The sequence below is a fragment of the Georhizobium profundi genome, from assembly GCF_003952725.1.
GTDB classification, from domain to species: domain Bacteria; phylum Pseudomonadota; class Alphaproteobacteria; order Rhizobiales; family Rhizobiaceae; genus Georhizobium; species Georhizobium profundi.
Map to the genome: position 1 here is coordinate 1,401,318 of NZ_CP032509.1, position 115,343 is coordinate 1,516,660.

A 115,343-nucleotide genomic window follows, 5' to 3' on the forward strand; every position below is an offset into this window, starting at 1 on the left:
CTGGCAACCTGGGCGGATGTTAAGGCGCAGGCTTTAAACCTGCTCGGCATCCAGCTCTCTGACATGGACGTGTTCGCCGTTCCGCTTCTGCGCACGGACGCCTATGGCGAATTCATCCGCGATGCCAACGGCTTCCCGCAGGTCGTGCTCTCTCTTGGCCCCGACGGCATTCCCAATACCGACGATGACGGCGTCGCCAGCGGAACGCCCTCGAACCCGGTCGTTCTTCACACGCCAGTGGCCGGCGTACCTACGCCCCTCGGCTCGGTTTCGCCCGTTCGAACGGCGAACGCTTTCCTCGACGATATCGCGCACAACGCCGTGCCGAAGCTCCTTGTCGATCACGACCGCAATCCGGCGACGCCGCAGGTCGCCGTCACGCCCGATGAGGACGATATCGCTGGCAACGTGATCGAATCGAACGGGTTCGGCGTCAATCTCACCTATGACGACGAACTGCTCGATCGCCACTTCATCACGGGGGACGGTCGCGGCAACGAAAATATCGGACTTACCGCCGTTCACCACATCTTCCATTCGGAACACAACCGACAGGTCGATGCCCAGAAGCTCACGATCCTGCAAAGCGGCAATCTCGCGTTCATCAATGAATGGCTGACGACGGATCTCCCGCAGGGTACGGTCCTGCCGACCAATCTTGCGGAAGCGCAGGCTTTGGCTGCTCAGCTCAACCTCACTGCGGCATGGGACGGCGAGCGTCTTTTCCAGGCGGGCCGTTTCGCCACGGAAATGCAATATCAGCACCTGGTCTTCGAAGAGTTCGCTCGCAAGATCCAGCCGAACATCGACGTCTTCGTGTTCAACAGCATTCCGGACATCAATCCGTCGATCTTCGCCGAATTCGCCAACGTGGTTTACCGCTTCGGCCATTCGATGCTCACGGAGAACATGCCGCGCATCGATGACAACGGGAACCCGTTCAACGAAGACGTCGATCTCGTCGAGGCGTTCCTGAATCCTGTCCTTTACGACAACGACCACACGATTTCGCATGACGAGGCGGCTGCTGCCATCGTGCGCGGCATGACGATCGAGCGCGGCAACGAGATCGACGAGTTCGTCGTCAATGCGCTGCGCAACAACCTGCTCGGCCTGCCGCTCGACCTTGCCGCCATCAACATCGCTCGCGGTCGCGACACCGGCATGCCATCACTCAACGATGCCCGCGAGCAGCTTTATGCCGCCAGCGGATCGACCTTCCTGACGCCCTACACGAGCTGGGCGGAATTTGCCGCCAATCTGAAGAACCCGATCTCGGTCGTGAACTTCATTGCGGCCTACGGCAAGCATCCGCTGATCGCGGGCACGATGGAAGAAAAGCGCGCCATCGCTCTGGAGCTTGTCCTCGGCGTCGACGCCGACGGGTTCCCGACCGAAATCGCCGACCGCGAGGAATTCCTCAACAGCACAGGGGCTTGGAACGCCGCCAATAGCGGTCTCAACGACATCGATCTTTGGATCGGCGGCCTGGCCGAAAAGAAGATGCCGTTCGGCGGGATGCTCGGTTCCACCTTCAACGCCGTTTTCGAACTGCAGCTGGAAAACCTGCAGGATGGCGACCGGTTCTATTATCTTACCCGCACGCAGGGCCAGAACTTCCTCAACGAGCTGGAGCAGAACTCCTTCTCCAAGATCATCATGGCCAACACGGCCCTTGCCGATCCCGGTCCGGACGGCATTCGCGGGACGTCCGACGACATCGTGCTGCGCCATATCGGCGTCGATTCCTTCGCCCGGTACGACTACGTTCTCGAGGTCAACGAAGCCAATCAGGCGGATCAGAACGGCAACCTGCCGGGCAAGGATCCCGTTGGCCAGGACGCCTATCTCGAAGCCATGGGCCTCGGCAAGGTCGTGCGCAACGATCCTGGTACAGTTGGCCCCGATGCGAACTATCTCCGCTTCTTCGGCGGCGAGCACGTGGTCTTTGGCGGCACCAACGGCAATGACACGATCATCGCCGATTTCGGGGATGACGGCATCTGGGGCGATGCGGGCGATGACCGCATCGAAGCGGGTGCAGGCGTCGACCTCGTCAATGGCGGTGCCGGCAACGACATCATCACCGACTCCGGCGACACGGGCGACTTCCTGAAGGGTGAGGAAGGCGACGACGTCATCGCCAACTCCAACGGCCTCGATATCATCATGGGTGGATCGGGCAAGGACGCGGTCTTCGTTGGTGTGGATGCGACCGAAGTCTTCGGTGGCCAGGGTGACGACTTCATCCTCGGCGGCGACGACATGGACTTCCTCATGGGCAATGAGGGCGACGACTGGATCGAAGCTGGCAACGGCTTCGACACGACGGCCGGGGACAACTCCGAACTCTTCTTCAACTCGGCCATCAAGGGCCACGACGTGATGTTCGCCGGCAATGACGAGCACGATTTCGACGCCGAATCCGGCGACGACATCATGGTCCAGGGCGAAAGCGTCATGCGCAACGAAGGCATGTTCGGCTTCGACTGGGCGATCTTCAAGGGCATGCAGTTCGACGGCTATGCCGACATGCGCATCCCGATCTTCACCACCGAAGCGGAAGACATCCTGCGCAACCGCTTCGACAAGACCGAAGCGCTGTCCGGCTGGAACAATAACGACACGCTGATCGGCGACGACCGCGAGTTCGGCGAAGTCGGCCCTGGCGATACCGTCGCCACCACCGAGAACATCTTCTTCAACGATGGGCTCGACGCCGCAGGTCTTGCACGCATCAACGGCTTGAACAGCATCGTTTCGCTCGGCGCAAACGGTCTCTTCGAAAGCGGCAACGTTCTGCTTGGCGGTGCCGGCAGCGACCGGCTGCAGGGCAATGGCGGCGATGACATCCTCGATGGCGACCGCTGGCTGAACGTGCGGATCGCGATCCATCTGGGCGCTGATGGCTCCGGGCCGGAAGCCGCTTCCGTCGACACGATGAAGCATGTCTTCACCGCAGCCGAGGTCGCTGCCCTGGGGCTTGGACCACAGTGGGCCAACAAGTCGCTGTTCGAACTAATGGTCGCCCGGCAGATCACCCCGGCGCAGATGAAGATCGTGCGTGAAGTGATCGACAGCAACGACTCCACTTCGGTCGACGTCGCCGTCTTCAACGACGTGATCGAAAACTACACGATCACGCACAACGCCAATGGCAGCGTGACGGTAACGCAGAATGTGGTGAGCGCTGTCGTCAATCCGCAGACGGAGCGCAACCTCGTCTCCGACGGGACGGACACCGTCTGGAACATGGAAGAGCTGCACTTTGCGGGCGGCGAGGTCTATTCGGTTGCCCAGGCGGCGCAGGGTGCGCCAGTCCTCAGCAGCGTGACGCCGCGGCAGGGCCAGGTGCTGACGGCTAATCTCGCCGGCATCACCGATCTGAACGGACTTGCGGGCGTGGTTCTGGCAGTGCGCTGGCAGTCTCTGGTCGATGGCGTCTGGGTGGATATTCCGGGTGCCGTGGGCGCAACTTTCACGCCCACCGCTGCGCAACTCGGCCTCTCGCTTCGTGCAGCCGTCAGCTTCACCGACAATGGTGGCTTTGCGGAAGAGCTCTTCTCAGCGCCGAGCGACCTCGTCGGCATTGTCTACAATGGCAATGGCGGGGCCAACACAGTGTCGGGTTCGGATGGCTCTGATCTGATGAACGGTGCCGGCGGCAACGACGTGCTCAGCGGTCTTCGCGGCAACGATACGCTGAATGGTGGTACCGGCAACGACACGCTCAACGGTAACGAGGACACTGACACGCTGAACGGCGACGCGGGCAACGACACGCTGAATGGTGGAACGGGCAACGACACGCTGAACGGTGGTCTCAACAATGACACGCTGAACGGCGGGGCTGACAATGACACACTGAATGGCGATGGCGGCACTGATACGCTGAACGGCGAAGACGGCGATGATACGCTCTTCGGCGGCACTGCCAACGACACCATCAATGGCGGCGCGGGCAATGACACCATTACCTGGAACGTGGGCGACGGCCGCGACATCATCGACGGCGGCGTCGGCGGCACCGATACGGTCATCATCAATGGCGACGCCACTCAGGAGACGTTCCGGGTCTATACGCGCCAGGCGTGGGACGATGTTCCGGGCAACAATATCGCTGCCTTGAATGCCAACACGGAGATCGTGATCACCCGAAACGGGACCAACAACGCCTCGATCATCGCCGAACTCCGCAATATAGAGGAGATCGTGATCAACACCGGCAACGGCGCCGACGCCGTCCTTCCGGTCGGCAACTTCTCGCCGACGACGCTGAGCCAGAACACGATCCGGGTGAATTCCGGCGTGGGCGATAAGACGATCGACATTTCCGGCCTCTTGTCATCGCACCGCCTCCACTTCACCTCGCTCGGCGGCAACGTGACGCTGATCGGGACGCTGCGGCCGCAGGACGTGGTGGTGCTCGCACCCGGCGATGAGATCACGAGCTATGTGCTGACGACCAACCCGAATGGGACCAAGACGTTCGGCAACGGGACGAACTCGATCACCTTCACCGGCGATCTGCCGCCCCAGTTCCAGCAGGCGTCGCCGCCTGAGGACAATGACGACGAAACCGAGAACGAAGACGACGACGACAACGGCGTCGACGTCGGCGACGACGAGCACGAAGAAGGCGAAGACGCGGAAGACGACGACGACTCCGACGAAGATGGAGACGACGAGGAGGCGGATTCCGGCACGGACGATGACGACGATGACTCCGATGATGACGATGACGATGACGATGACTCCGACGATGATGCTGACGGACAGGGAAGCGTCATTATCGGTGGGACCAACCCGGGCGAGATCATCGGTACGGAAGGCGCCGATATCCTGGTCGGACGTCCGCAGGCCGATACGATCATCGCGCTCGGCGGCGACGACACCATCACGGCCGGCGACGGCGAAGACGCGATCTTCGGTGGCGATGGCGACGACATCATCCATGCCCATGGCAACCAGGACGATGTCTTCGGCGGGGCCGGAAACGACCGGATCGATGCGGGCTGGGGCCACGACACGGTCTATGGCGAGGATGGCGACGACGTTCTCATCGGTGCCGAAGGCAGCGACAAGCTCTTCGGCGGCGCGGGCAAGGACCTGTTCGTCGCAACCGTTGGGGATGATGCCGACATCTACTGGGGTGGCGAAGGCATCGACACGATCGACTACGCTGCACTCACCGAGGCCCTGACGATCAATCTCGGCAACGGCCTCAATGAGCGGGGCAGCGTGACGACCGCATCGGGTGTCCGCGACGTGATCTACTCGATCGAAAACGCGATTGGCGGTGGCGGCAACGACACCATCATCGCCAGCGACGCGATCAACGTGCTCGACGGTGGCGAGGGGTCGGACGTCTACCGCTTCCTGTCCACACTCGCAGCGGATGGCGACACGATCATGAATTTCGAGCCGGGCGACCGGATCGACGTTTCGGCGATCGACGCGAATGTGGGGGCCGCTGGAAATCAGCAGTTCCAGCTGATCTCAGGGGGATCGTTCACGTCGGCAGGCCAGATCAGGCAGAGCCATATCACGACGGATGACGGCGAGTTCACCATCCTCTCGGGCAATGTCGACGGCAACACCGACGCGGACTTCGAGATCGCAATCAAGGGCAGGCATCACCTGACCGACACCGACATCCTGAGCTGACAGTGCATGAGAAATGCCGATCCGCCGGTCGAGGAACCGGCGGATCGGACGCAAGAACAGGCAATCGTTCCAATGCAGTTGCCACTCTCCGGGGGTTCATTCGATGAACAAGACCAGCAAGAAGACCAATGCGGCCGCGAGTGCCAAGGTGCCGAACGTTCTCGGCAAGATGCGCTCCATAGGCATCTATCTTTTCGCCTTGTCGGGCATCATCAACATTCTGGCGCTGACCGGCGCCATGTACATGCTTCAGATCTACGATCGGGCCCTGACGTCCGGAAGCATGCCGACGCTGATCGCGCTCTCCGCGCTGGCGATCGGCCTTTATCTGTTCCAGGGCATATTCGACATCCTGCGCTCGCAGATACTGGTGCGCATCGGCGCACGCTACGACGCCGAACTGGCACCGATGGCGCACAGCGTCGTGATCGAGATGCCCCGCTTCGGCTATTCCACGTCCGAGGCGATGGAACGTGGCCGCGACGTCGATACGATTCGTGGCTTTCTTTCCGGACAGGGCCCGGTGGCACTGTTCGACCTGCCCTGGATGCCGGTCTTCCTGATCTTCATCTATGCGCTGCATCCCATGCTCGGGCTCCTGACGCTAGGTGGCGCCATCGTGCTGGCCTGCCTGACGATCGCGACAGAAATGCTGACGCGCCGTTCGAGCCGGGAGATGAACAAGGCGGCGCTGATGCGCAACACGCTTGCCGATGGCCACGCCGCCAATGCGGAAATCCTGAAGGCGATGGGCTTCACGGGCCGCGCGGTCGAGCGGTTCGAAGAAGCCAACAAAGCGCATCTGGCCTTGCAGACGAAGACGAGCGACATCACGGGCACGTTCAGCGGCCTTTCCAAGGTGCTGCGCATGATCCTGCAGTCGGCCGTTCTCGGCATGGGGGCGTTTCTGACAATCCAGGGCGAGCTTTCAGCAGGCGGCATCATCGCCGCGTCGATCGTTTCCGCCCGCGCATTGGCTCCGGTCGATCTGGTCATCGGCCAGTGGAAGGGCATGCAGGCAGCCCGGCGCAGCTTCAAGCGCCTGGGTGAAACGCTCGCGGCAATGGAAGACAAGTCGGCCCTGATCGATCTACCCATGCCGGCCCGCAGTCTGAAGGTTGAGAACGTCACGATCGCCGCCCCGGCATCGGGTGCCGTGCTGCTCGGCGAAGTCAGCTTCGAGCTGAAGAGCGGGCAGGCGCTTGGACTGATCGGGCCGAGCGGTGGCGGCAAGACATCACTGGTTCGTGCGCTGGTCGGCATCTGGCCGCTTCTGCGCGGCGCGATCCGTCTCGATGACGCGGATCTGGAGCAGTATCGCGAGGATGTTCTGTGCAAGGCAATTGGCTATCTTCCACAAGACGTGGCGTTGCTCGACGGCACGATCGCCGAGAACATTTCTCGGTTCGACCGCGATCAAAACGCCCGCAAGATCGTGATTGCTGCAAAGGCGGCGGGTGTGCACGAGCTGATCGTGCGGCTTCGCGAAGGGTACCAGACGCAGCTCGGTTCCAACGGGATGGCGCTTTCGGCCGGTCAGCGCCAGCGCATCGGCCTCGCCCGTGCGCTCTATGACGATCCGTTCCTGGTGGTGCTCGACGAGCCGAACTCGAACCTCGACGGAGAAGGCGAAGCCGCACTGACGGCGGCGATCGCTGGCGTGCGCAACCGTGGCGGCATCGTCGTTGTCGTGGCGCACCGGCCAAGTGCGCTTGCCGCGGTCGACATGGTCGGCATGGTTCAGAATGGCCGGCTGGTCGCATTTGGGCCGAAGGAAGAAATCCTTCAGGAAACGCCGCCGCGCCGCAAGCCCGCCTTGGCGGAGCGTGGGGAACTCGCCCGTCGGCCGCTTGAACGCACCAACGCCTGAGAGACCGAGGAACTGGAACAATGGACGAGCGGCTCTTTCTCAATCGGTGGCAGAACACCAACCCCACCGCAGCCAAAAAGCGCTTCGAGGAGACCGAGGGCGGTGGGCGCATGCAGACGATGGCGATGATGCCTTTCATCGCCGTCGGCCTGTTTACCGCCTTGCGAAAGCTGTTCGGCAACGAGGCTGAGGCCTTCTCGTCCGACAGGCCGCTTCGCGACGTGGCGGAAGCTGTGCCGGAGCCTCAGAGCGACCCGCTGTCGTTCGAAACAGACATTGCTCGGATCGCGCAGATCGCATCGTCGCTCAACCAGCTCTCGGCCGATATCTCAGCCGGGATCGGCGCGCGCATCTCGTTTCTCGGGCAGACAGGCGACGCCGTAGCGTTCGAGGCTGGCCTGCGCGCAGCCGGCGGCGGTTCGCTCCGTCCCCTGAAACCGGGCAAGACCGGACGGGCGAACGACAATCATGTCGAAGGCACGCCATCGCCGCGCAAGGTGAAGCCGGAAGAACGGCCTGCCAAACGGCGCGACGATGACGACGGCAAGGAGAAGACGCCGAACCGTGCGCCCACGCTTGCCGGGCCCGTCAGCCTGAAGGACAGTCTGGTCAACCAAGCGATCGTCATTGCGGCAGCCGACCTGCTCGTCGGTGCGTCGGATGCGGACGGCGACGTCCTGACGATTCAGGACCTGTCGGTGTCCTCCGGTACGATCACGCAGACTGCGCCCGGCAAGTGGCTCTACACGCCTGCATACGACTATGTCGGCGAAGTGATATTCACCTACAAGATCAGCGACGGAAAGACGTCCGTCCAGCAGGTCGCTTATAGCGATCTCGATTACGAAGATCCCGACATCATCGGAACGAACGGCAACGACATCCTGATCGGCACGCCGGATCCGGACCGGATGTTCGGCCTGGATGGCGATGATCTGATCTACGGCCGGGCGCAGAACGACACCCTCTTCGGCGGCAACGGCAACGACCGTCTTTATGGCGAGGATGGCGACGACACGCTCTTCGGCGGCTTCGGTGACGACATGCTGTTCGGTGGCCGCGGCAACGACCGACTGTTCGGTGAAGAGGGCAACGACAAGCTGTTTGGCGGGGAGGGCGATGACCGGCTCTCCGGCGATGCTGGCCATGACCATCTGGACGGCGGCGAAGGCAAGGACCACCTCGACGGGGGGATTGGGGACGACGTTCTCGATGGCGGGACGGAAGACGACATTCTCTTGGGCGGCCTCGGCAACGACCTCGCCCGAGGCGGCGACGGTGCCGACCTGATCCGCGTAGGTGCGGGCGACGACGTCGCTGAAGGCGGTGCCGGCGATGACGTCATCGGGGGCGAGGCTGGGGACGATTATCTCTCGGGCGGCGATGGTGCGGACGAGATTTCCGGTGGAGACGGCGCGGACCAGCTAAGCGGCGATGCGGGTGACGACTTCCTCGCGGGCGACGCCGGTAATGACACGCTCGACGGTGTCGAGGGGCACGACGAATTGACCGGCGGCGCCGGCGATGACGCATTGTCCGGCGGTAATGGCAACGACGATCTCAGCGGTGACGCCGGCGATGACGTTCTCGACGGTGGCGAGGGCCGCGACACGATCGATGGCGGCGAAGGCGTCGATGTGATCCTGGCTGGCGCCGGCGACGATGTTGCCGAAGGCGGTGCGGGTGACGATGTCATCGAAGGGCAGGCCGGGGATGACGAGCTGTCCGGTGGCGATGGTGCAGATGAGATTTCCGGCGGTGACGGCGCAGACCAGCTGAGCGGCGATGCGGGCGACGATGTGTTGTCGGGTGACGCCGGTGACGACGTTATCGATGGGGGCATCGGGAATGACGAGATCGACGGTGGCGAAGGCCATGACACGATCGATGGTGGCGAAGGTGCCGACGTCATCCTGGCTGGCGCTGGCGACGATGTTGCCGAAGGCGGTGCGGGGGATGATGTCATCGAAGGGCAGGCCGGGGACGACGAACTGTCCGGTGGCGATGGTGCAGATGAGATCTCCGGCGGCGACGGCGCGGACCAGCTGAGCGGGGATGCCGGTGACGACGTGTTGTCGGGTGACGCCGGTGACGACGTTATCGATGGAGGCATCGGTAACGACGAGATCGACGGTGGCGAGGGCCATGACACGATCGATGGCGGCGAAGGCGTCGATGTGATCCTGGCTGGCGCCGGCGACGATGTTGCCGAAGGCGGTGCAGGTGATGATGTCATCGAGGGCCAGGCCGGGGATGACGAACTGTCCGGTGGCGATGGTGCGGATGAGATTTACGGCGGTGACGGCGCGGATCAACTGAGCGGGGATGCCGGCGATGACGTGCTTGCGGGTGACGCCGGTGACGACGTTATCGATGGGGGCATCGGTGACGATCAGATCGACGGTGGCGAGGGCCATGACACGATCGATGGCGGTGACGGCGCGGACCAGCTGAGCGGGGACGCTGGCGACGATGTGCTTGCGGGTGACGCTGGTGACGATGTCATCGATGGGGGCACCGGGGATGACACGCTTTCGGGCGGGACCGGTGCGGACGAGTTGATCGGCGGCGAAGGCGATGACAGCCTGGATGGCGGCGAGGGCGCCGATGTCATCCTCGCAGGCTTCGGCGACGACGTCGCAGACGGCGGATCCGGGGACGATGTCATCGAAGGCAACGAGGGAGACGATGTCCTGTCCGGCGGCACCGGCAATGACTGTGTCGATGGCGGGGCAGGCGATGACCTGATCCGTGGCGGCGCGGGCGGAGACCTGCTGTTGGGTGCTGAAGGCGACGATGTCATCGAAGGCGGTGACGGCAACGACACCGTCAATGGTGGCGAAGGCGCCGATACGCTGAGCGGCGATGAAGGCGACGACGTTCTGATCGGCGGCGCCGGTGACGACCTGATGGCGGGCGGTAAAGGTGAAGACGTCCTCCATGCTGGTCTTGGAGACGACGTTCTCGACGGCGGCGAAGGCGGCGATATCCTGCATGGCGACGAAGGCAACGATGTCGTTGACGGCGGAGCCGGCGATGATGTCATCGATGGTGGCGAAGGCGCCGACGTGCTGGTTGGTAGTGCCGGCGACGACATCGTTTCCGGTGGCGAAGGTGGCGATGTCATCACCGGCGGCGATGGCGCCGACATGCTCTATGGAGATGAAGGCGACGATATCTTCATTGCCATCTCTGAAGATGGCGATGATCTCATCATCGGCGGCAGCGGTGTCGACACGTACGATCTCTCGCAGATCGTCGCCGACGTGCTTGTCGATTTGCCGGGGGGCTTCGTGCAGAGCCTTGATACTGGGTATGACGAAGTTTTCGATATCGAGAACGTGCGCGGCGGCCGGGGCAACGACTGGCTGGTCGCAGACGACTCCGTCAACGTCTTCACCGGCGGATACGGCAACGACACGTTCGTCTTCCGCAAGCTGCGCGATCTGACGAACGAGGGCGGTCCTCGCGACGAGATCACCGACTTTACCGTGGGCGATCGGATCGACTTCTCACGATTGTCCGGCCCTGAAGGCCAGCTCTTCGTCGATATCGCCGGCGCCACGTTCACCGAAGCCGGCAGCGTCGGCTTCCGCCATGAGCGATTTGGCGACCGCGACTACACGATCGTCTCGGGGACAACCGACAGCGACCCCGACGCAGAATTCGAACTTGCACTTCTCGGACATCACCAGCTGACGCGCGAAGATTTCATTCTCGCGGCACGCGACATCGACGCACAGGCATGACACGCGGCAGCGAACATGCCGCCTCTTTATTTTGTGGAGCATGAGTATGGGAATGATGATTGGTAAATCGCAGGAAACCCGTGGCGGCGGCTCTTTCGGGATCCGCTCGCGCGTGATCATGTCGGCTTCGTTGGCAGGGCTTTTGATCATTGGTTGCGGCGGCTGGGCCGCGCAAGCAAGTCTCGCCGGCGCCGCAATCGCGCCGGGTCAGATCGCGGTCAAGCGGCAGGTCAAGGAAGTCCAGCATCGTGATGGTGGAATCATCGCCGAGATCCGCGTCTCGAACGGAGACCGCGTGCGGGAAGGCGATGTGCTGGTCAAGCTGGACGAGACAGACACGCGGGTCGAGCTGTCGATCATTCGGTCGCAGCTGACGGAACTGACCGGCGTCTATTCCCGTCTCCAGGCCGAGCGCGATGGCGAGGCCGAGGTCGCGTTTCCAGAAGGCTTCGGGTCCACTGACGGCACATCCGGCGTGATCGCCGGTGAAATGAAACTGTTCCTCGACAATCGCGCGATGCGCGACAGCCAGAAGGAGCAGCTGTCGCTTCAGGCCGAGCAGTTGCGGGACCAGATCAAGGGGATGGAGGCGCAGCTTGCTTCCAACCAGGCCGAGCACACGCTGCTACTCGACGACATCACCCTGATGCGCAAGCTTCTGGAGCGCAAGCTGACCGAAGGTTCGCGCGTGCGGCAGATGGAACGGGAACTGGCCCGCATCGAGGGGCAGAGGGGTGAGATCGAAGCACGGGTGGCGCAGGCGCGCGGGCAGATCAGCGAAACCGAGTTGAAGATCATCGCGATCGACCAGGAACTCAAGGCAACGGCGCAGACGCAGATCCGCGACATCGATGCCCGCATCGCCGAATTGCGTGAGCGCGAAATCGCCGCGGTGGACCGCCTGTCGCGCACCGAGCTCAGGGCTCCTGCGTCCGGTCTCGTGTACGATCTTGCGGTGCATACGGTCGGCGGCGTCATCGGCTCAGGCGAAACGATCCTGTCGCTCGTGCCTGAGGACGAGGAGATGATGGTCGAGGTGCGCGTCTCGCCGACCGATATCGACCAGGTGACGATCGGCCAGCCCGCGCGTCTTCGCCTGACGGCCTTCAACCAGCGCACGACACCGGAATTCGAAGGCCAGGTCACAGCAATGGCCGCGGCTGCAACCCGCGATCCGGCTTCGGGGCGCGACTTCTATCTGGGAACGGTGGAGATCACGTCCGATCTGGCTCCGCTCGGAGACAAGGTCCTGATCCCCGGGATGCCTGTCGACGTGCTTCTGGTGACCGGTGAGCGCTCCGCGCTCTCCTATCTCGTCAAGCCTTTCACGGATCAGATGGCCAAGGCATTCCGCGAGGAATAGGCGTCGCCTGAAGACGCGGACAGTGGCGGGTGGGTACAGCATCCCGTCAAAAAGCCGGCGCCCTCAAAAGGGGCGCCGGCTTTTTTTCTCAAGTTAGCTCGATGATCTCAGTGATGGTGCGGCTTGGCGTCGTGGCCATGCGCGTGGCTATGATCTTCACCGTGACCTTGATCATGCGCCGCATGATCATCGACAGCTGCCACCGGCTGGGCTGCATGGTCGCCATGGTGGTGTGCAGGATCCGCATCATGCGCGATGGCGTCGGCCCGGGCTGTCATGATGTCTTTCGTGCGCGTTTCGAGGTAGCTGATGAGATCGGCCGCGTCGTTTTCTGTGAGCGCAAATGACGGCATGCGAACGCCCGGGAAGCGCGCCACCATGTCAAGCGCGACAGGATCCCCGGCCCGGCGGCTCGTTTCAGGGTCGCGGATGAAGGCCGCAAGCCAATCGCGCTCGCGCCGTTCCGTCACCCCCATCAGGTCGGGTCCGACCATGTCGCCGACGCCGACGGTGTGGCAGGGCGCGCACATCTTCTTGAAAAGCGCCTGGCCAGGCTCCGCGCTGATCTGCAGGCCGGCCAAGTCGGCGGGATCGAGATAGGCCTGATCCGGCATGCGACGTTGTTCGCGCCAGACCGGATCGAGATCGAGAACTGCGCTGGTCAGCGTTTCGATTTCGCCGAAAGGGGTGTTCCTGGACCAGTCGCCGGTCAGCGCATTGCCGAGCACGACCTCATTTCGATGGTTTGCCGGCACTTCTGAATTGTTGCCGAGCTTGGAGCCGATCTGCCGCAAGGTCTGCTCGTCGCCGGTGATGAACGTCCAGCCCGGGCCGTCATAGAATGCGTCGGCGAAGGCTTTCAGGCGTTCCGGCGTATCGTTGAGCGGGTCGACGCTGATCGACACGAAGAAGATATCCTCGCCCATCCGGCCTTCGAGGCGGCGGGCGACTTCCGCCAGCCGCGCCGTGTTGATGGGGCACAGATCGCGGCATGAGGTATAGATGAAGCTGATCACCACCATGCGGTCGCGGATCAGATCATCGAAAAACTTCACATTGATGCCGTCCTGCGTGATGACGGTGCTGTTTGGAAAGTAGTTCTCCCCCAGGGCGAGGCGCCGTTTGCCGCGGTCGCAGCGAGGAGGCTGGCGGCCAGTGCCGCCAGCATGCGTTTCGTCTTGCCCATTTGCCGAGCCCCTTCGGATCGTGGTCAGTTTTTCGGTATGAGATCGGTGACCGAAGCCAGCTGCTGTCGGTTCATGTCGCGCGGTACGCCCTCGGGAATGATTTCCGGCTTGGTGAAGAACACCCCGTCCGGCGTCGGATTCGGTGTCGGCGTGATGGCGCGCTGCGGCGAGCCTGGGACGCCGGTGAGCAGCTGGAATCGCGCAAGCATCGCGAAATCCTCGTGCACCGTGTTGTGGCAGTGGTTCACGTAGGAACCGCCATATTCACCGAACTGCACCTGGAAGGTCACGCTGCCGCCTTCGCCAAGCCGCCAGACATCCTTTCGGGCGCCCTTTTCGAAAGCGGGCATCGACATGCCGCGCCGGCTGATCGTGACGCCTTCCTCGAAATGCAAGTGAATGGGATGATCCCAGCCACCGCCGCCGTTCTCATAGGTCCAGTGCTCGACATCGCCTGCCTGCGGGATCACCATCGAAATGCGGTTGGCGTTGAAAGAATGGTGGTCTTCGCCATTGATGCGGACGGTCCAGGGGAAGGTTGCATGTTCAGGGCAGTCCGGGGTGCACGAACCGTCGGGCCCGCGCGAGTTCCCGCCGGATTTCTTGAACTCCACATGGCGCTTGCGGACCGGCTGCACGATCGGGATCTGCTCGGTCAACTGCATCGGCACCTGGCTGCGATCGAGATCGGTCCGCTTCAGGACAACACCTTCGACATCGACGCTCTGCACCTGGTTGACGATGCGGAACTCCATGATGGACCCCACGACCGGATCGTCCTTGTCACCGCGCATCGACGTCTTGATCGACAGCTGTTCCTTCATCCGCAGGCCATCCACGTGCTTGGCCTGGTTGACGAGATAGAAGCGTTGGCCGAGCGGGAAACCGGTGAAGTCCACGACGATGTCGAAGCGCTCGCCCATGCCCTGCGGCGGGAGCGTCGAAAGCGTGTAGGGCTGCGGCAGAAGATTGCCGTCGGTCGATATCAACTGGAACGGAACGGGGTTGCCGTTCTGGTCGGCGATCGCAAATTTCCAGAAGCGCGAAACGCTGGCGTTAAGTATTCTGAACCGGTACTTGCGCGGCAACACTTCCATGAAGGGGCATAGGTACCGTTGACCAAAGGCATGTCGCCCAAGAAACCGTCGACGTCGAAAATGTCGAAGAAGAGCTGGCCGCTTGCATCGCAGGCACAATCCCAGACCAACAAATTCACGTCGAAATCGGTGTTGCCCCAGTCGAGCAACGATCCGCTCGGCAGGCGCAGGTTGACACCGTCATTCAGCGCTTCGTTGCCCCGGTCGGGGCCGCTATACATGTTAATCGCGCCGAAATTGCCCTTGTAGACATTCTCGGCGGTGAAGAAGAAGCGATGATCATGGGCCCACATGGAGCCCTGGATCTCGCGATAGTCGCCCTTCACATGGACCAGCCCTCCATTGCCATCCGGGCCGGATGCGCGCGGGTCGCTGGCTGTCGTGTTGATGCGGTCGGCGCGCGCGAGCGTCGTGCTCCACCGATAATCGTAGAATGTGCCGGGGAAATGGTGGGTGTTGGCACCGCCATCGCTCTCCGCGCCATTATGGGCGTTGTGAAAGTGCAGTTGCGTTTCGTTGCGCCCGAAGCCGTTGTTCTGTGACCGGTTAACCGGCATGTTGTTGTAGATGCGGGTGAGAACCGGCTCACCATAGCGCATCTTGATCAGGAACGGCGGCATGGAGCCGTAGCTGTTCTTGCCGGATCCATAGCACCAGAAACTGTCGGGCGACTGGGTCGGGAAGTAATCGTGAAGATATGTGTCGCCGGCGCACTGGCCGATCGACATGATATAGCCTGCCTGGGGAAAGTATTCTTCCCAGCGCTGATGGGCGAATATCTCACCGGGCGGACGGCCTTCGATCGGGCCGCGCTGCGTCAGCGGATTGACATAGGCCATATCGGCATAGGGGTTCTTGCTAAATTCGGTGTGGTAGGACAGGCGCCGCGCCGGCGGCTCCTGGAGCTGGGTCGGGAACACGGCGTTGAACTCGTTGCCTTCCTGAAGCGTGTCGCGCTGGCGCTGCAACGGAATGGGCTTTTGCAGCTGTGTCCTGTGGATCGGCTGGGTGAATTTCTTGATGCCGAATAGCGGACTTCTCGGTGCGCCGGTCGGTACGGCTGCGTAGGCGCTGGTTGCGAACGGGCTGAGACCGTTCTTCAATGCCAACGCTCCGGCGGCGGTAAAGATGCCCCAGCGGATGAGATCACGCCGCGATACTTGTTCTTGATTGAGCGCCTGTACGATCTCCGCGCGGTTCGCCCGCGCCCGCTCAGCTTCCAACTTACGGATTCTCGATGCGTTTTCCGCTATATACATTGCCTAGTCCCCGCTCGGAACATGTTGAAAATTGATTTTTTTGTGATTTTATCTTTTCTATATTACGCTTTCGCTTTAGGTATTCAATTATTAGCAAAGTCTATTTTTCTATAGGACCAAGGTCCAAGCCGGTGGAGACCTTTGTCTCTTTATATATTCGACATCGGAGTATTCGCTTTCCTTGCCGATAGCCTTAGTTTGAATGCCTGTTCTCAAGGGGAACGGTGAAGAAAATTAGGGGCTTAGATTTCCTACGGCCCAAGGTCTGATGCAGGGGCACACGCGTCAGCCATAGGGCCGAAAGGAGCTTCCACAGGCGAGCGGGCGCCAGGGAACATGCAGGGATTCCGATTCAAGGCACTGACCCCGGACGGTCAGGTCGTCGAAGGCGTCGAACACGCCGTTTCGCGCACCCAGGCGCTCGTCGCGCTCGAGGCGCGCTCGCTGGTTCCCGTGCTCGTTCAGGATGCCGTTGGGGATATCTCGGCGCCGAAGAACGGCGGGGCGCAGGTTGCCCGGCGCGAGATCACCGATGCCACAGAACAACTGGCTTTGCTGCTGCGCGCCGGGGTTGCGCTCGACCAGGCGCTTGCCCTTGTCGCGCAAGGGGCATCGCGCAGCTTCGCGCGGGTTCTCGATCAGATTGCCCGGTCCGTTTCGTCCGGTGCCGCGTTGTCGGAAGCGCTTGCACCCCATGTGGCACAATTCGGATCGACCTATCTTGGCGTCGTTCGCGCTGCAGAACGGTCCGGCGCGATGGAGGCATCGCTCGAATTGCTCGTCGTCGAAAGGCGGCGGGTCGAGCGCCTGCGCGAGCGGCTGTTTGCATCGCTTGCGTATCCGGCCTTCCTGGCGGTGGCGGCGATCGCCGTGCTTGCCTTCGTGCTTCTCTACGTGATCCCGCAGTTCAAATCCGCGCTGTCGGATCTCGAGATCGCGGCCGGTGGCCAGGCATCGCTGGTCTTTGCGCTGTCGGACTTCGCGATTGATCATCAGACAGCGCTGCTCGTGAGCGCAATCCTTCTGCTGATCGGAGCCTTGGCCGTCATGCGCAGTGCGGCTGCGGCCGACCTGTTCTTCGACGTGGCCGGTGCGCTGCCCGGTACAAAGCGCATCCTCGAATACGAGCGGACTGCGAGCCTGACGGCGATCCTCGGGCTTCTGCTCGCGAGCGGTGCCGACCTGCCGTCTGCGCTTCGCCATGGTGGCGACGTTCTGCGCCAATCGCGCCATCGCCGGGATCTGGCGGAGGTGGTGCGCGCCGTGCGTGGCGGCATGCGGCTCAGTGCTGCGTTTTCGCGCAGTTCGATCATCGCGCCGGCGGCCGCACAGATGGTCAGGGTTGCGGAAGAAAGTGGCGAGCTTGCCGATGCGTGCGCGCGGGTTTCGAGCGTCTATCAAGCGATGCTGGACAAGGCGCTGGATCGGATGACGGCGGTAGCGGCACCGGTGCTGCTCCTGCTCGTCAGCGGGCTCATTGCCTGGATGATCGTCGCCGTCGTCGGCGCGCTCCTCAGCCTCAACGAGATCGTGCTATGAAAAACCGGAAGCACCCCACCGCCAACGATCTTTACCTGGGCGCCCAGCGCCGCAACCGGCGCGGCGAGGAAGGCTTCACGCTCGTTGAACTCCTGGTCGTGCTCGTCATCCTCAGCCTGATCTCTGGCCTCGTTGCGCCAAGGGTGCTGGGCTATCTGACCGATGCGCGCGCGCGCTCGAGTGCGCTTCAAATGACGGCGCTGACCGCAGCGCTCGATCTCTTCTATCTCGACACTGGACGCTACCCGTCGGATGCCGAAGGTCTCGGCGCACTCGTTAATGGCAACGGCATCGCCCGCTGGTCTGGTCCCTACATCCAGCAGGCTGCCATCCCGAGCGATCCCTGGGGCAACGCCTACGCCTACCGGGCAGAACCGGGTGGGCGGTACCGCATCATCTCGTTTGGGCCGGATGGCGTGGAGGGGGGAGGCGACGATGCCGACAGCCAGACGCCCTGATGACGCAACGGCCGGCTACGCTCTTCTCGAAACGATGATCGCCATCGTCATCGTCTCCTTGGCCGCAGCACTCGTGGTACCACCGGCTCAGGCGCTCGTGGCATCGGCGCGTCTCGAACGTACGACTAGCGCCATCGTCTCTTTGCTGCGGGCGGATCGCAATTCCGCCCTGCGCAGCGGCACGCCGGTTGCAACCACCGCAGATACCGACGGGCTACTCATCCGGTCCGATGCAAACGGGATCGTCGTCCCCATACCGTATGGCGTAACCGTCAACATGCAGGCGCGACAGGGCGTCGTCTTCTATCCCGACGGGCGATCGTCCGGCGGAGTGTTTCGCCTGTCCCAAGCGCAGTCGATCAACCTCATCTCGATCGATGCCGCCACCTCCGCCATCAGGCTGACCGCTCCCAATGCCGGGAGCGGCCGATGAAAACTCCAGCACATGACAGCGAGGCCGGTTTCACTCTTATCGACAGCCTCGTCGCCGTCGCCACGCTCTCTGCCATGACTGCGCTTCTTCCGCAGGCGATCGTGACGGCGCGGCAGATGTCGAGCGAGACGGCGAGCCTGGTAAGCGCGCGGCTCGTTGCCGACAGCGTGCTGGCCGATCTGGCGCGAAGCTCGCCCCATGCGGGCCAGCAAACCGGTGCCACCGATGGCCATAGCTGGCGCGTCGAAACGAAAATTCGCGAAGCCGGGCTGACTTCAAGATCGGAGGACGGCTCGTCGCCTGCGCTGTTCACCACGCGCATCAGCATTCAGGTGAGCGGCAACCGAACCCTTGTTGTCGAGCGTCTCTCCTACGGGGCGGTCAAATGAGCGACACCGTTTCCACAAGCAGGGAAGATGGCTTCGCGCTTCTGGAAGCGGTCGTCGTGCTGGCAATTACGGCGATGGTGTTCGTTGCGCTCGCGGTTTCGACCGGTCTCGTGGTGCGTAACGCGAAGGCGATGAGCGAGCGGACCAACCTTGCCGAAATGCTGATGGGTGGCCTGGAAGCCTGGCGGCACGACGTTGCTGCGGCCTTTATCCCGGGCGACGTCAGCAACGGACCGTCGATGACGGGCAGCGCCGATGCGATGACGTTCGTTACAGCACGCTTTGGCATCGACGGCATCCCGGCGCGCGTCACATATCGAGCGCAAAACACGCGGGTCGACCGCACGGTCGCAAACTACACCTCCGTCGCAGCCGATCGAAGCCCAGCCGCAAGCGCCGAAGCGGTGCTTGATGGCCCCTGGCGCTTCCGCTTTGCCTATCGCGCCCGCCACGGCGAAGGTCGCTGGCTCGACAGCTGGACCCGCGCCAATGAATTGCCGGCGTTCGTGCGGCTGAGCGTCCTGGCCGCGCAGGCGCCGGAAACCATCATCGCCGAAGTCGTGGCACCCATTCGCGCCAACCGGACCACTGTGTGCCTCGATGCCTGCGTGGCTGTGCTCGACCGGACGGGTCGGCCATGATGCGCGCGCTGGCCAATCCCGATGCGAGGCGGCACGACGCCGGATATGTGACCATCTCGGTGCTGCTGGTCTGCTCGCTGCTCGCGACGATTGCAGCCGGTCTTCTCACGACACCGCGGCCAACCCTTGGCCGTTCGCTGATTGACTTGCAGATGGTCGAGGTCGAAGCGCTGCTCGACAGCGGGCTCGACCTTGCAGCGTTTCGGCTGTTCGGGGCCGATAGCGGCGACGAGGGCTGGCACTCCGGCGCCGAGACGATCGCGCTCGAAAACGGCCGCGTGGTGGTCGAGGCGGGTGCGGAAACCGGGCGGGTCGATGTCAACTGGGCCGATGCGGAATTTTTGGCCAACCTCTATTCCGAGGTCGGCGCCACTTCCATGCCGGCGGCAGGTTTCGCCGATCGGGTGCTGGCACTTCGTTCCGCCGGCGATCCGCAAACGCAGGTGTCGGGGACGCTGACGACGATCGGTGATCTCGCTGCAATCGATGGGCTGGCGCCAGACGATTTTGCGCGTCTTTCACCCCATCTTACGGTGTTCGGCGGCATGGGGCAGGTTGATCCTTGGAGCGCGGATAGGCTGGTGCTGCGCGCAGTGCCGGAGATATCGCTGCGCGAGGTCGAGCGGATCCTCTCGGCGCGCCAGGCACGAAGCGAGACCGGTGACGAGACGATCCTCGAGATTGCCCGTGACCACGCCGACTATCTGTCCACGCAAAAACCGCAGCGGTTTCGTGTTACCATCGATGCCTGGGCCGAAAACGGGCTGGCGGGACGGGCCGAGGCCGTCATTGAAGACGGGACAGATCAGGACCCGTTCACAGTGCTTGCCTGGGCGCGGCGCCCCATCACCGACGCCGGACGGGGAGAACGCTGATGCGCGCGCTCCTCTCTCCTGTGCACCGCATCTGGGCGCTTCTGGTCGACGAGACCGCTGCATTGATCACACCAATGCACGAGCGTCGCTCGCGAAGCCGTCACGTCCTCACGCAGACGGCCGGTGGTTTCATTCTGCAAAAGCGGCGCGGCAGCAAGCTGGTGACCGTGGCGGAGGGATCTCTGGCGACCATCGGTTCCGCGCTCAAGCGAACCGCCAAACAGCAGCCGATGGATGTCGATGTTCGCCTCGGTGAGCGCATGGTGATGCGACGCGTCGTGCAGTTGCCGCCGACGCCTCCCGAGCACATCCCGGCCGTTGTGGGGCTGCAGATCGAAAAGCTCAGCCCGTGGAACAGCGGCAGCGCGCTCCATGCATTCCGGATAGAGCGGGACGGTGCGCAGGCGCCCGGCGCACTGATGGTGCGGATCGCCATTATGGCGCGGAAGTTCTGGGAGCGGATTGAGAAGGACCTCGCCGCAGCCGGTCTGCGCGCCGCGACACTCGGGCCGATTTCCGAAAGCCTGTCCGAGGGACCGCCGCTCGATCTATTGGCCGATCCGCAGGCGCGCCACGCGAAAGCGCGGCGCAACGCGTCCGCCCTCCTTCTGCTCCTGCTTGCCGGAACGCTCATCGGCAGCACCATCGCATATTTGCAGGTCGCCGCTGCGGAGCGTGATCTTGTGGCTCAAGCGGCGCAGGCGGCCGCGCTTCGCACAGAGCTCGAAACACAAATGGCCGACAATGCGCCCGCTGAGGGTGCACAAAAATTGCTGCAGGCGAAATTGGCTGACGAACCGCTGGTGATGCTGCTCAACGCCTTGAGCGCTGCATTGCCTGATGGGACCTATCTCACGGCATTCGAGGCGTCCGGAGCGGAGATCCGGCTCTCGGGATATTCGGATGACGCGGGTGCGTTGATCCCGCTGCTTGAAAGCGATCCCAATCTCGATCAGGTCCGCTTCGCCTCGTCCGTCTTCGTCGATCGCGAAACGGGGTCGGAACGTTTTGAGGTCGTAGCCGTCCGGGCGGGAGACGCGTCATGAGCCGCGCGCGCGCCGCCACGGTTGCCTGCCTGGCGCTGATGGCGATGGCACCAGTCGCTGCATTTCTCTGGGCCCAGGATCGGCTCAACGATCTGCGGCAAGAGACGGCGATCGTCGAAAATACGATTGCGGAGCTGCAACAGCGGCTGCAATCGAGCGCCGACGGCAGTGACCGCTCGGCCGAGGCGATGCTTGTTGATTTCCACGTGGATGGGGCGACCGAGGCCGTCGCTGCGGCTGGTCTCCAGGCGCAGCTGGCGACGCTTGCGCGTGAGGCGGGGATCGACATCGACGAGTTCGAGGTCATGCGCGCCCTGGACACGGGCACCCAGGCGGAGGCCGAACCGGGCGTCCGGCTTCGGCTGGCATTCAAGGCCGGGAACGATGCCTTTCAGGAAATGCTCTACGCGATCGAACAGCGTCGGCCGGCCATGCGCGTCCAGTCGCTGCGGCTGGCGACGTTCGATGCCGATGAGGCGCCGATCCTCAATGCCGATCTGGTCGTGGAAGCCTATCGGAGACTGGAGCCATGACGCGCCGCATTCTTGGCCCAGTCCTCGCCCTGATTTGCTCTGTCATGGTCTGGACGGCTGCGATGGCCGATGGCGCCGGGGAAAAGGCTGTTGGAGCACCATTCTTTCCGCAGATGTCGCTTGAGGCGATGACGGCCATGCGGGAGCGGCCGCTGTTTGCGCCGTCCCGGCAAACGCCCGCGCCACCAGCACCTGCCATCGTTCAGCCTGTTGCCATTGCCGAACCCATGGCGCCACCGTCTGCGCCGCCATTGCCGGAGCCTGCCGTGCGGCTGGTCGGCGTCACGATCGGGGATGATTCAGGCTTTGCGATCATCGAGCACCAGCCGACGGGCGAGGTGCTACGGATGAAGGATGGCGCCTTACTCGATCGCTGGGTGCTGTCGGTCGTCGATGCGCGCACCATCGCCTTCGAACATGAGGGGAGGCGCGCGGTCTATGCCCTGTTTCAGCGATAGGCGCGACTCATACCGTGCTTCAGATGGTGGCTTTCAGCAGCTCGTCGACGCTCGTCTGGCCGGCACACACTTTGGCATAGCCATCCTGCAGCATGGTGATCATCCCGCTCGACACGGCCGCGGCTTCGATGTCGCCGGCAGAGCTGCCCGCTCGGATCATGCCGCACAGCGTTTCGTCTATGCTGAGCACTTCGAAGATACCGATCCGGCCGCGGTAACCGGTCTGTGCGCACTGGCTGCAGCCTTCGGCGCGGTAGATGATTGCATCGGCCTTCATCGTCAGACGACCGCTGTCGGCAAAGGGCTTGAGGGCTTGCCCGGCATTCTCGTCGACGGTCCGGCAATGTGGGCAAAGCTGCCGCACGAGGCGTTGGCCGACGACGCATCTGAGCGTCGCGTTGATCAGGAACGGCTCGACGCCGAGATCCACCAGTCGCGTCACGGCGTCGGCGGCGCTGTTGGTGTGCAGCGTCGTCAACAGCAGATGGCCGGTCAGTGCGGCCTGGATGCCGACGGCCGCCGTCTCGCCATCGCGCATCTCGCCGACCATCAGAATATCCGGGTCGTGGCGCAGGAAAGCGCGAAGCGCCGTGGCGAAATCCAGCGCGATGCCCGGCCGAACCTGGGTCTGGCTGATGCCGGGGATCTGGTACTCGATCGGATCTTCGACCGTCATGATCTTGCGGTCGGATCGGTTCAGCGCGGCGAGCGCCGCCGTCAGGGTCGTCGTCTTGCCGCTGCCGGTCGGGCCCGTCACCACGATCATGCCGTGCGGTTGCTCGAGATGCGCGCTGAACCTTGCAAGGTCATCGGGCGCCATGCCGAGGCGGGCGAGATCGAGTGCGTGGGCTCCACGCGCCAGAAGTCGCATGACGAGGCTTTCGCCATGAAGGGCAGGGGCCGTGGCCACGCGAATGTCGGTTTCGAGCGTTCCGATGCGCATCCGGGCGCGTCCATCCTGCGGCAGGCGGCGTTCGGCGATGTTGAGGCCCGACAGGATCTTGACCCGCGAGATGATGCCGCGCGCGGTTTCCTCCGAGACACGCTCGTGCAGACGCAATACACCATCCACACGCAAGCGGACGCGTGCGCCGGCCTGCTCCATCTCGACATGGATATCGGTGGCTCCCGCGATCAATGCCGCTTCCACAAGCCCGTCGACGGCGTTGACGATCGGGGCATCGCTCGCAAGGTCGTGCAGACGCTCGATCTCGCTTTCGCCGATGGGCGAAGGACGTTCCACCGCTGCGGCTGTTCCAGCGTGGCGCCGCTCGGACATCGCCTCATCGAAACGGGCAGCGAGCGCATCGAAGGACGCGACAGCCAGCGGCACCTCTTCGCCCATGGCAAGCTGAAGGACGTCGATGTCTACGGTGCGGGTCGGGTCGGCGGTCGCAATGGCGACGGTGCCGTTCAATCGGCAGGGAAAGAGCCAGTTGCCGCGCAGGAAGCGGATCGACAGGCCTTCCAGCAGTTCGGGATCATAGGCGATCGACTGGTCATCCGCGCGCTGCAATCCATGAAAGGCGGCGATGGCATCCGCAAGGCGCGGCGCGGGTATCAAGGCCGCGTCGTGCAGATCGCTGTAAGACGTGCGTCCAGCTTGGCGAAGGTTTCCCAGAATAGGCTCGTTGCCGGACATGTATCCGTTGTTTTGCAGGAACGCGATAAAGGGCACCGGATCCCTGATTTGAGCATCTGTAACGAAAGCATCCATGTGGATTTTCTAGCGCCTTGCCGAGGGAAGCTGCATCGAGCCCATGGCTTATTGCAGGCTTTGACAATACCATTACGGCACTCGCCTTACGAATCAGTTTTCGGAAAAGTCGAGAGCGCGTTTTCTGTTCGGGGACAGCGAACGCTCGGGGTGCTTGCTTCGGCAATACATGCGCGGCGCGGCCGGTGGTGGGCCAGGAGGAACGGCGTTGCCTAACAAGCGTAGTATCGGCGCTGTGGCCGCCTTCCTGCTTATGGTGCCCATCGTTGGCGGCTGCGCCAATTCCGAAGGCGGTGCCAATGTGGAGCGGCCTTCGGTCCTCAGTCAGGTTTTCCGGCCGGACTTTTCGGCACGGTCTCCGCGCAGCGGCGGCGGCAGCAATGTGGCTGGCGGCTCTCAAGGCAACCGGGAGATCGCGGCATCGCGCATTTTCGGCGCAAGCAACCCCGGCATCGATGGCACGGTGACCGGCCAGACGCCGACATCGACGAATGGCGGCGTGCAGCTCAATTTCGAAGATGCCGACCTGCGGGAATTCATCGACACGGTTCTCGGCCAGACCTTGCAAGTAAACTACACGGTCGACCCCAGCGTTTCCGGAACCGTGACCTTGTCGACGGCGCGGCCGATCGGTCGCGACAGCCTGCTTGAGCTGCTGGAAGCCGTGCTGCGCGTCAACGGCGCGGAGCTCACGCGCAGTGGCGAAACATACCAGGTGATCGAGGCGACATCTGCGACGGCTTCGCGGGTCGATTACGCCAGGGCGGGGGCCGGCTATGGCCTCAGCATCATTCCCTTGCAGTTCATCTCACCGCAGACGCTCAGCCAGCTGATCAACGGATTTGGCGCGCGTCCCGGGTCCCTGCGGGTCGAGACCACGCGCAACTTGCTGATCGTGCTCGGCAGCTCCGCCGACCGGCGATCGGCAATCGAAACGGCCACCGCTTTCGACGTCGACTGGATGCAGGACCAGTCCGTCGGCATTCTGACCATGCGTACGGCAAAACCGGAGGCCGTCATTCCCGAGCTTGAGCGCATCTTCGCTGCGCAGGGCGGCGGCAGCGGCTCAAGCGTCATCCAGTTCATGCCAATGCCGCGACTGCAAGCCGTCCTCGCGGTTTCTCAGAACCGGTCGCTGATCGAACGCGCGCAGACCTGGGTCGAGCGGCTCGACCGCGAGAACGCCGATCTGGATGAAAGCGTCCACGTGTATCGGCTGAAGTACCGCGAAGCTTCAGTCGTTGCCGAACTTCTCAATCAGCTTTTCCAGGGTCAAAGCGCGAGCCCCTCGGACTCCTCGCTTGCACCAGCGGAGGATTTGACGCTGGCTGCAAGCGAGCCTCTGACCCAGGGAGAGCAGTTGATCGACGCGGCTTTCGGTGGCGACAATGCCGTATCGGGTGCTTTTACGGTGGCCTCGCAGCCGGTGCAGATTTTCAATGCGCCGACGGCCAGTGGCGGCATCCCGCGCATTCAGCCCGATACGTCCAACAATTCGATCATCATCTACGGCGATCTCGATGCCCGCCAAAGGGCACTCTCGGCGCTTGGGCGCATCGACGTTCCGCAATTGCAGGTGGCGATCAACATCACCATGGCCGAGGTCCGGCTGACGGACGAGCTGCGCTATGGCGTCCAGTATTTCGTCAAGAGCCAGAATGTGGGGCTCGGCAGCGACAACGGATCGATCGGGCTGTTCAACACGCTCGCCGACAACATCGCGCGCGAACTGCCGGGCTTCAATTTCGTGGTCGGCAGCGAGTCCAGTCCGGACATCATCATCAATGCGCTCGATGCGGTAACCGACGTGCAGGTGCTGTCGTCACCGTCACTCGTTGTGATGGAGAATGAGGAAGCGCGCTTCCAGGTGGGTGACCAGATTCCGATCGTCACGCGCACCGTCACGTCGGTCGAAGACGCGAATGCGCCGGTTAGCAACCAGGTCGAGTATCGCGACACGGGCATCATCATGCGCGTCCGGCCCCGCATTTCCGAAGATGGCATCGTGACCATGCGGATCGAACAGGAAATCTCCGCGGTGTCCTCGAATGCGGGAACGCTGACGCCCGTCATCTCGAATCGCTCGATCTCGAGCAATGTTGCGGTGGTGGACGGACAGACCGTGCTCCTTGGTGGTCTGATCCGCGATCAGTCGGAAGCTGGCAAGGACGGGATCCCGGGTCTGCGACGCATGCGCGGCATCGGCAATCTTTTCGGCAGCACCAACCGGTCCAACGAACGCACGGAGCTTCTGATCCTGATCCGCCCGTCGGTCATTCGCGATGGCAAGGATGCGCAGACGGTTGCGGAAGAGCTGCAGTCGCGCATGTGGGAACTGGGGCCGCGTTCCATCAAGCGCTGAACCGATGTCCATGATGTCGAGGGCAGAGCTGATCGGGATTGGTGCCGGTGCAGCAGGGCTAACGGTTGCCATCGCCTTGACGTCACAGGGAGACTTCGACCCGACATGGCCGTTCGCGCTGTGGCTTGGCGCTCTCTGCCTCGCGATTGCTGTCGAGGATGTGCGCCACCTGCGCGTCGCCGATAGCGCCAATGCGCTTCTGTTTGCCGGTGGTTGCACCTGGCAGGTCCTGCAGTCGCAAGGGGAAGTCTTCGAAACGCTCATGCTCGCGCTTCTGGCCTGCGTCATCTGCGGCGGGGCGTTGTTGGCGGTGCGCGCACTGCATGCGCGCATCACCGGACGCATCGGGCTCGGGCTCGGCGATGTCAAATTCTGTAGTGCCGCCGCGGCATGGACGGGCCTATCTGGATTTCCGTTCATGCTCTTGCTGGCAAGTCTCACGGCCTTGATCGTCTTCGGTCTCATAAGCGTGACCCGCTCTGGCTGGGGCAGGCAGCGGCGATTGCCGTTCGCGGCCTTCCTGGCGCCGGCGCTGTTCATGGCCTGGCTGGGGAGCGCCTCTTCCGCCGGTTCTTTTCTGGACGGGGTGTTTCTGAGCCCCTGATTATCGTGGGTTCGGCCCTTGGTCGCTTATCAGGCTGACTTTCGTCCAGTTGTTCAAGGCGCTGCGCAATCGTAGACTTTTTTCAATTTGATCCGCTGCTGGAGTGCATCGACGATGCTTGGCGGGCCCATGGGACGCTTGTCACTTTCGCTTCGTTTTGCTTTGGCCGGTGCGGTCGTTCTGATCTTAGGAACGATGATTATCGGAAGCTGGGTCGTTGCCCGGATTTCCAGTGGCGTGACCGCCAATGTCGCGATTTCAACCGCGCTGGTTGTCGACGGGTTGGTGACGCCCATCGCCCAGGAGCTGAAGGACAAAAACGTTCTCTCTATCGGGCCCGTTCGGGCGCTCGACGAGTTGCAGAAGAGTGCTCCGCTCGTCAATCGCGTCGTTGGCATGCGCATCTGGAAGCCTGATGGACGTGTCGCCTACAGCAACGATTTCGACATGATCGGCATGCACTTCACGCCTTCCGACGAATTGCGGCGGGCGATCGCTGGAGAGGTCGTGGCAAGCCGCGATTCACTTCATGACGACGAAAGTGCCCGCGTCGCCGCGCTCGGTGTGCCGCTCCTCGAAATCTACAGCCCCGTCCGCGACCGCTGGACAGGCGAAGTTCTGGCGGTGGCCGAATTCTACGAGGATGCAACGAAGCTCGAGGCGATGCTGGCGCAGGCGCGCCGGCAATCCTGGCTCGTCGTCATCGCGACGATGAGCGGCATGGGGCTTCTTCTGTTCGGTGTCGTGCATGGCGGCAATCGGCTGATCGAACGGCAGAAGACCGCGCTGCAAGACGAAATCGAGCGCGTTGCCGCGATGTCGCATCAGAACGCCACGCTGAGAGAGCGGATCGAGCGGGCTTACACGCTGTCGACCGAACTCAACGAGCGCTATCTGCGGCGCGTGAGTGCCGATCTGCACGATGGACCGGCGCAACTCGTCGGGCTCGCTTCGCTCAGGATCGGCAGCCTTCGCGACAGTGCCGACGAAATGCGGCGCCGCTCCGAAGCGGGGCTCGTGCAGCAGGTACTGGGTGAAGCGATGAGCGACATCCGCACGATCTGCCATGGATTGTCGCTGCCGCAGATCGAGAACCAGTCTCTGACCGAGCTGCTCTGGGATGCCGTTCGATCACACGAACGTCGAACCGGCACGAAGGTGGAACTCAGCGTCTGCAACGACGATCTCGACCTGCCGGTTCACCTGAAAATCTGTTGCTACCGCTTCGTGCAGGAAGGCCTGAACAATGCTTTCCGACACGCTGGCGGGAACGACCAGTCGGTGCTTTGCCACCTGGAGCACGGCGTGCTGCATCTCAGCGTGACGAACGGGCCCTATCGGCCGGATCACCTCAGGCCTCCCAACGAGCGCAAAAGCTTAGGACTGGAGGGGCTTCAAGGTCGGTTGGAAGCATTGGGCGGCCGGTTCCATTTCGAGACATTTCCCCAGACCGGCAGCCGGCTGGAAATGTCCGTCCAAGTTGAAAGGATTGCGGCATGAACAGTGCCATACGGCTCGTGGTGGTCGACGATCATCCCCTTTATCGCGATGGCGTGGTGCGCACGCTGAAGGAGCATGACGGTCTGGAGGTGGTCGGCCAGGGTGGATCGGCCGACGATGCGGTGCTGCTGTGCATGGCGCACAAGCCGGATGTCGCCTTGCTCGACGTGTCGATGCGCGGTGGCGGCATCGCTGCCGCCGGTCGGGTGATGGACGCCGTGCCCGACACGAAGGTGATGATGCTGACGGTCTCGGAACAGGACACGGACGTTATCAATGCCTTGGAACAGGGCGTCAAAGGCTATGTCCTGAAGGGCGTGGAAGGCAGCGAACTCGTCTCGATCATTCACCGGGTGGCATCCGGCGAATCCTACGTCGCGCCGTCGCTTGCGGCGGGACTGCTGGTTTCGATGAAGCTGACGATGAAGCGCAATGGCGAGGGCACGCGCGCCAGCATGCTGACGGAACGGGAGGAGGGCATTCTCCGGCTCGTCTCGCTCGGATGCTCCAACAAGGAGATCGGGCGCCATCTCGATCTGCAGGAAAAGACGGTCAAGCATTACATGACCGGCATTTTGCAGAAGCTGAATGTGCGCAACCGCGTGGAGGCCGCCGTCGTCGCCCGCGAGCAGCTCGGCATGCGCCCGGGCGACAGCGCGTAAGCGTCCTTCCGATCGCGCTTCCGGTCTGAAAATCTCGAACAAAAGAAAACCGGCAGCGGCCGAAGCCGCTGCCGGATCGCTGAACCCCTTGGGGGCGGGGGCTAGAAGGCGGAGTTCAGCCGATCGATGTCAGACTGTGTCGCCGCTCTCTCGACGACAGTCTGGTTGGTTGGATCCTTCAGTTCATAACGGCCGTTTTCGACTTCTTCTTTCCAGCCGTCGCTGTAGGTTACTTCAAGGGCAGTGCCCTCGCTTTCTGCTTTCGCGACCGAGCCGCGTTCGCGATCCGGCGAGAAGAATTCCGCCAGGTTGGACGGCCTGCTATCGCGGCCGTGTCTTCCGTGGTGATCGTCGTCGTCATCGTCGTGCCGGCCATGTCGCCTGTCGTCGTCGCGATCCCTGTCTCGGCCGCGATCGTCGGCCCGGTCACCACGATCGTGGTCGTCGCCGCCCCGATCATCGCCGCCACGGTCATCGCCGCCTCGGTCACCACCATGGTCATCGCCGCCACGGTCATCGCCTCCACGATCGCCACCGCCATGATCGCCACCGCCATCGCTGTCGCCGCCGCCGCGACCGGAGCTGTCGCCATCCTTTGCAAAGGACTGGCCGAACTTGAGCTCCAAACGCATCCCCCCATCGCTGTCCTTGACTAGGCCGCCGGTCAGCGCCATTCCGGCTGATACGACCGCCATCGCCAACAGTGTTCGATTGAGTTTTGCCAATGTCATCGAATGCTCCTTGGATATCCGCCACGTGTATTCGTAGTTGCTTTCATAATCGCCGAAAATCCGGCCCGGACCGATGCGCGAGGCTGCGGCCCCTGGGTCGGTCGCGGGTTCGGACCATGGGCTGAACTGTTTCAGACCTGCACATCAGGACATGGCGAAGCCGTGATGGGCTCAAACGCGCCCATTTCCGCCAAACTGCCTGTGGATGGGCGGTCTGATGGCCCGGCAAAGGTCGCTTGCGGCCGGGTTTGCTTCTAAAGTCCAGTGTTTCTGCCATTGCGTCGGGTCTGAAACCGTCAGCCCGCTGAGGACATCTTGAGCCGCTTCCGATTCATCCACGCCGCCGATCTGCACCTGGGCAGTCCCTTTGACGGACTGGCGATCAAGGACCGTGTCATCGCAGAGCGCTTTGCAGCGGCGACGCGCGACGCCTTCTCCGAGCTGGTTCGCCGTGCGATCGAGGAGGAGGTGGCGTTCTTCATCGTCGCGGGTGATGTCTATGACGGAGAATGGCGCGACAATTCGATCGGGCTTTTCTTCAACCGCGAAGTGGCGCGGCTCGACCGGGCGGGCATTCCTGTCTTTTTGCTGAAGGGCAATCACGATGCGGATAGTGTCGTGACGAAGAGCATCACGCTGCCCACGGCGGTCAGCCAATTCGACACCCGCAGGCCCTCCAGCTTCTCGTTGGACGGGCTGAAGGTTTCGCTGCACGGGCAGGGATTTGCGGAGCGGGCGGCAAGCGACAATCTCGCGCGGGCCTATCCGGCGCCGGTGCCGGGGCATTTCAATATCGGCGTGCTTCACACATCGCTCACCGGCAGGCCACCTCATGCCAATTATGCCCCGTGCTCCGTCGATGATCTAAGGGCGCGCGGCTATGATTATTGGGCGCTCGGCCACGTCCACCACCACGAAATCGTCGCCAGCGACCCGCCGATCGTCTTTCCAGGCAATTTGCAGGGCCGGAACATCCGCGAGAGCGGGGAGAAGGGCGCGATCCTCATCAGCGTCGAGGACGGCCGCGTTGCGTCGATCGACCGGCTCGTCGTGGATCAGGCCCGCTGGCAGCAGGTGCGTGTCGATATCTCGCAAGCGGAAACCATGCCGGCGCTGCTGCGGCTTGTCGAAGATGCGCTCGCTTCGAGCTGTGGCGACGTCGCCGGGCGACTGACTGCGCTTCGTGTGACGCTCACCGGTGCCAGTGTGCTTCGCCCGCAGGTCCTGATGGGCCGCGCCGAACTGGTCGACGAGATCCAGGCAGCGTGCCATCGCATCGATCCCGACATCTGGCTGGAGAAGCTCGATCTCCGGGTCGGCCCGATCGAACGCCCGGTCGCGGTGGATGAAGGCGATGCGCGCGTCGATCTGCAGCCGCTGCTCGCCGAACTTGTTCACGATCCGGCCCTCGTCGATGCGGCGGAGGCCGCGTTGCGGGACATTCTGGCGAAGCTGCCTGCGGCGTCCGGCTCGGGCGAGGCTCCGCTTGGCGCGACTGTCGACGAGCTCTTGGCCGAAGCGCGCGACGTGCTGCTTGCGCGCAGCGGGAGCGACTGACCGTGCGGCTGTTGCGCCTCCATCTGCTGCGTTACGGGGCCCTGACCGATCGGGTTCTCGAATTTCGGCCCGATGCGCGCCTCCATGTCGTCTATGGGCAGAACGAGGCCGGCAAGAGCTCAGCGCTATCCTCACTTTCGGACCTGTTTTTCGGTTTTCCTCACCATGCTCACTACGCGTTCCTGCACAATGCGCAGACGCTGAGGCTAGCGGCGACGATCAGGGCGCGCTCGGGCGATGAATTGTCCTTCCGGCGCCGCCGCGGGAAAAAGGATACGCTTCTCGCAGACGACGAGGCGGAAACGCCACTCAAGGACGACGCGCTTGCGCCGTTCCTCGGAGGTTTGTCCCGCCCGGTTTTCGAACGGGCCTTCGGGCTTGATTCCGAACGGTTGCGCCTGGGTTCGCGGGCGATGCTCGACGCCGACGGTGAGGCGGGCGACCTGCTCTTTGCAGCGTCCGCCGGAATTCTTGGCCTGCGTCAGGTCAAGACGGCGATGGATGAGGAGGCGAACGCGCTTTTCACGCCAAGGGCTGCCGCCGGGAAGGCCTTCTACCAAGTGCTCGCCCGCCACGAGGAGGCGCGGCGCCTGGAACGCGACCACGAATTGCGTGCCGGCGACTGGAAATCCGTGAATGATGCCATCGACGATTTAACGGAGCGTCACGCGGCCAAGGTGGCCGAGCGGACAGAGCTTCGGCGGCGCGAGCAGGGTTTGGTTCGGCTGAACCAGTTGCGGCCGATCCTCGCCGAGATCGACCGCGAGAGGGAGCAACTGCGCGCTTTTGCGGATCTCGACCATGTCCCGGAAGGGCAGGGATCGGCGATTTCGGCGGCCCTTGCGACGCTGCGCCAAGCGAACGAACGGGTCGCGGCTGCGGAAAAGGCGCGGGAACGGGCGGAGGCCAAGCGTGCGGATATCGCGATCGACGTTGTCTATCTCGACCACGGGGATGCGATTGCCGAGTTGTTGTCGCAGTCGGCATCCCACCTCAAGGATCTCCGGGATCTGCCGCGGGTCACGGGCGAACGCGACGATTTCAGTCGCCTGCTGGAGGATCTTGCCCATCGTCTGGGGCTGGTGCGCAGCGATCTCGACCGACTTCAACCGACCGATATGGCAATCGCTGGCCTTGCCGAACGTGCCGCGGCCGCGCGGCAGGCGGCGGAGCGTGTTGCCCTGCTGGATGAGCGATTGGCGGCGGAAATGGTGCAGGCCAGCACGCTCGAAGCGCAGGCAACTGAGGTTGCCGCTATCGATCCGCGCCCCTGGCTCGACCGGCTGGAGGCTCTGCGCCCCGACATCGAGTTACTAGGCGATGTGGATAGCCGGACGGTCAAGCTCGAGACGGAGCGGCGCCGGATCGCGGAGGCGGTGAGCAGGCTCGTTCCGCCGGTCAAGGATCTCGATGCGCTGGCGAAGACCAGCCTGCCTGAAGAGACGACGCTTGCGGCTCAGCGCGATCGCATGCGCGATCTGCAGCAGGGCGCGCGCGTGTTGCAGGACCGTATCGATCGCGAGCGTGTCGAAATCGACGCGCTCGAAGCCGAGGCACGCGCCGAGGCGCATCGAGGCGTTACGGCAAGCCCGGCTGCGATCCATCAGGCGCGTTCGGATCGCGATGGTCTGTTCAGAGAGATCGCCGCTTCGTTGACGGGCGAGGCACCGCCGATCGAACCAGCCATCGCCGCAGTCTCGATCGGGCGCTATCGTTCTGCCGTAACGGCAGCCGACGCACTTGCCGACGCCGCACTGGAGCAATCGGACCGGCTGGCGGAGGCGGCGGCGAAGTCCCGCCGGCGGGAAGATCTGCTGCGCAGCCACGCGGCCCTTCTGAAGGACCTCGAAACCGATGAGGCCGCGCAGGCGAAGGCGCAGGCCGAGTTCGCTCGTCCCTTCTCTTCACTCGGTCTGGCTGCTGGTTCACCGGATGAGATGATTGTCTGGAGCCGTGCGCTCGCTGCGCTCCTGGCTGCGCGACAGGCTCTTCTCGAAGAAGAAGACCGTTTGGCGAGCCTCAAACAGACCGCGCAGCAACTGCGCGAGCCGCTGGAGCTGATCGGCCGCGGCATTCGGCTTGAGGGAAGCGAGAGCCTCCCTTTGCGTGCACTTGATCGGGGTTTGCGCGAACGGCTGCGGCAACTGGGCGAAGCGTGGGATGCGAGCCGGGATCTGGCAGCGCGCAAACGGGACACGGCGCGCAGGGTTGAGGATCTTCGCGAACGGCGCGCCGCGTCAGATCGGTCAGCGCAGGAGGCGCTTGCCGCGCTCCAGGCAGAAACCGCACGTCTCGGGTTGTTCGAGCCGGGCACGCCGGCCGAAACCGAAGCTGCGCTTGCTCTGTGGAAGAAGGTGCCCGACCTGCGGCGCGAAGAGGACAACCGCGCGCGACGCGTCGCGGGCATCGAACGCGACATTCGCGGATTTCGCCAAAGCGTCGAAGCGCTCGTTTCGAAGCTGGATGCATCCATGTCGGGCTTTCCGCCGGCCGAGGCGATCCGCGTCTTTCACGACCGGGCCCAGGCGGCACGAACGGCCGACACGATGGATCGTCAGGCGCGACAGGATATCTCGGAGGCCGAGGAAGGGCTTTCGGAGGCGAATGCAGCGCGCGTCGATGCCGAGGAGCGTCTCGCTGCCCTGGTTGCCGGGTTTGGCCAAGCGCCGGATGCGGATGCTATTGCCGGCCGGCTCATCGAACGCGATGGCCTCCGGGTCAGCCTTTCGCGGTGCCGTAGCCGGCTCGGCGAAGTGGCTGCGGGAGAAGACGAGGCCTCGATCCGCGCGGCCATTCAGGAAGCAGATCGGGATGCCGCCTTGCCGGACCTTGCGCAGCTTTCGGAGGACATCCATCGGCTCGACGGTGAGGTCGACGAACTCTTCGCCCAGCTTGCCGCCGAAAAGGCGCGGCGCGAAGGAATGATGGGCGCCAAGGGAGCCGAACTCGCAGCCTTCGAGCGGAAGGCCGCCGAAGCCGAGCTCGTTCAAGTCGCGCGCCAATGGGCCGTGCTGAAATTCGGATCGCTGCTTCTCGGTGCGGCGATGGAACGGCAGCGGGCGGCGCAGAGCAACCCGATGCTGCAAAGGGCAGGCGCGTTATTCTCAGCCATCACCGAAGGCCGGTTCGATGGCCTTCGTCAGCAGTTCGACGAGAACGACCGGCCGACGGTCGTTGCTGTGCGGAGCAATGCCGATTTCGTCGGCGCTTCAGGAATGAGCGACGGGACACGCGACCAGCTTTATTTGGCGCTCAGGCTTTCCTATCTAGAGGATTATGCGGAGAGGAACGAACCGGCGCCTTTCATTGCGGACGACATCTTCCAGACCTTCGACGATGAGCGCACGCTTGCTACACTGAAGGTCCTCGGGGAAACTTCCGAACGGATTCAACCAATCGTTTTCACGCATCACGGACACGTCGTGGAACTTGCGAGGGCTGCTCTTGGTTCTGCGCTCGACGTCGTGGAACTTTAATGGCACCCCCCTTAATCTAAGGGGTTCGGCGAAGCGATGCTGGTCCTATGTTAATGTGAGGTGACTATAACCGGTCCAGATGAGGTGATCGCCGAGATCGCGGAAGTAGAAGCAATGCCGCCTGCTGAGCATGCCGTACTGACGGGCGCCCATTGGGGCCTGACCAGTGCAGAATTGATGAATGCCATGCCCGTTGCTGTGTACACCACAGACAGCGCAGGCTTCATCACGTCCTATAATGACGCTGCCGAGAAGCTTTGGGGCCGAGCTCCGACGTTGAACGAGACGCGCTGGTGCGTCTGGGACACCTTCTTCGACGATTTGGGCGTACCCATTCCAACTGAGGAGTGCCCGATCGCCAGGGCGCTGACGGAAAAGCAGGATATGGAGCCTGTGGAGCTTTGGGCGGTGCGTGCCGATGGCAGTCGCGTCGCCTTTCTTGCTCATCCCAAGCTTCTGCGCAGTGTGGACGGGGAAGTCGAGGGCGCCATCAACACGCTTGTCGACATCACGACGCACAAATCGGCTCAAGCTGCGGAATCGCGGCTATCTGCTCTCGTTGCGTCGTCGGCTGATGCGATCGTGAGCAAGGATCTGAACGGTGTCATCACCAGTTGGAACGATGGCGCCATGCAGCTTTTCGGCTACGGGCCGAACGAGGCAGTCGGTCGTTCAATCCGGATGTTGATCCCGCCGGACAGGGCAGGAGAGGAGGACCTGATCCTCGCGCGCATTCGCGCCGGCGAAAAGGTGGAGCACTTCGAGACCCGCCGACGCCACAAGGACGGGCGGCTGATTGCGGTCTCGCTGACGATTTCGCCGATCCGTTCCCGGCATGGCCAGATCATCGGCGTTTCGAAGATCGCGCGCGATATCTCTGTCCAGCTTGAGCGTGAAGGCCGCATTCGCTCGCTGATGGGCGAAGTCAATCACCGCGTGAAGAACCAGTTCGCAGTCATCTTGTCGATGGTCCGGGAGACGCATCGGCGCAGTGGCGATGCCGGAGATTTCGAAAATCAGGTTCAGGATCGGATCCTGGCCTTGTCGCGCTCGCACGATCTTCTGGTGCAGGGCGACTGGCGCGGCACGACGCTGAATGAGCTGGTGCGGGCGCATGTGCTGCCGTTTGGCCTGGAAGAGCGTATCGAGCTGTCAGGGCCGCGCATTCTCTTGCGACCAATGGCCGTCCAGTATCTCGGCATGGCGTTTCACGAGCTTGCCACGAATTCGGCGCGGTACGGTGTCCTCAAGCAGGATACGGGCAAAATCCTGATCAGTTGGTCCATGGCCGAGAGCGAGAACGGACTGCGCTTTCTGCTCGATTGGCAGGAAGAGTTTCAAGGCCGCTCGACCGCGCCAACGGAAAAGCGATCGGGGCTCGGCATGGCCGTTCTCGAACGCATTGCACCGTCGGCCGTGGGCGGGAAGGGCCTCATCGAGATCGATGCCGAGCAGGCTCGATGGTCACTGAATGCCCCGGCCCGCCAAGTCGAGGTCGCAGAAATCGACCTCGACGAGACGAGCCCATGGTCCAATCTCGGGGCTCAGAGACTTTAAGGTATCTGATTTGTCGCGTTTGCAAGTGAACCGCTACCTACTTCACTTGGAAACGCTAGCTGACCGGCGTGCCGCCATTGGGATGCAGCACCTGTCCCGTGATGTAAGAAGCATCTTCGCAGGCAAGGAACAGCAGCGACGGCGCCACTTCGTTTGGCTGTCCTGGGCGTTTCAGCGGCGTGCTCTTGCCGAATTCCTCGACCTTGTCGGCAGGAAATGAAGCCGGGATGAGGGGCGTCCAGATTGGACCCGGCGCAACGCCGTTCACGCGGATGCCTTTTTCCGCGAGATTGGCCGACAGTGCACGGATGAACGCCAGCAGCGCACCTTTCGTGGAGGAGTAATCCAGAAGCACCGGCTGGCCCCGATAGGCGGTGATCGATGTGGTGCAGATGATCGACGAGCCTTCCTTTAAGTAGGGCAGCGCGTGTTTGGTGATGTGGAAGGCGCCGAACACATTGGTGCGGAACGTGCGCTCCATCTGTTCTTCGGAAATGTCGGTCAGTTCTTCCTGATAGTGCTGCTCGGCGGCATTGTTGACGACGATATCGATGCTGCCGAACTCCTCCACCGCTTGGGCAACGAATGCTTCGGCAACGCCGCTTAGCCCGATATCGCCCATCTTAGCGAAGCACTGCGCCCCTTCTTCCCGAACGAGCCGCATCGTCTCCTCGGCATCGGCCGTCTCTTCTTCATCTTTGTACAGAATGGCAACCTTTGCGCCCTCGCGCGCGAAGAGGATTGCCGTGGCGCGGCCGATGCCGGAATCGCCGCCAGTAATGATCGCGGATTTGCCGCTGAGCCGGCCGGAGCCCGGATAGCGTGGCATGAAATCGGGCTCGGGATGCATCGCTGCCTCCGAGCCCGGCTGGTGGTCCTGTTGCTGGCGTTCTGGTGCCTTGGTCATCGTCGAGATCGCTCCTTGGGGTTCATTCACCCAACAGCAGCGAGGCGATGAAGTTCCTATCAGCGCAGGCCGGCTTTGCGCTCAATGGCGGCACCGGTCCTCTTCGCGACCGTTTCGACCTTTTCTGCGACCGTGGGTCCACCTTGTGCGGACGCAGGAGCGAGCCCCTCGTCCTGCATCGACTCGCGGGCCGTCCGTAGCGTGTCCTTGACCGCATCGGCAGCATCATGGCGGGCTTTGCGAGCGCGCTTCTTGACACCCTCAACCGCATCGTCGTGAAGTTCGCCAAGCAACTCGTCCTCGCGCCGTGTCGATGGCAGAGCCGCGCCGATCGCGATGCCGGCAAGGACTGCGCCAAGGCCGATGATCAGCGGGTCATTGTCGAATGTGCGGCCGATGGCGCTGTCGCGCCACGAGGACCGCTTCGATGTGACTGGCAGGTTTCTCGGATTGTTCATGGGTTGAATCCTTTTTGGCCGTGATCGTGATGACGATTCCGCTGGCCCGGCCGACGCTTTGTAGATCAGCCAGCCGATGCCAGCACCAACAGCGGCGAGCGCCAGCGGCTGACGCGAAAGTGTTTCTGGTAGCGTGTCGTCGCCAAGGCCAGTGCGCTTGGCAGCCTCGTCAACGATTTTACGGACGGAAAACTGGTCGCGCAAAGCGTCCAGCCTCAGGCTCAACTCGGTGCGTTTGAGTTCGACTTCCTGCGCGAGCTCGGCCGATGATCGCCGGATATCAGACATGGGTTACCTCAGGCGCGATCGTCGGTGCCGAGCACCGATGTGGAGCGAGCGGCATCCGTTTCGTGCTCGAAACCGCTCATGCCCGTGCCAGCATTGTCTTCGGCATAGAGGTTCTCATCATCGTCGTAAGCCTCAAGCTCATCGTCTTCGTATTCATATTCCTCAGCCCGATCGCTGCTCGCCTTCAAAAAGCGCGCGATGGTCAAACCTGCCAGCAGTCCACCGGCCACAAACAGGAGCGGGTGTCGGCGCCCGATATCGCGCAGATCGTCGGCCGCGTTGACGATCGAGCGTTCCTGGATGGAGCGAGAGAGATTATCGAGCCCATCGGCCGCTTCGCGGGCAAGCTTGCCGGTCAATGCTGCGCCTGCCGTATCCTCGCGCACGGATCCGCGAACGCGGTTGGCAATATCGTGCAGTCCTTCGGCGAGCGCATCCTTGCGCTGGTCCGCCTCGTCGATGGCCTTCAGCCGGACCTTTTCGCTGAAGGACGCCGCCTTCGATCGCGTGCGCGCGCCGGCGTCGGAAAGCTTCTCGCGCGCATCGTGCATCTCGGCGTCGAGCGCTTCACGAATGGGCGTATGCTTCTCCGATGGGTGATGGCTGGTGTCGATGTCGGTTGGGTGGGGATAGGTTGCCATTGGCTGATCCTTTCACGTGCGGTGGGCCGCGCCTTTGGGATCTGAACCGCTCCTGAAGAAAATTGTTCCTCGATTTCGACGCCGGAAAAATTCGGTCGTGGTGGAACTTCGCTCGGTGGCGCCGGTTTCACGTCCAGCGAACCGCGGCTGCGTCAGCCGGACGCGGCGGTATAGGACACAGGCTGGTTTTTCCGGCTTCCCACCTGGCCTTGGGATTGGCACCCATCCTTGTCCCGCCCAGCTGCGGTTCGCTGCTTCCCAGCCGCTAATTCAGAACGAATGAGAAGATCGTCGCATAGGCGACGACGATGGCGACGATGCCAATGGCGAGTGACAGGGCCACAATGGGGCGCATCGCTGTTCTCCCTCAGACCATGTCGAAGATTTCGTTGGTGATCGCGCCGAAGGGTACTCCGAGCTTCAGGAGGTCCTGGCGTGCGGCGTCGGTCAGCGGCGTTGGCCCGCACAACATGTGCGGCCACTCGCGGCTGTCTTGAGGCAGATGGCGCTTCAGAATTTCGGCCGAGAGGCGGCCCGTTTCGCCGTCCCAATCCTCGGGAGGCTCTTCCAGCACGTGCACGACCTTCAAATCGATCCGGCCGGACAACTCAGCGAGTTCATCGCGGAAGGCGGCATCGTCCCAGGTCTTGTTGCAGTAGAACAGGACGGCAGGCCGCTTGTCACGTCTGGAATCCATCGCATGGAGGTTGGAGATCATGGGTGTGATGCCTACGCCGCCCGCGATCATGATAAAGCCGTCAGCGTCCGGGTGGGTGTCGATCGAAAACGTGCCGTAGGGACCGTCGAGATAGGCGACGGCGCCTTTTTCGACTTCCACCGCCTGTTCGGTGAAGTCGCCGAGTGCCTTGATCGACAGCGTCACGTCGGGACCATGCTCGGGCGGGGAGGAGATCGTGAAGGGGTGCTCGCCGAGGCCAAATGGCGACCGCTCGAGCGTCAGCCAAGCGAATTGACCCGGCTTATGGTTGCTCAGCGGCTTGCCCTGCGGCCTCAGCACGAGTTGGTGGACGCCGCCGTGGTGGGCGATGTTGTCGACAACGATCCAGGGATTTCTCTTCTGGTTCCAAGGCTTGCCAATGCGCACCCAGAGCAGCATGGCCAGCCAGCCGATGGTCACGCCCAACCAGAGAAAGCGCGTGCTTGGATCGGCAGTGAAACGCCCGACGCCGAGGACATGGGCGATGGCCGCGCCGAAGCCGACGATGGCGAGCGCCACGTGCAGATAGCGCCACCAGCCATATTCGAGCTTCAGCCATTTGCGCAGTTCGGATGTCACGACAAGCCCGGCGAAGCACAACAGCGCGAGGCGAGCGGCCGTCAATTCCCAGCGTGCATCGAGAGGGTTGAGAACGCCCAGCGCTTCCTCGAACCAGAAGTACAGTATGCCGAAATGCGCGAGCATCAGGCCGAGCGCGCCGATCGCCATGTAGCGGTGGAAGACATAGACGATGTCGACACCGAAGGGGTGCGACAGCCGCCGGAAACGGGCGGTCAAGGCAAATTGCAGCCCGGCCACGGCAAGCGCGCCGAAGCCGAAACCCATCGACAGATCGAACAGGAAGCCATTGCCCTCGACCCGCTCGCCGCGAAGAAGGACGAGAAAAGGCAGCGCCAGCACCGCCGGAATTGCCGCAATCCAGGCAATTTGCCTCACGGTTCGGCTCATGCGCGGCTCCCTTGAGCGGTCAATGGCACGGGCTTAGCGCCACGACCGGGCCGAAGGTGAAGATGATGCAGAAGAGGGCCACGATGTTGAGCCTGTCTGCCGCCACGCCGATCGTATCGCGGCGTTCATGCAGTTCCGATCGACGATAGAGGCGGATCATTCCGATGTTCGCGATACAGGCCAGCAGGGCGAGGGTGACAAGCACGATGCGCTGCAGCGACAGGCCGAACGCATAGTCGGTCATGTGCCAGCGAAAGGCACAGCCGAGCGTCAGCACCATGTAGAGCGTGAGGAAGGTGAGCGACCACAGGCCGAAACCGGCCACCAGCCATAGAATTGGGAAGCGTCTGGCGGTTCCAGTTGCGGGGCCGGTCATTGCTGATCTCCGCTCGGGATGTTGAAGCCGATCAGAAGCGGCAGCAAGAGGACCAGGCCGACACCCGCCAGGACGGACACGGCCGTATAGTCGTGCCACAGCTTGCCGATCCTGAGGTCGAGCGTCCGGCGCGCCGAAACATAGCCTGCGTGCTGACGCCACGCGCCGAAGCCGGCAAAGATCACTCCAAGGCCTGCGTGCAGTGCGCAGTAACCCAGTACGACGAAGCTCGCAGCCAGATAGGCGTGGCTCGTCGGGTCGGGAATGGCGGTTGCCATCAGAAAGACGAGGATCAGGCAGGTTGCAAGCTGAGCCGCCGTTGCCAGCACCTGCGGCACCAGTGCCGAAGCGGACTTTTGGGCCGCGGCAATGCCGCTTCGCGCCAAAAGCGTCGCCGCTGCCGAAAGCAGGACCGCTGCAAGAGGCAGGACAAGGCCAGGCTCTGCAATGGCGGGTGGCGGCCAGCCCGGGGCGACGAGCCAGAGGAACAAAACGCCGAACAGCAGCGAGGTATAGAGCGTCGTGTTACCGACGAGCGCAAAGACCATCGCCCACCAGGAGGGAGGACGGTCCACCTCATAGTGGATCGGGAGGTCCAGCCCGTTGCCGATGGGCAGACGGCCGTGATCTTCGCGGAAGCCGCACGGCACCGTCCAGGCCAGCAGAAGAACGACGACGCCGGCCAGAGGGACGAGCGAAATCCAGTAGAGCTTGAAAAGCAGGCACAGCACGAAGGCGCCGGTGGCGATCGCGGTATAAAGCGGCAGGAAGGTGGAGTTCGGCAAAAGCACGATGTGGTCGGGCTTTCCCGTCGTCATGTCGACGGCGAGAGTCTCCATCCAGCCATTGCGCGTGAAACCGAGATAGCCTTTGCCAGCGGCGAGCTCGGGGCCGATCTTTGCCGGCTCCAGTCCGTCGGCGCGCCGATCGATCTGCGGCAGTGACGCAAAAGCATAGGACGGAGGTGGCGTCGCTGTCGCCCATTCCAGCGTCCCTGCCTTCCAGGGGTCGCGACCATGCGCCTTGCCGAAGCGGACCTGAAGGATGATGTCGACCACGACGAGCGAGAAGCCGATCGTCATGATGAAGCCGCCGACCGATGACAGGAAGTTCAGCCACTCCCAGCCGACCCCGTCCGGATAGGTGTGGACACGTCGCGGCATCCCCCGAAGACCTGTCAGGTGCATCATGAAGAAGGTGATGTGGAAGCCGACAAAGATCAGCCAGAAGGCCGGCACGGACAGATGGTGCACCGGAAATTTGCCGGTGATGTGCGGCAGCCAGTAATAGGCAGCGGCGAGCATTGGGAAGACGAAGCCGCCGACCAGTACGTAGTGAAGGTGTGCCACGACGAAGTGGGTGTCGTGCGCCTGCCAGTCGAAGGGCACCATCGCCAGCATCACGCCGGTCAATCCGCCCATCACGAAGACGACGAAGAAGCCGACCATGTAGAGCATCGGCACATCGAAGCGCGGCCGGCCCTGGGAGAGCGTCGCGAGCCAGGCGAAGATCTGGACGGCGGTGGGAATGGCGACAAGGGCGCTCGCGGCCGAGAAGAAAGCCAGCGCCAGATGGGGGATGCCGACCGTGAACATGTGGTGGACCCACAGGCCGAAGGACAGGAAGCCGACTGCGATCGCAGCAACCACGATCGCGCCATAGCCGACGAGCCGGGTCTGCGCGAACACCGGCAGCATGGTAGAAATGGCGCCGGCGGCGGGAAGGAAGATGATGTAGACCTCCGGATGGCCGAAAAGCCAGAAGAGGTGCTGCCAAAGCAGCGAGTCACCGCCTCGCAGCGGGTCGAAGAAGGGCAGGTCGAAGGCCCGCTCCAGTTCCAGAAGCACCGAGGCGAGGATCATCGGCGGGAAGCCGACCAGCATCATCAGGGCGACGACGAGCAGATACCAGGCAAAGATCGGCATGCGGGTGAGCGACATGCCCGGCGCCCGCAGCTTGAGGATCGAAACGGTGATCTCGACCGCGGCCGACATGGCCGAAATCTCGACGAAGGTGATGCCGAGCAACCAGACGTCGGCATTGATCCCCGGCGTATAGGTCGACGAGGACAGCGGCGTGTACATGAACCAACCGCTGTCGGGCGCCACTCCGAAGAGCAGCGCGACGATCAGGATCGAGCCGCCGAAAATGTAGCAATAGAAGCCGAAGGCGGTGAGCCTTGGGAAGGCGAGGTCGCGTGCGCCGAGAAGCTTCGGCAGCAGGTAGATCGCGAAGCCCTCGAACATCGGAATCGCGAAGAGGAACATCATCACCGTGCCATGCATGGTGAAGACCTGATTGTAGATATCCGGTCCGAGGAAAGCGCTGTCGGCGGTCGCGAGCTGGATGCGGATCAGCATCGAAAGCACGCCGCCGATCGCGAAGAAGGTGAAGGCGGCGATCATGAACCGGCGGCCGAGCACGGTGTGATTGACGGCCGCCAGGCGTCCGAGCCCAGGCTTCGTGTCCCAGATTTTGGCCAGCGCATGGTGCAGGCGGATCGCGTCGCTGGCTGGTTCGGGCGTCGTCGTCATTGCGATGCTTCCGTTGCGGCGCCGCTCACGGTGGCGACGTAGTCTTCTGGTTCATGGGCTTCTACGGTGAAGTCCATGTTTGTGTGGCCGACGCCGCAAAACTCGGCGCAGACGCCGGCATAGGTGCCGGGTCGGTCGGCTAGTAGACGCAGAACATTCTCATGCCCCGGAATGGCGTCGAGCTTGCCGCCGAGCCTGGGCACCCAGAACGAATGAATGACGTCTTCGGCGGTGATGACGATGTCGACGGGCTCACCGGCGGGGATGTGCAACACCGAGATTGTTTCGGCAGCACCCTCGCGGTCAGGGTAGGAAAAGGTCCAGGCCCACTGGCTTGCCCGCGCCTCGACGCGCTCGGGTGCGCTGGCGAGGGGGCTGGCGATGAGCCTTTCGCCCATTGCGAGGGCGAAGATGACGAGGGCGGTCAACACGACGATCGGCATGGCGAGCCCGCCCCACACGATCCAGCGACGCGGCGAGAGGCTCTTGCCGAAGCCCGGCTTGAGAAGTGTTGCCAGAAGCAGGCCGATCGTCAGGACAAACAGGATGACCGAGCCGGCGAACATGACGTAGAAGAGATTTGCAATGGCACCCGCCGATGGCCCTGCCGGGTCAAGCGTGGACAGCGGGCCTGCGCAGCCGGCAAGCGTAGCGCCACCGGCGGCGAGGAACGTTGCCTTGATCCATAAGTTGCGGGCCGGCAAGGGAGCGCGGCGCGAACCCAACGGAGTGATGGAATGAGCGAAACGGAAAATCTCGAAAGCCCGGTGATCCAGAAGGTCGCCGAAAGCAAGATCGATTCCGCCATCGCCGTTGCCGGTCACCCGATCCATGCCATGAGTGTCCATTTTCCCATCGCGCTGGTCTTCGCCACGCTCGGTGCCGATGTGTTCTACTGGTGGAGCGGTGATGAGTTCTGGGTCAGGGCATCGGTCTGGTCGTCGGGTTTTGCCTTCGCCACGGGCGTCGCGGCCGGTCTGGTGGGCACAGCCGAACTGCTGTTCGTGCGCGGCATTCGCATTCGCGTGGCAAGCTGGACCCATGCGGTGGCGGCGATGACCCTGATCGCGATCATGGGCACCAATTGGGGCATGCGGCTTGCCGATGACGCCATGATCCTGCCGCACGGACTTCTGCTGTCGGTCCTCGCGGGCATCATGGCCGGAATGGCCGGATGGCACGGTGGCAAGCTTGTGTTCGATCATGGTGTCGGACTGGTCATAAATAGCGATCAATGAATGGCTGGAACATGTCGCCAAGGGCGCCAGGCTCCGACAGGATGTCAGGCAGGAGTTGATCTCCGAGATCCGGCTTCAGCAGCACCACGCCAATGATCGCAGTCGCGACGATCACTGTGAGGATCGTGACGACGACAGCCCGCCAGCTCGAATAGGTCTCGCCTTCCCGGAACAGCCGGATGATGACGAGACCCGTCAGCACGTGGACGACCACGAGCAGCGCGACCAGCAAGAGCTTCAGATGGAACCACGGCTCGAAGGTCTCCTGCACGAGGATGAGCGCCGTGCCGGTCGCGATCGCGACGAAGGCGGCCGGTGAGATCAGGGCCACGTAGGCGAACCTGACCATGCCCTGCAGGCGATAAAGCGTGTCGTCATCGCGTGCATGGGCGCGCTGGACGTAGAGCCCCGGCAGGCTAACGAGCCCGGCGCTCCAGATCGCAATCGTCGCGATGTGAAGGAATTTCAGCCATACCATCATCCTCGGTCATGCCCGGTGGATGCGGCGAGGCGCTCCTGGACCAGCGATGACGAGAAGATCAGGGCGACCAGGAGGTAAGGCAGGGCAGCCGGTACCCACATGAGGATGCCCGCCAGCTGCTGGTCTGCCAGGGGCGACAGGCCGAACGCCTCTGTCGTCGCAATGTGGTGGCCATAAAGCGGCGTGCGGGCAAAGGTCAGCAGCGCTCCCAGCATGCCCATCTGAACGATCGAGCCGAAAAGCGCGGCCAGGGCCGGCAGACAATGCGCGCGGCGCGCTGCAAAGATCAGCTGCCACAGGAAGATGGCGGAACCGAGCAGCGTCATCTCCATGGCCCAATAGATCCAGTGGGACGACAGCGCGAACGCGTAGGGCGCCGGTGCATGCCAGATCCAGACGAAGATCGTGTGAACGAGAAACGCTGCCGACAGCAGCCCGGAGTTGCGCGGCCGGCGCATCGGCAAAGCGAGCGCGATCAGGGGGGCGGCGATCGCAATCAGCATCACATGGTGGAAGATGCGCGCCGAGAAGAGCGCGGAGCTCAGCGCGCAGAGCGGCGAGACGAACGCGATGAACAGTGTGGCAGAGGCAGCCACTGCGTAGAGCCGGCCGTGCCGCGTGGCTGCATTGCGGGAATTTGCGATGAGAAGGCCAGTCGTGACGAACAAAGCGCCCAGGAGGTACGGGTCGAAGTTCCAGCTCTGCCAGAGCGTGCCCGGCGTGGGGCTCGGGCCGCAATAGACCTCTGAATTCATGTGGGGCGCTTCCTTGCTGTCACGCGCATCCTTTCATTTCACGACGCGAATTCAAACTGAATTTGGTCAAAAAATCAGATCGGGCGGGATTGACCCGCCCGATCATGTTGCTGCCTAGGCGATTCCGCAGCGGCGTGCCACCGCCGGGCAGACCGGCAATCTTCTTTCTACAGCTTTACTTTGGGTTCGCGTGCCCAAAGCCGCAGCTTGCCGCACATCTCGATGAAGCCCGAAATGTCTTCGGCGCTCTCGATTTGGACCACGCCCTCATCGATTTCGATCGCTGCTTTGTCCAACAACGGGCGGGCGTCCTCGACGAAGGCGATGAACTTGCAGTGCGCGAAAGCATCGGCGACGAAATCGCGCGCGGTGGCTTCCTTCACTAGTTTTTCCGCACCTTCCGGGCTGACGATGATGGCGACGGCATCGTAGAGAACCGAAGGGCCGCCATCGATCATCTGGTCGCCTTCGATGAAAGACCCGTCGGAGGCTTCCACGCCGCCGACCTTCGGAGCGACGATCTCGATGTTTGCACCTTCCTCGGCCAGAGCCGAGCGCAGGGCTTCCACCAGATCGGCGTCGCAACCGTCGCTGACCAGCACGCCGAGCTTGCGTCCCTCGAAGCTTTCGGGCCCATTCTGGATGATCGACAGGGCCGCCGATGGCTCCAGATCGTCGCGCGGGGAGACGGCGGCGTCAGCCGCTTCCGGCATTTCACGAATGCCGAGATTTTCGGCCACCATCGTCGCCAGCGCCTCGTCGATGTTGAGCAGATGCGCAACCATCCGTTCTCGGATTGCCAACGTCTCGACCTTGGAAAGCTCGAATGTCAAAGCCATCGCGATGTGCTTCTGCTCGACAGCTGTCTGGCTGCTATAGAATTGCCGCGCCTGACTATAGTGGTCGGCAAAGCTTTCGGCGCGCAGCCGGACCTTGGGGCCCTCGACCTCGTCGCGATAGGATCGATGACCGCGTTTGGGATCTTCGCGCGGACCCTCTCCCCACGAATTGGGCTGGTAGTTCGCTCTCCCGACGGGATTGCGCATCGCCATGTGCCCGTCCTGCTGGAAATTGTGCATCGGGCACTTAGGCGCATTGATCGGCAAATGCGTGAAGTTGGTGGAGCCCAACCGCTTCAGCTGCGTATCCAAATAGGAAAAATTGCGGCCCTGAAGCAGCGGATCGTTCGAGAAATCGATGCCGGGCGGGACGTTCTGGGTCATGAACGCGACCTGCTCGGTCTCCGCGAAGAAATTGTCCGGCATGCGATCAAGCACGAGGCGACCAACGGGGATCGGCTTGATAACCTCTTCCGGTATCAGCTTAGTCGGATCGAGCACATCGAAGTCGAAGCTGTCGGCAAAGTCCTGGTCGAACAGCTGGACGCAGAGCTCCCATTCCGGAAAGTCGCCGGCCTGGATGGCGTCCCAGAGATCGCGGCGGTGGAAGTCGGGGTCGGCGCCGTTGATCTTCACGGCCTCGTTCCAAACCACGGATTGAAGCCCGAGCTTCGGCTTCCAGATGAACTTGACGAAGGTGGACTCGTCGTTCTCGTTCAACAACCGGAATGTGTGGACGCCGAAGCCTTCCATGAACCGGAAGGAGCGCGGGATCGTCCGGTCCGACATGATCCACATGATCATGTGCATCGATTCCGGCGTCAGCGATATGAAGTCCCAGAAATTGTCGTGTGCCGACTGGGCCTGCGGAAAGCCGCGATCGGGTTCAGGCTTTACCGAGTGGACGACGTCGGGAAACTTGATCGGATCCTGGATGAAAAACACCGGAATATTGTTGCCGACGAGATCCCAATTGCCTTCCTTGGTATAGAGCTTGACCGCAAAACCGCGCACGTCGCGTGCCAGGTCGAACGAGCCTTTCGATCCTGCGACGGTGGAGAACCGAACGAAAGCTGGCGTCTTTTCGCCGGCGCGCTGAAAAATGTCGGCGCGGGTGAATTCCGCAAGTGAATCGTAAGTTTCGAAATAGCCGTGGGCACCGTAGCCACGCGCATGCACGACGCGCTCGGGAATGCGCTCGTGGTCGAAATGAAACATTTTCTCGCGAAAATGAAAGTCCTCGATCAAGGCAGGACCGCGCTCGCCGTATTTCAACGTGTTCTGGTCGTCGGCCACCGGCACGCCATGCGCCGTTGTCAGGACTGGCTGGCCTTCCTCTGCCACCTGGTGGAGTTCGCCGCCATTGCCTCGCTGCAGTGTCAGATCATGCACGGTCGTCGTATCGGATCGGCGCGCGCTCCGCTTCTTCGTATCGGCCATGGTGGGGTCTTCCTTCTTGAGCTGATATCCCCCGCTTGAGGGGCACGTCGGCCGAAGCGCCGAGCAAGCGGTATGTTCCAGCTCTTGAGGGGTAGTTGGCGCGGCCTGACTCATTTCGTGATCGGCTAAAGCACGCTGCTACGTTGTCAAAGCGCCCGTGTTGTGCGAATGAACATTCGCTCTCATGTTGGATCGCGCGGTTTCCATGAATATTTCAGTGCTTCTCAAAGCGGCCGATACGCCGGAAACCGCCCAGGACTGCCGCCGGCGCCATATCATGGAAGCCGCCGAGCGCTGTTTCGCGCGATCCGGCTTTCACAAGACTTCGATGCAGGAGATCTGCGCGGAGGCGGCGATGAGCCCCGGCGCGCTCTATCGCTACTTCAAATCCAAGGAAGCAATCATCGAGGCCATTTGTCTCGATGAGCGGCAGCGCTGCCATGGCACGCTGGAGCCGCTTCTCGTGGAGGGCGATTTTACCGAAGCCTTCGTCGACATGGCCATGGCCTATTTCGAGCAGATGCGCCGGCCCGGTGCCACGCCCATGATGCTCGAAGTTTTTGCGGAGGGCCTGCGCAATGGCGCGGTTGGTCGAAACTTCCTCGAAAACGAGGCGATGGTGCGCGAGCACATCAGCGATTTCGTCAAACGGGCAGCGGATCGCGGTGACATCGATGCGACTGTCGACCATGATGCGGCGATCGGGATGATGATGGCGCTCGGTGAAGGCATCGTCATGCGTTCGGCGATCGATCCGGCGCTTGAGCCGGAGCGTATTCGCGCGATGCTGGCTGCGATGATCGATGCAGTGTTCGGGCGCGGAAAGCGCCGTTGAGAGACTTTTGTCGCCGCCGACCTTTGGCGGATGACGCAGACTGAATGGCATGCATTGTTGGAAACACGACCGCTCGATGGCTGTGGAGCCCATTTGCTCCTCAAAACTTCGATGCGCGCTTTTGCGGAACCAGTAACGATGACCGAAGCCTTGGCTTTTCCTTCGCACATGCCACGTGCGGGTGACACGGTGGGGATGCGCGGGTGGGCGATGCTCCTGTTCGCGGCGTCGCTTTTGGCTGCGCCCATGGCGCTGGCCCAAGAGCCGCCTCAGACCCCACAGGTGCGCGCCCCTGCCATTTCCACCGTCGAGGCACGCGAAGGTGAGATCGCGACGACTGCCACGGTCACGGGAACACTGGTTGCCCGCGAGGAAGTCATCGTCGGCGTCGACGTCGAAGGCTTCAAGATCGTAGAGGTGCTTGCTGAGGTCGGAGACACGGTCAAAGCAGGGCAGGTGCTGGCGCGCCTCGATGCAGCGACTATCGATATCCTGCTCGCCCAGAACACATCGCAATTGGCCAGGGCGGAAGCCGGTATCGCGCAGGCGCGTGCAAGCATCGCTCAGGCGGAAGCAGCCAAGCTCGAAGCCGACTCCGCGCTTGAACGGGCGCAGAGCTTGACGGGCAGCGGCGTGACCGCCCAGCAGACACTTGATCAGCGGATCGCCGCGGCAAGTTCGGCGGAAGCGCAGCTGAATTCGGCGCGCCAGGGCCTTGAGCTTGCCATTGCCGACAAGGCGCTCGTTGAAGCGCAGCGCCGCGAAATCGATCTGAACATGACCAAGACCGAGATCAAGGCGCCGACCGACGGTCTGGTTCTGTCGCGCTCGGCCCGGATCGGCGCGGTCGCTTCGCCTTCAGCCGAGCCGCTTTTCCGGCTTGCCGAGGAGGGCGATGTGGAATTGAGCGCGGATGTCACGGAAACGAGCCTTGCGTCGCTTTCAACCGGCATGGTGGTTCATGTGACCCCGGCGGGCTTTTCGCAGCCGGTGGAGGGCGAAGTTCGACTGATCTCCCCGCAAATCGATGCGGCAAGCCGGCTTGGCGAGATGCGGGTTTCACTCGAAGCCAATCCCGCGCTTCGGCCCGGCGCCTTCGCACGCGGCGTCGTCGAGGTGGCGAGTTCCAATGGCGTCATCATTCCTTTGTCCGCGCTCGTCGTGATCGATGGCGAGGCCACCGTGCAGGCAGTGGTCGATGGTCGCATCGAGACCCGAACCGTGACGACGGGCCTGCGGACGGCTGACCGCGTCGAAGTATTGACGGGTCTGGAGGCGGGCGACGTGATCGTCAGGCGGGCCGGTTCCTTCGTGCGCGACGGCGATGCCGTGACAGCTGTGGCTCAGGCCGAGAGCGGGGACCAATAGCCATGAACTGGAACATCTCCGCCTGGTCGATCCGCAACCCGGTTCCGTCCATTCTTCTCTTCGTCGTGCTGGTGGTGCTTGGTTGGGTCTCATTCCTGAACCTACCCATCACGCGCTTTCCGAACATCGACGTGCCGGTCATCTCCGTCGTCATCACCGAGTCCGGTGCTGCGCCGGCGGAGCTCGAAACGCAGGTTACGAAGCTCGTCGAGGACAGCGTTGCCGGCATCGCCGGGATCGACGACATCCAGTCGACGGTCACTGACGGTCAGTCCGTCACCTCTGCGATCTTTCGGCTCGAGGTCGATACCGACCAGGCGCTGAACGACGTCAAGGATGCGGTCGCCGAGATCCGAGCCGACCTGCCGCGCACGATCGACGAACCGATCATCAGCCGCGTCAACGTCGAGAACCAGTCGATCGTCACCTATGCGGCGTCCGCGCCGGGCATGACGCCTGAAGAACTTTCCTGGCTCGTCGATGATGCGGTGATCCGCGAGTTGCAGGGCCTGCCGGGTGTCGGCCAGGTTGACCGCATGGGCGGCGTGACGCGCGAAATCCACGTCGAGCTCGATCCCGATCGCCTTTTGTCGCTCGGCATCACCGCGACCGAGGTCAATGCGCAGCTGCGCGCGACCAACGTCAACCTGCCGGGTGGACGCGGTGATTTCGGTGGCCAGGAACAAACGATCCGAACGCTTGCCTCAGCCGATTCCATCGAGACGCTCGCCCAGACGAGCATCGCGCTTTCCGGCGGCCGAACGGTGCGTCTCGGAGACATTGGAACGATCTCGGACAGCTGGGAGGAGCCGCGCTCCTTCGCTTCGCTCGATGGCAACCCGGTCGTGTCCTTTTCCATCTATCGCGCAAAGGGCGCGAGCGACACATCGGTGGCCGATGCCGCTGCTGCCAAGGTGGCGGAACTTGCCGCGCTTTATCCGGACGTGACCTTCTCGAAGATCGACGACAGCGTCACCTACACCTATGGCAACTTCGAGTCCGCGATGCACACCCTGGTCGAAGGGGCGGCCCTCGCGGTCATCGTGGTGTTCCTCTTCCTGCGGGACTGGCGGGCGACGCTGGTTGCGGCCGTGACCCTGCCGCTGGCGGCCATTCCCACTTTTTGGGCGCTGGACATGATGGGCTTTTCGCTCAATCTCGTCAGCCTGCTCGCCATCACGCTCGTGACCGGTATTCTCGTCGACGATGCAATCGTGGAAATCGAGAACATCGTCCGGCACATGCGCATGGGCAAATCGCCCTATCGTGCGGCGATGGAGGCGGCCGACGAAATCGGGCTTGCCGTCATCGCGATCACGCTCACCATCATCGCGGTTTTTGCGCCGGTTTCCTTCATGGGCGGCGTCGCAGGCCAGTACTTCAAGCAGTTTGGCCTCACTGTTGCCGTGGCCGTCTTCTTCTCGCTGCTTGTCGCGCGTCTCATCACGCCGATGATGGCGGCGTATTTCATGAAGAACCATGGGGACGAAGACGAGCGCGAAGGCTGGTTGCTGCGGGGCTATACGCGCTTCTTGCGCGCGACGCTGCGCTTCCGTTTCGTGACGCTGGCTGTCGGCGTCGGGCTATTTGCAGCTTCGGTCTGGAGCATCGGCTTTCTGCCGACCGGCTTCATTCCGCGCGAAGATTCCTCGCGTGTCGTGACGTCGGTCGAGCTGCCGCCGGGCTCCACGCTGGACGACACCCGCGAGACCACCAACGCGATCGCCGCCAGCCTCAAGGAGATTCCCGAAGTGGCTTCGGTCATGGTCGTTGGCGGCTCCAGTCCCACCGGAACGCTCGAAGTGCGCCGCGCGTCGATCATCACCAATCTTGTGCGCAAGGGTGAGCGCGAGCGTACGCAGTTTGCCGTCGAAGAAGACATGGCCGCCCGCATGGCGCAGGTGCCCGACATTCGCTTCTTCAACGTCAATGAGCGTGGCGAACGCGAATTGTCGGTCGGCGTTCTCGGCCAGGATGGCGCTGCGGTCGCGGAAGCAGCGCGCATGCTCGAGGAAGAGATGCGCGACGCGCCGATGTTCTCCAACCCCTCGGCGATGTCGGCATTCGATCGGCCTGAAATCCGCATCACGCCACGGCTCGACCAGGCGGCCGATCTCGGTATCGCGCCCGAGCTGATCTCGCAGACGATCCGTGTCGCCACCATCGGCGATGCGGGTGCCAATCTCGCCAAGTTCAACCTGCCGAACCGCCAGATCCCGATCAAGGTCCAGCTGAGCGACATGGCGCGCAACGATCTGGCGACCATTCAGGCCATGCGCATCCCGACGGGCAGTGGCGGCACCGTTCCGCTGACGGCGGTCGCCGATGTCAGCTACGGTCAAGGCGCGTCGACGATCGACCGCTTCGACCGCGAGCGGCTCGTCAAGGTCGGGACGGGCATGGCTGCCGGCTACGAGATCGGGCAGGGCACGGAATGGATCATGGCCAGCGAGGCGGTCAAGAACTTCCCCGCGGGCGTTCGCATCCAGGAAACGGGTGACGCGGAGATCCAGGCGGAGGTGTTCGCGGGCTTCGCCACAGCCATGGGTGCCGGCATCATGATGGTGCTGTGCGTGCTGATCCTGCTGTTCGGCTCGTTCTTCCTGCCGATTACCATCCTGGCGTCCCTGCCGCTGTCGATCGGCGGCGTGGTGCTCGCGCTTCAGCTGACAAACAATGCCGTCTCCATGCCGGTCGTCATCGGTATCCTCATGCTGATGGGCATCGTGACGAAGAACTCGATCATGCTGGTCGATTTCGCCGTCGAGCAGGAAAAGCACGGCATGCCGCAGATCGATGCCATCGTCGATGCAGGCCGCAAGCGCGCGCGGCCGATCATCATGACAACACTCGCCATGGCTGCCGGCATGGTGCCGGCGGCACTCGGCACGGGCGAGGGCGGTGAGTTCCGGGCGCCCATGGCCATTGCGGTCATCGGCGGACTGCTCGTCTCGACGCTCCTGTCGCTGATCTTCATTCCGTCCTTCTACACCCTGATGGACGACCTGACGCACCAGGCCTCGCGCCTGGCCGGCTGGATCCTCAAGCCCAACGCGCCGGATGAGCCTGATCTTCCGACGGGCGGTCATGGCGGCCGGGACGAGGGGACTGAGCGGGACGATCGTAAGCGGTATCCCATGCCGATCGCGGCTGAGTGAACGTTGTCTAAGCCGGCCGCGTCTGAAATCGCGGCCGGCACGCTGATCGCGTCAAAACGTCCATTGGCAAAATGCAACTCTGCTCCATCTTCTCAGTTACTCAGATAACAACAAGAAGGAGCATGCCGTGAGCAAAGCACAGAAGGCGCTGGATCCCAAGCCGCGCGAAGAAAACGTCAATTTCGGTCTCGACGACAAGGCGCGCGAGACGATTGCGCAGAACTTGTCGGCCATCCTGGCGGACACCTATGCGCTTCTGGTCAAGACGCACATCTATCACTGGAATGTCGTGGGGCCGTTGTTCCACTCGATCCACGAGATGACCGAGGTGCAGTACAACGATCTCTTCAAGGCGACGGACGAAATCGCCGAGCGCATTCGTGCTCTGGGCTACCGCGCGCCTGTCGTCGGCAACAAGGGGCACGATATCGTCATCGAGCTCGGCGCCGAGAGCAAGACGGCGCATGAGATGATCGAAGATCTTATCTCCGAGCATGAGAGCACCATTCGCAAGATGCGCGAAGCTGCGGAAGCCGCCGAAGAGGCTGACGACTTCGTCTCACACGACATGCTCGTCGGCCGCATGACCATTCACGAAAAGACTGTCTGGATGCTGCGGGCGCTCGTTACCGACTAAGCTGCGTCGTTTCGATGTAAGGCAAAGGCCGCACGCCAATCGCGTGCGGCCTTTTTCATTTGAGCGGGAGGTCAAGTCTCGCGGCCCCTATGCTCCCGCTGCAGTATCAAACATCATCCGCTGCCGAATTTGTATGCATGCTGCGTCTTCTGAGGGCGTCTTGTATACAATTTTGTGTTTGCTGCAGGGCCAAAAGCCCTACGAAACGACTGATCCTCCGATCTGGCATGCACATTGCTAGCCATGGTGCGCATCTTCCCAAGCGCACATTCAGATCCGAGGACACTCCATGAAACGCCGCAACTTTCTGACAGCATCCGCGTTCGCTACGGCCAGCGTTCCACTGGCCGCGCCGTCGATCGCGAGGGCCCAGGACACATTCACCTGGCAGATGACGAATGCCTATGGGCCTGGCTCGCCATTCTACGTGGAAGGTCCGGGTAGCCCGACGGATTTCTGTGCCAAGGTCGAGCGCATGTCGGGTGGCCGGTTGCGGATCCAGCATTTTGCTGCGGGCGAACTGATCCCTGCATTGGAAGGTTTCGACGCCGTCTCATCCGGCACAGTGCAGATGAACGCGGCAAACTCCTATTTCTGGGCCGGGCGCGTGCCTGCCGCTCAATATTTCACCACGGTTCCGTTCGGCCTCAACTTCCAGGGCCAGAACGCCTGGCTCTATCATGGCGGCGGCATGGAGCTCTGGGACGAACTCTACGAGCCGCTGGGCGTCAAGGCGCTGCCCATGGGCAATACCGGCGTTCAGATGACCGGCTGGTTCCGCGAGCCGATCGAGACCGTCGAAGATTTCCGCGGCCTGGTCATGCGCATTCCGGGTCTTGCAGGACGCGTCTATGCGACGCTCGGCGTCGATGTCCGACTGCTACCGGGCGGTGAAATCTTCCCGGCACTCGAACGCGGCGTCATCGACGCGGCCGAATTCGTCGGTCCGTACCAGGATCGTCGCCTCGGCCTGCAGAACGCGGCGAAATATTACTACACCACCGGCTGGCACGAGCCGTGCAACGTCACGGAGCTTCTGATCAATCGGGCAGCCTGGGATTCGCTGCCGGACGATCTGAAGGCGATCGTCGAAGCGGCCGCCATGGCTTGCAACATCGAAAGCCACACCTGGTGCGAAGCCACCAACGCGGAAGCGCTGGCCGACCTCGTCGAAAACGAAGGTGTCATTGCCGACACGCTGCCGGAAGCTGTCGTCGAGGCACTGCGCGAAGCCACCATGGCCGTGCTGGAAGAGGGTGCCGCCGCCGATCCGAGCGTTCGCAAGGTCCACGACGCATTCATGGCGTTCAAGGCCCAGCACGACCAATGGTCAGGTGTTTCCGAGCGGCCGTTCCACAATATGGCCGGCTGACGCGGCATGATCGCAATCATCGAAAAGGCTGCGAACGGCACTGCGCGTGTCGTTCGCATCGTCGGCCAGACGGCGGCATGGCTCGGTCTCGCTCTGGTGCTTCTCGTCGCGTTCAACGTGCTGTCGCGCTACGCGTTCGGCATCAGCAGCGTCGCCACGCAGGAAGCGGAGTGGCACCTGATGGCGGCGGGTGCTCTGCTCGGCATGTCTTATGGATTGAACCAGGGCGGCGAAGTCCGGGTCGACGTTCTTTACGACAAGTTTTCTCCCGAGCTGAAAGCAACGATCGACATCATTGCAGCGCTGATGCTGATGCTCGCGTCGATCTTCATCGTGTGGCTGTCGATCAACTACGTGCATCAGAGCTACGCGATCGGCGAAATCTCCCCCGACCCTGGCGGCCTGCACTATCGCTTTCTGCTGAAGGCCCTCATCCCCGTTGCCTTCGTTCTGCTCGCGCTTCAGGCGCTGTCGATGATGCTCGAAAACATCGTGCGGCGCGCACATCTGAAGCAGCCCCTCGCCAATCCGGACAAGCACTGACATGCCATTCACCGAGTTTCTGGCGCTCGCCATGATCGGCGCCTTCTTCGTCATGCTGATGGCCGGCATTCCTGTCGCCATCTGTCTTGCGGTTACCGGGTTCGTGTTCGGTTATGCGGGCTTCGGCCCCATGCTGTTCAATCTGGTGCCGGCGCGCATCTACGGTGTCATCACCAACTACACGCTTCTGGCATTGCCCCTCTTCATCTTCATGGGCCTGATGCTGGAGCGATCGAAGATCGCGGAGCAATTGCTTGACGTGATCGGCTTGGCGATGGGCGGCATTCGCGGCGGCATGGCGCTCGCGATCATCATCGTCGGCGTCCTGATGGGCGCAGCGTCCGGCGTCGTCGGTGCCACGGTGGTTACGCTCGGCCTCATCGCGCTCGCTCCGGTGCTCAACCGCGGTTACGACAAGGGCGTCGCGACCGGCGTGATCTGCGCTTCGGGCACGCTCGGGCAGATCATTCCGCCGAGCCTAGTCTTGATCCTGCTGGCCGATATCATGGGGCAGTCGGTCGGCACGCTGTTTGCCGCGGCGCTCATTCCCGGTCTTCTGCTGTCGGGCATGTTCGTCCTCTACATCATCGTGCTGGGCCTGATTAAGCCCGGCTCCATGCCGCCGATCCCGCAAGCCGAGCGGGATGCGATTTCAGGCGGCGAACTGGCGGTCAAGCTCCTGCAAGTCGTCGCACCGCCCATCGCTCTGATCTTTCTGGTCTTGGGCTCGATCATCGGCGGCGTCGCGGCGCCGACCGAAGCAGCCTCCATGGGCGCGCTCGGCTCCATCCTGCTTGCGGCGTTTACCGGCCGGCTCACCTATCCGATGATGCGGGAGGTCGTGCGGGCGTCCTTCATCGCCTCGGCCATGGTGTTTATGATCCTGATCTTCGCCCAGCCCTTCGCTCTAGCCTTTCGCGGTCTCGGCGGCGAGCGTCTGGTTCACGATGCTTTCAGCATGGTGCCCGGCGGCCTGGATGGGCAGATCCTGTTCCTGATGATCCTCATCTTCTTCCTCGGTTTCTTCCTGGAGTGGATCGAGATTTCCTACATCGCGCTTCCGCTGTTCCTCCCGGTTTTCGCGAGCGCCGGCGCCGACCTCACCTGGATCGCGATTCTCGTTGCGGTGAACCTGCAAATGTCGTTCCTGACGCCGCCCTTCGGCTGGGCGCTCTTCTTCCTGAAGGGCGTTGCGCCGCCGGGCGTGACCACGCTCGATATCTATCGGGGGGTTGTGCCCTTCATCGCAATTCAGGCATTGGCGGTGTTCATGGTCTATCTGTTCCCGGGCCTTGCGACATGGCTGCCGGAAGCAATCGGTTGGTGATGACATGCTGAAGAGTGCGTTGGGTTACAATGGTGCGTTCACCGCGCCGCATCGTGCGGCGGCGCTTGCCGGGCGAGATATCCTCGAGGCGGGCGGTACCGCCGTCGAGGCGATGGTGGCAGCGGCGGCGACGATCGCCGTCGTCTATCCGCACATGAACGGCATCGGCGGCGACGGCTTTTGGCTGATCAAGAAGAAGGGCGAAGCGCCCATCGGTATTTCGGGCTGTGGACGGGCAGCGGCTCTCGCGGATGTCGCCTTTTACCGGAAGGCCGGCCATGTCGACGCCATCCCGGCGCGCGGGGGCTTGGCTGCATTGACCGTGCCCGGGACCATCGATGGATGGCGGCTGGCCTTGGAGCATGGCGGCGGACTTTTGCCGCTCTCCGACCTCCTGGCATCGGCCATCGGCTATGCGCGCGACGGGATTGCCGTCACTGGAAATCAGTCCGATTGCACCCGCGACAAGCTGTCGACGCTTGCAGACGTGCCGGGATTTGCGGAGCAGTTCCTTGTCGATGGCGCACCGCCTCGCGCCGGGCACAGGATGAAGCAGGCGGCGCTTGCGGATACATTGTCGCATCTGGCCGAACATGGTCTTGAAAGCTTCTACAAGGGCGACATCGCTGCTGCCCATGCGCGTTATCTCGAAGCCAATGGCAGTCCGCTGCGACTGTCCGACTTCCACAGCTTCGCGGCGAGCGAAGTCGCGCCGCTGTCGCTTACCACCTCGCTCGGCATGCTCTTCAACATGACGCCGCCGACGCAGGGCGTCTCGTCACTGATGATCCTCGGGCTGTTCGACCGCCTGGGCGTTACGGAAGCCGAAGGTTTCGACCATCTCCACGGCCTGATCGAAGCGACCAAGCAGGCCTTCATCAAGCGCAATGCCGAGCTTGGCGATCCGGACGCGATGGCAGAGCCGGCGCAATCCTGGCTCGATGCGGCAGGACTGGACGCCATGGCCAGCCGGATAGACCGCCAGCGCGCGCTGCCCTGGCCTTACGAGCCGAAGGAAGGCGACACGATCTGGATGGGCGCAGTCGATGCGGAAGGCACCGTGGTGTCCTTCATCCAGAGTGTCTTCTGGGAATTCGGATCCGGCCTGACCTGCCCGGAAACGGGCGTGTTCTTCCAAAACCGTGGCGCAGGGTTCTCCCTGAAGCCGGGGCCGAACGAACTTGCGCCTTTCAAGCGGCCGTTCCACACGTTGAACCCGGCCATGGCCGAGCTTTCAGATGGACGCATCTTCGCCTATGGCACGATGGGTGGCGAAGGCCAGCCGCAGACGCAGGCGGCCATCTTCACCCGCTACGCGCAGTTCGGCCAGGATCTGCAGCAGGCAATAACGGCACCGCGTTGGCTCCTCGGCAAGACGTGGGGCGATGCCACGACGACGCTGAAGCTTGAAAGCCGTTTCCCCGCGAATCTGATCGAAGATCTCGGCCAGGCGGGTCACGAGGTGGAGATCATCCCCGAATTCTCCGATCTCGCAGGTCATGCCGGCGCGGTCGTTCTCCACGCCGATGGGCTGATGGAGAGCGCTTCCGACCCGCGCTCGGATGGGGCCGCCATCAGCTACTGAAGCATGGGCGCGCCCGATCGGCGGATCAGTTCCGCCGATCGAGCACCGCGCGTGCCGCACTTTGCAGATGGCGGCGGAGCGCTTTTTCCGCGTCGCGCGCGTTGCGATCCAATATTGCCGTGACGATCGTGTCGTGCTCGGCACAGGAGCGGGCGATGCGCTCGGTCATCCGGAACTGCGAGGAGCGGAACGGCGCAAGCTTGAGGCGCAAAGCCTGCGCGATCTCGACGACCTCGCCATTGTGCGTGCCGTCGAAGATCATGCCGTGAAAATCTGTGTTTGCCAGATCATAGCTTTGAAAATCGCGCTGCTCGGCCATGCGCTGCATCTTCAGGTGCAGCGTCTCGAAGGCGGCGCGCTCGCTGACCGTCATCCGCTCGGCAGCCAGCCGACCGCAGAGCGCCTCGATCTCGCCCATCGCCTCGAACATTTCGCCGATCCGCTCGCTCGATTGCTCCGAGACGATGACACCGCGATAGGGCACGCGTTGCGCGAGCGACCTTGAGACCACCACATGAAGCGCTTCGCGCACGGGTGTTCGGGAAACGCCGAAGCGCTTCGCCAACGCATTTTCATCGAGCTTGCTGCCCGCCGGCAGAACCTGATTGACTATTTCGCGTTCCAACTCGGCGGCAATGAATGCGCTGTGGACATTCTTGTGCATGTGCATGACGTAATTCTGGACCCGACGCTCGGCGGCACTTCATTCAAGCTTTCGCCATGAAAGTGTCTTCCGAACGGCCGCGCCGCGCAACACGCATTCAGATTTGTCCTCGACCGATGTGGAGCTCCACTGCGCTCGCTGATTAAGAGGCGTTCTTCCTGCGATTGCTCTCGCGCCAGGCGAGAAGCAGAGCGCCGCCGACGATCAGGGCCGCACCTATGAAGCTCGTTGCCGGCGGCACAATGCCGAACAGGGCAAAGTCGTAGATAGCCGCGAATATGAGCGTCGCGTAGAAGATCGGCATGACGAGGCTGGCATCGCCGCTCTTCATGGCCTGGATAAAGCACGTCTGGGCGCAGACCATGATCGAGCCGAGCAGCGCGAGCATCAACCATTGCGTGGTGGTCGGCCAGATCCAGACGAAGCTCGCCGCCGTGACCGCGATGAGCATGCCGATCGTGTTGTTGATGACGAGGATCCGCAAGGGCGGCTCGCCACCCGCAAGCACCTTGATCATGATCGCTTCGAGGCCAAGGAACAGCGCGGAGGCGAGGGCGACGAAGACCACCGGCTGAAAGGCCTCGCTGCCGGGCCGGATCAGCACCATGGCCCCGATGAGTGCGAGCCCGGCGGCGGCCCAGCGCCACGGCCCCACGCGCTCGGAGAGAAGCGGGATGGCGAGGATCATCGCCACGATCGGGTTCAGAAACGAGATCGCCGTGGCATCGGCAAGCCGCATATAGGCCGATGCGGCGAAGAGGCAGGTGACGCCCGCCCAACCGGCGACGGAACGGCCGATGTGATAGGGCAGCTTGGCGCTCTTGAGGGAAGGACGGAGGATCGCGACGATCGGCATCAAGGCGAGCCAGGCAAACAGAAAGCGGCCCGCGCTCACCTGCAGCGGATGCAGCGGTGAACCGCCGCCTGCGCCGATACCCTGACCAAGCGCCTTGGCGATGAGCGTCGTCGCCGCAATCAAGGCGCAGGCGAGCAGCATCATTACGATGCCTCTGATGGCGCTGCCTGCCGTGTCGGCGCGGTGTTGGGCAGCATGGGGCGCTGTGGCGTGGGTTGAGGACAAGGTCGAACTCCGATTGGGTCGCATCGGCGCCTCAATGCCATTGTTTTCCATACGCAACCAATAGAGAATGATGCGGTATCTATTCATTCTGGATATGGATCATGCGTCCGTCGGCCCATCAGCTCGAATGTTTCTCCGCCGTCATGAGGCTCGGCACGGCGACTGCGGCTGCCAATGTGCTCAACACCTCGCAACCGAGCGTGACCCGGGCACTGAAGCAACTGGAGGATGCAACGCGGCTTCAGCTGTTCGAGCGTCGCGAGGGGCGTTTGCATCCAACCGCGGAAGCCAGGGAACTGATGGCGCAGGTGGAGGCGAGCTTTACCGGACTGGAGCGGATTGGGCATGCGGCCGAGATGATCCTGCGCCGCCGTCGCGGCATGGTCCGGATCGGTTGCCTGCCGGCCTTCGCGCAAGGCTTCATTGCTCGGGCAACGGCTTCTTTCTTGCGCGACGAGCCTGACCGTCACGTCTCCCTGGTGCCGTTGACCGTTCGAGACCTCATGCGAGCGTTGCGGGACCAGGAATTGGACCTCGGTATCGTGGCGTTCGAGGTGGCCGCGTCGGATGAACTTGCCGCGGAGCGGTTCACCGACATCAACGAGATCGCGTTGCTACCACCGGGGCATCGGCTTGCGGGAAGCGGTGCGATCAGCCTCGCGGACCTCGCCGGCGAGGCGATGATCGCGATCGCCGTGCCCGATCCCTATCGGCGCCGGGCGGAGGCGATCATGGATGCGGCCGGCGCTCGTCCACGCCATGTGGTGGAAACGGCGACAAGCCATGGAGTCGGGTCCATGGTCGCAGCCGGGCTCGGGGTCGGGATCATGAACCCGATCACCGCTCTTGATTTCCTCGGCTCCGGTGCAACGATGCTGCGCCTCAAAGATCGCCTGCCTTTCCACACGACATTGGTGACGCCGCGACGGCTTGAACGGCCTGGCGCAATACGGCACTGCATCGCAGCTCTGAACGCGGAGCGGGCGACATCGCTCGAAAGAGTCGACGCACTGCTCGGGCAAACGAAGTCGGCAAAAGAGGACTGACGATGTATCGCGCGAACCCTTGGAAGGCGAAAGATCTGCCGGCGGATCTGGCAACACTGCCCCAGGTCGCGGACGATGCTGGACCGGTGCTTACGCTTCTTTCGCGATGTCCCTCCTATCGGCCTACGCCGCTGTTGCACATTTCGTCGCTCGGAGCATCGATCGGCGGTGCAGGTCTCTGCGTGAAGGACGAGACGGCGCGGATGGGGCTCGGATCGTTCAAGGCGCTCGGCGCCGCCTATGCGATTGCGCGCGATGCCGTTGCGGCTGCGGGCGATGACAATCTTGCGTCGGCGCTTGCTGGCCGGACCTATGTGACGGCGAGTGCTGGCAATCACGGAATGTCGGTCGCTGCCGGAGCGCGCGTCTTCGGCGCGCATGCCGTCATCTTCATCAGCGAGACGGTGTCGGACGAGATCGCCGGAAGGCTCCGCGGCAAGGGGGCACGGGTTGTCCGTCAAGGCCATGACTACGAGGCCAGCATGGCCGCGGCGGCCGAGGCTGCCGACGCGAATGGCTGGACGCTGCTCTCCGATTCCACGTGGCCCGGTTATACGACGCCGGCACTCGACGTCATGGCCGGCTATCTGGCGCTCGCCGAAGAGATCGTCAACGAGATGGTGACGCCGCCGACGCATGTCTTTCTGCAGGCAGGCGTGGGCGGGTTTGCGGCAGCGATGCTCGCGCGCTTCAGAAATGCCTGGGGGAGCGATGGCTTCGAGGCGCTTGTCGTCGAGCCGGCATTCGCGCCATGCATCATGGAGAGCCTTGTCGCCGGGCGCGCGGTGCGGGCCGATGGGCCGGTCTCGGCTATAGGCAGGCTCGACTGCAAGGAGCCGTCGCATGTCGCTCTGGCCACGATCGCCCGGCTCGCCGATGGCTGCCTGACCGTGACGGAAGAGGAGGCCGCCGATGCCGCCAGCATGCTCTTCACAGTGGGTATTGCCACGACGCCTTCAGGTGCTGCGGGATTTGCCGGCGCCATCGGCTATGAAAAAGCGGTTGGTGGCCTTGGTCCTGATGCCCGCGTTCTGGTCGTGGTCACCGAGGGCACGTGACGCTCAACGATGGGGATGGATCGTCAGCGGACGCTGCTCCTCGATCGCTTCCATCGCGAAATAGGACGTCACGGATTCGAGCTCGACCGCCTCGATCAGGCGCTGGTAGACGGCGTCGTAGCTGATCATGTCGCGGGTGACGATCTTCAGCATGTAATCGTAGTCGCCGCCGATACGGAAGAAGTCGGTAATGTCCGGGATCGAGGACACATGGGTGCGGAACGTCTTCAGCCAACTCGTCGAGTGATGGCGCGTGCGCACCATGACGAAGACGACGAGGCCCAGTTCGACCTTGTGGCGGGCAACGCGGATCGTGCGGCCGGCAATGATGCCGTCGTCTTCCAGCGCCTTCAGCCGTCTCCAGCACGCATTTTGCGACAGGCCGATCTTCTGGGCCAAATCGCGCTGCGACAGGCCAGCGTCTAGCTGAAGCTCTCGCAATAGTCTTACGTCAAATTGATCGATTTTTCGGGTCATCGTCGTTCATTTGACCCAATTTGTGTTTGTTTAGCAAACATTTTGATGAACATTTCCCACTGCATCTGCGTCAAACTTGTTTCAAGCAATCGAACCAAGGCATGCGCAGATGGATGGGAGCCTGGAAAACTGGGCCAAGGAACTGGCGGGCGAGGGAGATCTGATCGCTCGGCTTCGTGACGGCCTGATCGGCGAGGGTGCCTTGATCGAAGGCCCTTTTGGGCCGCGCCGGCTCGTCTATGCTGACTACACTGCTTCCGGCCGGGCGCTGCGGCAGATCGAAATGTTCGTGATGGAACAGGTTCTGCCGTTTTACGCCAACAGCCACACCGAGGCGTCCCATTGCGGGGCCTATTCCACCCGCCTGCGCGAAGCTGCACGCGCATCGGTCAGCCGCATGCTCGGCGCCGGCAGTGCACATAGCGTCATCTTTACTGGATCGGGTGCGACCGCCGCCATCAACCGGCTCGTCGGCTTGCTGGCGATCACGGAGCGGATCGCGCGCGGCGAAGCTGTCACGGTCATCATCGGTCCCTACGAGCATCACTCCAACCTTCTGCCGTGGCGCGAGAGCGGCGCGCGGATCGTGGAGATCTCCGAAGAAGAGGGCGGCGGCCCGGACCAGGTTCAACTGACTGAAGCGCTTGTGGATGCAACGTCGCGGGGCTTCACGGTTGCTGCGTTTTCTGCCGCGTCCAACGTGACGGGTATTGTCAGCAATGTCGTCGGGATCACGCGGCTCGTGAAGGCCCATGGCGCGATCGCGATCTGGGACTATGCTGCCGGCGCACCCTATCTGCCGATGTCGATGGTGCCTGCGGACGACGCAGCGATCGATGCCATTGTCTTCTCGCCTCATAAATTTATTGGCGGGCCGGGAGCGTCTGGCATCCTCGCTTTGAAGAATGACATTGTCGCCACCGCGCGGCCGACCCTTCCAGGTGGCGGAACCGTGTCTTTCGTCTCGCCATGGGCGCATCGCTACAGCGACAAGATCATTGCACGTGAGGAGGCCGGGACGCCGAATGGGATCGGCGATATTCGCGCCGCACTCGTGCTACTGGTCAAACAGGCGGTCGGTCAGTCCTTCATCTCCAGGCGTAACCGTGAGTTGCGGGCGATGGCGCTCGAGCGCTGGTCGAACATTCCGCGGCTTGAGGTTCTGGGCGGACACATCGAGGACGCCTTGCCCATCATGTCGTTGCGCGTGCGCGACGGTCGGGGCGGCCATGTGCACCACCAACTCGTCACTCGCATGCTGAGCGATCACCACGGCATCCAGGGACGGGGCGGCTGCGCCTGCGCCGGGCCTTATGCGCACCGACTTCTCGGTATCGACGAGGCGGCTTCGCGCGATCTAGCCGCTGCAATCGATGCGGGAATGGAAATGGAAAAGCCCGGCTGGGTACGGCTGAATTTCAGCTATCTGTTGAGCGATGAGAAGGCGCGCTTCATTATTGATGCCGTCGCCGATCTGGCGTCGAAGGCTGCCGATCTTGCTTGCGACTATCGCTCAGATCCCGCCACGGCGCGCTTTGCGGTCAGCCGAGAAAGCAGTGTTGCAGCATGACGTGAGGAGCGCCCATTGACGCTTGCCGCACCGCTGGACCTCGGGCATGATATCCTCCAATATATTGGAGGAGGCACTGTCCGCATGGATCTGGGAAAGAGGATTTCCGAGCGTCTCAAGGAGATCCGCCGAGAGCGCAACCTGTCGCTCGATGCCGTCGCCCGGCTGTCGGGTGTGTCGCGCTCGATGCTGTCGCAGATCGAACGCGGAAGCTCCAGCCCCACCGTCTCTACCTTGTGGAACCTGACGCGTGCGCTCGACGTCGATTTCGCGGGTTTGATCGACGGAAAGGTGCCGGTCAATGACGGCTTCCGGGAGATCGTCAAGGCCGATCGGATCCCCACAATCGAGTCAAAAGGCGAGGGATGTCGTCTAAAGATTCTCAGTCCACCGGATTATGCGGGCGACTGCGAGCTTTACGAAGTGATTTTCGATGCTGGCGGTGCGCTTGTCAGCGAACCGCATCGCGACGGTTGCGAAGAGCATCTGACTATCCTGGAGGGGGAGATCACTGTCAAATCCGGCGTGCGCTCTCTCGATTTCGAAAAGGGTGATACGGCCTGTTATCGGGCAGACAGGCCGCATTCTTTGGAGGCTAAGAACGGCCCCGCACGCGCAATTCTCATGGTGCGCAACTCCTAGTTTGCATCAATCGCGGGCAGTTACATTCCGTGCATTCTTATTGTTCAACATCGATTGACATGTCCGCTATATTGGATAACGTTCTTAGTCGAAAGTGTTAGCCGGCGTCTGCAAGGAGACCGTCTTGTCCGCATTTCTCGCCCGCATCGATGCCGAACTGGCGGAGATCCGCGCTGCCGATCTTTACAAGACGGAGCGGCCGATCCGGTCGCCGCAGGGCGCGCGAGTGTCGATCGAAGGCCGCGGCGGCGACATCATCAATCTCTGCGCCAACAACTATCTCGGTCTTGCCGATAATCCGGAACTCGTCGCAGCCGCGACCGCGGCGCTGGAAACGTCGGGCTACGGCATGGCCAGCGTGCGCTTCATCTGCGGCACCCATGATTTGCATCGGGAACTGGAAACGTCGATCGCGCGCTATCTCGGCAAGGACGACGCGATTTTATTCGCCGCGTGTTTCGATGCCAATGGCGGGCTGTTCGAACCGCTCCTGACCGACCAGGATGCGATCGTTTCCGATAGCCTGAACCATGCCTCCATCATCGATGGTATCCGGCTCTGCAAGGCGAAGCGCTACCGCTACGCAAATTCCGACATGAACGAACTGGAGGCCGCGCTGAAGCAGGCGCGGGCCGACGGCGCGCGCTCGATCATGATCGCGACCGACGGTGTCTTCTCGATGGACGGCTATCTCGCCAAGCTGCCCGAGATCGTTGCATTGGCGCGCGCCTACGATGCGGTCGTAATGGTCGACGATTGTCATGCGACGGGCATCATGGGCGAGCGCGGCGCGGGCACGCATGTGCACCATGGCGTGGCTGACGGGATCGATATCCTCACCGGTACGCTGGGCAAGGCGCTCGGCGGCGCGATCGGTGGCTATATCGCTGGTCCGCAGGCCGTTATCGATCTGCTGCGTCAGCGTGCGCGCCCCTATCTTTTTTCGAACGCGCTTCCACCCATGGTCACGGCTGCCAGCATCAAGGCGATCGAACTGGCTGAGAAGGGCGACCATCTGCGCGCGCGGCTTTACGCGAACACGGCGAAATGGCGCTCGGGCCTTGAAGCGCTCGGCTTCCGCCTGCTGCCGGGCGAACATCCGATCGTGCCGGTCATGTTCGGCGAGGCGTCCATTGCGCAAGCCATGGCCAAGCGGCTCTACGAAGCAGGCGTCTATGTCAGCGGCTTCTTCTATCCCGTCGTTCCCAAGGGCCAGGCGCGCATCCGCACCCAGATGAATGCGGATTTGACCGAGGACGACCTCGATGCGGCACTTGCCGCATTCGGCGAAGCCGGGCGCGAACTGAAGGTGATCTCGTGATCTCGAATACAGGAACCATGTTCGCCCTGGCCAAGTCGGAACCCCGCGAGGGGCTTTGGCAAACGGAAGTGGCCATTCCGGAAATCGGGCCGGATCAGGTGCTGATCAAGGTCTCGAAAACCGGGATCTGCGGCACCGATGTGCACATCTGGAAGTGGGATGAGTGGGCGCAGCGCACCATTCCCGTGCCCATGGTTGTCGGACATGAATATTCCGGGGCGATCGTCGATGTGGGCCGCTCCGTCACCAATCTGAAGGTTGGCCAGCGGGTTTCGGGCGAAGGCCATATCGTCGGCAATTCGAGCCGCGCCGCGCGGGCTGGACGCTTCCATCTCGATCCCGAGACGCGCGGGATCGGCGTCAATATTCCGGGCGCCTTTGCGCAATATCTGGCGCTTCCGGCGTTCAACGTCATTCCATTGCCCGATGAAGTCGACGATGAGATCGGCGCGATCCTCGATCCGCTGGGCAATGCCGTGCATACCGCTCTTTCGTTCGACATCATTGGCGAGGATGTGCTGATCACCGGCGCGGGGCCGATCGGCATCATGGCGGCGATCGTCGCACGCCATGTCGGCGCACGGCACATCGTTGTAACCGATGTGAACCAGGCCCGGCTCGATCTTGCCGCCAAGCTTTGCGATGTCGTTCCGGTCAACACAGCCACGCAGGATCTGCGCAGTGAGATGGGCCGCATCGGTCTGCGGGAAGGTTTCGACGTCGGTTTCGAGATGAGCGGCTCAGACGTCGCTTTCCGGCAGATGGTCGACACGCTCGTCATGGGCGGCCGCATCGCGTTTCTGGGTTTGCCCGCACAACCGATGCTCGTGGACTGGTCGTCGATCGTTCTGAGAAGCCTGGTTATCAAGGGCGTCTATGGCCGCGAGATGTTCGAGACCTGGTACAAGATGCTCGCCATGCTGCAGTCCGGGCTGGATGTGCGCGGCGTGATCTCCCATCGGCTCGCTGCCGCTGATTTCGACAAGGGTTTCGAGGCGATAAAGCGCGGCGAAGCCGCCAAAATCGTGCTCGACTGGTCGGATGCGGGCACGAGCGGCTTCGCAATGCAGAGGACGGCAGCGCAATGAGTCGATCATCCCTGGACACCGATCACTCAGGGCTCGATGCGCTCAATGCACGGGTGCGCAAGGATCTGGAGCTTTTGTGCCGCCCGCCGGCCAATTGGGTGCCTCCACGCCATGTAAAAGGCCAGCCGGTCGTGGATGTCGTGATCATCGGCGGTGGCATGTGCGGCCTTGTCGCTGCGTTTGCTCTGCACTCCGCCGGCATCCGCAATGTGCGCATCTTCGATCGCAATCCGACCGGCTACGAAGGGCCGTGGGTGAATTACGCGCGCATGGAAACGCTGCGTTCGCCCAAGCAGTTGACCGGTCCGGCCTATGGCATTCCTTCGCTGACTTTCAGGTCATGGTTCACTGCGCAGTTCGGCGAAACGGAATGGGACGCGCTGGACAAGATCCCACGTCCCATGTGGATGGACTATCTGCGCTGGTACCGCGCAGTCCTGGAGATCCAGGTCGAGAATGACGTGAATGTCGATCGCATTCTGCCCGAGGGTGATTATCTGAAGCTCGATCTCTCGGGCGCCGGCACGAATGACGCCCAGGTTTTCGCGCGCAAGGTCATCATGGCGACCGGCCGTGACGGGACCGGGCATCCGAACATTCCGGCCTTCGTCGACGGTTTGCCGAAATCGGCCTGGGCGCATTCGTCCGAAGACATCGACTTCAAGGCGCTGAAAGGCAAGCGTGTGGCGGTCGTCGGCGTCGGCGCATCCGCGGTCGACAATTCTGCCGAAGCGCTTGAAGCGGGTGCTGCGGAAGTGCGTCACCTCATCCGGCGGAAGCACATGCCGACCATCAACAAGATGATGGGCATTGGCTCCTTCGGTTTCACGGCGGCGTTTCCGCGTCTCTCGGATGCGTGGCGCTGGCGCTTCATGCACTATTCGTTCCTGACGCAGACGCCGTCGCCGCGCGGGTCGACCTTGCGCGTCAGTCGGCATCCCAATGCATACTTCCACTTCGGCAAGGGCATCGACCGGATCGCTCATGACGGGCGCGAACTCGATATCGCGATGCAGGACGGCAGCCGTCTCAAGACGGACTTCCTCATTCTCGGGACAGGTTTCACGGTCGAGCCGCTGGCACGCACCGAGCTTGATGGTTACGCCGACAAGATCCTGCTTTGGGGCGATCGTTACGCTGCGCCTGCCGGCTTGCAGCATTCTGAATTGGCGAAATTTCCTTACCTTGCCGACGACTTCGCTTTCCAGGAGCGCGAAGAGGGCGCGGCACCGTGGCTTTCGGCGATCCACTGCTTCAACTACGGCGCGTCGGTCAGCCTCGGCAAAGTCAGCGGCGACATTCCCGGTATCAGCGAGGGTGCCGCTTGGCTTGCCCGTGAGATCGCTGCCACGCTCTATCGTGAGGATGTCGAGACCCATTTCGCGGCCATGGAAGCTTACGACAAGCCCGAGCTTCTGGGCGACGAGTGGACCGAAGCGCCACTCCCCGGCGAGGAGCTCGACGAGCCCGCATTGAAAACGGGGAGCGACGCCCGATGAGCACTGATGTGGTGACACGGCTCGCATCTGTGAGTGACGATGGCTCCAAAGTCGCGGCTGCCGTAGCGTTGCGAGCCGATGTGTTCGCAATGACGCAAGCGGCGCATGATGCAGCGCTGAAGCCTAACGATGCCGGCGGCTTTACTCATGCCGAGCGGGCGGCGCTCGCGACCCGGATCGCGAAGCTCAACCGCTGTGATGAGCTTGCCGAGCACTATTCGGCACTGCTTGCCACCTATGACGCAGACGAAGACACGCTCGCGATCGCCGATCCCGCCTTCGATGGCGATGCCTGGTCGCGCATCAATGCCGTTTTGACGTTCACCGATCTTGTCGCGGCAAACCCGAAGGCGACGCAGCCTGACGACGTCGCGTCACTTCAGGCGGCCGGCGTTTCGGATGCCGACATCGTGCGGCTGGCCGAGCTCAACGCCTTCCTCGCCTACCAGATCCGTTTGCTTGTGGGATTGAAGCTGATGCGGGGTGCGGCATGAACGCGGTGATCCACAACTTCACCACCGAGGTTCCCGAGTGGCGCCCGCGGGTCAAACCCATCGACCTGGAAGAGGCGACGCCGGAGCAGCTCGATGCGCTCAAGGTGACGCCGTCGAACACGAAGGTTTCCGACTACGTCCTGGTGCTCGCCAACGATGTCGAAACGCTGAAGGTCCGCACGCCGCTCTTCAACGCGATCATGTACAACAAGGGTGGCTTGAGCCGCGCGGAGCGGGAGATCGGCGCGACTGCGGCGTCGGTGGTCAACCGCTGCGTCTATTGCGCGGCCGTCCATTCCAGCCGCTACAATCAGCTTGCCAAGGACGAAGCGGTCATGCAGCGCATCTTCGCGGACGGCGAAGAGGCTGATCTGGACGAGCGCGCATCGGCGATCTTCAAATTTGCGACCAAGCTCTCCAAGGCCCCGAGCGAGGCGGATGCAGACGACATGCAGCGACTGCGCGACATCGGCATGAGCGAGGAAGAAATTCTCGATCTCATTCTGTCGACGGCGCTGTTCGGCTGGGCAAACCGGCTGATGCACGTGCTTGGCGATCCGGTGGCGAAAGCGGACTGATTTCGGGCTCACAAAAGCCCGTTCGAAATGTTGAAATGAGAGGAATTGAGAGTGGAGCAGGGCAACAAGGGGATCGTGAAGGTCGGTATCGTCGGGGCAGGGTCCATCGCATTCGGCGCGGCTGCCTACTTGGAGAATGCCGGTCACCGCGCCATGCTCTGGTCGCCATCGGGCGAGCGCACCAAGCGCCTGGCAACCGGTGAAGCGCTCATTGCTTCCGGTGCACTCGAAGGCACATTCCACCCTGCAGTCGCGGGGTCGGCGCAGCAACTCGTCGAAGCCAATGACGTGCTGATGATCGCCTTGCCGGGCTATGGCCACAAAGCCGTCATGGACGCCATCGCGCCTTTCATCCGCGAAGGTCAGGCTGTCCTGATAAGCTCGCATGCCTCCTTCGGCGCGCTTTATCTCAACCGGCTTCTGGCCGAACGGGGCATCGTCGTTCCGATCGTCGCCTGGGGGACGACGGTCACCACCGGACGGCAGCCGAGCCTCGTCGAGGCGCAGGTCAACACGGTGCGCAGCAAGGTCGATGTCGCAACCGTACCGGAATCCCTGAGCGCCGAGGGACTTTCGGTTTGCCAGACGCTCTTCGGCGACCGTTTCGTGCAGCGCGACGGCATTCTCGCCATCGCGCTTTCGAACCTCAATCCGCAGAACCACATGGGCATCGCGCTTTGCAACATGACCCGCATGGAGCACGGCGAAACCTGGCCGCAAGGGCTCAACGTCACGCCCAATGTCGGGCGCCTGCTCGAGGAACTCGATCGCGAACGCATCGCCATCGCCGAAGCGCTCGGGCTCAAGGTGCGGGACATCTTCGAACACTTCCATCTGTCGTTCCATGTGCCGAAGGACAGTGTTTCGGCCATGAACCAGGAAATGCACCGCGAAGGGCGTGGCGGGACCGGCCCAGCCACAGCGGATTCACGCTACGTCACCGAGGATGTGCCGTTCGGCCTTCTGATGACGGTTAAGCTCGGCGAACTCACTGGCCGCCCCGCAGTCCTTCACGACGCCGGCGTGCGCATCTTCTCCGCGATGTATGGCCGGGATTTCGCCGCCGAGAACACGCTTCTCGACGCGATCGGCATGTCCGATCTTTCCCTGGAGCGGCTGCGCCAACTGGCTCGCGACGGCTTCGAGGTTTCGACGGAGGCGCGCGCCGCAAGCTGATTTTTGAGTACACGGGACGAAGAAGCCCGACCCAACAAAAGATCATGACAGGCACTGGCCGTTAAGCCTCCGCGTGCGAGACGGCCGATCATCACCGGAAACAGAGGGAGACTACGCAATGACGAAATTTCACATCAATCGCCGCAGGCTGATCCAGACGTCGGCCGCTGGCGCCGCAATTCTGGCTGCACCGTCCATTCTCCGCTCGCGTGAAGCGCGTGCCCAGGAAGGCACCGTCAACATCTGGACCTATGCCAACTTCATTCCGCAGGACTTCATCAGCGAGTTCCAGAACGAGACCGGTATCCAGATCCAGGTGCGTCTCGTTGACGACCAGGGCAAGCAGTTCAACCTTCTGGCTGCCGAACAACCGCAGCCGACCGTCGACATTCTGACCGTTGCCGGCCACCGCTTCCTGCAGTTCATCGAATCCGGTCTCCTCGCTCCGATCGACACGGACCGTCTGACGAACTGGGGCAACATTAACACGATCTACTCGGAAAGCGACTGGGGCACTATCAACGGCGAGAAGTGGGGCGCTCCCGTGCTCTCCGGCGCCGAGGTGCTGGCCTGGAACACCGAAATGGTCGATGCGTCCGAGACGACCAGCTGGGACGTGATGTTCGACCCGAAATACCAGGGCCAGACCGCCTACATCATCCAGGACATGATGTCCGTCATGATGCTCTATAAGGGCTATGACGGCAACATGATCGAATACATGGACGATCCGGAGCGTGCTGCAGAGATCGTGCGCGAAACTCGCGATTTCATGATCGAAAACAAGGGTATGGTTCGGAAATTCTACGACTCCGGCGCCGAGATCCAGCAGATGTTCATCAACCAGGACGTCGTGCTCGCCCATGCCTGGAACGGCCCGATCTCCAAGCTGATCATGGACGGTTTCCCGATCGACATGACGATCCCGAAGGAAGGCTCCTACGGCTTCATCTACACGTTCAACATCGCCGAGAACGCACCGAACGCCGACAATGCCTACACCTTCCTCGACGCGCTTCTCGCCCGTCCGGAAATCGGCGCTGCGATGACCCGCGCTTCGGGCTACCTGTCGACCATGAACGGCGTCAACGAGCATCTGAGCGAACTCGAGCAGCGCGCTTCGTCCTTCACCGAAGAGGAACTGGAAGGTCTGCAGTTCTTCCGTGCCGAGGCCAACGAGATGAAGTACCAGCTCGTCGACCCGGCCGTCGAAGAAATCAAGGCAGCCTGATCTTTCACCGGAGCGGGCGGTCTAGCGTCCGCTCCGGCCATTTTCGTACTTCAAGCCAGACGTTACCGCGCGCCGGTTAAGCGTCGAAGGAGCATCGCTGATGGCTCATACCCAATCCTCCACGCTCGAAGAGAGCCGTGAACGGTCACCAACCGGGCGGCGCAGCTTTTGGGGTGCGCTGGCGCAGAACGGAACGTACAACGCGGCGACGGGCGTGCTATTCAAGACGCAACGGCGCCAGTTCCTGTTGCTTGCCAGCTTTCCGCTGATCTGGGTGTTCGTGGCGCATCTCGGACCCATCATCCAGATGTTCTGGATCAGCTTTCTGGATTCCTACCCGCCGCGCGTCGGCTATGAGCCGCAATTCACGCTCGACAATTGGGCGACCTTCTTCGGACAGAGCATCTTCGTCACGCCGTTCATCCGGACACTGGTCTATGCCTTCACCTTCACCTTCGCGACGCTGCTGATCACCTATCCGGTCGCGTACTTCCTCGCCAAGCACGTGAAGCGGCAGAACCAGCTCATCTTCCTGCTTCTGCTCCTCATCCCCTTCTGGGTCGGCGAAATCGTGCGCACCTATGCGATCATGATCCTGCTCGGCAATACGGGCGCGCTGAACCGGCTGCTGATGATGCTCGGCATGATCGAGCGGCCGATCCCCTTCATGTATACGAGCTTTTCGCTGGGCGTCGGCATCGTCTACCTGACCTCGCTCTACATGCTGCTGCCGCTCTATTCGGCGCTGGAAAAGATCCCGCGCAGCTACCTCGAAGCGGGTGCCGATCTCGGAGCGGGTGCCTGGACGCGGTTTCGCAGGATCACGCTGCCGCTCTCCAAGGAGGGGATCGCGTCGGGCTGTACGCTCGTCTTCCTGATTTCGACCGGCTACTACGCCACCCCGGTTCTTCTCGGCGGGCCGAGCACCACCGTTTTCGCTGAAACCATCGCAGGCTTCTTCCATGTGGCAGGCGACCAGTGGCCGACGGGTGCTGCGTTCTCCTCGATCATGCTGATCGCCGCACTGTCGATCACCGGCATCTTCCTGAAACTCATGGGCCGCTCCGGAAAAGGTCTGATGAAATGACCAAGTCCACCCGCATCTTCATGTCCGTCATCTACTGGGCATTCGTGGTCTATCTGTTCGTGCCGCTAGTGCTGATGGTGGTCATGGGGTTCAAGGATTCCGCCTTCATCGGTTTCCCGATCCAGTCCTGGACGCTTGATTGGTACAAAGGCGTCTTTCAGGACACTGAAGTGATCAACGTCTTCATCTATTCGATGACGATCGCGATCACGAGCACGCTTCTGTCGCTCGTCATCGGCACGTGGGTGGCGTCCTTCCTCGGACCCTACAAGTTTCCGGGCAAGGTCATCATCTTCGCCATCACCTGCCTGCCGGCGGTCATTCCCGGGATCATCTCGGCAATCTCGCTGCGCATCTATGCGCGCTTCCTGGATATCGAACCGGGCATGCTTGCCATCATTCTCGGCCATACGGTGCACAATGTGCCCTTCGTGGCGCTGGTGGTGATGGCGCGGCTTGCGACCTTGCCGAAGAGTCATATCGAAGCGGCGCGCGATCTCGGCGCTGACAGCCTCATTGCCTTCTTCCGCGTGACGCTGCCCTATCTTCGGCCGGCGCTCATCGGCGCAGGTATCTTCTGCATGCTGCTCAGCTTCGACGATTTCGTCCGCGCCTTCTTCCTCGGCAGCTATCAGCCGACCCTGCCGGTGCTGATCTTCGCCAAGCTGCGGTCGGGCATGTCGCCTGAAATCAACGCCATCTCCACGGTCGTGCTCGTCATGACAGCAATTCTGGGCATCTGGGCAGAACGCTCGATGCGCCGCATGAACAAAGGGGCCTGACATGGACCAGCAGGGCAGAAAAGCGATCGTTCACATCGAGAACGTGTCGAAGAGCTTCGGCCAGACCAAGGCGATCGACAATCTCGACATGAAGATCATGGCGGGTGAGTTCGTCACCTTCCTCGGACCGTCGGGCTGCGGAAAGTCGACCACACTGCGCATCCTCGGCGGGTTCGAAAGCCCGGATCAGGGCCGCGTCATCCTCGACGGCGTAGACGTCACCAAGCAGCCGCCAAACAAGCGCGACGTGAACATGGTCTTTCAGGACTATGCGCTCTTCCCGCATATGACAGTGGGCGAGAACATCGCCTTTGGTCTCGAACTGAAGGGCCAGCAGCGCGGCGAGATCGACCGGCGGGTCGCAAGCCTTCTCGACTTCCTGCAGCTTTCCGGCTTCCGCGATCGCACGCCCGATCAGCTATCGGGTGGTCAGCGACAGCGCGTGGCGCTCGCACGCGCGCTTGCCCCCGATCCGAAGCTTCTGCTTCTCGATGAACCGCTCGGCGCACTCGATGCCAAGCTGCGCGGTCAGGTTCAGGTGGAACTGAAAGACATTCAGCGGCGCACCGGCAAGACGTTCTTCTTCGTCACACATGACCAGGAAGAGGCGCTGACCATGTCCGATCGGATCGTCGTCATGAACGCCGGTCGCGTGGAGCAGGACGGAACGCCGGAGGACCTCTATTACCGGCCGGCGAGCCGCTTCGTTGCCGAGTTCATCGGTGAGACCAATCTGCTCGAAGGTACCGTGCGCGGCAGCGACCAGGGTGCGGTCATCATCGATTGGAAGGGCCACAGCGTCTATGGCTCGGCCAATGGTGGTCAGCCGCAGACGGGATCGAGCGTTGCCGCGTCGATCCGGCCGGAAAACGTGATCTGCCTGCCGCAAAGGCCCGCCAACGATCGTGCGCTCAAAGGCCGCATCGTCAATCGCGTGTTCAAGGGCAGCAAGACGACAGTCGACGTCCAGGTTGACGAGCGCGATCCGCTGATCATCAAGGCCCATGTGGACCCCGCGGTGGCGCACCAATTCGCCGACGACACGGTGTGGGTGACCTGGGACACGAGCAGGCTGGCCGTGCTCGCTGGCTGATCGGAAACGATTGCCGGCGACTTAATTTGCTCTGATTTGCCGGCGAAGGCTGGCTCTTTGCGTGCTTCTTCTGGTATGCGGCACGACAAAGAGGCCCCATTCATGACATCGTCCATCGAAAATGCGCCGGCATCCCTGCCGGCCGCCATCCATCCTGCTCTCTCCTCCGCGCTTGAAGCGCACGGCTACGCCCAGCTGACGCCCGTTCAGACGGCCATGCTGGACGACGCCAATGCGGGGGCGGACCTGCTCGTCTCGGCACAGACCGGATCGGGCAAGACAGTCGCCTTCGGGCTCGCCATTGCGTCCACGCTGCTCGATGGCGCGGAGACCTTCGGCGCTGCCGGACGGCCACTCGGTCTCGTGATTGCGCCGACACGCGAACTGGCTTTGCAGGTCCAGCGCGAACTCGACTGGCTTTATGCCGTTGCCGGTGTGCGCACCGCCACCTGCGTCGGCGGCATGGACATGCGCAACGAGCGCCGGTCGCTCGAACGCGGCGCCCATCTCGTCGTCGGCACGCCCGGTCGTCTGCGCGATCACATCAACAAGGGTGCGCTCGATCTTGCCGATCTTCGGGCCGTCGTCCTGGATGAGGCCGACGAGATGCTGGATCTCGGCTTCAAGGACGATCTCGAATTCATTCTCGCCGCTGCACCGGACGACCGCCGGACGCTGATGTTCTCGGCAACCGTCTCGCGGCCGATCGCCGAGCTTGCCAAGACCTACCAGCGCGATGCGGTGCGGGTCGCCGTCACGGCATCCACCGAGCAGCATGCGGATATCGACTATCAGCTGATGCTCGTGCGCCGCGACGAGCGCGAGCATGCCATCATCAACACGCTTCTCCATTCCGACAGCAAGAGCGCGCTCGTCTTCTGCCACACGCGCGAATCCGTGCGTCATCTGACGGCGCGGCTCGGCAATCGCGGTTTTGCGGTGGTGGCGCTCTCGGGCGAACTCGCCCAGTCGGAACGCTCGAGCGCGCTGCAGGCGATGCGCGATGGTCGAGCGCATGTCTGCGTCGCGACCGATGTCGCCGCTCGCGGCATCGACCTGCCCAATCTCGATCTCGTCATCCATGCGGATGTCCCGAGTAATCCGGCGACGCTTCTCCACCGGTCGGGGCGTACCGGCCGAGCCGGGCGCAAGGGCGTGTGCGTGCTGATCGTGCCCGAACATCGCCGTGGTGCGGCAGCAAGGGTGCTGTCGCTTGCAAAGCTCAATGCTGCGACCGTTCCGGCCCCCGGCATTGCGGCCATCGAGGCGCGCTATCGCGAGCAGATCCTCGAAGCTGCAGTATCCACGCCACCGGTTGAGCAGCACGAGGAGCCGTTCATCGCCGAGCTTCTGGAAAAGGTGACGCCGGAACAGCTTGCTGCCGCCTATCTTCGCCAGCAACTGGCTTCGCGCCCCATTCCCGAAGACGTGGCCGAAATTCCGATCCGTCCGATCACGCCGCGCGCGCCGAAGGGCGAGCGCGGCTCCGAGCGGGACGGCAGCGCTCCGCGTGAACCGCGGGAGCCGCGCTCCGAAATGGCCGGCGGCGTCTGGTTCAAGCTGTCACTCGGGCGCAAGCAGCGCGCCGATCCGAAGTGGCTTCTGCCGATGATCTGCAAGGCAGGCGGCGTCACGAAGAAGGACGTCGGCTCCATCAAGATCGACGAGACCGAAACGCGCTTCGAGATTGCCGGCGACAAGGCCGACGCTTACGTCGAACATCTGGCGGAACGCGGCACCGGTGAAAAAGGCGTAACGATCGTGCCGCTCGATGGTGGCTCCAGCCATAGGTCTGCACCGCGTGGCAAGCCGGCCGGCGCGAAGCCATCCGGTCCCAAACCGGCCAAGAGGGCTGCCGAAAAGCGTGCGGACTGGTCAGATCGCCCCGCGCGGGCCGACGAGGCGCGCAAGGGTCCGAAGGCGGACAGGCCGGGCAAACCGGGGAAGCCCGGCAAGTTCAAGGGCGCGAAGCGCCGGGACGCTTGAGCGTACCGCGGATCCCCGGTCTGTCGTCTGCTCGTGTAGTGGGCTTCAGCAAGCGCGCTGCGTGATGTAAGGCCGGTGGTTCACATTTCGCGTTGCAAGAGCTGGGGTTGCTTCGATGGACTTCGTGCCGCTGATCGATCGGGTCGGTGAAGAGATGACGGCGACGTTTGGTGGCGGCGTCATCGGTTTCATTCTCGGTTTCGCGCTGCTGAAGACGGGCTTCTGCACCCGGATGGCGGTGATCGACATGGCGCGAGCACGGAGCCTCACCGGGCCTGCCACCTGGCTGCTCGGCTTCGCTGCCGCGCTTCTTGCCGTACAGGCGATGCTTTATGCCGGCGTGATCGCCGTGGACACGAGCCGCTTCTTCGCCACTGGCCAGAGCCTCTCCGGTGCGCTCATCGGCGGCGCGATCTTCGGCATCGGCATGGTGCTGACGCGCGGATGCGTCTCGCGCCTGCTCGTTCTCGGTGCGGCCGGCAATCTGCGCGCGATCTACAGCCTCCTCTTCGTGGCGCTGGCTGCCTATGCCACGCTTTACGGTTTTCTGGTGCCGGGTCGCGATGCGATCGCGCCGCTGCTGAGCACAGCTGCGATCGGCGGCAATGCGCTTGTCGACCACACGGGTGGTGGCAATGTTTCAGGCGTCGTTCTCGGTGCCGTCGCGGCGGTGGTTGCCATCGCCCTGGCCGCCCGGGCGAAGCTTGGTCTCGGCCAGTCGATCGGCGCAGTCGTCGTCGGGCTCATGGTGGCTGCTGCGTGGTATTTCACCGCAACGCTGACGGCGCAGCTGTTCGAGCCGATCGCCATCGACAGCATTTCCTTCATCCGACCGCTTGCGCAGACGAGCGGCGCTCTCATTGGCAGCGTCGCATTGCCGACATTCGACTTCGGCCTGGTGATCGGCACCTTTGCTGGTGGGCTTCTCGCTGCCCTCGTCCTCGGTCGGTTCAAGGTCACGACGTTTTCCGAACCGGGAGCGCCGCACATTTTGCGCTACACGATCGGTGCCGCCATGATGGGCTTTGGCGGTGTTCTGGCCGCTGGCTGCTCGATCGGGGCTGGATTGACGGGCGGGTCGGTGTTGGCCGCGTCAGCGCTCATAGCGTTGCTTTCCATGGCCGTCGCGGGTGCGGTCACCGACACAGTGCTTGATCGCCCGCGCGAGCGAAGCCCGGCTTAACAACAAAACATGCGTCGGGTGATAAATTCACCCGTGAAGCCGGCTCGCGTGAGAAGATTTTTGCGCGGATGTCGATCAACGCGCATGTCGTTCCTTTGAGCTTTGGCTGTATCTCATCGATATTCGGGTGGATTGGTCGGATTTCATCGGCCGGTCGCTGGCTGGGAGTTGCTCATGATACAGGCCACACGACGGCATGTGCTCACGCTGACTGCAGGTGCGGTTGCCGCTTTCGCTGGCGGTGCGATCGGCATTGCGCCCGCACGTGCCGACGAGGAAGCTTTTCAGGCGGCCATCCGCGATTTCACCGGTGGCGTGGAGCCTCAAGCCGGCCGCGTGACGTTGACGCTTCCCGATGCAGTCGAGAATGGCAGCTCAGTTCCGGTTTCGGTGGCGGTCGAGAGCGCGATGAGCGACGGCGATCTCGTGGAGGAGTTGGCGATCTTCGCTGATGGCAATCCGCTGCCGGGCGTTGCTGCCTTCGCCTTCACGGCGAGAAGCGGTGTGGCATCGGCGGGAACGCGCATTCGGCTGGCCCAGTCGCAGACAGTCGTCGCTATCGCGCGCTTTGCCGATGGTTCGGTTTTCATGGATAGCCGCGCGGTGGAAGTCACCGTCGGCGGTTGCGCGGCCTGAGCGGGGAGAGATTTCATGTCATCGAGACCACGCGTGAGCGTTCCCGCGACAGCCGCCTCGGGAGATATCATCGAGATCAAGGCCCTGATCTCGCACACGATGGAATCCGGCCAGCGCCGCGATGCTTCCGGCAACCGCATTCCGCGCAAGATCATCAACGCGTTCGCCTGCACCTTCAACGGCGAACCGGTCTTCTCCTGCGCCATCGAACCGGCCGTCGCTGCCAATCCGTTTCTGTCGTTTTCGGCGCGTGTGACGGAAAGCGGAACGTTCCGCTTCACCTGGACCGATGACGATGGCTCCGTCTACGAAGCGGAAGAGGCAATCGAAGTCAGCTGACGACAAGTAAAAGCGGCGCAGCCGAGGGTGGGGGAACGATTGGTCAAGGCATTTATCACTCTTGCTGCAGCGATGCTGGCAGGTCTTCCGGTGCCGGCTGGTGCGGAGGAAAAAGCCGGAGCGGCTGCGGATGTCGAGGCGTATGTCCAGCGCGTGAGCGAACTTGCCGTCGACCCCGCCTATGGGGATTACCTCTCGTCGCAATGCACGTCCTGTCACGGAGCCAATGCAGCTGGCGGCATTCCCGCCATCCAGGGGCAGCCGGCCGAAGCGATCATCGCAGCGCTCTTCGAATACAAGACAGAATTGCGCGAGAACGCGGTGATGCGGTCGGTCGCGTCGGCGCTGTCGGACGAGGATGTCGCGGCGCTTTCCGCACATTTCTCGCAGCAATGAATTTCCACGAAAATGACATCCATCATTGGGGGCAAACACATGACATTTATTAAAGACCGCCGCGGCGCCGGGCCGCTTTTGACGCGTAGAACCTTCGGTCTCCTTGCCGGCGCAGGTGCCGCCTCGCTTGCCCTGCCTTCCTACCTGCGTGCGCAGGACAAGCCGCGCGTCGTCGTCATCGGCGGTGGTGCCGGCGGTGCGACGGCCGCCCGCTATCTTGCCAAGGACAGCGATGGTGCGCTCGACGTCACGCTGATCAACAACACCGAAACCTACACCACCTGCTTCTTCTCCAATATCTATCTCGGTGGCTATCGCGATCTGCAGTCGATCACGCATGGCTATGACGCGCTCGTTTCGCAGTACGGGATCAACAAGGTCACCGGCACGGCCGTCGCCATCGACCGCGACGCCAAGACGGTGCGGCTCGAAGATGGCACGGACATCGCCTATGACCGCCTGGTCGTCGCGCCCGGCATCGACATCATCTACGATTCCATCGCCGGTTATTCCGAAGAGGCCGCGGAGACTGCACCGCATGCCTGGAAGGGCGGCCCGCAGACGGAAATCTTGAAGACCCGTCTCGATGCGCTGGAAGATGGTCAGAACATCGTGATGGTCACGCCGCCGAACCCCTATCGCTGCCCGCCCGGGCCCTATGAGCGCGTGTCGATGATGGCGCACGTTCTGAAGGCGAAGGGTTACACGCAGTCGAAGATCTTCGTGCTCGATCCGAAAGAGACCTTCTCCAAGCAGGCACTCTTCCAGGAAGGCTGGGAAACCCACTATCCGGGCATGGTCGAGTGGTATGGTCCCGATGTCATCGGCGAGATCGCCGGTGTCGACGTCGCGGCCGGTGCTGTCGAGACGGGCTTCGATACGTTTGAAGGCGCGCTTCTCAACATCATTCCGGCGCAGCGTGCCGGCGCCATCGCAATCCAGGCCGATCTCGTCAATGAAACCGGCTTCTGCCCGATCGATGCCGCTTCGATGAAGTCGTCTGCCGACGAGAACATCTATGTCATCGGCGATGCGAGCATTGCAGGCGACATGCCGAAGTCCGGCTTCTCCGCAAACAGCCAGGCCAAGGTTGCGGCGATGAACATTCGCGCTGAACTGACCGGCTCGAACGCTTTCCCGGCCCGCTACGCCAACACCTGCTGGAGCCTCATCGAGACGGATGACGGCGTGAAGGTCGGTGCCCAGTACGAGCCTGCTGAAGGCAAGATCACGGCGACCTCGACCTTCGTCAGCCAGCCGGGCGAGACTGCCGAGCTGCGCAAGGAAACGTACGAAGAATCCGTGGTCTGGTACGACAGCATGATCGCCGACACGTTCGGCATCACGGCCTAAGACAAAGAGAGCCGGGCTGCAGTCAGCCCGGCTCTTTCATTCTAGCTTTCGGCGGTTATTGGGCTGGAAGGCGTTGGCAGATCTGGATGAGTGACATGCGGGTCATCTCGGCTTCCTGGCCATCGTCTTCTGCACTGTCTTCGCCTGCATCCTGATCAGGACCTGCCGGGGTCGACGCAGAGCCGATCGAGCCTGAGGATTGGGCATTGATACCGACGCTTCCCGATGTGGTGGGGGCAGGTGTCGTTGGATTGGCTTCCTCGGCCATCACACCATCAACCGCTTGACTGTCGGGATCGGTCGCGCTCGAAGGTGCGGTGCCTTCGGGTTCACCCGTTGAAGCGGCAGAGACACCGGCTGCCTCGCAATCCTCGCGGATGCTTGCTTGTTGCTCTGCGTCGAGGTCTGCAAAGTTGGTCTGGATCTCCTCGTCGGAACGAACGGTTCTCAGCGTTTCGTCGGTGAAGAAAGCCCCCCGCAGTTCGTCGCTCCAGTTCACGTCGGCCGTACTGGTGTCCGACGCGATTGATTGACTGTTGCTCGTTTCGCTGGCGCCTTCGCCTTCCATCGGCTGCTGCGCGTGCGCGAAGGGCAGGGCTGCGAAACTCACAAGGGCGAGCGTCGGCAGGAAGTTCTTGATCGTCATGGTGCGGCTCCTCTGGATGGAAACGCACAATCCAGGGATCAGGTCGATGTTCCGCTTCTCAGGCCACCTTGGAGCAGATCAGGCGCAGAAGCGGTGCATTTTGCTGGGATACGCGGTCCTTCAACAGGCTGAGCGGCATCCGCTCGTCCTTCACGAACTCCATGAACATCATGTTCAGATTGTTGAAGATCATCTGCCCGATCGCGACCGTGTCGAGGCCCGCCGTCACGAGGCCGGCGATCTGAAGCCGCTTCAGCAGCTGGCAGATCTGGTCGGCCAGTTGCTGGTCCAGTGCGGTATAACGCAGGCTCACCGGCCCGTTCGGATCGCGGATCGACAAGGCCATCGCCATGCGCCACATCTCCTTGTTCAGGTAGACGAGCGAGTGATCGTAATAGTGAGCGATCAGGCTGCTTACCGCTTCCTCGACATTGTGATGCGGGCGATCGATCATCAATGCGCCGTCGCCAAGGATTTCTTCGACTTCCATGGCGACGATGGCGACCAGAACGTCGCCCTTGTATCCGAAGTAATTGTAGACCGTTCCCGGTGACACACGCGCGAGTTCCGCGATGTCTTCCATGCGCGCGGCTTCATAGCCCAGATTGCGGAAAAGCGCCGACGCGGCATCGAGAATACGGCGATGCCGGTCGGCCTTTTGCTGCTCTCGCAATCCAGTCACACGCCGCGCTCCGGAAACTTGTAGTCCACTACAAAATTCAAATTGACTTCAAAAATAAGTCGCGTCAACCTCGTCTCCAGCATCGGAACAAGGTGCACACAACAGAGGAGAGAACGATGACTGCCGCGCCCGTGTCTGCTTTCCGCAAATCGATTTCCCTATCGCTTCTGGCCGCAACGGCGTTGACCGCTGCAGCGCCTGCCACCATCGCGCCTGCGTTCGCGCAGAGCCAGGAGCTCAATGCGCTGGTGTGGTGCGACCACACCGATCCCGAACTCGTTCAGCCCTTCGAGGAAGAGCACGATGTGCGGGTCAATCTGCGGGAGTATGAAGGCACGGCTGCCGGTCTGGCGATCCTTGAACAGTCGCAGCCCGGTGACTGGGATGTGCTCGTGATCGATGCCGTCGACGTTGGCCGTGCGGTCGATCTCGGCATCATGGCGGCCTTGCCTGCCGACGAACTGCCAACGGGCGACTTCTTCCCTGAGCTCGTCATGGAAGACCTCAACACGCGTGAAGGCACGACCTACGCGGTGACGGAGAAGTTCGGTTACAACACGGTCGCCTACAACAAGGCCGCCGTCGATCCGGCCGACATGACGAATTTCGAAACGCTCTTCTCCGGCAAGTATGACGGTCGGATCGCCATCTATGACTATTATCTGCCGGTGCTCGGCATGCTGTCGCTCAGCGAAGGCATCGATACGGGTGATCTGGATGCAGAAGCGCTCGAAACCCTGCGCGAGCCTCTCTTCGATCTGCGGGCACGCTCGAGCCAGGTCAGCGAAGTCGTGGCCAGCCAGACCGCGCTTGCGACCGGCGAAGTCGACATCCTCGTCGGTGGCGGCGAATGGCTGACAGCAGTTCTCGCCAGCGAAAACGCCGATCTCGACTGGACCATTCCGGAGCAGGGCGGCGTTCTCTGGGCACAATCGATCGGTGTGCTGGAAAGCAGCGAGAACAAGGATCTTGCCACCGAATTCGTGAAATACATCGTCAGCCCGGAAGGCCAGGCACGGCTTGCGACGTCGTCCTGCTACTGGGGTATGCCGGCCAATGCGGCTGCCGGCGACGTGCTGACGGATGAGGAAAAGACCGTGCTGCGCTGGGACGACCAGCCGGACTTTCTCACGCGCGTGCAGCGCTACCCCGTTCCCGACGCCGAACTCGACACCGCCATGCAGGATCTCTGGACCGACATGCTGCAGCAGTGATGCGGTTTGAAAGCGGACGGTGACGGCCATGGCGCGCGCACATGACAACCGGCAGGGCTGGGGCCTCGTTGCTCCCGCCCTCATCTGGACGATCGCATTCTTCGTGGTGCCCTTCCTGATGATGCTGGCCTTGAGCTTCGCCAAGATGGAAGGGCGCAGCGTCGTCTCCGGCTTCTTTCCGGACAACTACATCCGCATTTTCACCGAGCCGTCGCTTTTGCGCGGGCTCGTCGTCTCGCTCGAGATCACCGTCACCGTGACCGTGATCTCGATGGTGCTTGCCTATCCGCTCGCCTGGATCATCGCGTTTCGGGTGCCGGAGCGCTGGCAGCGTCTCGTGCTGATCCTCACGATCCTGCCGTTCTGGACGTCTTACGTGGTGCGGTCCTACTCGTGGCTGCTGGTGCTCGGGCAGAACGGGGTGATCAACAAGACGTTGATGGCGCTCGACGTCATCAGTGAGCCCATTTCCATGTCGGCGTCGCGCTTTGCCACCGTCACGGGCTTCGTGCATTTCTTCGTCATGCTTCTGACGCTGACGATCTTCGCCAATTTGAAGCAGCTTTCGCCGAACTACGCCCGCGCTGCACAGGATCTGGGCGCAGGGCGCTTGGCCACGTTCCGGCATGTGATCCTGCCGCTCACGCTGCCCGGCCTGATGACCGGCGCGTTTTTGACCTTCGTGCTCTGCATCGGCGATTACATCACGCCGCAGATCTTGGGCGGCAACAACGAGTTGACCTTGCCGCAGCTCATCATGATGCAGCTCGGCCGGCGCGGTGACTTTCCGATGGCTTCGGCCATGGCCGTTGTGTTGATGGGAATCGTGACGCTCGCCTATCTCTTCAGTGCGCGCTGGCTTCGGATCGACCGGCTATGACGCGCGCCTTGTCCTGGATTTATCTCGCCCTCGCGCTCGGCTTCATCTTCCTGCCGGTCGGCATGCTCGTGCTGTTTTCCTTCCAGGACGGGCGCCTGCCGGTGCCGCCCTTCAACGGGCCGTCGCTCCGCTGGTACGCGGATGTGCTCGGCGACCGGCGGCTCATGTCGGCGCTCGGCAATTCGCTGGTCGTCGCTGCGGTCTCCTCCGCGATCGCGCTTCTTCTCGGGTTTCTCGCGGCTCAGGGACTGGCGCGCTACCGCCTGCCGGGGACACTGCTGATGCGGGTGGTGCTGATCGCGCCCTTTACCGTGAGCTATCTCATCATCGCGCTCGGTCTGCTCACTCTCTACAATCGGACCGGCATCGGCCTGTCGCTTTGGACCGCCGGCGTCGGCCATGTGGTGATCAACCTGCCGCTCTGCTTCGCGATCCTCTACGCGGCGATAGGCGACCACCACCGCAATGCGGAGCGGGCGGCGCGTGATCTTGGTGCGTCCGAGGTGAAGGTGCTTGCGCTCGTGACCGCGCCGATGCTGATGCCGTCGATGCTGGCGGCGTTCTTTCTCTCTTTCACCTTCAGCTGGGACGAGTTCATCATCGCGTTTCTACTGACCCGTTTCGACGTGACGCTGCCGGTGGAAATCTGGTCGCTCTTGCGCTCCGGCTTGACGCCCCGTGCCAATGCGGTGGGCAGCCTCGTCTTCCTCGTGTCCGTCAGCCTGCTCCTTCTTCTGGAGCTCACCGTCTTCCGCAAGGTTCGCCGATGACCGCCGCTCTTTCGATCCAGTCCATCGACATGACGTTCGGCGAGGTTTGGGCGCTGCATGCCGTCGATCTGGAGATCGAGGCTGGCGAGTTCATCGTGCTGCTCGGTCCCTCGGGATGCGGGAAGACGACGCTGCTCTCGATCCTTGGCGGCTTCCTGCAACCGACAAGCGGCAAGGTCATGATCGGCGGGCGCGACATGACGCATGTTCAGCCGAAGGACCGGCCGACAACCACGATGTTTCAGGATTACGCGCTCTTTCCGCATATGAGCCTGATCGACAATGTCGGCTTCGGCCTGAGGATGCGCGGTGTCGGCAAGAAGGCGCGGCATCGCCGTGCCGGCGAACTGCTTGCGCTCGTCGGGCTACCGGATGCCGGGCATCGCCGGCCGCATGAGCTCTCCGGTGGCCAGCGCCAGCGCGTGGCGCTCGCCCGTGCGCTGGCCGTCGATCCGGATGTGCTGCTGCTCGACGAACCGCTCGGCGCGCTCGATCTCAAGCTGCGCCGCCAGATGCAGGACGAGCTGAAGGCGATCCAGCGGCGCGTCGGCACGACCTTCATCCACGTCACGCACGACCAGGAGGAGGCGATGGCGCTTGCCGACCGGATCGTCGTGATGAATGCCGGCCGCATCGAGGATGTCGGCGCGCCGCAGCATATCTACCTCCAACCGCGGACGCTTTTTTCCGCCGCCTTCATGGGCGAGATTAATCGGATAGACGGACAGGGAACCGGCGAAGGCCTCGATACGCCGCTCGGACGCCTGCCGCTTGCGGCGAACGGCAAGACGGCGCTGCTGATCCGGCCGGAAGCGATCGGCGGCAGCGGGGACCTCGCGCTTGGGCCGGCCAAACTCGTCGATGCCGCCTTCTTCGGAACCCATCATCGCTGCCATTATGCGCCGGTTGCCGCGCCCGAGCTCAGGATCGTCGCGCATCTGCCGCAGTCGGCGACACCGATTGAAGGCAGCGTCACCGAGCTTTACGCCGACCACCATGTACTGATTGTGGAGGACCGATGAGCGCGCTGCAACGGGCAAGATCAGAGGACTGGTATCGCATCCGCCCGCTCTCCGATGGGGTGACCTGGATCGACGAGCCGCATATTCTTGAGTTCTTCCGCTGCAATGTCTGGCACGTGCGGGGACGCGACCGCGACATGCTGGTCGATAGTGGCATGGGCGTCGTCTCCTTGCGTGAATGGGTGCCGCTCGTCACCGAGCGCGCGCTGGATGCAGTCGCGAGCCACACGCATTTCGACCATGTCGGCTGCCATCATGAATTCGAGTGCCGGCTCTGCCACGCGGCGGAGGCCAATATTCTGGCCAATCCCGACCGCACCAACACGCTTGCCGCCGACTACGTGACGGACGACATCTTCACGTCGCTGCCGCCCGAGCCCTACAGCTCGGTGCTCTACGACGTGAAGGCGGCGCCCGCGACGCGGATCCTGCAGGAGGGCGACGTGATCGATCTCGGCGACCGCGCCTTCGAGGTGATCCACACGCCAGGCCATTCGCCGGGCGGCATCGCGTTGTTCGAAAAGGCGACGGGCATCCTGTTTTCGGGCGACATCGTCTATGACGGCGAATTGATCGAGGGCCGCACGGCGAAAGATCAGGCGGACTACATCCGCAGCATGGAGCGCCTGCTGACGTTGCCCGTGACAATCGTGCATGGCGGTCATTTCCCCAGCTACTCGGGTGCCCGGCACCGGGACATCATCACCCAATGGCTGAAGACGAAGGAGACGGGCGCATGATCGAACGACGCCAGTTCTATATCGATGGCGCCTGGATCGATCCGGTGACGCCGCGCGACCATCCGGTGATCGATCCGGCCACCGAAGAGCAGATCGGGGTGATCTCGCTCGGCACCGCGGCCGATATCGACCGGGCGGTGGCGGCTGCGAACCGGGCGTTTCCGCTCTGGTCGGCGACATCACCGGCGGAGCGGCGGGCGGCCTGCGAGCGGCTTCTCGCCGTCTACAAGCGCCGATACGACGAGATGGTGGAGACGATCACGCTGGAACTTGGCGCGCCGGCGACCATGTGCCGGGAGCAGCAGGCCGATGTCGGCATCGGCCATCTGGAAGGATTTCTCGCGGCTTTCGACCGGTTGAAGTGGCGCGAGGTTTTGTCGAACGGCGACACGATGCTGCGCGAACCCATCGGCGTCTGCGGGCTGATCACGCCTTGGAACTGGCCGATGAACCAGATCGTTCTGAAGGTGATCCCGGCGCTTCTGACGGGCTGCACGGCGGTTCTCAAACCGTCCGAGCTGACGCCGCTGAATGCCATGCTCTATGCCGAGATGATCCATGAAGCCGGCATTCCGGCCGGGGTCTTCAACCTCGTCAACGGCACCGGGCCGGAGGTTGGCGCGGCCCTCTCGCGCCACTCGGACGTGCAGATGATGTCCTTTACCGGCTCGACGCGGGGTGGAACGGCGGTGGCGCAGGATGCCGCGCCGAGCGTCAAGCGGGTCACGTTGGAGCTTGGTGGCAAATCGCCGAACATCGTCTTCGCGGACGCCGATCTCGCTACCCGCGTTCCGGCGAGCATCCGCGAGGTGTTCAACAACACCGGCCAGAGCTGCGACGCGCCGACCCGCATGCTGGTGGAGCGCAGCGTTTACGATCAGGTCGTGAACCTTGCGCGTGAGACGGCGGAAGCCCAAGAGGTCGGCGATCCGAAGCAGGAAGGCGACCGGATGGGACCGCTCGTCAGCGACACGCAGTTTGGCCGCGTGCAGGCGCTGATCGAGGCCGGTGTCGCCGAAGGCGCACGGCTCGTGGCCGGCGGCCCGGGACGGCCGGCCGGGCTTTCCAAAGGCTATTTTGCGCGGCCGACGATCTTTGCGGATGTCAGCAACGACATGCGCATCGCGCGCGAGGAAATCTTCGGGCCCGTCGTCTGCCTGATCCCGTTCGACACAGAGGAAGAGGCGATCAAGATCGCCAACGACACGCCTTATGGGCTTGCCGCCTATGTGCAGACCGGCAACCGGGAGCGCGCCGAGCGCGTTGCGTCCCGCCTTCGCGCCGGCATGGTTCACATCAATGGCGGGCCGCACCGCTATGGCAGCCCGTTTGGCGGCTACAAGCAGTCCGGCAACGGGCGTGAGGGCGGGCTCCTGGGGCTCGAAGACTTCCTCGAAATCAAGACGCTGCATTTTCCGGAAAGCGCAACCGCATGACGACGCACCGCTTCAACCAGCCGCTCGGCGGCAACGAGATGCCGCGCTTCGGCGGGCCGGTCACCATGATGCGGCTGCCGAGCCAACCCACCGCGGAAGGCCTCGACGCCTGCTTCGTTGGCATTCCGATGGATATCGGCACGTCGAACCGGCCGGGCACGCGCCTCGGTCCGCGTCAGATCCGCGACGAATCCCGAATGCTGCGGCCTTACAACATGGCAACGGGCGCGGCGCCATTCGAGCATCTGCAGGTGGCCGATATCGGCGACGTGCCGATCAACACCTTCGATCTGAAGAAATCTGTCGACATCATCACGGAGTTCTATCGCGGCATCCTTGCCCATGACGTGATCCCGCTGACGCTTGGCGGCGACCACACGCTGACCTGGCCGATCCTGAGGGCGATCAAGGAGAAGCACGGGCCGGTCGCGCTCATCCACGTCGACGCGCATGCCGATATCAACGACGAGATGTTCGGCGAGAAGGTCGCCCATGGCTGTCCGTTCCGCCGCGCCTATGAGGATGGCTGCCTGATCAACGACAAGGTGTTCCAGATCGGCCTGCGCGGCACCGGCTACGGGCCTGCCGATTTCGACTGGGGCCGCGAGCGCGGCTGGCGGGTCGTGCAGGCGGAGGAATGCTGGCACAAATCGCTGACGCCGCTGATGGCCGAAATCCGCGCAATCATCGGCGATGCGCCGGTCTATCTCACCTACGACATCGACAGTCTCGACCCTGCATTCGCGCCGGGCACGGGCACGGTCGAGCCGGGTGGCCTCACGATCTGGCAGGGTCTCGAGATCGTGCGCGGTGCTGCCGGTCTCAATCTCGTCGGCTGCGATCTTGTCGAAGTCTCGCCGCCCTACGATCCTTCAGGCAACACGGCGCTGATCGGCGCAAATCTGCTCTACGAAATGCTGTGCGTCCTGCCGGGTGTCGGCAAGGGCCACGCGGATTGATCCCTGCCTGATTGTTGAACGCCGCCTCGACAAGCGTTGCCGCCGCGCCAGATAGGTGCTGGCAGCAAACGAGGCGACATTCTTGACCGAGCGACGAAGAAGAGAAGGATCCGCGATCCCTTCAAGCCGGCTGTCGCGGCTGTTCAGCATGGGCAGCATTGCGGCCGGCATTGCCGGCAACACGGCTGCCTCGGGTCTGCGGCAGATGGCGTCGGGCCAGCGCCCGCAGCTGTCTTCCATGCTGCTGACGCCCGCAAACGCGATGCGGCTGACCGAGGGCCTGTCGCATATGCGGGGTGCTGCGCTGAAGCTCGGCCAGATGCTGTCGATGGATCCGGGTGTCGTGCTGCCGCCGGAGATGCGTCCATCCTCGCTTCGCTGCAGGCCGATGCGCGCCACATGGCGCCGCACCAGCTGCGCCATGTGCTGGACGCTGAATGGGGCGAGGGCTGGCGGTCCCTTTTTGCCCGGTTCGATGAGGTGCCCTTCGCCGCCGCCTCGATCGGGCAGGTGCACCGGGCGCAGAGCCTCGATGGGCGCGACCTTGCGATCAAGGTGCAATATCCGGGCGTGCGCGATAGCATCGACAGTGACATCGACAACATCGCAAGCCTGTTCCGCCTGCCGGGCCTCGTGCCGCCGGGCATGGACCTTGCGCCGCTTCTCACTGAGGCCAAGCGCCAGCTGCATGACGAGGCCGATTACGAGCGCGAAGCGAGATGGCTCGTGCGCTTCGGCGCGCTTCTGTCCGGCTCGGCCGATTTCCTCGTGCCGGCCCATGTCCCGGAATTCTCCACGCCGCGCGTGCTGGCGATGAGCTTCGTCGAGAGCGTGTCGCTCGATGCGCTGGCGCAGGAGCCCCAAGAGACACGGGACCGGGTCGCCGAGCGGCTGATCGACCTCGTGATGCGCGAACTTTTCGTCTTTCGCGCCATGCAGACCGACCCGAACCTCGCCAATTACCGGTACGAGCCGCAATCGGGTCGCATCGTGCTTCTCGATTTCGGCGCGGTGCGCGCCTTCGATGTGGCCTTGAGCGAGGATTTCCGCGCGCTGCTTTCGGCCGGGCTCGACAATGAGCGCGAGGCGATCCGCACTGCTATGCTGAAGATTGGCTATTTCGGCGAGAAGACGCCCGCCATGCAGCGCGAGCTCATCATCCGCATGTTCCAGACGGCGATGGTGCCGCTTCGCCAGCCGACGCCCTTCGATTTCAAGGCGTCCGACCTCCTGGAGCGCCTGCGCGCCATGGGCCAGACCATCGGCACGGACCGCGACCTGATGCATGTGCCGCCGGCCGAAACGCTGTTCCTGCACCGCAAGATCGGTGGCATGTACCTGCTCGCCGCCAAACTGCGCGCCCGCGCCGATCTCGGCCGCATCGTCGCACCGTACCGGGCGTTCATCGCGCCAGTGTGAGGCTCTAAGAAGCGGGGTTGCACTTGCTCTGCAGCGCGCGAATATCCGCTTCGGTCACGGCGGCGAGTGGGGCGGGGATGCAGAGTTTTTGGGGGCGGCATCGGGGGCGGACGATGGCGATCACCGTTTCCACATCGGGACAGCCGGCATCCGGGCAGGCGAGCTGCGCGACGGACACCGCGGCATCCTCTTCAAGATCGAACACGGCGCGGACCCATGTTTTGATCTGGCGGGCCTGCACGCCTTGCAGGTTGCGCGGCGCGAAAGGGTTGATGAAACGCACCAGGGCCACCTCACACTTGTAACGGTATAACGTAAAATAAATTTGACGAATGAAATAACATAACGTACTGCGCTGTCAATCAACGCCGTGCGCCGGTGTCTCGTCCTTCGGCCAGAAGGCAGGCGTGGCGCTCGGTTGCCTTTTTCGATTGTCACATCATGGAGTATCGCATGAACCGCATCCGCCTCGCCGCCTCCGCCGCCGTGTTTTCTGTGCTTTTCGCTGGTCTCACCGCCATGCCGTCACCGGCCATGGCGTCGGGCACGCATGACCACACCGAAGCCGAAAGCCACGCGGGGCACGACCACGCCCATGGTCACGCGCATGATGCGGATGCCGAGCGCATCTATCATGGCGAGTTCGAGGATGCGGAGGTGCGCGACCGGCCGCTTTCCGATTGGGGCGGCGACTGGCAGTCGGTCTATTCTCTTCTCCAGGATGGCACGCTCGATCCGGTCATGGCGCACAAGGCCGAGACGGGTGACAAGTCGGAGGACGAGTACAAGGCCTATTACGAGACGGGCTATCGCACCGATGTCGACCGGATCGAGATCGGCCGGGACAGCGTCACGTTCCATCGGGGCGAAGCATCCGTTTCGGCGCGCTACGAAAGCGACGGATATGAGATCCTGACCTATGAAGCCGGCAACCGCGGCGTGCGCTTCATCTTCGAAAAGACCGAGGGCGACGCGGATGCCCCGCAATTCATCCAGTTCAGTGACCACCGCATCGCGCCGTCGGCATCCGACCACTACCACCTCTATTGGGGCAATGACCGCGAAGCGCTGCTGTCGGAGGTGACGAACTGGCCAACCTATTATCCGGCAGCTTTGTCGGCCGATGCGATCGTTGCGGAAATGATCGCCCACTGACCTTAGAGCAATTTCGCTGAATTGTTCTAGACGCTCGAAGGCCCCGGCAGCGACTGCCGGGGCCTCTATCATTTTCAGAACAAGCGGTCAGGCCGTTTCGGTCTTGTACCAGTCGAGGATTTCCGAGCCGGTCATCAGCGCCACGTCGGGGTGGCTCAGGATGTGGTCGTAGAGCATTTCGAGATATTTGATCCGGTGCGGTGCGCCGGTGAGATAGGGGTGGATGGAGATCGCCATCACCCGGGCGTTGTCGGCCCCTTCCTGATAGAGCCGGTCGAACTGGTCGACGCCGCGCAGATAGATCTCGTCCGAGCGGTGGCCTTGCACGGCGGTGATGACCACGTCGTTGATCTCGACCGAATAGGGCACGGAGACGATCGGGCCCGAGCGGGTCTGCATCGTCACCGGCTGGTCGTCCAGGCACCAGTCGCAGACATATTCGATGCCGGCTTCGGCCAGGAGATCGAGCGTGTCTTCGGTTTCCGTCAAGCCTGGGCTTTCCCAGCCGCGCGGCGCCTTGCCGGTGAAGGCGCGGATCGCTTCGACCGTGTCGATGATCGACTGCTTCTGGTCCTCGACCTTGTGCATCGGCCGCTGGATATAGCCATGGCCGACGAAATCCCAACCGGCGTCTAGCGCTGCGCGGCAGGCGGGCTCATAGACGCTGAGTGCCGTGCCGTTCACCGCAAAGCTTGCCTTCAGCCCGCGGCTCGACAACGTTTCAAGGAAGCGCCAGAAGCCGACGCGCATGCCGTATTCGTGCCAGGCCCAGTTGGGGATATCCGGCAGGAGCGGCTGGCCCATGGGCGGCGAGAGGACTGCGCGCGGCATGGCGCCGGCGGGCGACCAATTCTCAACATTGACGATCGTCCAGACCGCGACGCGCTTGCCATCGGGCAGCTTCAGTTTCGGACGCTGCGTGATCGGCTCGTAGGGCAGGCGGCCGCGAATGCGCGCCGCATCGATGATCGGATCGGACATGAATGAAGCCTTTCGTGATGGATCAGGCAAAAGCCTTGAAATGCGTCTCGATCTCGTCGGTGGCGAATCCGGCGCCCAGCAGGCAGGCGAGCAGAAGCCGCGCCTTGTGCGGGGGCAGAAGGCCCGCAGGAATCAGGCCGCGACGGATGAGATCCATTTCCGAGCCGGCAAAACCATAGCTGTCTTCGAAAACCGCACCGCCCGGGACCCGGGTCGAAAGCACGACCGGCATCAATCGGGCAAGCGCATCGAGGCGTTCCACGATGGCAGCCGGCACATGGCCTGCGCCCATGGCGGCGATGACCGCACCCTGGAACCCAGCACCGGCAATGGTGTCGATGAGGCGGCCATCGTCGCCGAGCCCGGTCTGGACGATGGCGACCGGCGCTGCTTCCGCGATCGGCAGGGTGGGGCGGGGCGAAGTCACCGGGAGGAGGCGCAGCCGGAAGGTCCGTTCCGTTACGGTGCCGATGGGGCCAAGCCCAGGCGCGGTGAAGGCCGAGGGCAGACCCGTGTCGGATTTCTGCACGTATCGTGCGGCATGGACTTCGTCATTGAGCGCGACCAGCGTGCCGAGCGACTTCGCCTGGGGCGCTGCCGCCACCGTGACGGCGGCGAGCAGATTGGCATGTCCATCGGCGCCGGGCGCGGCTGCGCCCCGCATGGCACCCGTGACGACGATTGCCGGATGGTCCGGGCCGGTCTCGCAGGCGAGATCCAAGAGGAACGACGTTTCGTCGATCGTGTCGGTGCCCTGCACGACGACGACGCCATCGGCCCCGTTCGCGCCAGCCGCCGTGACCATGTCGGCCACGGTCGCCATCTGCGCGAAGGTGAGCGATGCGCCCGGCACGAGAAACGGCGTGACGACATCGATCTCGGCGACATCGACAAGGGCTGGGACGGCGGCGACCAGATCGTCGCCGCTGACCGACGGCGCAATGCCGCCGGATGCCTGCGGCACCATGGTGATGGTGCCGCCGAGCACGATAATGGTGACGCGCGGCATCACTTGCCCTGGGCGTCGGTGCGCCAGAAGATCAGCTTGCGGTCGAGCCATTCGAGCAGAAAGTAGCCGCCGGCACCGATCGCCGCGAGGATCACGATGACGGCGAAGACGCGGTCGATGCGCAGCTGGTTCTTGTAGAGTTCGACGAGGTAGCCGAGGCCTTCGGAAGCGCCGACGAATTCACCGACGATCGCGCCGATGACGGCGAAGGTGAGCGCAGCCTTCACACCGGCGAAGATGACCGGCAATGCATGCGGCAGCGACACCTTGCGGAAGGTCTGCAGCGGCGTGGCCTTGATGGAGCGCATAAGCTTGCGGGCATCTTCCGGTACGCTTTCCAGGCCGACCAGCGTGTTGATCAGCACGGGGAAGAACGAGATCACAACGGCCATGACGACCTTGGAGCTCATGCCGAAGCCGAACCAGGCGATGAAGAGCGGCGCGAAGACGATTTTCGGAATGGCCTGGAAACCGACGACGAACGGGTAGGCAATGCGCTTCGCCGTTGGCCAGACGGCCAATGCGATGCCGAGCGCGAGCCCGATCGAAGTGCCGAGCACGAAGCCGATGAGAATTTCCGTCAGCGTGACGGAGAAGTGGCGCAGGAAGAAGTCCTGCTGCACGAGTGAGATCAGCGCGCCGACGACAGCCGAGAAGGACGGCAGGATGATCGGAGAGACAAGGCCCATGCGCGGCGCGAGTTCCCACGCAGCCAGGATCACCACGATGATCGCCAGCGTATAGAGCTTGTAGCGCAGTTCCTGGTTGGCGTTCTTATAGGGCGATGCGGCCTTCACCGGCTCGGCATCAAGCGTGACTGTCTTGGCCATGGCCGAGGATTCCCCTGACTTTGAAGATAAGATCGGTGAAGGTCTGGCTCTGCATCTGGTCGATCGTGCGCGGGCGCGGCAGCTCGACATCGATGACGCCGGAAACCTTGCCCGGACGGGGCGTCATGACCACGACGCGGTCGGCCATGAAGACGGCCTCGGTGATGTTGTGCGTGACGAAAAGAACGGTGATGCCCGCCGCCTGCGTGATGCGCATCAGCTCCAGGTTCATCGCTTCGCGCGTGAATTCGTCGAGTGCGCCGAACGGTTCGTCCATCAAAAGAACGTCGGGCTCGTAGGTCAGCGTGCGGGCAAGCGAGACGCGCTGCTGCATGCCGCCAGAAAGCTGGCGCGGATAGGCGTTCATGAAATCGCCAAGGCCGACAGCTTCCAGCACGGTGCGCGCCTTCTGACGTGTGGCTTCCGTCTTGGTGCCGAACACTTCCGCCGGCATCAGAACGTTTTCCTCGACTGTGCGCCATGGCAAGAGAACCGCCGTCTGGAACATGAAGCCCACTTGGCGGGACGGCTCGTTGATCGCGCGGCCGTTGAGCGTCGCTTCGCCTTGGGTTGCTGGCAGAAGCCCAGCCACCATGTTCAGCAAGGTCGACTTGCCGCAACCGCTGGGACCGACGAAGGAAATGAACTCGCCCTTGCGGATCGTCAGATCGACGCTTTCGAGCGCGATCACCGGACCGGAATCCAAAGTGAATGTCTTGCCGAGACCTTTGACGTCGATGATGGTTTCGGCAGGCGCCGCTCTTTCGAGCGGCGTCCCGTTGTCGATGCGCGCGGCCATCATTGCGCGGCTTCCACGGCAGCGCGATCGAACTCGTTGGCCGCCTCGATCAGCGAGCTGTCGAGCGCAACCGAGAGATCGACGTCGGTCGGCAACGCGCCTTCTTCCTCGGTGCCCTGGCGCAGGAAGTCGTGATAGGCTTGGAAGCCTTCGAGATAATGCGTGCCGAAGGGCTCCTCGGCGAGTGCGGCCGGCGGGGTCTTCAAACGTCGGGCGACTTCCCAGTTCGGAGCAGCGATCGCTTCGTCCTCGAACTCTTCCGGCCGGATTTCCTTGGCCATGGCGAAGGCGCGCTCGTCATTGGCGGCTGCGTAGACGACACCCTTGGCGACGGCGCGCAGGAAGCCTTCGATCTTGTCCGGATCGCTTGCGAGAAGCTCGGCCGAGACGACGACGCCGTTGGCCGGGAAGTCCTGAGCTTCCTGCGGCAGGATCGTGACCATGTCGATGCCGCGCGACTGGATCGCGGCGATGTCGAAGAGGCTCGACGAATAGGCATCGACCTGGCCGGATTCGAGCGCCTGGACGGTCAGTGCCGAGCCGTCGCCGACGGGGATGAGGCTGACGTCTTCGCCTGTCAGGCCGGCTTCTTCGAGGACGGCGCGCACGAGTGGCACTTCACCGCCTGAGAGATCTGACACGCCGACGCTCCGGCCCTTGAGATCCTGGATCGTCGTGATGCCGGATTCAGCGGTGGCGGCCAGCGTGAAGATGTTCGCGTACTGGTAGGAATAGACCCACTTCAGATCGAAGCCCTGTGCAACGGCGTTGAGGAATGCGCTCGGTGCGGGCAGCGCGGCGTCGGCATTGCCTGCGATGACCTGCTGGATGGCCGCGCTCGATCCGCCGGCGTCCTGGAACGACACTTCCAGGCCTTCCTCGGCGAAGAAGCCCAGTTCGTCGGCGATGTAGAAGGGGTGGAACTGGTTCACGCTCTCGACTGGAAACATGAAGGTGAAGGTTTCCAGATCCTGTGCCGCGGCGAAGGATACGGAAAGCGCAAGCGCTGCGGAAGCGGCGGCGGTGATGCTGACGGCGCGTAGAGTGTGCAACATGGTGATTGATCCTGGCCTCTGGTTTTCGGGTCGATCGCCACGGCTCTGCGTCCGTCTCGTGGAGGCGATCCTGTGCGGGAAAATCCGCTTGTGATCTGACGACTAATATATTAGATCACGGATATCAAGATGATTTTTGGGCATGCATCTTTCACGCCTAGAAATTGAGCGAGGCGCAGCTGATTGCAAACGTCGTGGCTTTGCTGAACAAAAGACCGTCGGACGAGGAGCCGAATTGATGATCGAACTTTCCCAGGAAGAGGCACGGCTGATCAGCCAGCCCATGAGCCGCAAGGACATTGTTCTTGGCCTCATCCGCTCGGCCATCGTCGACGGACGGCTGCCTGCAGGGATTAAGCTCGATCAGAACGAAATCGCCGCCACGCTCGGCGTCAGCCGTATGCCTGTTCGTGAGGCACTCAAGCAGCTGCAGGCCGAGGGGCTCGTGGTCGTCTACCCCTACCGCGGTGTCGAAGTGGCCAGGCTCGACCCGGCCGATATCCGCGAAATGTTTGCCATTCGCGGCTCACTGGAACGTCTTGCGGTCGGCAAGGCGCTGGAAAATCTGCGCCCGAAGGATTTCCGGGGCATGCGCGAGACGCTGGAGGCGATGGACCGGCTGATTGACGACGAGAACGCGAACGACAGCTGGCCGGAGCTCAACCGCAAATTCCACGCCGCAATCAACGATGCCTGCGGCTGGCCGCGCCTCCTCGAAACCATCGATCAGTTCCGCTCGAACGTCGAACGTTATGTGCGGCTCTATATCTCGGTGCGCGGGCGCGAACAGTCGCAGCGCGAGCACTGGGATCTGCTGACGGCTTGCGAGCGCAATGATGTCGCGAAAGCGCAGGAAGTCATCGAGGCCCATTCGCGCAACACGGCGGAATATCTGATCAGCGCGATCGAGATGTCGGAAGCTCAGGCGCGCCGTCAGCCGGCAAATCGTTCCGCAGCCGAAGCTCTCCGCGGCAAGGCCTAGACCTTTTTACAAACACCAGGGTGACATGTGACAGACACGAGCGAAAACCGCGCGCGCCGGATCGATATCCATGCGCATTATTTTCCGGAACGCTACATCGCGGCGCTCGAAACCGAGGGCTGCAAGTGCGGTGCCTGTGTGCGGCGCGATCCGCGCGGCACGATCATCGATGTCGGTCCGCTGCATGCGGGGCCGCTGGAGAAGCGCTTCACCGATCTCGACATGCGCATCGCCGACATGGATCGCCAGGGTGTCGACATCCAGGCGCTGTCGCTCACCCAGCCGATGGTCTATTTCGCCGATGCGCCGGTGGCGCGGGCGCTGTCCGTTGCCTTCAACGATTCGCTTGTGGAAGCGCATGAGCAGTTTCCCGATCGGCTTGTCGGCCTTGCGATGATCCCGGCAAATCATGCGGAAGAAGCGCTCGCCGAATTGGAGCGCGTCAAGGATGCGCCCGGCATGTGCGGCGTTTATATGGGCACGGCGATCGGCGACTGGGATCTGTCGGATGAGCGGCTGCTGCCCGTATTCGAGCGCATTGAAGCGATGGGCTGGCCGATCTTCCTGCATCCCCTGAAGGTCATCGGCATGACGGATCGGCTGAAGCCGTATTTTCTGTCCAACCTGCTCGGCAATCCGTTCGATACGGCTGTCGCCGCTGCGCATCTCATCTTCGGCGGCGTCATGGATCGCTTTCCGAAGCTCGACATCGTTCTGCCGCATGCGGGCGGCGCGTTCTCGTTTCTTGCAGGACGTCTGAACCACGGTTGGGCGATGGGACGGCCTGAACTGAAGCACATGGAAAACGGCGCGCTCAGCTACCTCAAGCGCTTCCACTATGACACGATTTCCCATTCCGACGCCGGTCTGTCCTTCCTGGTCGATCAGGTCGGCGCCGACCGGATCATGCTCGGTTCGGATTATTGCTTCGATATGGGGCACGATGCGCCCGTCGATGTCGTCGACCGGCAGCAGTCCCTGTCGGACGCCGATCGTCAAGCGGTGCTCGGTGGCACGGCCGAGAGCCTGTTGAAGCTCAAATAAATGGGAGAATGCCGGTCGCCCTCAGGCGGTCGGCATGCCCTTTGGCCGCATGTGACGCTTCTGCGCGGCGATCCGGAACGTCGCATTCGGCGCACCGTAACCGCGGTAGTCTCCACGTCGTTCGATGATTTCGAACAGGAAGCCTTCGCCCCAGGTGGGAGCGTAGAGCTGAAAAAACTCGCCGGTCTCGTCTCGGTCGTAGAGAATGTTTTCCGCCCTCAACCGGTCGGCAAGTTCGGGTTCCAGTCCGAAGCGGGCCTCGACGTCGTCGTAGTAGTTCGGTGACAGCGCCAGTGGCGTGAAGCCAGCCCGGCGCAGGGACGCCGCCGTCTCGAAGATGTCGTCCGTCGCGAACGCAATGTGCTGCACGCCCGAGCCGAAGCTTTGGGAAATGAAGTGTCCGGCCAGCGTGCGCTGGTTGTCGGCGCCATTCAACGTCAGGCGCAAGCCGCCATCATCGGATTCGATTGCCTGGCTGCGCACAACGCCGGCCGGATCGATGACGTCGACCGTCGGGGTTTTGTGAGCGCGGAAGATGGATGTGTAGAAGAGAAGCCATGACAGCATCTCGCCATGCTCCATCGTCTGGCCGACATGGTCGATGCGGGTGAGGCCGGCGCTGTTCGCCGGCGAGGCGCCATCGGCGGGAGCAAAGTCGATGTCCCAGAGCTTGGAGAGATCGGAGTTCCGGTCGAGGAAATAGATCACGCCGCCACCGGCGCCCCGGATGGCGGGAATCTTCAGCTCGCCCGGGCCGACTTCCTGCTCGAACGGTTCTGCGCCCAGTGCACGAGCACGCTCGACCGTTGCCGTCGCATCGTCTGTCCAGAGAGCAAACGCGTAGACCGAAGTCCCGTGGACGAGAAAGGAGGAGTGCGCGAAGCCTGAACTGTCGGTGTTGACGACAATGTTGATATCGCCCTGGCGCCACAGCGCGACGTCTTTCGAGACGTGCCGGCCGACTTCGGAAAATCCCATCGCGGACAGCAGCCGTGCAATTTCAGCCGCGCCCTTCTTGTCCGTCGCAAATTCGACGAACGCGACGCCCTCGACGCCGATCGGTGCGGGCATGGCGGGCAGGTCGACCTTCAAAGCGGGCTCGTCGCGCCGAATCCGGTCCATCAGCCAGATGAGCGATCGATGCCCGTCGACGGCGATCGCCCGTGGCGAACCACCGCGGAACTGGTCGTTAAATATCTCGAGCGACAGATAGCCGTCATAGCCGGTCGCGGCGACGGCTGCCATGAACGCCGGAACGGGCAGGTCGCCTTCGCCCGGCATGTTGCGATAATGGCGGCTCCAGTAGAGCAGATCCATGTCGATCGCCGGCGCATCGGCAAGCTGCACGAAGAAGATCTTGTCCTTCGGGATCGACCGGATGGACTTCAGATCCGTGCGTCGCGCAAGCGTGTGAAAGGAATCGAGGATGAGCCCGACATTGGGATGATCGGCCCGGCGCACGATTTCCCAGGCGTCGCGGTGGTCGTTGACATGCCGCCCCCAGGCGAGCGCCTCGTAGCCGATGCGAAGGCCCCGTTTCGCAGCACGCGCGCCGAGTTCGGCAAGATCGTCCGCCGCGCGGTCGATGCCGCCCATCGCGATCGGCGAGACCGACGAGCAGACGAGGATGAGGTCAGTCCCCAGTTCCTGCATGACGTCGAACTTGCGTTCTGCCCGATCGAATGCGCGGGCGCGTTGCGGCTCCGGCAGTCCCTCGAAATCGCGGAAAGGCTGGTAAAGCGTGATGGCAAGACCGGCATCGGCGGCCATTTTGGCAACATCGCGCGGCGAGCCATCGAAGGCGAGGAAATCGTTCTCGAAAATCTCGATGCCGTCGAAGCCGGCGCGGGCGATGGCTGCGAGTTTTTCGGTCAGATTGCCGCTGATCGAGACGGTCGCGATCGAGGTTTTCATGCCTGCTCCAGCGCGTCTGCTCTAAGCGCATGGCGAAGTTCTTTCGTATCGACCCTTGCGCCGGTGAAGGCGTGGAACGCGTCGATGCCCTGATGGAAGAAGAGTTCGTAGCCGCTGATGGTTGCCAATCCACGCTTTTGCGCATCCATCAGGAATTGCGTGTCGACCGGCGTGTAGACCGCATCGAACGCCCAGCCGGCTTTTGGCATGAGGGCTGAAGGAACAGCTGTGCCGGGAATGCCGGTCATGCCGAGAGGCGTGCAATTGACGATCCCGTCAGCGCCTTCTGTCGCGTCCTCGATCGTGGGGCATACCGAGACAGTCATACCGGGAGCATTTGTGCGAAGTGCGTTTGCCAGCGCTTCGGCACGCACGGCGTCGGTGTCGAAGATGTGCAGCGCGGTCGCCTTGAGTTCGGCCAGCGCAAAGGCCACCGCCTTGCCAACCCCACCGGCACCCGCCATGGCGACCGTGCCGGGCGTCATGGCCGGCAGGCTCTCACGGAACGCGGCGACGAAGCCGGTGTAGTCGGTGTTGGTGCCGGAAGGGCCAGCTCCATCGAAGATCACCGTATTGCAGGCAGCAATCGCCCGCACGCGGGGATCGGGCACGTTCAACGTCGGAAACACGCGCTCCTTGTAGGGATAGGTGATGTTGATGCCGCGGAAGCCGCTCTCACGGCACTGATCGAACACCGCGTCGAAATCGAGACCCATGTCGGCTGGGATCAGCGGCTCGTAAGTAACATCTAAGCCGCAGAGCCGTCCCGCCAGCCGGTGCAGCATGGGCGACTTGGAGCGCTTGATGTTGTCACCGATCAATCCGAGCCGAAACATGTTCTGTGATCCTGTCGTCGCAACGCGCGGCGCCCAGATGCGCCGGTATAATGACAACAGACATAATCCATTTCATCCGATATTTTCAACTTTGAATGATTAAGGACGATCAGGTTCTGTATCAGGCCTTGATCGTTCCTGTGGCCAAGGCATGTTCGACACCGCCGCCCACGTGCTTTTCCAGCATCGATTTCGCCGTCGGGGCATCGCGATCGAGCGCCGCTTCCAGCATCACGCGGTGCTCGCGCGCCGCGATGTCGCCTCGAAACGACAGCGCGATCATCTGGTAACGCAGGTATTTGTCGAAGATGGCGGCGTGGGTATCCATCAACACCTTGGAACCGCAGGCCGAGATGAGCGCCTGGTGAAACTCCCAGTCATAGCGCTTCCACATCTCCGTCTGGCTCATGTCGCCATCGCGCATGCGTTGCTCCAGCGCTGCGAGCTTGTGGTGAGCGGCAACGACGCGGCCTTCCCATTCCACATCGCCGGCCGCAAAGGACTGCTCGAGCGCAAATCCCTCGAGAAGCTGGCGCAGCGCCGCAACTTCGCGCAGGTTTTCCACCGACACCGGCGCAGCTTCGAAGCCACGCTGGCCTTCGGCGACGACCAGCCCTTCCGAGGTCAACCGGCTGAGAATCTCGCGCAAGGTGCTGATGCTTGCGCCGTAGACATCCTTCAACTTGTCAAGCTTCAGCTTCTGGCTGGGGGCGATACGGCCGAAGATGATATCGGCGCGGATGCGGCGATAGGCATTGTCCCCGATCGTTTCAGTATGAATAACCGGTTCGGTCATCTTTCACTCTCTGCCACAGATTTCCACCGAAGCTGCCCGAGCACGGTGTGCAATTCAACTGATCTCACTGGGCTGCCAATGGAAAGAGCCCTTGCTCAACGGTGTAATCCACGCAGGCGTGGATGTGTCGGTCGAGCGTGCGGAGAGCGGTGTCGGCGTCGCGCACGAGCGCGCAATCCAGCAGTGTCCGGTGTTCACCGACCGCGATCTCGCCGCGGAAACGCACGGCCAGGATCTGGTAGCGCAGGAACTGGTCGAAGATGACGCTGTGCGTATCCATGAGCGCGCGGGATCCGCAGGCCGAAATCAGCGCGTGATGGAATTCGCGGTCGTAGTGCTTCCATGCCGATGTCTGTTCCAAGTCACCGGCAAGAATGAGCGTTTCCAGCCGTGCGAGCTTGTGGTGGGCTGCGACGACTCGGCCCTCCCACTCGATGTCGCCGGCCGCAAACGATTCCTGCAGCGCATGGCCTTCGAGCAGGCCCCGCATGGCCGCGACTTCCCGGAAATTCGCCGCCGAAATCGGTGCGACCTCGAAACCGCGTTGACCTTCGGCGGTCACCAGGCCCTCGGAAGACAGGCGATAGAGGACCTCGCGCAGCGTGCTGACGCTTGTGGCATAGCGCGTGCGAAGCCGCTCCAGCCGCAGGCGTTCGCCCGGGCCCAGATGGCCGAAAATAATATCGGTTCGAATGCGGCGATAGGTTGCGTCGCCCGCAGTCTCCGGTGAATGGATGTCGCCGCTCAAGCGCAAATCCTCCTCAGCGCCCTGTTCCTCTGCCCGACCTGATGGCTCCAGGCAAGCTCGCCGAGCGCATCTGCCGTGACCAGATATAATCAATAATCTCATACGAAATCCACGACGCCTATTGAAATGCGCTTTGTCGAGTGGCATGAAAAGCGGTATCCGCCGGCTGGAGGCCATGGGCGGGCAAGAAATTCAAAGGGAGGACCCTCATGTTTTCGAAGTTTTCACGCCGCTCCATCCTCGCCGCTGGCGCGCTCATCCTGTCGGCTGCCGTCAGCGTTCCGGCGATTGCCCAAGAGCCTGTCGAGCTGCGGTTCTCGGCTGTCTTCTCGGATCAGGACATCCGAGCGCGCATGATGGAGCGCTTCACCGAGGAGCTCGGCGACGAATTCCAGTTCCAGGGTTATTACGGTGGCAACCTCTTCAAGCAGGGCACGGAACTGGTCGCGCTTCAGCGTGGCAATCTGGAGATGGGCAACATCGCCCCGCAGGATATCTCCAACCAGATCCCGGCTTGGTCTATCCTGACATCGGCATATCTCTTCCGCGACGCCGATCACCTGCGCACCTTCTTCAACAGCGAGGCTGGTGAAGAGATGAAGCAGATGGTCGAGGACCAGCTTTCGGTGAAGATCCTCGGCCCCACCTATTTCGGTGCCCGCCATGTCGGTCTTCGCACCGAAGGACGCATCGAGACACCTGAAGATCTGCAGGGCGTGAACCTGCGCATGCCGGGTGGTGACGCCTGGCAGTTCCTCGGGCAGGCGCTTGGCGCAAACCCGACGCCGATGGCCTATGCCGAAGTCTACACCGGCCTGCAGACCGGCGCGATCGACGGCCAGGACAATCCGCTGCCGAACGTTCAGAACATGAAGTTCTACGAAGTGATGTCGCAGATCGTGCTAACATCGCATCTCGTCGGCTTCGACCTTCTGACGATTTCTCTGGATGCCTGGAACGGACTGACGCCAGAGCAGCAGGAAACGCTGCAGGCAGCAGCCGACAACGCGATCGATTGGAGCCAGGCCGAGCACGTGAAGCAGGAAGCGGAACTCGCCGCCTATTTCGCGGAGCAGGGCCTTGAAGTGTACGAGCCCAATCTCGATGCCTTCCGCGAGTATGCCCAGAACCTCTACCTGGAATCGAGCCTCGCCGAGAGCTGGCCCGAGGGCATGGTCGAGACCATCAACGGCATGTAATGCGATAACGATCAGCCGTGGCTCCGCGCGGAGCCACGGCTGATTGGCTTGCAACCGTCGAGGAGGTCACGATGCGTCTCATGCCCGTGTTGCGCTGGCTTAACCGGCGCGCCGAGAACATTCTCGCCATCATGATGGGCGTGATGTTCGTCGCGTTCATTACGCAGATTGTCTTTCGATACTTCCTCAATTTCCCGACGGGCTGGACATCCGAACTGTCCGTCATCATGTGGCTGTGGATGGTTCTCTGGGGCGCGGCCTTCGTCATTCGCGAAGACGAAGAGATCCGGTTCGACCTCCTGTTCTGGATGGTGCCTCCAGCCGCACGTCGCGTCATGCTGATCGTCGGCGGTGCTTGGCTGATCGGGCTCTATGTCTTCTCGCTGCCGGCGGTCGTGGATTACGTGACCTTCATGAAGGTGCAGTCCACGGCTTACCTGAAAATCCGCTTCGACTGGCTCTTCTCGATCTACGTGTTCTTCGCCGTCGCCGTGATCTGCCGTTACGCCTATCTCGTCTGGCGCGCCATCCGTGGTGGCGAGACCCGCGACGCCGACCCTACAGAAGCGAGTTCGGGCCTATGAGCCTTTCCGATCCCTTCACGCTGTGCATCGTCACGCTGGTCGCAATGAGCCTCCTCGGCCTGCCGATCGGCCACGCGATGATCGGCGCCTCGATCCTCTATCTCTACGCCGCCGGCCTCGACATGGGCACGGCTGCCGAGCAGCTGCTGAACAGCATGTTCACCAGCTACACGATGCTTGCCGTGCCGCTGTTCATCCTCGCCGCCGAGCTGATGAATTCCGGCTCGATGACGATCCGCCTTCTGAACTTCTGCAACGCGCTCGTCGGGCGTTTTCGCGGAGGGTTGGCGCAGGTCAACATCCTGCAGAGCCTCATTTTCGCGGGCATGTCCGGCTCGGCGATCGCCGATGCCGCCGGCATGGGCAAGATGATGCAGAAGATGATGACGGAGAACAACAAGTACACGCCGAGCTTCGCGGCATCGCTGACCGCCGTGTCGGCCGTCATGGCGCCGATTCTTCCGCCGTCCATTCCGCTCGTCATCTACTCGCTGGTATCCAACGCCTCCATCGGCTTCCTGTTTCTTGCCGGTATCCTGCCCGGCCTGCTCATCGCGCTCAGCCAGATGGTGATTGTCGCCTGGAGCGCGCGCCGCCAGAACTTCCCGACGGAAGCGCCGGTGCCCGTGCGCAAGCTGCCTGGGATCACCATGCGCGCGCTGCCGGCGCTGATGCTGCCCGTTGTGCTTCTCGTCGGCCTGCGCGGCGGCGTGATGACGCCGACGGAAGCAGCCGCCGTCGCTGCCGGCTACGCGCTGGTCGTCTCCGCCATCATCCACCGTGACGTCGGTTTGCGCGAGTTCTTCGCCTCGCTACTGTCAGCCGGCCGCATGACGGCGTCCGTCGGCATGCTGATCGCCGGTGCGATGGTCTTCAACTATGTGGTAACGGTCGAGAACATTCCGGCATCGCTCAGCGCTTTTCTTTTGAGCTTCGAACTCACGCCGCTGACATTTCTGCTGCTCGTCAACCTCGTGCTTCTGCTGCTCGGTTGCTTGCTGGAAGGAACGACGATCATTCTCGTGATCGTGCCGGTGCTCGTGCCGACCGCCCAGGCGCTGGGCATCGACATGGTGCATTTCGGGATCGTGGTGGTGTTCAACGTGATGCTCGGCCTGATCACGCCACCTTATGGGCTGCTGCTCTTCGTCGTCGCCCGTGTCTCGGGCGCGCCGCTGCGCGATATCGTGCGTGACACAATGCCGTTCCTGATCGGCATGTTCGTCGCGCTGGCGATCATCACCTTCATCCCCTCGGTCGTGCTCTTCGTGCCGCGCCTGTTCGGCTACTCCGGCTAATCTTGGAATTCGTACCCATGCCCCATCCGATCTATGTCCTGAACGGTCCGAACCTGAACCGGCTCGGCAAGCGAGAGCCTGAGATCTATGGCCACACGACGCTCGCCGAGGTCGAGGTCATGTGCCGAGAGGCCGCGGGTGAGACGGAGATCGTGTTCCACCAGTCGAACCGTGAATATGAACTGGTCGACTGGATTCATGAGGCCATCGACCGGCCGGCCGCAGGCATCATCATCAATCCTGCTGGGCTGACCTTCACGTCGGTGCCGATCATGGACGCGTTGAAGATGTTTTCGGGCCCGATCATCGAGCTCCACATCTCGAATATCCATCGCCGCGAAGCGGTCTACCACAACTCGCTGATGTCGAAGGTCGCGACCGCCGTCATCGCCGGGCTTGGCCCGAAGGGTTACCGCACGGCTGTGCGGGCCATGGGTGATCTCGTCGACGCCTGACCTTCCGCCACGCGCCGACGAAAGCTTAGAGCATGTCGGCCGGAAGAAGCGCCTCAGGCAGGTTCTGGTAGGCGACCGGGCGCAGAAAGCGGCGGATCGCGAGCGTTCCGACGGATGTGGCGGCAACATTGGTGCTGGCAGGGTAGGGGCCGCCATGCATCATGGCATCCACCACCTCGACGCCTGTAGGAAAACCGTTCGCAAGGATGCGCCCGGCCTTCTGTTCCAGGATCGGCATCAGCCGCTGGGCCGTGTCCGTATCAGCGTCATCCAGCTGCAGCGTAACGGTGAGCTGGCCTTCGAGTGCATCAGCTATGGTCAGCAGGTGATCTTCGCTGCGGGCCCGCACCACGATGCCCGCGGGACCGAACACTTCTTCCGCCAGTTCCGGGTTCGAGATGAACGTGTCGGCGTCGGTCGCAAAGAGGCCGGCAGTGGCCGCGCGTCCAGTGGCTTCCGGCGCGCAGATGGTGCGGACGGCGTTGCCGGCTGCGAGCTTTGCGGCATTGCGCCCGAAAGCCGTGGCAATGCCGGCCGAGAGCATGGTCTGCTGCGGCACTTGACGAAGCTGATTGGCTGCTTCGGTCTCGATAAGGTCGGCACTCGCTTCGGGAACGATCAGGACGCCAGGATTGGTGCAGAACTGGCCGGCACCCATCGTGAGCGACGCTGCCCAGTTGCGCGCGATTTCGGCACCACGGCTCTCGGCCGCGTGAGCGAGCACGAAGACCGGATTGACCGAGCCCAGTTCGCCAAAGAACGGAATGGGTTCCGGCCGGCTGACCGCCAGATCGAAGAGCGCGCGCCCACCGCGCAGTGACCCGGTGAACCCGATCGCCTTGATGAGCGGATGCTGGACCAGCGCGGCGCCTGCCTCGTTTGTATCGGACTGCACCAGCGCGAAGACGCCGGGGTGCTGGTCCGTCGCGCGTATCGCTGCAAGGATCGCGTCGGCAACGATTTCGGACGTCCCGGGGTGCGCCTGGTGGCCCTTGACCACGACGGGGCAACCGGCAGCGAGCGCCGAGGCGGTGTCACCGCCGGCAGTCGAAAAGGCCAGCGGAAAATTGGATGCACCGAACACACCGACCGGACCGATCGGCCGCTGGACGAGGCGGATTTCCGGGCGCGGCAGCGGCTTGCGCTCCGGGTCGGCCGCGTCATGGCGCCGGTCGAGATAGGCGCCGTCACGGATATGCTTCGCGAAGAGCTGCAATTGGCCGGTCGTCCGGCCGCGTTCGCCTTCGAGGCGTGCGGCAGGCAGTCCCGTTTCGGCCATCGCGATGGCAGTGATCGCCGCGCCGCGCTCTTCGATGGCGTCGGCAATCGCTTCGAGAAACAGGGCTCGGCTTTCGCGGCTCGACCGGCTGTAAGGCAGGAATGCCGCCGCTGCCGCCTGCACCGCGAGATCGATATCGGCAGCTGTTCCGCGCGCGAACCGGGTCTCCACGCCATCGGTGCGGTCGGCTGTGAAAAAGTCGGAGCCCTCGATCCAGGCCCCGTCAATCAGATGGCGGCCGTGGAGTGTGATGGGATCAGTCATGGATATCTCATTCCTCGAAAGGTTCGACCGTGATCTTGCGGCCGAGCATGAAGGCGTCGGCGACATGGATCAGCGGGGCGAGATCCACATCGATCTCGCGCGCGTCGATCAGTTCGGCGAAGCGGCGGTAGATGCCGGCATATTCGACATCGGCTTCCGTCATCTCGCGCCGCCCGCCGATCGTCAACTCCGCTCCGCCCTTGGATAGGCTGAGGGAGCCCGTGTCGGTGCCGATTTCGATGTCCCAGGTTTGCGGACCGGTCTGGCGCCAGTCGAAATCGGCCTCAACCGTCAGGCCGGCGGGGCCCCGGAACCGCAGCGATGCGGCAATGGGGGCTTGGCGTCCGTCCGGCACTTCGAGCGTCGATTGGACGAGGTGGACCGGTTCGGGGAGGATTTCGGTGAGAATTGACAGGGCGTTGATGCCAGGATCGAACACGCCAAGGCCGCCCGGTTCCCAGATCCAGGCCTGGCCGGGATGCCAGCGCCGCACGTCTTCCTTCCAGGTGATGCGCACATGCCGGATCATGCGCTCGGCGAGCCAGGCGCGGGCAGCGGGAACGCCCGCCGCGAAGCGGGAGTGCCACGTCGCGAACAGGCTGACGTTCTTTGCACGCGCTCGTTCGACGAGGTCCTGAACTTCGGCGATGGTTGCACCGGGCGGCTTCTCCAAGAGGACATGCCGGCCGGCTTCAATCGCGAGGCTTGCCGCCTCGTAGCGCATCTGCGGCGGCATGCAGAGGGCGACCGCGGGAATGTCGGGCCGCTTTTCCAGAAGATCGGTCAGCTGAGCATGGTTCTCGATGCCGGGCAGGCCGTCGCGGCTGCTGACAGTTGCCGCAAGCTCGAAAGCCTCGTTGCCCTTGATGGACGGAACGTGCTGGTCCTGCGCGATCTTGCCGACACCGACGATGGCGATCTTAATGACTGTCACGTCCGACATCCTTGCCGCGATGGCCCTTGAGGAAATCGAAGTCCGCGCCGGTATCGGCGCCTTGCACGTGGTCGTGGAAGAGGCGTGCATATCCGCCCGCAGGCTTTTCGACCGGCGGTGCCCAGGCGGCAAGCCGCGTTGCGATCTCCTCATCCGATACATCGAGATGGAGCCGGCGGTTCGGGACATCGAGCTCGATCATGTCCCCGGTCCGCACGATCGCGAGCGGCCCGCCAACCGCCGCCTCCGGCGTCGTGTGCAGCACGACCGTCCCATAGGCGGTGCCCGACATGCGCGCATCCGAAATGCGCACCATGTCTCGAACGCCCGTGCGCAGCACCTTCGGCGGCAGGCCCATATTGCCGACTTCGGCCATGCCGGGATAACCGCGCGGTCCGCAATTCTTCATGACCATGATGCAGGTGGCGTCGATGTCGAGGCTCTCGTCGTTGATCTTCGCCTTGTAGTCGTCGATGTCCTCGAACACCACGGCGCGGCCGCGATGCTGCAGCAGTTCCGGGCTCGCAGCCGATGGCTTGAGCACGGCTCCATTGGGCGCAAGGTTGCCTTTGAGCACGGCGATGCCACCATGGGGCGTCAGCGCGCGATCGACCGGCAGGATGACGTCCTCGTTCCAGTTGCGGGTGTCCTTGACCTCGTCCCAGATGGCAGCGCCCGAGACCGTGATCGCATCGCGGTTGAGCAATCCCGCTTCGCCGAGCCGCTTGATCACCACCGGCAACCCGCCGGCGTAGAAGAACTCCTCCATCAGGTATTTACCGGACGGCATGAGATTGACGATCGTCGGCACGTCGCGGCCGAGCCGGTCCCAATCGTCGAGCGTCAGATCGATGCCAACGCGTCCGGCAATGGCAAGAAGATGGATGACGGCATTCGTCGATCCGCCGATCGCGCCATTGGTGCGGATGGCGTTCTCGAAGGCTTCGCGCGTCATGATGTCGGATGGCTTGAGGTCGTCCTTGACCATGTCGACGATGCGCCGGCCGCTCAGATGCGCCATCACGCGGCGGCGGGAATCGACGGCCGGGATCGCGGCATTGCCGGAAAGCGCCATGCCGAGCGCTTCCGCCATGGAGGCCATGGTGGAGGCCGTGCCCATGGTGTTGCACGAACCGGGGCTGCGCGACATGGATTGTTCCGCCTCCAGGAATTCGTCGCTGGTCATGGTGCCGGCCTTGATGGCCTCGCTCATCTGCCAGAGTGCCGTGCCGGAACCGACCCGTTCGCCGCGGAACCATCCGTTCAGCATCGGGCCGCCCGAAACGGCGATGGCTGGAATGTCGACACTTGCGGCACCCATCAAAAGCGCGGGCGTGGTCTTGTCGCATCCGACGAGCAGGACGACGCCGTCGATCGGGTTGGCGCGCAACGCTTCCTCGACATCCATGGCGCAGAGGTTGCGGTACATCATCGCGGTCGGGCGCAGCGTGCTTTCACCGGGCGAGAAGACCGGGAACTCGACCGGCAGGCCGCCGGCTTCGTAAATGCCGTGCTTCACCCGCTGGGCAAGATCGCGCAGGTGCGCGTTGCAGGGCGTCAGTTCCGACCAGGTGTTGCAGATGCCGATGACGGGGCGCCCATCGAACAGGTCGGCCGGCAATCCCTGGTTCTTCATCCAGGAGCGGTGGTAGATGTGGTCGCGGCTCGTGCCACCGAACCATTCCGTCGATCGCAGTTTGCGCGGCCATTCAGCCTTCTTGAAGGTCATCTCTCAGGCCTTGTTCTTGTTGTAGACGTCGAAGATGACGGCAGCGAGCAGCACCAGGCCTTTGATGACCTGCTGGTAGTCGATGCCGATACCGAGGATCGACATGCCATTGTTCATCACGCCCATGATGAAGGCGCCGATGACGGCACCGACGATCGTGCCGACGCCGCCGGACATCGACGCGCCGCCGATGAAGACGGCCGCGATGACGTCGAGTTCGAAGCCGAGGCCGGCTTTCGGCGTGGCGGTGTTCAGCCGGGCGGCGAAGACGAGGCCGGCCAGTGCTGCCAGCATGCCCATATTGGCGAAGGTGAGGAACACGAGCCGCTCGGTACGGATGCCGGACAGCTTCGCGGCCTTCTCGTTGCCGCCGATCGCATAGATGCGTCGGCCGACCGTCGTGCGGTTGGCGACGAAGGAATAGACGGCGATCAGAAGCGCCATGATGATGAAGACGTTCGGCAGGCCGCGGAACGACGCCATGAGATAGCTCATATAGGCGATCGCCAGTGCGATGAGCGCGTTCTTCACGGTGAACAGCGCCGCCGGCTCGGTCGGCAGCCCGCGCTTGATCTCCTGGCTGCGGGTGCGTATCGCGAGATAGAGCAGAAGCGCTGCGACACACAGGCCCATGACGAGCGACAGGATGTTGATGCCGTCGCCGCCGAAAATATCCGGCAGGAAGCCCGACGACATCAGCTGAAAAGTGGGCGGGAAGGGCCCGACGGACTGGCCGGCAAGCAGCCAGAGAGTGAGGCCCTTGAAGACCAGCATGCCCGCAAGCGTGACGATGAAGGAGGGGATGCGGAAATAGGCGATCCAGAAGCCCTGCGCGGCACCGATCGCGGCGCCGACGCCAAGACACAGGATAGACGCCAGCACGTAGTTCATGTCCCACTGGACGATCATGACCGCAGCGAGCGCGCCGACGAAGCCGAGCACCGATCCGACCGAAAGGTCGATATGGCCTGACACGATCACCAGCAGCATGCCGACCGCCATGATGACGATGTAGCTGTTCTGCAGGATCAGGTTCGTCAGGTTGACCGGTCGGAGCAGGATGCCGCCCGTTGCGAACTGGAAGAAGGCCATGATCACGACCAGCGCGATCAGGATGCCATATTCGCGCATGTTGGCGCGGAAGAAGCTGACGCCGGAGGCGCGGACGGGCGTCGGTTCTGTGGTTACGGTCTGGTCCATGGGTCAGCCGCCCGCGTTGATGATGATGGACATGATCTTCTCCTGGCTGGCTTGCGCCGTCGGCAACTCACCGACAAACCGGCCCTTGTTCATGACGTAGAGACGGTCGGTGATGCCGAGCAGTTCGGGCATCTCCGACGAGATGACGATGATCGATTTACCCGATGCGGCGAGGTCGCGGATGATCGTGTAGATCTCGAACTTGGCGCCGACATCGATGCCGCGGGTGGGTTCATCGAGAATGAGAATGTCCGGATCGGCAAACAGCCATTTCGACAGAACCACCTTCTGCTGGTTGCCGCCGGACAGATTGACCGTTGCCTGCTCGATCGACGAGCTCTTGATGCGGACGCGATTGCGATAGTCTTCCGCGACATGCGCCTCGCGGTGTCGATCGACGACGCCTTTGCTGGCGATGCCATCGAGATTGGCAAGCGGCACATTGCGGCGGATTGTCTGGTCCAGCACCAGACCGAAGGTCTTGCGGTCCTCGGTGGCATAGGCGAGGCCCGCATCGATCGCAGCCGGCACACTCGACAGATCGACGGTCTTGCCGCGGATCAGCGCCTCGCCGCTGACATAGGTGCCGTAGGAACGGCCAAACATGTTCATGGCGAGCTCGGTCCGGCCCGATCCCATCAACCCTGCGATGCCGAGCACTTCGCCTTCGCGTAGCGTGAAATTGACCTTGTCGACCACGAGCCGGCTGGTGTCGATCGGATGGCGTACGGTCCAGTCGCGCACTTCGAGAATCGTTGGGCCGATCTTCGGGTCTCGCGATGGATAGCGGTCGGACAACGAACGTCCGACCATGTCGCGGATGACGCGATCCTCCGGCACCGGACCTTTGGAACAGTCGAGCGATGTCACCGCCATGCCGTCGCGCAGGATCGTGATCGTATCGGCGACCTTCGAGACCTCGTTCAGCTTGTGCGAAATGAGGATGGAGGAAATCCCGCGGCGGCGAAATTCGATGAGAAGCTCGAGCAGTGCGTCGCTGTCATGTTCGTTCAGCGAGGATGTGGGCTCATCCAGAATGAGCAGGCGCACTTCGCGCGACAGCGCCTTGGCGATCTCGACCAGCTGCTGCTTGCCGAGACCGAGATGCATGACCTTTGTTTCGGGCCGTTCGCGTAAACCCACGCGGGCGAGCAGTTCCCCGGTCCGCCGGTTCGTCTCGCGCCAGTCGATCACGCCGCGCGTGGCGCATTCGTTGCCGAGGAAGATGTTTTCCGCAATCGACAACAGCGGGACGAGCGCGAGTTCCTGATGGATGATGATGATGCCGTCTCGCTCGGAATCGGCGATGCCGCGGAAGGCCTTCACCTCGCCCTCATAGACGATGTCGCCTTCATATTCGCCATGCGGATAAACGCCCGACAGCACCTTCATCAACGTGGATTTGCCGGCACCGTTTTCGCCGACGAGCGCGTGGATTTCACCGCGTCTGACGGAGAAGGAGACGTCGTCGAGTGCTCGCACGCCCGGAAACGTCTTGGTGATGTTGCGCATCTCAAGGATGGTTTCGCTCATGGCGCGCTCCAGATCGCCGTCGGTTGCCCTTCCACGGTCTGCAGGCCCCGGCCGATGCCGGGACCCGCTGTCCTTGGGAGGATCACTCGATCTCGGATGCTTCGTAGTAGCCGCTGTCGACCAGCACTTCACGCCAGTTGGCTTCGGTCACCGGAACCGGCTCGAGCAGGTAGGACGGCACGATCTTGACGCCGTTGTCATAGGTTTCCGTGTCGTTGATCTCCGGCTCTCCGTCGGAGAGTACCGCGTCGACCATGCCTACGGTGACGCGGGCGAGTTCGCGCGTATCCTTGAAGATTGTCGAATATTGCTCGCCGGCGAGGATCGACTTCACGGATTGGACTTCGGCGTCCTGTCCGGTCACGATCGGCATCTCCATGTCGCCGGAGCCATAACCGACGCCTTTGAGCGACGAGAGGATGCCGATGGAAAGGCCGTCATAGGGTGAGAGCACCCCATGCACCTGGTCGTCGGTGTAGTTGGCCGACAGAAGGTTATCCATGCGGGCCTGGGCAACCGAGCCGTCCCAGCGCAGCGTGCCAACGGTCTGCATGCCGGTCTGCCCGGACTTCACCACGATATCGCCGCTGTCGATCAGCGGCTGGAGCACGGACATGGCGCCGTCGTAAAAGAAATAGGCATTGTTGTCGTCGGGCGAGCCGCCGAAGAGCTCCACGTTCCAGGTTTCGACATCGCCGAAACGCTCTTCCAGTCCGGCAACCAGCGTTTCAGCCTGCTGCACGCCGACCTGGAAATTGTCGAAGGTCGCGTAGTAGTCGACATTCTCGCTGTCGCGGATCAGGCGGTCATAGGCGATCACCTTGATATCCGCAGCGGCCGCGTTGGCGAGCGCGTTCGACAGGGTCGTCCCGTCGATTGCCGCGATCACCAGGACATTGACGCCCTTGGTGATCATGTTTTCGACCTGAGCGAGCTGGTTCGGGATATCGTCCTCCGCATATTGCAAGTCGG

99 protein-coding genes and 2 pseudogenes (2 of these 101 cut by a window edge) are annotated in these 115,343 nt (G+C 62.8%); 65 read left to right on the top strand and 36 right to left on the bottom strand.

Features of this window, described 5'->3' with window-relative positions; genetic code table 11:
• From D5400_RS06520 to D5400_RS06535, 5 genes and pseudogenes are all read left to right on the top strand, one after another.
• A pseudogene (locus D5400_RS06520) lies at window positions 1-3,810 on the top strand (peroxidase family protein); its annotated part reaches 1,197 nt to the left of the window's first position; the annotation flags it as partial.
• Window positions 3,811-5,667, top strand: a pseudogene (locus tag D5400_RS21815) (calcium-binding protein); the annotation flags it as partial.
• 103 nt (window positions 5,668-5,770) lie between these two features.
• Complete coding sequence (locus D5400_RS06525) at window positions 5,771-7,537, top strand: type I secretion system permease/ATPase (RefSeq protein ID WP_126008796.1); 1,767 nt, start codon at window positions 5,771-5,773, stop codon at window positions 7,535-7,537.
• A 20-nt stretch (window positions 7,538-7,557) separates the two neighbouring features.
• The gene (locus D5400_RS06530) at window positions 7,558-11,286 is read left to right on the top strand and encodes a cadherin-like domain-containing protein (protein WP_126008797.1); all 3,729 of its coding nucleotides are present in this window, start codon (window positions 7,558-7,560) and stop codon (window positions 11,284-11,286) included.
• Window positions 11,287-11,338: 52 nt separating this feature from the next.
• Window positions 11,339-12,649, top strand: a complete 1,311-nt coding sequence (locus tag D5400_RS06535) for an HlyD family type I secretion periplasmic adaptor subunit (RefSeq protein ID WP_245451457.1) — start codon at window positions 11,339-11,341, stop codon at window positions 12,647-12,649.
• 107 nt (window positions 12,650-12,756) lie between these two features.
• On the opposite strand, the gene D5400_RS06540 is transcribed toward D5400_RS06535, so the two are convergent.
• The 3 genes from D5400_RS06540 to D5400_RS21495 all read right to left on the bottom strand — a co-directional run bounded on the left by D5400_RS06540 (window position 12,757) and on the right by D5400_RS21495 (window position 16,156).
• Window positions 12,757-13,704, bottom strand: a complete 948-nt coding sequence (locus D5400_RS06540; RefSeq protein ID WP_126008799.1) for an SCO family protein — start codon at window positions 13,702-13,704, stop codon at window positions 12,757-12,759.
• A 155-nt stretch (window positions 13,705-13,859) separates the two neighbouring features.
• A complete protein-coding gene (locus D5400_RS21490; RefSeq protein ID WP_245451458.1) occupies window positions 13,860-14,825 on the bottom strand; it encodes a multicopper oxidase domain-containing protein in 966 nt (321 codons plus the stop codon).
• The gene (locus tag D5400_RS21495; RefSeq protein ID WP_245451459.1) at window positions 14,822-16,156 is read right to left on the bottom strand and encodes a hypothetical protein; all 1,335 of its coding nucleotides are present in this window, start codon (window positions 16,154-16,156) and stop codon (window positions 14,822-14,824) included. Before D5400_RS21495 ends, D5400_RS21490 begins: the two co-directional genes overlap by 4 nt.
• A gap of 372 nt (window positions 16,157-16,528) precedes the next feature.
• Between D5400_RS21495 and D5400_RS06550 the strand changes: the two genes are divergently transcribed.
• The 9 genes from D5400_RS06550 to D5400_RS06590 are packed head-to-tail and all read left to right on the top strand — an operon-like array spanning window position 16,529 to window position 22,564.
• On the top strand, window positions 16,529-17,731 hold the full coding sequence (locus tag D5400_RS06550) for a type II secretion system F family protein (protein WP_126008801.1): 1,203 nt from the start codon (window positions 16,529-16,531) through the stop codon (window positions 17,729-17,731).
• Window positions 17,728-18,189 (top strand): type II secretion system major pseudopilin GspG, encoded by a 462-nt coding sequence (gspG, locus tag D5400_RS06555; RefSeq protein ID WP_126008803.1) that lies wholly within the window; start codon window positions 17,728-17,730, stop codon window positions 18,187-18,189. Before D5400_RS06550 ends, gspG begins: the two co-directional genes overlap by 4 nt.
• A complete protein-coding gene (locus D5400_RS06560; protein ID WP_126008805.1) occupies window positions 18,167-18,622 on the top strand; it encodes a pilus assembly FimT family protein in 456 nt (151 codons plus the stop codon). The genes gspG and D5400_RS06560 overlap by 23 nt, the downstream gene beginning before the upstream one ends.
• Window positions 18,619-19,011, top strand: a complete 393-nt coding sequence (locus D5400_RS06565) for a hypothetical protein (RefSeq protein WP_126008807.1) — start codon at window positions 18,619-18,621, stop codon at window positions 19,009-19,011. The genes D5400_RS06560 and D5400_RS06565 overlap by 4 nt, the downstream gene beginning before the upstream one ends.
• Entirely contained in the window at window positions 19,008-19,652 is a 645-nt protein-coding gene (locus D5400_RS06570) for a hypothetical protein (RefSeq protein ID WP_126008809.1), read from the top strand. The genes D5400_RS06565 and D5400_RS06570 overlap by 4 nt, the downstream gene beginning before the upstream one ends.
• Window positions 19,649-20,527 (top strand): type II secretion system minor pseudopilin, encoded by an 879-nt coding sequence (locus tag D5400_RS06575; protein WP_126008812.1) that lies wholly within the window; start codon window positions 19,649-19,651, stop codon window positions 20,525-20,527. The genes D5400_RS06570 and D5400_RS06575 overlap by 4 nt, the downstream gene beginning before the upstream one ends.
• On the top strand, window positions 20,527-21,573 hold the full coding sequence (locus tag D5400_RS06580) for a PilN domain-containing protein (RefSeq protein WP_126008814.1): 1,047 nt from the start codon (window positions 20,527-20,529) through the stop codon (window positions 21,571-21,573). Before D5400_RS06575 ends, D5400_RS06580 begins: the two co-directional genes overlap by 1 nt.
• Window positions 21,570-22,106, top strand: a complete 537-nt coding sequence (gspM, locus tag D5400_RS06585; protein WP_126008816.1) for a type II secretion system protein GspM — start codon at window positions 21,570-21,572, stop codon at window positions 22,104-22,106. The genes D5400_RS06580 and gspM overlap by 4 nt, the downstream gene beginning before the upstream one ends.
• Window positions 22,103-22,564 (top strand): hypothetical protein, encoded by a 462-nt coding sequence (locus D5400_RS06590; RefSeq protein WP_126008818.1) that lies wholly within the window; start codon window positions 22,103-22,105, stop codon window positions 22,562-22,564. The genes gspM and D5400_RS06590 overlap by 4 nt, the downstream gene beginning before the upstream one ends.
• 19 nt (window positions 22,565-22,583) lie before the next feature.
• Here D5400_RS06590 and D5400_RS06595 read toward each other — a convergent pair whose 3' ends face one another.
• Window positions 22,584-24,281, bottom strand: a complete 1,698-nt coding sequence (locus D5400_RS06595; RefSeq protein ID WP_126008820.1) for a GspE/PulE family protein — start codon at window positions 24,279-24,281, stop codon at window positions 22,584-22,586.
• Between the two features lie 208 nt (window positions 24,282-24,489).
• Here D5400_RS06595 and gspD point away from each other — a divergent pair, with 208 nt between their 5' ends.
• The 4 genes from gspD (at window position 24,490) to D5400_RS06615 (ending at window position 29,409) form a co-directional block, all read left to right on the top strand.
• A complete protein-coding gene (gene gspD / locus D5400_RS06600) occupies window positions 24,490-26,643 on the top strand; it encodes a type II secretion system secretin GspD (RefSeq protein WP_245451460.1) in 2,154 nt (717 codons plus the stop codon).
• A gap of 4 nt (window positions 26,644-26,647) precedes the next feature.
• Window positions 26,648-27,247, top strand: coding sequence for a prepilin peptidase (locus D5400_RS06605; RefSeq protein WP_164527812.1), 600 nt, complete (start codon window positions 26,648-26,650; stop codon window positions 27,245-27,247).
• 129 nt (window positions 27,248-27,376) lie between these two features.
• Window positions 27,377-28,747: a sensor histidine kinase gene (locus D5400_RS06610; RefSeq protein WP_164527813.1), complete on the top strand. Its 1,371-nt coding sequence runs from the start codon at window positions 27,377-27,379 to the stop codon at window positions 28,745-28,747.
• A complete protein-coding gene (locus D5400_RS06615) occupies window positions 28,744-29,409 on the top strand; it encodes a response regulator (RefSeq protein WP_126008826.1) in 666 nt (221 codons plus the stop codon). The genes D5400_RS06610 and D5400_RS06615 overlap by 4 nt, the downstream gene beginning before the upstream one ends.
• Window positions 29,410-29,510: 101 nt before the next feature.
• Here the strand turns inward: D5400_RS06615 and D5400_RS21065 are convergent, their stop codons facing one another.
• Window positions 29,511-30,140 carry a hypothetical protein gene (locus tag D5400_RS21065; RefSeq protein WP_164527738.1) on the bottom strand — a complete coding sequence of 210 codons (630 nt, stop codon included), beginning with the start codon at window positions 30,138-30,140 and terminating at the stop codon, window positions 29,511-29,513.
• Window positions 30,141-30,455: 315 nt separating this feature from the next.
• Between D5400_RS21065 and D5400_RS06625 the strand changes: the two genes are divergently transcribed.
• The 3 genes from D5400_RS06625 to D5400_RS06635 all read left to right on the top strand — a co-directional run bounded on the left by D5400_RS06625 (window position 30,456) and on the right by D5400_RS06635 (window position 36,730).
• Window positions 30,456-31,697 carry a metallophosphoesterase family protein gene (locus D5400_RS06625; protein ID WP_126008828.1) on the top strand — a complete coding sequence of 414 codons (1,242 nt, stop codon included), beginning with the start codon at window positions 30,456-30,458 and terminating at the stop codon, window positions 31,695-31,697.
• A 2-nt stretch (window positions 31,698-31,699) separates the two neighbouring features.
• Window positions 31,700-35,173 (top strand): YhaN family protein, encoded by a 3,474-nt coding sequence (locus tag D5400_RS06630; protein WP_164527814.1) that lies wholly within the window; start codon window positions 31,700-31,702, stop codon window positions 35,171-35,173.
• A 114-nt stretch (window positions 35,174-35,287) separates the two neighbouring features.
• Window positions 35,288-36,730, top strand: a complete 1,443-nt coding sequence (locus tag D5400_RS06635) for a PAS domain S-box protein (RefSeq protein WP_245451461.1) — start codon at window positions 35,288-35,290, stop codon at window positions 36,728-36,730.
• Between the two features lie 55 nt (window positions 36,731-36,785).
• Here the strand turns inward: D5400_RS06635 and D5400_RS06640 are convergent, their stop codons facing one another.
• The 7 genes from D5400_RS06640 to coxB form a co-directional block, all read right to left on the bottom strand.
• The gene (locus D5400_RS06640) at window positions 36,786-37,637 is read right to left on the bottom strand and encodes an SDR family oxidoreductase (RefSeq protein ID WP_245451462.1); all 852 of its coding nucleotides are present in this window, start codon (window positions 37,635-37,637) and stop codon (window positions 36,786-36,788) included.
• Window positions 37,638-37,696: 59 nt separating this feature from the next.
• Window positions 37,697-38,095 carry a hypothetical protein gene (locus tag D5400_RS06645; RefSeq protein ID WP_126008832.1) on the bottom strand — a complete coding sequence of 133 codons (399 nt, stop codon included), beginning with the start codon at window positions 38,093-38,095 and terminating at the stop codon, window positions 37,697-37,699.
• A gap of 296 nt (window positions 38,096-38,391) precedes the next feature.
• Window positions 38,392-39,024, bottom strand: coding sequence for a hypothetical protein (locus tag D5400_RS06650; RefSeq protein ID WP_126008834.1), 633 nt, complete (start codon window positions 39,022-39,024; stop codon window positions 38,392-38,394).
• Between the two features lie 367 nt (window positions 39,025-39,391).
• The gene (locus D5400_RS06655) at window positions 39,392-40,711 is read right to left on the bottom strand and encodes a ferredoxin reductase family protein (protein ID WP_126008836.1); all 1,320 of its coding nucleotides are present in this window, start codon (window positions 40,709-40,711) and stop codon (window positions 39,392-39,394) included.
• A 19-nt stretch (window positions 40,712-40,730) separates the two neighbouring features.
• Window positions 40,731-41,087 (bottom strand): hypothetical protein, encoded by a 357-nt coding sequence (locus D5400_RS06660; RefSeq protein ID WP_126008838.1) that lies wholly within the window; start codon window positions 41,085-41,087, stop codon window positions 40,731-40,733.
• On the bottom strand, window positions 41,084-43,621 hold the full coding sequence (gene ctaD, locus D5400_RS06665) for a cytochrome c oxidase subunit I (protein WP_126008840.1): 2,538 nt from the start codon (window positions 43,619-43,621) through the stop codon (window positions 41,084-41,086). The genes D5400_RS06660 and ctaD overlap by 4 nt, the downstream gene beginning before the upstream one ends.
• Window positions 43,618-44,325: a cytochrome c oxidase subunit II gene (gene coxB, locus D5400_RS06670; protein WP_245451463.1), complete on the bottom strand. Its 708-nt coding sequence runs from the start codon at window positions 44,323-44,325 to the stop codon at window positions 43,618-43,620. Before coxB ends, ctaD begins: the two co-directional genes overlap by 4 nt.
• Window positions 44,326-44,358: 33 nt before the next feature.
• Here coxB and D5400_RS06675 point away from each other — a divergent pair, with 33 nt between their 5' ends.
• Window positions 44,359-44,859 carry a DUF2231 domain-containing protein gene (locus tag D5400_RS06675; protein ID WP_126008844.1) on the top strand — a complete coding sequence of 167 codons (501 nt, stop codon included), beginning with the start codon at window positions 44,359-44,361 and terminating at the stop codon, window positions 44,857-44,859.
• Here the strand turns inward: D5400_RS06675 and D5400_RS06680 are convergent.
• The 3 genes from D5400_RS06680 to katE form a co-directional block, all read right to left on the bottom strand.
• Window positions 44,840-45,340, bottom strand: coding sequence for a CopD family protein (locus tag D5400_RS06680; protein ID WP_126008846.1), 501 nt, complete (start codon window positions 45,338-45,340; stop codon window positions 44,840-44,842). The two genes, D5400_RS06675 and D5400_RS06680, sit on opposite strands and share 20 nt — an antisense overlap.
• On the bottom strand, window positions 45,337-46,095 hold the full coding sequence (locus tag D5400_RS06685; protein ID WP_126008848.1) for a cytochrome c oxidase assembly protein: 759 nt from the start codon (window positions 46,093-46,095) through the stop codon (window positions 45,337-45,339). Before D5400_RS06685 ends, D5400_RS06680 begins: the two co-directional genes overlap by 4 nt.
• Window positions 46,096-46,262: 167 nt before the next feature.
• Window positions 46,263-48,374, bottom strand: coding sequence for a catalase (katE, locus tag D5400_RS06690; protein WP_126008850.1), 2,112 nt, complete (start codon window positions 48,372-48,374; stop codon window positions 46,263-46,265).
• A gap of 205 nt (window positions 48,375-48,579) precedes the next feature.
• Between katE and D5400_RS06695 the strand changes: the two genes are divergently transcribed.
• From D5400_RS06695 to D5400_RS06730, 8 genes are all read left to right on the top strand, one after another.
• Complete coding sequence (locus D5400_RS06695; protein ID WP_164527815.1) at window positions 48,580-49,209, top strand: TetR/AcrR family transcriptional regulator; 630 nt, start codon at window positions 48,580-48,582, stop codon at window positions 49,207-49,209.
• Window positions 49,210-49,347: 138 nt separating this feature from the next.
• The gene (locus D5400_RS06700; RefSeq protein ID WP_245451464.1) at window positions 49,348-50,577 is read left to right on the top strand and encodes an efflux RND transporter periplasmic adaptor subunit; all 1,230 of its coding nucleotides are present in this window, start codon (window positions 49,348-49,350) and stop codon (window positions 50,575-50,577) included.
• Between the two features lie 2 nt (window positions 50,578-50,579).
• Window positions 50,580-53,735 carry an efflux RND transporter permease subunit gene (locus D5400_RS06705; protein ID WP_126008854.1) on the top strand — a complete coding sequence of 1,052 codons (3,156 nt, stop codon included), beginning with the start codon at window positions 50,580-50,582 and terminating at the stop codon, window positions 53,733-53,735.
• A 127-nt stretch (window positions 53,736-53,862) separates the two neighbouring features.
• Window positions 53,863-54,372 (top strand): Dps family protein, encoded by a 510-nt coding sequence (locus D5400_RS06710; RefSeq protein ID WP_126008856.1) that lies wholly within the window; start codon window positions 53,863-53,865, stop codon window positions 54,370-54,372.
• A gap of 289 nt (window positions 54,373-54,661) precedes the next feature.
• The gene (locus D5400_RS06715; RefSeq protein WP_126008858.1) at window positions 54,662-55,744 is read left to right on the top strand and encodes a TRAP transporter substrate-binding protein; all 1,083 of its coding nucleotides are present in this window, start codon (window positions 54,662-54,664) and stop codon (window positions 55,742-55,744) included.
• Between the two features lie 6 nt (window positions 55,745-55,750).
• Complete coding sequence (locus tag D5400_RS06720; RefSeq protein ID WP_126008860.1) at window positions 55,751-56,287, top strand: TRAP transporter small permease subunit; 537 nt, start codon at window positions 55,751-55,753, stop codon at window positions 56,285-56,287.
• A 1-nt stretch (window position 56,288) separates the two neighbouring features.
• On the top strand, window positions 56,289-57,614 hold the full coding sequence (locus tag D5400_RS06725) for a TRAP transporter large permease (protein ID WP_126008862.1): 1,326 nt from the start codon (window positions 56,289-56,291) through the stop codon (window positions 57,612-57,614).
• Window positions 57,615-57,618: 4 nt separating this feature from the next.
• The gene (locus D5400_RS06730) at window positions 57,619-59,199 is read left to right on the top strand and encodes a gamma-glutamyltransferase family protein (RefSeq protein WP_126008864.1); all 1,581 of its coding nucleotides are present in this window, start codon (window positions 57,619-57,621) and stop codon (window positions 59,197-59,199) included.
• A gap of 25 nt (window positions 59,200-59,224) precedes the next feature.
• Here the strand turns inward: D5400_RS06730 and D5400_RS06735 are convergent, their stop codons facing one another.
• Both D5400_RS06735 and D5400_RS06740 read right to left on the bottom strand, forming a co-directional pair.
• Complete coding sequence (locus D5400_RS06735; RefSeq protein ID WP_126008866.1) at window positions 59,225-59,869, bottom strand: GntR family transcriptional regulator; 645 nt, start codon at window positions 59,867-59,869, stop codon at window positions 59,225-59,227.
• A gap of 136 nt (window positions 59,870-60,005) precedes the next feature.
• On the bottom strand, window positions 60,006-60,944 hold the full coding sequence (locus D5400_RS06740) for a DMT family transporter (RefSeq protein ID WP_205665527.1): 939 nt from the start codon (window positions 60,942-60,944) through the stop codon (window positions 60,006-60,008).
• 101 nt (window positions 60,945-61,045) lie between these two features.
• Between D5400_RS06740 and D5400_RS06745 the strand changes: the two genes are divergently transcribed.
• Window positions 61,046-61,990: a LysR substrate-binding domain-containing protein gene (locus tag D5400_RS06745; protein ID WP_126008868.1), complete on the top strand. Its 945-nt coding sequence runs from the start codon at window positions 61,046-61,048 to the stop codon at window positions 61,988-61,990.
• Between the two features lie 2 nt (window positions 61,991-61,992).
• Window positions 61,993-63,048 (top strand): pyridoxal-phosphate dependent enzyme, encoded by a 1,056-nt coding sequence (locus tag D5400_RS06750; protein ID WP_126008870.1) that lies wholly within the window; start codon window positions 61,993-61,995, stop codon window positions 63,046-63,048.
• Window positions 63,049-63,051: 3 nt separating this feature from the next.
• On the opposite strand, the gene D5400_RS06755 is transcribed toward D5400_RS06750, so the two are convergent.
• Window positions 63,052-63,525 carry an Lrp/AsnC family transcriptional regulator gene (locus D5400_RS06755; protein ID WP_126008872.1) on the bottom strand — a complete coding sequence of 158 codons (474 nt, stop codon included), beginning with the start codon at window positions 63,523-63,525 and terminating at the stop codon, window positions 63,052-63,054.
• 109 nt (window positions 63,526-63,634) lie between these two features.
• Between D5400_RS06755 and D5400_RS06760 the strand changes: the two genes are divergently transcribed.
• The 18 genes from D5400_RS06760 to D5400_RS06845 all read left to right on the top strand — a co-directional run bounded on the left by D5400_RS06760 (window position 63,635) and on the right by D5400_RS06845 (window position 81,979).
• The gene (locus D5400_RS06760; RefSeq protein WP_126008874.1) at window positions 63,635-65,095 is read left to right on the top strand and encodes an aminotransferase class V-fold PLP-dependent enzyme; all 1,461 of its coding nucleotides are present in this window, start codon (window positions 63,635-63,637) and stop codon (window positions 65,093-65,095) included.
• 15 nt (window positions 65,096-65,110) lie between these two features.
• Window positions 65,111-65,737, top strand: coding sequence for a helix-turn-helix domain-containing protein (locus tag D5400_RS06765; protein WP_205665528.1), 627 nt, complete (start codon window positions 65,111-65,113; stop codon window positions 65,735-65,737).
• 124 nt (window positions 65,738-65,861) lie between these two features.
• Entirely contained in the window at window positions 65,862-67,058 is a 1,197-nt protein-coding gene (locus tag D5400_RS06770; protein ID WP_126008876.1) for a glycine C-acetyltransferase, read from the top strand.
• A 17-nt stretch (window positions 67,059-67,075) separates the two neighbouring features.
• On the top strand, window positions 67,076-68,146 hold the full coding sequence (tdh, locus tag D5400_RS06775; protein WP_126008878.1) for an L-threonine 3-dehydrogenase: 1,071 nt from the start codon (window positions 67,076-67,078) through the stop codon (window positions 68,144-68,146).
• Entirely contained in the window at window positions 68,143-69,645 is a 1,503-nt protein-coding gene (locus D5400_RS06780) for an NAD(P)-binding domain-containing protein (protein WP_126008880.1), read from the top strand. The genes tdh and D5400_RS06780 overlap by 4 nt, the downstream gene beginning before the upstream one ends.
• The gene (locus D5400_RS06785) at window positions 69,642-70,139 is read left to right on the top strand and encodes a CMD domain-containing protein (RefSeq protein WP_126008882.1); all 498 of its coding nucleotides are present in this window, start codon (window positions 69,642-69,644) and stop codon (window positions 70,137-70,139) included. The genes D5400_RS06780 and D5400_RS06785 overlap by 4 nt, the downstream gene beginning before the upstream one ends.
• Window positions 70,136-70,717, top strand: coding sequence for a peroxidase-related enzyme (locus D5400_RS06790; protein ID WP_126008884.1), 582 nt, complete (start codon window positions 70,136-70,138; stop codon window positions 70,715-70,717). Before D5400_RS06785 ends, D5400_RS06790 begins: the two co-directional genes overlap by 4 nt.
• A 75-nt stretch (window positions 70,718-70,792) precedes the next feature.
• On the top strand, window positions 70,793-71,893 hold the full coding sequence (locus D5400_RS06795; protein WP_126012877.1) for an NAD/NADP octopine/nopaline dehydrogenase family protein: 1,101 nt from the start codon (window positions 70,793-70,795) through the stop codon (window positions 71,891-71,893).
• Window positions 71,894-72,011: 118 nt separating this feature from the next.
• Window positions 72,012-73,124, top strand: a complete 1,113-nt coding sequence (locus D5400_RS06800; RefSeq protein ID WP_126008885.1) for an extracellular solute-binding protein — start codon at window positions 72,012-72,014, stop codon at window positions 73,122-73,124.
• A gap of 100 nt (window positions 73,125-73,224) precedes the next feature.
• A complete protein-coding gene (locus tag D5400_RS06805; protein ID WP_126008887.1) occupies window positions 73,225-74,211 on the top strand; it encodes an ABC transporter permease in 987 nt (328 codons plus the stop codon).
• Complete coding sequence (locus D5400_RS06810; RefSeq protein WP_126008889.1) at window positions 74,208-74,993, top strand: ABC transporter permease; 786 nt, start codon at window positions 74,208-74,210, stop codon at window positions 74,991-74,993. The genes D5400_RS06805 and D5400_RS06810 overlap by 4 nt, the downstream gene beginning before the upstream one ends.
• A 1-nt stretch (window position 74,994) precedes the next feature.
• Window positions 74,995-76,086, top strand: a complete 1,092-nt coding sequence (locus D5400_RS06815) for an ABC transporter ATP-binding protein (RefSeq protein WP_126008891.1) — start codon at window positions 74,995-74,997, stop codon at window positions 76,084-76,086.
• A gap of 102 nt (window positions 76,087-76,188) precedes the next feature.
• Window positions 76,189-78,072: a DEAD/DEAH box helicase gene (locus D5400_RS06820; RefSeq protein WP_126008893.1), complete on the top strand. Its 1,884-nt coding sequence runs from the start codon at window positions 76,189-76,191 to the stop codon at window positions 78,070-78,072.
• Window positions 78,073-78,187: 115 nt separating this feature from the next.
• A complete protein-coding gene (locus D5400_RS06825; RefSeq protein WP_126008895.1) occupies window positions 78,188-79,255 on the top strand; it encodes a YeeE/YedE family protein in 1,068 nt (355 codons plus the stop codon).
• Between the two features lie 174 nt (window positions 79,256-79,429).
• Window positions 79,430-79,891 carry a thiosulfate oxidation carrier protein SoxY gene (locus D5400_RS06830; RefSeq protein ID WP_126008897.1) on the top strand — a complete coding sequence of 154 codons (462 nt, stop codon included), beginning with the start codon at window positions 79,430-79,432 and terminating at the stop codon, window positions 79,889-79,891.
• 15 nt (window positions 79,892-79,906) lie between these two features.
• Window positions 79,907-80,230 (top strand): thiosulfate oxidation carrier complex protein SoxZ, encoded by a 324-nt coding sequence (soxZ, locus tag D5400_RS06835; RefSeq protein WP_126008899.1) that lies wholly within the window; start codon window positions 79,907-79,909, stop codon window positions 80,228-80,230.
• Between the two features lie 39 nt (window positions 80,231-80,269).
• Window positions 80,270-80,626: a c-type cytochrome gene (locus D5400_RS06840; protein ID WP_126008902.1), complete on the top strand. Its 357-nt coding sequence runs from the start codon at window positions 80,270-80,272 to the stop codon at window positions 80,624-80,626.
• Between the two features lie 39 nt (window positions 80,627-80,665).
• Window positions 80,666-81,979, top strand: coding sequence for an NAD(P)/FAD-dependent oxidoreductase (locus D5400_RS06845; RefSeq protein WP_126008904.1), 1,314 nt, complete (start codon window positions 80,666-80,668; stop codon window positions 81,977-81,979).
• 55 nt (window positions 81,980-82,034) lie between these two features.
• Here D5400_RS06845 and D5400_RS06850 read toward each other — a convergent pair whose 3' ends face one another.
• Window positions 82,035-82,625: a hypothetical protein gene (locus D5400_RS06850; protein WP_126008906.1), complete on the bottom strand. Its 591-nt coding sequence runs from the start codon at window positions 82,623-82,625 to the stop codon at window positions 82,035-82,037.
• Window positions 82,626-82,683: 58 nt separating this feature from the next.
• A complete protein-coding gene (locus tag D5400_RS06855) occupies window positions 82,684-83,307 on the bottom strand; it encodes a TetR/AcrR family transcriptional regulator (RefSeq protein ID WP_126008908.1) in 624 nt (207 codons plus the stop codon).
• A gap of 116 nt (window positions 83,308-83,423) precedes the next feature.
• On the opposite strand from D5400_RS06855, the gene D5400_RS06860 reads away from it, so the two are divergent.
• The 8 genes from D5400_RS06860 (at window position 83,424) to D5400_RS06895 (ending at window position 91,747) form a co-directional block, all read left to right on the top strand.
• Window positions 83,424-84,521, top strand: a complete 1,098-nt coding sequence (locus D5400_RS06860; RefSeq protein ID WP_126008910.1) for an extracellular solute-binding protein — start codon at window positions 83,424-83,426, stop codon at window positions 84,519-84,521.
• Window positions 84,522-84,549: 28 nt separating this feature from the next.
• Window positions 84,550-85,401 carry an ABC transporter permease gene (locus D5400_RS06865; protein WP_126008912.1) on the top strand — a complete coding sequence of 284 codons (852 nt, stop codon included), beginning with the start codon at window positions 84,550-84,552 and terminating at the stop codon, window positions 85,399-85,401.
• A complete protein-coding gene (locus D5400_RS06870; protein ID WP_126008914.1) occupies window positions 85,398-86,171 on the top strand; it encodes an ABC transporter permease in 774 nt (257 codons plus the stop codon). The genes D5400_RS06865 and D5400_RS06870 overlap by 4 nt, the downstream gene beginning before the upstream one ends.
• A complete protein-coding gene (locus tag D5400_RS06875) occupies window positions 86,168-87,193 on the top strand; it encodes an ABC transporter ATP-binding protein (protein WP_126008916.1) in 1,026 nt (341 codons plus the stop codon). Before D5400_RS06870 ends, D5400_RS06875 begins: the two co-directional genes overlap by 4 nt.
• Entirely contained in the window at window positions 87,190-87,933 is a 744-nt protein-coding gene (locus D5400_RS06880) for an MBL fold metallo-hydrolase (protein WP_126008918.1), read from the top strand. Before D5400_RS06875 ends, D5400_RS06880 begins: the two co-directional genes overlap by 4 nt.
• Window positions 87,930-89,369 (top strand): aldehyde dehydrogenase family protein, encoded by a 1,440-nt coding sequence (locus D5400_RS06885; protein WP_126008920.1) that lies wholly within the window; start codon window positions 87,930-87,932, stop codon window positions 89,367-89,369. The genes D5400_RS06880 and D5400_RS06885 overlap by 4 nt, the downstream gene beginning before the upstream one ends.
• The gene (gene speB / locus D5400_RS06890; RefSeq protein WP_126008922.1) at window positions 89,366-90,328 is read left to right on the top strand and encodes an agmatinase; all 963 of its coding nucleotides are present in this window, start codon (window positions 89,366-89,368) and stop codon (window positions 90,326-90,328) included. The genes D5400_RS06885 and speB overlap by 4 nt, the downstream gene beginning before the upstream one ends.
• Window positions 90,329-90,727: 399 nt before the next feature.
• Window positions 90,728-91,747, top strand: a complete 1,020-nt coding sequence (locus D5400_RS06895; protein ID WP_342635461.1) for an ABC1 kinase family protein — start codon at window positions 90,728-90,730, stop codon at window positions 91,745-91,747.
• Window positions 91,748-91,751: 4 nt separating this feature from the next.
• Here the strand turns inward: D5400_RS06895 and D5400_RS06900 are convergent, their stop codons facing one another.
• Window positions 91,752-92,030, bottom strand: a complete 279-nt coding sequence (locus D5400_RS06900; RefSeq protein ID WP_126008924.1) for a nitrate reductase — start codon at window positions 92,028-92,030, stop codon at window positions 91,752-91,754.
• A 170-nt stretch (window positions 92,031-92,200) separates the two neighbouring features.
• Here D5400_RS06900 and D5400_RS06905 point away from each other — a divergent pair, with 170 nt between their 5' ends.
• Window positions 92,201-92,902 carry a ZinT family metal-binding protein gene (locus tag D5400_RS06905; RefSeq protein ID WP_126008926.1) on the top strand — a complete coding sequence of 234 codons (702 nt, stop codon included), beginning with the start codon at window positions 92,201-92,203 and terminating at the stop codon, window positions 92,900-92,902.
• A gap of 87 nt (window positions 92,903-92,989) precedes the next feature.
• Here the strand turns inward: D5400_RS06905 and D5400_RS06910 are convergent, their stop codons facing one another.
• Genes D5400_RS06910 through D5400_RS06930 form a run of 5 tightly spaced genes read right to left on the bottom strand, consistent with a single transcriptional unit; the run spans window position 92,990 to window position 97,576 of the window.
• On the bottom strand, window positions 92,990-93,883 hold the full coding sequence (locus D5400_RS06910) for a polysaccharide deacetylase family protein (RefSeq protein WP_126008928.1): 894 nt from the start codon (window positions 93,881-93,883) through the stop codon (window positions 92,990-92,992).
• A gap of 22 nt (window positions 93,884-93,905) precedes the next feature.
• A complete protein-coding gene (locus D5400_RS06915) occupies window positions 93,906-94,892 on the bottom strand; it encodes an asparaginase (RefSeq protein WP_126008930.1) in 987 nt (328 codons plus the stop codon).
• Window positions 94,892-95,722 (bottom strand): ABC transporter permease, encoded by an 831-nt coding sequence (locus tag D5400_RS06920; RefSeq protein WP_164527816.1) that lies wholly within the window; start codon window positions 95,720-95,722, stop codon window positions 94,892-94,894. Before D5400_RS06920 ends, D5400_RS06915 begins: the two co-directional genes overlap by 1 nt.
• Entirely contained in the window at window positions 95,700-96,524 is an 825-nt protein-coding gene (locus D5400_RS06925) for an ABC transporter ATP-binding protein (RefSeq protein WP_245451465.1), read from the bottom strand. The genes D5400_RS06920 and D5400_RS06925 overlap by 23 nt, the downstream gene beginning before the upstream one ends.
• The gene (locus tag D5400_RS06930; protein WP_126008934.1) at window positions 96,521-97,576 is read right to left on the bottom strand and encodes an ABC transporter substrate-binding protein; all 1,056 of its coding nucleotides are present in this window, start codon (window positions 97,574-97,576) and stop codon (window positions 96,521-96,523) included. Before D5400_RS06930 ends, D5400_RS06925 begins: the two co-directional genes overlap by 4 nt.
• Before the next feature lie 238 nt (window positions 97,577-97,814).
• Here D5400_RS06930 and D5400_RS06935 point away from each other — a divergent pair, with 238 nt between their 5' ends.
• Together D5400_RS06935 and D5400_RS06940 are read left to right on the top strand one after the other, a co-directional pair.
• Window positions 97,815-98,558 carry a GntR family transcriptional regulator gene (locus tag D5400_RS06935; RefSeq protein WP_164527817.1) on the top strand — a complete coding sequence of 248 codons (744 nt, stop codon included), beginning with the start codon at window positions 97,815-97,817 and terminating at the stop codon, window positions 98,556-98,558.
• Window positions 98,559-98,585: 27 nt separating this feature from the next.
• Window positions 98,586-99,602: an amidohydrolase family protein gene (locus D5400_RS06940; RefSeq protein ID WP_205665531.1), complete on the top strand. Its 1,017-nt coding sequence runs from the start codon at window positions 98,586-98,588 to the stop codon at window positions 99,600-99,602.
• A gap of 21 nt (window positions 99,603-99,623) precedes the next feature.
• On the opposite strand, the gene D5400_RS06945 is transcribed toward D5400_RS06940, so the two are convergent.
• From D5400_RS06945 to D5400_RS06960, 4 genes are all read right to left on the bottom strand, one after another.
• Window positions 99,624-101,516: a bifunctional sugar phosphate isomerase/epimerase/4-hydroxyphenylpyruvate dioxygenase family protein gene (locus D5400_RS06945; RefSeq protein ID WP_126008938.1), complete on the bottom strand. Its 1,893-nt coding sequence runs from the start codon at window positions 101,514-101,516 to the stop codon at window positions 99,624-99,626.
• Window positions 101,513-102,352, bottom strand: a complete 840-nt coding sequence (locus D5400_RS06950) for a shikimate dehydrogenase family protein (RefSeq protein WP_126008940.1) — start codon at window positions 102,350-102,352, stop codon at window positions 101,513-101,515. Before D5400_RS06950 ends, D5400_RS06945 begins: the two co-directional genes overlap by 4 nt.
• Before the next feature lie 121 nt (window positions 102,353-102,473).
• A complete protein-coding gene (locus tag D5400_RS06955; protein WP_126008942.1) occupies window positions 102,474-103,148 on the bottom strand; it encodes a GntR family transcriptional regulator in 675 nt (224 codons plus the stop codon).
• A 64-nt stretch (window positions 103,149-103,212) separates the two neighbouring features.
• Window positions 103,213-103,896 carry a GntR family transcriptional regulator gene (locus D5400_RS06960; protein ID WP_245451466.1) on the bottom strand — a complete coding sequence of 228 codons (684 nt, stop codon included), beginning with the start codon at window positions 103,894-103,896 and terminating at the stop codon, window positions 103,213-103,215.
• A 209-nt stretch (window positions 103,897-104,105) separates the two neighbouring features.
• Between D5400_RS06960 and dctP the strand changes: the two genes are divergently transcribed.
• From dctP to D5400_RS06980, 4 genes are all read left to right on the top strand, one after another.
• The gene (dctP, locus tag D5400_RS06965) at window positions 104,106-105,095 is read left to right on the top strand and encodes a TRAP transporter substrate-binding protein DctP (protein WP_126008946.1); all 990 of its coding nucleotides are present in this window, start codon (window positions 104,106-104,108) and stop codon (window positions 105,093-105,095) included.
• Between the two features lie 71 nt (window positions 105,096-105,166).
• Window positions 105,167-105,679: a TRAP transporter small permease gene (locus D5400_RS06970; protein WP_126008948.1), complete on the top strand. Its 513-nt coding sequence runs from the start codon at window positions 105,167-105,169 to the stop codon at window positions 105,677-105,679.
• Window positions 105,676-106,977: a TRAP transporter large permease gene (locus tag D5400_RS06975; RefSeq protein ID WP_126008950.1), complete on the top strand. Its 1,302-nt coding sequence runs from the start codon at window positions 105,676-105,678 to the stop codon at window positions 106,975-106,977. The genes D5400_RS06970 and D5400_RS06975 overlap by 4 nt, the downstream gene beginning before the upstream one ends.
• Before the next feature lie 17 nt (window positions 106,978-106,994).
• The gene (locus D5400_RS06980; protein WP_126008952.1) at window positions 106,995-107,432 is read left to right on the top strand and encodes a type II 3-dehydroquinate dehydratase; all 438 of its coding nucleotides are present in this window, start codon (window positions 106,995-106,997) and stop codon (window positions 107,430-107,432) included.
• 25 nt (window positions 107,433-107,457) lie between these two features.
• On the opposite strand, the gene D5400_RS06985 is transcribed toward D5400_RS06980, so the two are convergent.
• From D5400_RS06985 to chvE, 6 genes are all read right to left on the bottom strand, one after another.
• Window positions 107,458-108,975 (bottom strand): aldehyde dehydrogenase (NADP(+)), encoded by a 1,518-nt coding sequence (locus tag D5400_RS06985; RefSeq protein ID WP_126008954.1) that lies wholly within the window; start codon window positions 108,973-108,975, stop codon window positions 107,458-107,460.
• Between the two features lie 7 nt (window positions 108,976-108,982).
• A complete protein-coding gene (locus D5400_RS06990) occupies window positions 108,983-109,909 on the bottom strand; it encodes a Gfo/Idh/MocA family protein (RefSeq protein WP_205665532.1) in 927 nt (308 codons plus the stop codon).
• Window positions 109,896-111,638, bottom strand: coding sequence for an L-arabinonate dehydratase (gene araD / locus D5400_RS06995; RefSeq protein WP_126008958.1), 1,743 nt, complete (start codon window positions 111,636-111,638; stop codon window positions 109,896-109,898). The genes D5400_RS06990 and araD overlap by 14 nt, the downstream gene beginning before the upstream one ends.
• Before the next feature lie 3 nt (window positions 111,639-111,641).
• The gene (mmsB, locus tag D5400_RS07000) at window positions 111,642-112,838 is read right to left on the bottom strand and encodes a multiple monosaccharide ABC transporter permease (RefSeq protein ID WP_126008960.1); all 1,197 of its coding nucleotides are present in this window, start codon (window positions 112,836-112,838) and stop codon (window positions 111,642-111,644) included.
• Between the two features lie 3 nt (window positions 112,839-112,841).
• On the bottom strand, window positions 112,842-114,371 hold the full coding sequence (gene mmsA, locus D5400_RS07005; protein ID WP_126008962.1) for a multiple monosaccharide ABC transporter ATP-binding protein: 1,530 nt from the start codon (window positions 114,369-114,371) through the stop codon (window positions 112,842-112,844).
• A gap of 82 nt (window positions 114,372-114,453) precedes the next feature.
• Window positions 114,454-115,343, bottom strand: partial view of a multiple monosaccharide ABC transporter substrate-binding protein gene (gene chvE / locus D5400_RS07010; RefSeq protein WP_126008964.1) — the 3' portion only. 178 nt of this gene lie beyond the right edge of the window; 890 of the gene's 1,068 nt are visible here — the last part of the coding sequence; the start codon falls outside the window, past its right edge; its stop codon occupies window positions 114,454-114,456.

Excerpts from the sequence above, each read along its gene's own strand:
- D5400_RS06525 (WP_126008796.1), top strand. The coding sequence starts at position 5,771 with ATGAACAAGACCAGCAAGAAGACCAATGCGGCCGCGAGTGCCAAGGTG.
- D5400_RS06530 (WP_126008797.1), top strand. The coding sequence starts at position 7,558 with ATGGACGAGCGGCTCTTTCTCAATCGGTGGCAGAACACCAACCCCACC.
- D5400_RS06535 (WP_245451457.1), top strand. The coding sequence starts at position 11,339 with ATGATGATTGGTAAATCGCAGGAAACCCGTGGCGGCGGCTCTTTCGGG.
- D5400_RS06550 (WP_126008801.1), top strand. The coding sequence starts at position 16,529 with ATGCAGGGATTCCGATTCAAGGCACTGACCCCGGACGGTCAGGTCGTC.
- gspG (WP_126008803.1), top strand. The coding sequence starts at position 17,728 with ATGAAAAACCGGAAGCACCCCACCGCCAACGATCTTTACCTGGGCGCC.
- D5400_RS06560 (WP_126008805.1), top strand. The coding sequence starts at position 18,167 with ATGCCGACAGCCAGACGCCCTGATGACGCAACGGCCGGCTACGCTCTT.
- D5400_RS06565 (WP_126008807.1), top strand. The coding sequence starts at position 18,619 with ATGAAAACTCCAGCACATGACAGCGAGGCCGGTTTCACTCTTATCGAC.
- D5400_RS06570 (WP_126008809.1), top strand. The coding sequence starts at position 19,008 with ATGAGCGACACCGTTTCCACAAGCAGGGAAGATGGCTTCGCGCTTCTG.
- D5400_RS06575 (WP_126008812.1), top strand. The coding sequence starts at position 19,649 with ATGATGCGCGCGCTGGCCAATCCCGATGCGAGGCGGCACGACGCCGGA.
- D5400_RS06580 (WP_126008814.1), top strand. The coding sequence starts at position 20,527 with ATGCGCGCGCTCCTCTCTCCTGTGCACCGCATCTGGGCGCTTCTGGTC.
- gspM (WP_126008816.1), top strand. The coding sequence starts at position 21,570 with ATGAGCCGCGCGCGCGCCGCCACGGTTGCCTGCCTGGCGCTGATGGCG.
- D5400_RS06590 (WP_126008818.1), top strand. The coding sequence starts at position 22,103 with ATGACGCGCCGCATTCTTGGCCCAGTCCTCGCCCTGATTTGCTCTGTC.
- D5400_RS06595 (WP_126008820.1), bottom strand. The coding sequence starts at position 24,281 with ATGGATGCTTTCGTTACAGATGCTCAAATCAGGGATCCGGTGCCCTTT.
- D5400_RS06605 (WP_164527812.1), top strand. The coding sequence starts at position 26,648 with ATGTCCATGATGTCGAGGGCAGAGCTGATCGGGATTGGTGCCGGTGCA.
- D5400_RS06610 (WP_164527813.1), top strand. The coding sequence starts at position 27,377 with ATGGGACGCTTGTCACTTTCGCTTCGTTTTGCTTTGGCCGGTGCGGTC.
- D5400_RS06615 (WP_126008826.1), top strand. The coding sequence starts at position 28,744 with ATGAACAGTGCCATACGGCTCGTGGTGGTCGACGATCATCCCCTTTAT.
- D5400_RS21065 (WP_164527738.1), bottom strand. The coding sequence starts at position 30,140 with ATGACATTGGCAAAACTCAATCGAACACTGTTGGCGATGGCGGTCGTA.
- D5400_RS06635 (WP_245451461.1), top strand. The coding sequence starts at position 35,288 with ATGCCGCCTGCTGAGCATGCCGTACTGACGGGCGCCCATTGGGGCCTG.
- D5400_RS06640 (WP_245451462.1), bottom strand. The coding sequence starts at position 37,637 with ATGACCAAGGCACCAGAACGCCAGCAACAGGACCACCAGCCGGGCTCG.
- D5400_RS06645 (WP_126008832.1), bottom strand. The coding sequence starts at position 38,095 with ATGAACAATCCGAGAAACCTGCCAGTCACATCGAAGCGGTCCTCGTGG.
- D5400_RS06650 (WP_126008834.1), bottom strand. The coding sequence starts at position 39,024 with ATGGCAACCTATCCCCACCCAACCGACATCGACACCAGCCATCACCCA.
- D5400_RS06655 (WP_126008836.1), bottom strand. The coding sequence starts at position 40,711 with ATGAGCCGAACCGTGAGGCAAATTGCCTGGATTGCGGCAATTCCGGCG.
- D5400_RS06660 (WP_126008838.1), bottom strand. The coding sequence starts at position 41,087 with ATGACCGGCCCCGCAACTGGAACCGCCAGACGCTTCCCAATTCTATGG.
- ctaD (WP_126008840.1), bottom strand. The coding sequence starts at position 43,621 with ATGACGACGACGCCCGAACCAGCCAGCGACGCGATCCGCCTGCACCAT.
- D5400_RS06675 (WP_126008844.1), top strand. The coding sequence starts at position 44,359 with ATGAGCGAAACGGAAAATCTCGAAAGCCCGGTGATCCAGAAGGTCGCC.
- D5400_RS06680 (WP_126008846.1), bottom strand. The coding sequence starts at position 45,340 with ATGATGGTATGGCTGAAATTCCTTCACATCGCGACGATTGCGATCTGG.
- D5400_RS06685 (WP_126008848.1), bottom strand. The coding sequence starts at position 46,095 with ATGAATTCAGAGGTCTATTGCGGCCCGAGCCCCACGCCGGGCACGCTC.
- katE (WP_126008850.1), bottom strand. The coding sequence starts at position 48,374 with ATGGCCGATACGAAGAAGCGGAGCGCGCGCCGATCCGATACGACGACC.
- D5400_RS06695 (WP_164527815.1), top strand. The coding sequence starts at position 48,580 with ATGAATATTTCAGTGCTTCTCAAAGCGGCCGATACGCCGGAAACCGCC.
- D5400_RS06700 (WP_245451464.1), top strand. The coding sequence starts at position 49,348 with ATGACCGAAGCCTTGGCTTTTCCTTCGCACATGCCACGTGCGGGTGAC.
- D5400_RS06705 (WP_126008854.1), top strand. The coding sequence starts at position 50,580 with ATGAACTGGAACATCTCCGCCTGGTCGATCCGCAACCCGGTTCCGTCC.
- D5400_RS06715 (WP_126008858.1), top strand. The coding sequence starts at position 54,662 with ATGAAACGCCGCAACTTTCTGACAGCATCCGCGTTCGCTACGGCCAGC.
- D5400_RS06720 (WP_126008860.1), top strand. The coding sequence starts at position 55,751 with ATGATCGCAATCATCGAAAAGGCTGCGAACGGCACTGCGCGTGTCGTT.
- D5400_RS06725 (WP_126008862.1), top strand. The coding sequence starts at position 56,289 with ATGCCATTCACCGAGTTTCTGGCGCTCGCCATGATCGGCGCCTTCTTC.
- D5400_RS06730 (WP_126008864.1), top strand. The coding sequence starts at position 57,619 with ATGCTGAAGAGTGCGTTGGGTTACAATGGTGCGTTCACCGCGCCGCAT.
- D5400_RS06735 (WP_126008866.1), bottom strand. The coding sequence starts at position 59,869 with ATGCACATGCACAAGAATGTCCACAGCGCATTCATTGCCGCCGAGTTG.
- D5400_RS06745 (WP_126008868.1), top strand. The coding sequence starts at position 61,046 with ATGCGTCCGTCGGCCCATCAGCTCGAATGTTTCTCCGCCGTCATGAGG.
- D5400_RS06750 (WP_126008870.1), top strand. The coding sequence starts at position 61,993 with ATGTATCGCGCGAACCCTTGGAAGGCGAAAGATCTGCCGGCGGATCTG.
- D5400_RS06755 (WP_126008872.1), bottom strand. The coding sequence starts at position 63,525 with ATGACCCGAAAAATCGATCAATTTGACGTAAGACTATTGCGAGAGCTT.
- D5400_RS06760 (WP_126008874.1), top strand. The coding sequence starts at position 63,635 with ATGGATGGGAGCCTGGAAAACTGGGCCAAGGAACTGGCGGGCGAGGGA.
- tdh (WP_126008878.1), top strand. The coding sequence starts at position 67,076 with ATGTTCGCCCTGGCCAAGTCGGAACCCCGCGAGGGGCTTTGGCAAACG.
- D5400_RS06780 (WP_126008880.1), top strand. The coding sequence starts at position 68,143 with ATGAGTCGATCATCCCTGGACACCGATCACTCAGGGCTCGATGCGCTC.
- D5400_RS06785 (WP_126008882.1), top strand. The coding sequence starts at position 69,642 with ATGAGCACTGATGTGGTGACACGGCTCGCATCTGTGAGTGACGATGGC.
- D5400_RS06790 (WP_126008884.1), top strand. The coding sequence starts at position 70,136 with ATGAACGCGGTGATCCACAACTTCACCACCGAGGTTCCCGAGTGGCGC.
- D5400_RS06800 (WP_126008885.1), top strand. The coding sequence starts at position 72,012 with ATGACGAAATTTCACATCAATCGCCGCAGGCTGATCCAGACGTCGGCC.
- D5400_RS06805 (WP_126008887.1), top strand. The coding sequence starts at position 73,225 with ATGGCTCATACCCAATCCTCCACGCTCGAAGAGAGCCGTGAACGGTCA.
- D5400_RS06810 (WP_126008889.1), top strand. The coding sequence starts at position 74,208 with ATGACCAAGTCCACCCGCATCTTCATGTCCGTCATCTACTGGGCATTC.
- D5400_RS06815 (WP_126008891.1), top strand. The coding sequence starts at position 74,995 with ATGGACCAGCAGGGCAGAAAAGCGATCGTTCACATCGAGAACGTGTCG.
- D5400_RS06820 (WP_126008893.1), top strand. The coding sequence starts at position 76,189 with ATGACATCGTCCATCGAAAATGCGCCGGCATCCCTGCCGGCCGCCATC.
- D5400_RS06825 (WP_126008895.1), top strand. The coding sequence starts at position 78,188 with ATGGACTTCGTGCCGCTGATCGATCGGGTCGGTGAAGAGATGACGGCG.
- D5400_RS06830 (WP_126008897.1), top strand. The coding sequence starts at position 79,430 with ATGATACAGGCCACACGACGGCATGTGCTCACGCTGACTGCAGGTGCG.
- soxZ (WP_126008899.1), top strand. The coding sequence starts at position 79,907 with ATGTCATCGAGACCACGCGTGAGCGTTCCCGCGACAGCCGCCTCGGGA.
- D5400_RS06845 (WP_126008904.1), top strand. The coding sequence starts at position 80,666 with ATGACATTTATTAAAGACCGCCGCGGCGCCGGGCCGCTTTTGACGCGT.
- D5400_RS06850 (WP_126008906.1), bottom strand. The coding sequence starts at position 82,625 with ATGACGATCAAGAACTTCCTGCCGACGCTCGCCCTTGTGAGTTTCGCA.
- D5400_RS06860 (WP_126008910.1), top strand. The coding sequence starts at position 83,424 with ATGACTGCCGCGCCCGTGTCTGCTTTCCGCAAATCGATTTCCCTATCG.
- D5400_RS06865 (WP_126008912.1), top strand. The coding sequence starts at position 84,550 with ATGGCGCGCGCACATGACAACCGGCAGGGCTGGGGCCTCGTTGCTCCC.
- D5400_RS06870 (WP_126008914.1), top strand. The coding sequence starts at position 85,398 with ATGACGCGCGCCTTGTCCTGGATTTATCTCGCCCTCGCGCTCGGCTTC.
- D5400_RS06875 (WP_126008916.1), top strand. The coding sequence starts at position 86,168 with ATGACCGCCGCTCTTTCGATCCAGTCCATCGACATGACGTTCGGCGAG.
- D5400_RS06880 (WP_126008918.1), top strand. The coding sequence starts at position 87,190 with ATGAGCGCGCTGCAACGGGCAAGATCAGAGGACTGGTATCGCATCCGC.
- D5400_RS06885 (WP_126008920.1), top strand. The coding sequence starts at position 87,930 with ATGATCGAACGACGCCAGTTCTATATCGATGGCGCCTGGATCGATCCG.
- speB (WP_126008922.1), top strand. The coding sequence starts at position 89,366 with ATGACGACGCACCGCTTCAACCAGCCGCTCGGCGGCAACGAGATGCCG.
- D5400_RS06895 (WP_342635461.1), top strand. The coding sequence starts at position 90,728 with ATGGCGCCGCACCAGCTGCGCCATGTGCTGGACGCTGAATGGGGCGAG.
- D5400_RS06905 (WP_126008926.1), top strand. The coding sequence starts at position 92,201 with ATGAACCGCATCCGCCTCGCCGCCTCCGCCGCCGTGTTTTCTGTGCTT.
- D5400_RS06910 (WP_126008928.1), bottom strand. The coding sequence starts at position 93,883 with ATGTCCGATCCGATCATCGATGCGGCGCGCATTCGCGGCCGCCTGCCC.
- D5400_RS06915 (WP_126008930.1), bottom strand. The coding sequence starts at position 94,892 with ATGCCGCGCGTCACCATTATCGTGCTCGGCGGCACCATCACCATGGTG.
- D5400_RS06920 (WP_164527816.1), bottom strand. The coding sequence starts at position 95,722 with ATGGCCAAGACAGTCACGCTTGATGCCGAGCCGGTGAAGGCCGCATCG.
- D5400_RS06925 (WP_245451465.1), bottom strand. The coding sequence starts at position 96,524 with ATGATGGCCGCGCGCATCGACAACGGGACGCCGCTCGAAAGAGCGGCG.
- D5400_RS06930 (WP_126008934.1), bottom strand. The coding sequence starts at position 97,576 with ATGTTGCACACTCTACGCGCCGTCAGCATCACCGCCGCCGCTTCCGCA.
- D5400_RS06935 (WP_164527817.1), top strand. The coding sequence starts at position 97,815 with ATGATCGAACTTTCCCAGGAAGAGGCACGGCTGATCAGCCAGCCCATG.
- D5400_RS06945 (WP_126008938.1), bottom strand. The coding sequence starts at position 101,516 with ATGAAAACCTCGATCGCGACCGTCTCGATCAGCGGCAATCTGACCGAA.
- D5400_RS06950 (WP_126008940.1), bottom strand. The coding sequence starts at position 102,352 with ATGTTTCGGCTCGGATTGATCGGTGACAACATCAAGCGCTCCAAGTCG.
- D5400_RS06955 (WP_126008942.1), bottom strand. The coding sequence starts at position 103,148 with ATGACCGAACCGGTTATTCATACTGAAACGATCGGGGACAATGCCTAT.
- dctP (WP_126008946.1), top strand. The coding sequence starts at position 104,106 with ATGTTTTCGAAGTTTTCACGCCGCTCCATCCTCGCCGCTGGCGCGCTC.
- D5400_RS06970 (WP_126008948.1), top strand. The coding sequence starts at position 105,167 with ATGCGTCTCATGCCCGTGTTGCGCTGGCTTAACCGGCGCGCCGAGAAC.
- D5400_RS06975 (WP_126008950.1), top strand. The coding sequence starts at position 105,676 with ATGAGCCTTTCCGATCCCTTCACGCTGTGCATCGTCACGCTGGTCGCA.
- D5400_RS06980 (WP_126008952.1), top strand. The coding sequence starts at position 106,995 with ATGCCCCATCCGATCTATGTCCTGAACGGTCCGAACCTGAACCGGCTC.
- D5400_RS06985 (WP_126008954.1), bottom strand. The coding sequence starts at position 108,975 with ATGACTGATCCCATCACACTCCACGGCCGCCATCTGATTGACGGGGCC.
- araD (WP_126008958.1), bottom strand. The coding sequence starts at position 111,638 with ATGACCTTCAAGAAGGCTGAATGGCCGCGCAAACTGCGATCGACGGAA.
- mmsB (WP_126008960.1), bottom strand. The coding sequence starts at position 112,838 with ATGGACCAGACCGTAACCACAGAACCGACGCCCGTCCGCGCCTCCGGC.
- mmsA (WP_126008962.1), bottom strand. The coding sequence starts at position 114,371 with ATGAGCGAAACCATCCTTGAGATGCGCAACATCACCAAGACGTTTCCG.